The organism is Aquisphaera insulae, from assembly GCF_011064615.1.
GTDB classification, from domain to species: Bacteria; Planctomycetota; Planctomycetia; order Isosphaerales; family Isosphaeraceae; genus Aquisphaera; species Aquisphaera insulae.
In genome coordinates this window covers 1-91,230 of the sequence record NZ_JAALJH010000033.1, presented here as the reverse complement: position 1 = coordinate 91,230, position 91,230 = coordinate 1, and the positions used below count along the sequence as shown (strand labels likewise).

Below are 91,230 nucleotides of genomic sequence, written 5' to 3'. Positions count from 1 at the left end.
AGGCCGTTCGATATCCGTGAGCTTGATCAACTTCCTTGCCGGGGTAATACCCGGAGTTGCGACTTCCTGGACGAATCAGCGACTGGAACGACGACCATCAACTGATCTCGCTCGCCCTGCGCGGCGAGGATTGCGTCGGCGACCTGATCCTGGGGGAGGAGTCGCTGGACCGCTTCCTGGCGGGGCGACCGCCTCAAATCGGCCGGGCAGACTACCCGAGCCTGGCCACGGGTGCTCTCGCCGGTCAACCAGGATCATCGGCGGGCGGCGAGCACCCGAAGTTCGCCGTCTACGCCGAAGGGCGTCACGTGATCGTGAAATTCGCCGGCGGCGACGGTGCCGCGGCGGACCGATGGCGTGACCTGCTCGTCTGCGAGCACGTCGCCCTTGAAGTGCTCCGAGATGCCGGGATTCCCGTCCCCCGGTCGGAGTGGTTCGACATCGACGGTACCAGGTTCTTGCAAGTCGATCGCTTCGACCGGATCGGTGCGAGGGGGCGACGAGGAGTGATCTCCCTGTTCGCATTGAACTGCCACTTCCTCGGACATGTCCCGGAGAACTGGAGCAAGGCCGCGCGACATATCCTCGAGGAGTCGCATCTGCGCATGGCCGTCGAGCATGCCGATCGGATGATCTGGCTGGACACCTTCGGCGATCTCATCGCGAATGGAGACCGGCACTTCGGGAACTTCTGCTTCTTCACCGACGAGGCCCGGCATCTGACGCTGTCTCCGACGCCGGTCTACGACATGCTGCCGATGCGATTCGCCCCGATCGACGGGACCGTGATCGAACGGCCCTTCACCCCACGCCCTCCCACAGCCCTGAACGTCCACCTGTGGCATGAGGTGGCGAAGCAGGCCGTAAGCTTCTGGTCACGCCTGGGTGAGGAGCACAGTCTCAGCTCCGACTTCCGGCGCCTCTGCAGCAGGTGTCGGGATCAGCTCACTCATACCATGGCAGAAGCCTGAAGATCGCCTACCTGCCAGCCGGGCTTCGGACGACGATATGGTTGGTTGCACGGGCATCTCCTTCCAAGGGGTGGTCGACGTGGACTCTGGATTCGATCGGGCGGGCGGGATGCCTGAAATGACGGTTGGATCAGGTCGATCTTGCCGGATTTCCTGATTTCGAGTGAAATGCCGGCGATCTCCTGTCGATGACAGTCCGAGAACCACTTCTTCCACTCGTCCCCGGGCGCAAATCGTCGTGACCGGGGCGAAGGCCGGCAGGGATCAAGGATAGGCTTGCCGTTCCGGCATGGATGCTGGGCGCGGGGGTCAAGTCCGTTGCGGATGCAGACGGTCGTTCCTCGGCCGCGGAACCGAAAGGCGAACCCGGACCTCATGCGCAAGGGATGGCGCGAAGTCCTGACGGTGCTGGCCGCGTGCCTGATGGGCACGTTCGGCCTCGCCCGTGCCGCGCCCGGCGACGGCAAGCGGCCCACGGCCACGGCAGGTGCCGAGGACCGCGTCGGGATCGCCATCGAGGTCCGCTGGTCGCCGACGGCGGCCGCCGTTGCCGCGGACGCCTCCGAGGCGGTCGTCCTGTCCGCGTCCGACGGGCAGGTTGAGGACGTCGTGGCCTGGCCGCCCGAGGAGTCCGGGGGGACCGTCGCCCGGCCGCATCGCGGGGCCGACGGCGGCTGGTTGCTCGGCGCGGAGCCGAGCGGCCGGGTGCGGGCGCGGCTGGAGGTGACCCCGGCGGCCGACCTGATCGTCCGCAAGGGGGGGAGCGCAGTCCGGATCCCGGTCGCGACGATCCTGGAGAAGCCCCAGCAGGGGCCCGCCCAGGCGGCCGTCGCGGTGACGGTGGAGCGGCTGGCGTGGGATTCCCTGATGATCGACCTGGGGCAGGGGGCGGAATCGGGCGTGGTCGCCCCCGCGGCGGCCGTGCCCGTCTCGCTCCGCTACAACATCGTCTGGCCGGACGCGGCCGACGTGATCGTGCGGACCACCGCGGTCCTGCGGCCGATCGGCGTCACCGAGGTCCTCTGGCAGGACGAGCGCCGGGAAACGGTCCCCGCCAACCGCATGGATCCGCCGTCCGTCCTCTGGACGATCCCCGCGCCGAAGCACGAGGGCTCCTACGTGGTCGAGTTCCGATCGGCCTGGGAGCCCGCCGGCACGCGCGAGGGCTCGCGCCTGAGCCGCCTGATCCGCCGCCGCAAGTCGACGCCGACGCCGGTGGCGAGCTCGGCGACCAGGCGGGCGGTGCTCGCGGTCGTCGCCCCGACCGAACCTCCGGCCGAATCGGCCGGTGCCGCGGCGCGCGAGGCCGAGGTGGATTCGGTGGATCCCGCGAGGATCCGCAACACGCGGTTCTCCGCCTCCGGCCGGTCGCCGGCCTCGCGGCCGGGCCGGAGCGTCTGGGCGCTGCCGGCGGAGGTCCTGGCGGAGGCGGCTCGCAAGGAGACGGACCGCGAACGGCTGAGGTCGTGGATCAGCCGGAGCGAGGCCGCCAGCCTACCCCCGGCGGACGCATCCGGCCTGGCCTGGGCGGCCGTCTCGCTGCGGGCCCCGCACCCGGACCGGCCGCATCGCGTGACGGTCACCGTGGCCGGCGGCGATCCCGCCGCGCTCGGCGTGGCGGTCGTCGACGCGGGCGGGGCGGGCCGCCGCCCCCGGGTCCTGCTGGATGCCTGCGCCTCGGGGCCGCCGATCCTCAAGGACGGCCCGGCCGTGACGTTCTCCTGGCTCGTCTGGCCGGACTGCCCCGATCCCCTGCTCGTCTTCCTGAACCGCAACGAGGGGGCCTCGGTCCGCCTCGGGACGATCAAGCTCACGGAGCTGCCGGGCGTGCCGCCAGGGCCGTCGATCCGGCCCCCCAACCCGGCGGCCGGCCGCTCGCTGGGGCTCTACCTGACCGGCGAGCACGCGCTCGATCGCTTCGGCGGCCAGGGAGAGGCCGGGCTCGCGGATAACCTCGAGGCGGCCCGGAACCTGGCTTCCTACCTGGGCTACTGCGGGGCCTCGCTGGCCGTCCTGCCGGAGCCGGCGGCCGACCGGGCCGTGCGCCGCGGCCTGCACGGGCAGGCGGACGAGGACGCCACCGGCCCCGACCGGGCCGGCATGGTGCTCCGCCTGCTGGCGAGGCACGGCTGCTCCGCCTGGCTGGAACTCTCGCTGGACGGCCGCGACGCGCTCCCCGACCTGGCCCCGCCGGACTCGCCGGAGGCGCTGCGGCTGGGGCTGGTGCGGGTGGATCGGCAGGGGCTGGCGGACGGCCCGTGCTATCACCCGCTGCATCCGGACGTCCGCAAGGCGATGAAGCGGCGCGTGGAGGCGGCCCTGGCGGCCCGCGACGACGGGGGCAAGGTCGCCGGGATCCTGCTCCGGCTCGGCACCGGGCCGACGTTGCTGGGCTCCCCCGACACCGGGATCGACGACGACACGTTCTCGCGGTTCGTCCGCGAGACCTTCGGCCCGGAGACCGCCGCCAGCATACCGGGGACCGATGCCGTGGATCCCAACCGCTTCGCCGCGCGGTCGAAGTACCTCCTCGGCGTGGGCCGGATGCCCTGGCTGACCTGGAGGTCCCGTGCCATCGCCGCCCTCTACGCGGAGCTCGCGGAGGCGGCCCGGGGCGTGGCCCCGGACGCGTCCCTGGCGCTGGCGACCCCTTCCCTCCACGGCGGCGCGGCCGGCGCGGAGGCGCGGCGGGCGGACCTCGCGGGGCTGGCCCCGAGCCAGGCCTGGCGGAGCGTGGGGCTGGACCTGCAATCGTGGCCGGGCGGCGACGCGGCGCCGATCGTCCTCCGCGGCGCGGAGATCTCGACCGATCCGCTGGCGCATGACTTGGCGGTGAGCCCGGACCTGGACGCCCGCCTGGCGGCCTATCCCAACCGCGGGCTCCTGCTCCGGATCGACCGGGAGGCCGCCGGCCAGGCCGGCGAGGTGGATGCCATCGAAGACGCCCCGCCGGGCTCGGGGCCGCCGGCCGTAATTGGGGCCGTCGAACTCGCCACCCTGCCGCTGGGCGAGGACGGGGCCGCCGACGAGCCGCTCGGGCACGCCGTGGCGGCGCTCGACGCCCGCTGGGTCGTGCTCGCGGCGCCGGCCATCGCCGGGCACGAGGATCGGCTGCGGCGGTTCGCCGCCGTGCTCCGCGGCGTCCCCGCGGGGCCCACGCGCCCGGCCTCCTTCGGCGGCGATCCGAAGGACCTCGGCGTCTCGGTCCGGACCGTCGACCACGGCGGACAGACGTTCCTCCAGATCGCCAACGACACGCCCTATCCCATCCGCCTGGCCGGCCTGATCGACGCCCCGGCCGCCGCCGGGGTGGAGGATCTCGGCCGGAACCTCAAGCTGATCCCCCAGCCCGCGGCGGGGGGGCGGCAGCTCGTGCTGGACCTCCTCCCCTTCGGCGTCTCCGCCGTCCGCGTGGGGGCGCCCGGCGTGCGGATGACCGAGATCACCCCGTATCCGTCCGAGGCGGTCCTCACCAGCCTGGAGGCCCAGTATCGCGAGCTCTCCGCCCAGCTCTCCCGGCTCAATCGCGGGCCGGGCGGGGCGATCGGCGAGCCGCCCAACCCGGGCTTCGAGCCCGCCGGGGCGGAGCCCCTGCGGCGGGCCGGGAACGCCGAGGGGGCCGACACTCCGCCGCCGCCCGCGGACGGGGCCGTCCCCGGCGGCTGGAAGGCGGACGGGGCCGCGGGGGCCGCGATCGCGATCGACGCCGACAGGCCCCACTCCGGCCAGGGCTGCCTGAAGCTCACCGCGCCGGCGGCCTCCGCCTCCGCGACCAGCGGCGACTTCATCCCCGGCGGCTCGCCGAGCATGACGATCCACGCCTTCCTCCGGGCCGAGCCGGCCGACTGCGCCGTGCGGCTCTGGATCCAGGGCGAGGTCGGCGGCCAGCCGTACCTGAGGCGCACCGAGTTCCGCGTCGGCGCCGACTGGGAACCGAAGGCGGTCCGGGCCGCGGACCTGCCGGCGGGGGGACTCGACACGGCCCACCTCCGGTTCGAGATGCTCGGCCCGGGGACCCTCTGGATCGACGACCTCCGGCTCGTCGGCGAGGCCCCGTCGCGGGCGGTCCGGCTGAACGCCCAGCGCACGCTCATCGCCGCCCTCCAGGCCTACCGCGCCCAGCATTACGCCGAGTTCGCCCGGCTCTCCCGCTCGCACTGGGCACGCCATCCCGGCGTCCTCGCCGCCGGCCGCTCGGGACGCCCCGGCGAGATCTCCGAGGCGGCCCGCGATCGGCACCCGGGCCAGGGGCCGGCCGCCGCTTCTGCCCTTTCGCCGGAGAAGACCCTGCGGTAAGATTCCGAGGCGGCGAGGGGACCGGATTCTCCGCCGCGGGCCGCCCGGCCGAGCGAGGACTGGACTGGACAGGAGGGGTCGGTGTTCGTCGCCTGCAGCACACTCTGCTTCGCGAGGGAGCCGCTGGAGAAGGCCCTGCGCCTGATCGCGGAATTCGAGTTCGACAAGTTCGAGCTGGCCCTCATCGAGGACGGCCAGCACCTGCGCCCCTCCGAGGTCGGCGACGACCCCGAGGCCGCGCTCCAGCGACTCCGAAGCGCGCCCAGCCTGATCCCCTCGGCCCTCTACGTGGACTTCGGGCCCGTGGACTGGGCCGACCCCGCCATTCGCAAGCGGTTCGAGTCCATCTGCCGGTTCGCCAAGTCGCTGGGCGTGGCCGTGATCACCATCCACGCCGCGGCCGCGGGCACGCCCGTGGAGGCGGAGATCCGCCGCCTCTCCGGCCTGACCGCGTTCGCCCTCCGCAACGGCCTGGTGCTCGCCCTCCTGACCCACTCGGAGACCCTCGCCGGCGACCCCGCCGTCGCGGCCCAGCTCTGCAAGGCGCTGCCGGGCCTGGGCCTCACGCTCGACCCCAGCCACGGCCTCCAGGGCGGCCACAAGGAGGCGGACCTGGACGCGCTCTACGCGTATGCCCAGAACGTCCACCTCCGCGACACCGGCAAGAACCCCGGCGAGTTCCAGGTCCGCGTCGGGCAGGGGCAGATCGAGTACGCCCGGGTCGTCAGCCAGCTCCAGCGGTTCGGCTACAACCGCGGCCTCACCGTCGCCATCGTCGACCGCCCGGAGAACACCTTCGACCGCGAGGTCGAGGTCCGCAAGCTCAAGCTCCTGCTCGAAACCCTGCTCTGATTCGATTGACCATCTTTTGATCCCATTGCGACCATGCGGGAACTGACCGAGGACAACGCGGCCGACTACCTCCGCGAGGCCGGGCGCGTCCCCGAAGGCGTGGACATCCGCGTCCGCGAGCTGGCCGGCGGCGTCTCCAACGTGGTCCTCCGCGTCGACTTCGACCCCGCCGCGGGCCATCCACCGATCGTCGTCAAGCAGTGCCGCGAGCGGCTCCGCGTCGCCATGGAGTGGCGCGCCCGGCTCGACCGCATCTGGGCGGAGCACGCGGCGCTCGGCCTGCTCGCCACCGTCCTCCCCGACGGCATGGTGCCGGCCCTCCTCTTCGAGGACCGCGACGAGTACCTCTTCGCGATGTCGTGCGCCCCGGACGATTCGGCCACCTGGAAGTCGCACCTGATGGCCGGGCGGGTCGACGAGGCGATCGCCGACGCGCTCGGCACGATCCTGGCCCAGATCCATCTCCTGGCCCCGGCCCGGCCGGCCCTGCGGGAGTCGCTGGCCGACACCTCGCTCTTCGACGAGCTTCGCGTCGACCCTTACTACCGGACGATCGCCCGGGAGCATCCGTCGGTCGCGCCCCGGGTCGACGCCCTGATCGCCGCGATGGAGCAGCTCCCCGAGGGGGAGCGGACGCTCGTCCTGGGGGACTACAGCCCCAAGAACATCCTCGTCCATTCCCGCGGCCTGGTCCTGCTCGATTTCGAGTGCGCCCACGCCGGCGACGCCGCGTTCGACCTCGGCTTCTTCATGAGCCACCTGCTCCTCAAGGCCGTCCGCGCCGACCTCGCCGAGCCCGGCGCCGGCGAGCCGTTCTTCCGGATGGCGGACGGGTTCTGGTTTGCGTACTTCGGGCGGCTGGAGCGAGACGGCTGGCCGCCCCACCTGGCCTCCGAGAAGAACCGCCGGTGGACGCGAGGGCAGGCCCACCTGGCGGCCTGCCTGCTCGCCCGGATCGACGGCAAGAGTCCGGTCGAGTACCTTGACGAGGAGGCCCGGGCACTCGTCCGCGAGTTCGCGATCGAGGCCCTGGGCATGGAGCGTCACGGGTTCGGGGGCGTCCCGCGCCTGCTCAAGTTGAAGCTCGAGGCGCGTCGAGGCGCCGCCAGGGCTGGAGGCTGACGGGATGGCGACAGCGACGGTTCAGGGGCTCAGGGCGCGTCAGGTGCTGGACTCTCGCGGCCGGCCGACCGTCGAGGTGGACGCGATCGCCTCGACCGGCGAGATCGGCCGGGCGATCGTCCCCTCGGGGGCGAGCACCGGCCGGCACGAGGCGCTCGAGCTCCGCGACGGCGACCCGAAGCACTACGGCGGCCTCGGCGTCCTCAAGGCGGTCGGCCACGTCGCCGCGACGATCGCCCCGGCCGTGCGGGGGATGAGCCTGGACGACCAGGCCGCCATCGACGCCAAACTCCTGGAGCTGGACGGCACGCCCAACAAGAGCCGGCTCGGGGCGAACGCCATGCTAGGCGTCTCGCTGGCCGTCGCGCATGCGGCCGCCGCGGCGCGAGGCGAGGAGCTGTACGTCCACCTCAACCGCCTCTGGAAGGGCCGCCTTGACGCCGCCGGCGCGGCAGCCGCCGGGATCGATGCCGGGCCGACGATGCCCCTGCCGATGGTCAACATGATCTCCGGCGGCCTGCACGCCGGCGGCAACCTGGACATCCAGGACGTGCTGGTGATGCCGGTCGGCGCCGAGAGCTACAGCCACGCCCTGGAGATGATCGTCGCCATGTACCGGGCCGTCGGCGCCGTGCTCGCCGAGCGCGGCCTCGAGTCCGCGCTCGTGGGCGACGAGGGGGGCTACGGGCCGAAGCTCCGGAACAACGAGCAGGCGCTCGAGATCGTCGTCGATGCCATGCTCGCCTGCGGCTTCGAGCCGGGCCGGGATGCCGCGATCGCCCTGGACATCGCCTCGACCCACTTCTTCGACCCGGCGTCGAGCTCCTACTCCTTCGCCAACACGAAGGGCTCGACGATCGACAGCGACGCGATGATCGCCATGCTCTCCGATTGGGTTGATCGCTACCCGGTGATCTCGATCGAGGACGGCCTGGCGGAGGACGACTGGGCCGGCTGGGAGCGGTTGACGGTGGCGCTCGGCGGCAAGGTCCAGCTCATCGGCGACGACCTCTTCGCGACCCAGTCCGCCCGATTGGCGAAGGGCATCGAGGCGAAGGCGGCCAACGCGATCCTGATCAAGGTGAACCAGGTCGGGACGCTGAGCGAGACCCTGGACGCCCTGGTCCTGGCCCGCCGGAACGGCTATCGCCCGGTCGTCTCGGCCCGATCCGGCGAGACCGAGGACGCCACGATCGCCGACCTGGCCGTGGCCACCGCCGCCGGCCAGATCAAGATCGGCTCCGTCGCCCGGTCCGAACGCCTGGCCAAGTACAACCGCATGATCCGGATCGAGGAGGCCCTGGGCGAGGGAGCGAGATTCACAAAGATCCGGTGATGTGATCGTCCTTTGTAGGGTGCGTCAAGCGGAGCGCGGACGCACCGCGATCGCCGTTGATGGAGAAATCCCCCCTGTCAAGGAAAGGGCGGTTGCGTTCACCGATTCCGGCCCTGTCTGTATGGCCCAGCCGGTCACGGTGCGTCTGCGCTTCGCTTGACACACCCTACAAGAGATGACGTGTTACCTTGGCTTGTCGGATTTGTCGAGTTTCTCGAGGATGACGTCGAGCTTGCGTTCGATGTCGGTCATGCGGCGCTTCAGGTCGTTCTCGTCCGCGCCGGCCTCGGGAGACTTGTGGCTCGTGGATCGATCGTAGTGAGGTGAAGGACTCCTCGCGGGCTCGGCCACCGCGCCTCGACGGGCGCCCGCCTGAACGGTCGGGTCGAGGGCAGAGCCGGGCAAGGGCCGCTGGGCCTTGGGGTTGGCCGGAACGACGAGCCGATCCCGCGGCATGAGCTGATAGTTGGTCGAGGAGTCGGTCCCCATCGCGATCTGCTCATAGTCGATGGGAAGGACCTGGACCTTGCCGCCGGGAACTTCCCGCACGAGCTTGATTGCGGACCGATCGGCCCAGGAGAGGAGGCCGCCGACGTGATGGATCGCGTCGAGCACGCTCTCGTTGCCGGTGACCGGCAGCCGCCCGGGGCTCGCGACCTCGCCCTCGACGTAGTAGACCTTGCTGTTGTAGGCCGTCACGTCGACGAACACGCGATCGGACTTCGTGGCGAGCTCGGAGAGGCGTGCTTGTGGCGTCGCCGGATCGAGATTCCGAGGCTCTTCCTCCGTGACCTTATCACTGGCACCCGATTCCAGCAGGCCGAGAGTCCCATCGCTGAGGGACTTCCTGAGGTGAAGGACGATCTTCGTCTTCGCCTCGGTCGGGGTCAGGCCGGCGACGTAGACCTCGCCGTAGAAGCCCAGGGAGATCTTGCCATCCGGACGGACGAGCCGCTCGCCGCTGATCGGCCGGCCGGGGTACGCTTCGAGCACTTCCACGAGGATGATGTCCGAGGGCTCGATGACATACTCGGATAGGGATTGCATCGGTGGTGAAGCATGCCCCACGCTCGCCGGGGCCACGACGCGGGTCGGAGTGGCCCCGGCGGCCGGTTTGTCGGGGCCCTGTCGTTGGGCCCACACGTGGGCCGTGGCGAGCAGGGATGCCCCGGCGAGGGGCACGGCGCAGATCCTGGTCAACTTGGTCATGGTCAGGCTCCAGAGCATCCTGCGGGACAGGGCCACCGCGCCCGCCGGGACGATCCCGGCGGCGGGTGTATCGGCGGCGATCTCGATCGCGGCGGCGACGACGGAGCGAACCAGGTCTGGAGGAGGGAGGGGCAGGGGGGGGATCGCCAGGGCGCCCGCATCGGCCGAGGCCGACAGGGCCCCGACAGCCGCCGATGTCAGCGCGACGTCCCTTCGCAGCAACCGCTTGCGGAGCAGGTCGCGGGCGCGGGCCGCGCGGCTCCGGACCGTGCCGAGCGGGCAGCCGAGCCGGGCGGCGGCCTCCTCGTGCGTCAGGCCCTCCCAGTAGCAGAGGAGCACGACGGCCCGGTATTTCTCCGGCAGCCGGCCGACCTCTTGCTGGACCATCGGCGCGGCGAGGGCGTATTCGTCCTCCGCCCGAGGTTCGACCGTCGACGGGGCCAGCCGAACCGCGGCCGATTCGTGCCGTCTTCGCCGGGCGGCCTCGACGCGGGCTCGGGCCGAGACCCGCGCGGCGATGCCGAAGAGCCAGCTCGCCAGCGAGCCCCGCTTGCGGAGCGAGCCCCGCCGCGCGGCCAGCACCAGGAACGTGGCCTGGAAGGCATCTTCGGCGTCGGAGGTCGAGCCCAGCACGTTGCGGCAGACCCGCCAGACCATCGGCCCGTGGCGGCGGACGATCGCCTCGAACGCAGCCTCCGCGCCGGCGTCGGCCGGGCCGAGGGAGCGCTCGACGAGCTCGCCGTCGCCCAGCCCGGTGGACGTCCCGGCCTCGAAGAGGCTGCGAACGTCGCGATCGATGGCCGCCGTCACCCTGCTCATCCTTCCCTCCGGGACCTGGTCTCTTCCGTCGTCTTCCGCGGGTAGTGCCCCGAGCGACCGGGGGCTATCCACGACTTTCGCGGATTTCGCCGGGATCGTAAACGGTCCGGGACGGAGGTTTGACGAGCAACGCGACCGTCGCGGTGTTAGAATCCCGGGCGAGTGGCCGTGTCACCAGAGCCGATCGGGGCGACGGAGACGTCCGCCTGAGGAGATCCGCAACATGAAGAACCGGGCAAGCCGTCGTGATTTCTCTCGCATGGCGCTGGGCACCGCCGCCGCGGCCTCGGCCTCGTTCGCGGTGCCGGCGGCCTCGGGCCGCGTGCTCGGGGCGAACGATCGGGTGACGATTGGCTGCATCGGCGTCGGCAATCGCGGCGTCCAGGTCCTGAACGCCTTCTGCGCCCAGAAGGATGCCCGGGTCGTGGCGCTCGCCGACGTGTACGAGCCGTACCTGCAGGGCAAGTATGACCAGATCGATCCCCGTTTCCGCGACCTGGGCAAGCGCGTGCCCTCGCAGCAGCCGGACTTCGGCGGGCAAGTCGAGCGTTTCAAGGACTTCCGCCGGTTGCTCGACCGCAAGGACGTCGACGCGGTGATCGTCGCCACGCCCGACCACTGGCACGCCATCCAGGTCAGCATGGCCTGCGCCGCCGGCAAGGACGTGTACGCCGAGAAGCCGCTCTGCGCCACGGTCCGCGAGGGCCGCCGGATGGTGGACGCGGCGCGGAAGCATGACCGGGTCGTCCAGGTCGGGCTCCAGCGGCGGTCGTCGCCCCTCTACGCGAGGCTCGGGGAACTCGTGCAGTCGGGGGCGATCGGCAAGGTGACGGTCGCCCGGACCTGCTTCGCCAACAACATGACCCCCAACGGCATCGGCGTCTCGCCCGACTCCGATCCCCCCGCGGGGCTGGACTGGGACATGTGGCTCGGGCCCAGGCCGTCCCGCCCGTTCAATGACCGGATCATGCCGTACAAGTTCCGATGGTGGCAGCTCTACTCGAGCCAGATGGCCAACTGGGGCGTCCATTTCTTCGACGCGATGCGGTGGATCGTCGGCGAGCGGGCCCCGGCCTCGCTCTCGGCGCACGGCGGCAAGTTCGCGGTGAAGGACGCGCGGACGATCCCGGATACGGCCGAGGTGATCTTCGAGATGGCCTCCGGCATGCTGATGACGTTCGGCACCTATGAGGCGAACAATTACGACGAGCTGAAGGGGGGCGAGATGCTCTTCCGCGGCACGCTCGGCACCGTGATCGCCAGCATGGATCGCTTCGAGATCATCCCGGATCGCGGCGGCTCGTTCCAGGATCCGTCGCCCCGCCGCAAGCCCCAGGTCGAGAAGGCCGGGGTGGATTACGACAACCTCGACAAGGCCCACGCCCGCAACTTCCTCGACTGCGTGAAGTCGCGCCAGAAGCCCCACTGCGACGTCGAGGAGGGCCACCGCTCGACGACCTTCGCCCTGCTGGCCAACATCGCCCTGGCGACGAAGGCCCGCCTCGACTGGGACGCCGACGCCGAGCGGTTCACGAACCATGAGGGGGCGAACAAGCTGCTCGACTATGAGTATCGGGCGCCCTGGACTCATGTGTAACGACGAGATTCCTTGAATCGACGAGCGAGTTGTTGCGAAAACAGCCTCGCGTGGACTTGCTCTCGCTCATAGAATTGACGGAAAAGATGGGGTGGGATTGGCGGCTGGATGATATCGGGAGCCCCGGACGATGTCGGATAAGAAGAATGGAACAGCGACTCCCATCCAGGGGAGTGGACCGCTCGGCCAGTCGGGCGTCAGTCCGAGTGGATCAGTCCAGCGGAGCTATTGGGACGAGTTCGTTGGGCGGCATCAGTCCGTGACGAAGGTGGACCAGCCCCCTCAGAAGGCTGAGAAGGAGTCGAGCTCGGAGGACCGGCGGTAATCAGGATCGTCGCCAGGAGAACGATTCCGGCGAGGAGGAAGGACGTCCCTCTCCACAACTGACGGGCCTTCCACTCATTGGTCGCGTACATCCCAATCACGGCGGTATGGTAGGAGCTTGCCAGGACGGCTTCAGCCTTTCCTCGGGTCAGGTCCGGCTGCTCATCCACGACCTTGAGCAGGTTGCGGATTTCGAGGGGAGTGCCATAGGTGGTCGGTCCTCGCGACCAGACCGCCACGAGGACAGATAGGGCAAAGCTGATCACCGCCCAGATGAGTAGAGAAGAGCGGCCGAGAGGTGTATTCGCGCCGAGCACCCGCGCGACGGTCGCGATAATGACACCGATGGCCAGGGAGGTTCGTGCAAGGTCATCCAGCTTCTTGTCCAGGATCTCCGACAGCTTGAGCATTTCCTCGTAGCGATTCTCCGCGTATTTCAGCGCCAGATCATAAATCTCATCCTCTCGCCTTGGGATGTAGTCAAGGGCCCATTGCCGGGTCTCCATGTAACCTTCTGACCTCATCGGGTCGGGAGGCCGGCGCCAGGAATCGAACAGGTTGATGAGTGAGCGTATACGCGGCCCCCATCGTGACGGGACTCGCTTGTCAGGCTGAACGGTCACGTTCAATAACCTCCAGCAGCCGGGGCAACCAATCACCAGGCCCGAGAATCCCATGGGGAGCCGAAAACGGACGCCGCAGAGAGGGCAAGTTAGTTTGGCTCCGAGCTGCACCTCGGCTTGCTCCGAGAGACGCATTGATCTTCGCGTATAGGCTGAGCATACCAGGTTACCGCTGACGGCTCCTTAACGTTGTCCGTCGCGACATGGGAAGCCATCTCATGCGTCTGGTTGCCGGCGCAGGCGGTGCTGCCGTAATCGGTTAGTATGGAGTCGATGCCCAGGATGTGGTGCGGGCACGAAATCGCTGTCCATTGAGGAAGAACTCCACGATGACCCGACGCGAGCTGACGGTGGCCGAGGAGGCCGCCCGCGCCGGCGGTGCGGTGGCGATGCGATACTTCCGGAACGGGCCCGCGGTCTCGTCCAAGGAGGTCGAGGGCAAGGTTGCCGGGTATAACCTGGTGACCGAGGCCGACGTCGCGGCCGAAAAGGCCATCGTCGAGATCATCCGCCGGGCCTTCCCGACGCACGCGGTGCTCGGCGAGGAGCTCAACGGCGGCGACGGCCTCTCCGACGCGGTGCTGGGCGCCCGTGACCTCTGGATCGTGGATCCGATCGACGGTACCAACAACTACGTCCACGGCATCCCCCACTTCGGCGTCTCCGTGGCCTATTACCGCGGCGGCGAACCCGCCTGCGGCGTGATGGGGAACCCGTCCCGCGACGAGTGGTTCATGGCCGCGCGGGGCGAGGGGGCGTTCTTCGCCGGGGAGCGCGTGCACGTCAACACGAACCCGAGGCTTGAAGAAGCCCTCGTCGCCTTCGGCCACTACTATGATCGGGGCGGGATGATGGACGCGGCCTTCGCCGCCGTCCGCGACCTGCTGGTGAGGGAAATCCACGGCGTCCGGCGGATGGGGGCCGCGACGCTCGACCTTGCCTATGTCGCACTCGGGCACTTCGGGGCCTACTTCGAATACGAGCTTGCCCCCTGGGACTTCGCCGCCGGGCGGATCTTCGTCGAGGAGGCCGGCGGCCGGGTCACCGACGGCCGCGGCCGGCCGCTCCCCCTGGCCCGCACCAGCCTCGTCGCCTCCAACGGCCTGATCCACGACGCGGTCCTGGAGGTCGTCGCGGCTCGCCACCCGGCCACGGATGGAGAAAGAGGGGATCTAGCCACAGATGGACACAGATGAACGCGGATAATACGGGAAGGAAAGAGCGGGGTGGGGGATTCCACGAAGCGTTCGAGTGCGACGGGTGCGGGGCCTGCTGCGGGGCGTACCTGATCTTCGCGTCGGTCGAGGACGCGCGGCGGGAGCCGCGGATCGAGGCCGAGACGCAGCGGCTCGGCGACTGGCTGGAGACGTCGAGGTGGGCCTATCGGCTCCATCCCTTGCCGTTCCACGACTCGTGCTGCTTCCTGAATGCCGAACGTCGCTGTTCGATCTACGAGACTCGGCCGGAGGTCTGCCGCGAGTTCGCCGCCGGCAGCGAGCCATGCCAGACCGCCCGCGCGATGCGGGCACTCCCGGCGCTCGCTCCGCTCGCGAGAGAGTCCGCGGGCGAGGGGGGAGCTTAGAGAGGAGGAGGAGATGGGCGTAGGAGGGGTGCGATCCGACGGAATGGACGATCTGCTCGACCGCGCGGCGGAGGCGATCCGCGGGGCGGGGGCGCTGCTCATCGGCGCGGGGGCCGGCATGGGGGTCGATAGCGGGCTGCCGGACTTCCGCGGGGACGACGGGTTCTGGAAGGCCTATCCGCCGTACGCGAAGCGGAAGTTGCGGTTCGTGGAGATGGCCAACCCGCGGTGGTTCACCCGCGACCCGGAGATGGCCTGGGGTTTCTACGGACACCGGATGATGCTCTACCGCGCGACCGAGCCGCACGGGGGCTTTGCGATCCTACGCCGGTGGGGTGAAGCCATGCCGCGCGGGAGCTTCGTCTTCACTTCGAACGTGGATGGCCACTTCCAGAAGGCCGGCTTCGACGAGGGGCGGATCCACGAGGTCCACGGCACGCTCGCCGCCATGCAGTGCATGGCCGACTGCGGCGAGGGGATCTTCCGGGCGGACGATGTCTCGGTCCGGGTCGACGAGACGACCATGCGCGCGATTCCGCCGCTGCCGAGCTGCCCGAAGTGCGGCGGCCTGGCCAGGCCGAACATCCTCATGTTCGGCGACTGGGGCTACGACTCGTCCGCGTCCGCCGAGCAGGAGAGGGCCCTGGAAGCCTGGCTGGGCACGCTCGCGGGCGTCCCGCTCGTCGCCGTCGAGTGCGGCGCCGGCACGGCGATCCCCACCGTCCGGCACACCTGCGAGTACGTCGCCCGGAGGAATTCCGACACGCTGATCCGCATCAACGTCCGCGAGCCGGAGGTGCCGGCCGGCGGCATCTCGCTGGCGATGGGAGCACTCGAGGCCCTCCGCGCGATCGACCAGCGGCTCTCTGCTCAATGATTAGCGTATGATCAGATTTATGTTTTGACGATTACTTTCCGCTGGCCCGGAAGATGGCGCGGAAGTTGAACCGATCGTCCGGGGCGACGTCGCCGTTGAGCGTGAAGTCGGACCAGTCGCCGGTCTCCTGGATGTTGTCGGCCCACTTGAAATCGATCGTCGTCGGGCTGCCGGCCAGGCCGGGCGTTGAGGGCGGCAGCGTCAGCTCGATCTCGCGCAATCCCCGGGCGAACGCCGCCTCGCCGACGGGATCCCAGCGATAGGTCCCGCCGACGTTCCGCTCCACGCTCGCCTTGCCGTCGGCCGACCGCCTGGCATTGACCCGGAGGTCATACCCCAGCCAGCCGGTCTTCGGGTCGTGATCGGCGTCGACGAACAGGATCATCCAGCGCGGGTCCGAGGCCGGCGAGAGTTCCTCGCGAGTGCGGACGTAGAACGAAAGCCCGGCGTCGCCGCGGCTGAGCTTCGCCGAGGCGATGTCGTTGCGGCCCGTCTTGTTGGTGTAGTGCAGCGTCCTGCCCCAGCCCGCATGGTCGCGGTGGACGGGGTCGCCGACGGCGTCCCGGAACTCGGGCTGGACGTCGGCCCAGTCGTCGAACCGGCCGTCGATCGCGATCGGTCGCGAGGCGACCGGTGACACGTCGCGGACGCCCTTGAACCGGCGGACGTTGGCGACGAGCTGGTAGTAGTAGTTGTCCCCGTGACCTCCCTTCATGGGCTCGATGTCGCGGCTGAACTCGGCGTCGAACTCGTCGCAGAAGGTGACCGGGCCGGAGCCGGCGAGCGGGAAGGTCCGGTCGAACCGGCCCGCGATCCACTCGTTCCAGCCGGTCACGAAGACGGCGGCGGGATCGACCTCGAAGGCGCGCTTCCACTGCTCGGCGAAGTTCCTGCCCGAGCCGTCGCGGCCCTCGGGGCCGGGCTCCTTGCCGTCGTGGAAGCTCCGCCCCTGGGACCTCGGGTTGCTGAGCACGCCGAGCTTGCCGTCCACGGCGTTCACCCCCACGCCGACGGCCATCTGCTCGGGCACGCCCGGCTTCGCGTAGAAGGCATGCTGCGGGTAGACCTCCAGCCACGACCATTGCCGCGGGCCGGTCGGCCCGGCGAAGTAATCCGGCTGCGGCTTGCGGAAGGTGAAGAACCTGAGGATCTTCGCGGTCTCCTCGTCGTGCGGCCGGATCCGGAGCGTCTGAGACCCTTTCCCCTTCCACCAGCCCACCTGCCCCTTCGGTGCCGAGAGCACCAGCTCGTAGTCGCCCGCCGGCTGTGGGGCGTCCAGCTCGAGCATGGACCAGGCGTTGTCCTGAACGTCCTCGAACCGTCGCGAGGCGATCGCTCCGCCGGCACGGCCCTTGCGGAAGAGCGACACCGTGACGGCCCCGCCCGTCGTGCCCCAGGTCGGCGTGGAGGCGCCCACGGCGTCGAAGGGGGCGTCCGCGGCGAAGGCCTGCGAGAGCGTCCCGTTCACGGGCACGGGGACCGATGTGCCGTTGCGGCCCTTCTCCACGACCTTGCCGATCATCGCGGGGTCCGCCAGGATCAGCGGCTTGCCTTCCCATTCGAACCAGAGGTCGCGGTAGAGCCCCGGCGCGTAGATGTCGTGCCAGAGCTCGCGGACGACCCTGGGGGGATCGCCGAACGGGCAGAGGAAGCCGATCTTCGGGACCCGGACGCCGTCCTTTCGGGCCCGTTCGAAGACGCGGCAGAGTGCCTTCCAACTGGCGGGATAGGTGACCTGATTCGTGACGTCGAAGAAGACCGCGTCCACGCCCGCGTTGGCCAGCATCTGGGCGTGCTTGCGGAGCACCGCCTCGTCCTCCGAGACGTAGTAGCCGAAGAGCGATTCGCCCCAGTGGTGGGGGGCAAGCATCGGCCCCCAGAGGGGGCTGTCGGGCTTGCTCATCGCCGCCGGATCCCTGGCCAGGATCCGGGTCACGTCGAATGGTCCCATGTCGCCGGACTGGCCCAGCCAGAGGAAATAGAACATCACGACCGTCTTCCCCGGGCGCGGCGGGCCGACGTCCTTCGCCGTCGGCAAGGTCCGGCCCAGGGCGTCGGTGGCGGTCCAGGTGTCGCTGCCCGGCCCGGGAGGGTCGTCGACCGCGGCCTTGGCGGATGCGGAGAGGGCCAGTCCCAGGGCGAGGGTCATCGAGAGGAAATGTCGTCCCGGCATCGGATGATCTCCCGTGGCGTGATGCTCAGCCGATGAGTGCGAAGGCCCTGTCCATGGCGGCCGACGTCCGTGCCACGGCGGCGTCCGGCGTGAGCTTGTTCAGGTCCGCCTTGAACGGCTCGGCGCGGATGGGGCCGTCGAAGCCGATGCGGACGAGGGCGTTCAGGAACGCCTTCACGTCGATGACGCCGGTGTCGCAGGGGAGCTCGCGGGCCAGGTCCTTCTGCTCGTCCACCGGGACGCCGGCGGGGGCGTCGTTCAGGTCGCAGCAGATGACGTCCGTCCCCTTGAGGGCGAGGATGTCCTTGTCGGTCTCGTGCGCCGTGTACCAGTGCCAGCTATCCAGGACCAGGCCGACGTTGGGCTTGTTGATCTCGGCGATCAGGTCGCGCATCTCGGCCATGGTGTGGATGAACGGGTGCTTCGACGCGGCGCGGAAGGTCCTCGGCCCCACGTATTCGAGGCCCAGCCGGAGGCCGTGGTCGTCGAGGATCGCGGCGACCTCGCGGAGGCGGGCGGCGTGTTGCCTGAAGTTCGCCATGTAGGTGAGGTCGTTGCTCACCGGATTGAGCCAGGTGCCGATCCGCGTGGCCCCGGCCCGCTGGAGTGCCGCGGCGTCCGCGGGGAGCTCCTTCAGTCCCTTGCGAAAGACCTCGTCGCCCTGACGAAACTCCACGGGCAGCCCGGCGGCGCCCCAGACGAGTTTCGCGGCCTTCAGGTCCGCCAGGATCTTGGCGAGGGCGTCATCCGCGAGGGGCCGCAACGGCCCGGCCTCGGGCGCGACCGACTCGTAGCCGTGCCGTGCCGCCAGCGCGATGGCCTCGGGCAAGCTCGCGCGGACGCCGATGGCGCCGCAGACCAGGTCCTTGGTGAACTTCCGCGTGGACCGGGCGTCGGCCCCGGTCCGGGCCGATGCGGGTGCGCCGGCCGTGGCGACCAGGGCCGTCCCGGCCAGGCCGCGGAGGGCGGCCCGTCGTGAGATCGTCTCGAGCATGGCTACGGATCTCCAGGGCGTAGGGGTGGAGGGGGGAATCTCGGCGGGAGGAGGGAAGCCATCGCGTCATCGGGCGAAGCGTCCTGGCGCCACTCTACCGCCATGGGCCGGGGAATCAATGACCCTCCGTCGCCCGTCGATCTGGCCCGATTCCCCGGGATCTGAGATGATAGTGACGGCCGGTGTCGTGGGGCGCATCTCCGGGAGGCGAAGACCGTCATGAGCACGATCGAGATCCCGAAGCGAATACTCAACGTCGAGTATCCCGAGAGTGATGGCGAGCCGATGGCCGAGAATACCGAACAGTACAAGTGGATCGTAGTCATCAAGGAGGGGCTGGAGTTCCTCTTCCGCGACCGCGCCGACGTCTTCATCGCCGCAGATCTCTTCTGGTATGCGGAAGAAGGCTATCCCTGGACTCGCCTGGCGCCGGACATCTTGGTCGCGTTTGGCCGGCCGAAGGGACGGCGTGGATCCTACTTGCAGTGGGAGGAAGAGGGGATTGCTCCCCAGGTCATTTTCGAGATACACTCGCCCGGAAATCGGCCCGCGATCATCATGAAGAAGTTCCGCTTCTATGAACGGCATGGCGTCGAGGAGTATTACTACTTCGATCCCGAAGACGGCGAACTCACCGGATGGGTCCGCAACAACGGCAGTCTTGAGGAGGTCCGCGAGATGAACGGCTTCGTCAGCCCGAGGCTGGCCATCCGCTTCGATCGCGTCGATGGCCCGGAGTGGTTGCGGATCATCGGCCCCGACGGCCGTCGATTTCGCACTCCGCTGGAAGTCGCGGAGAGCGAGATCGCCGCGCAGCAACGGGCCGACGCCGAACAGCAACGGGCCGACGCGGCACAGCAGCGGGCGGAACGGCTGGCGGCGCGGCTGCGAGAGCTCGGTGAGGCCCTGGACTGAGCCGCATCTACCTCCGACGGCGCGACCTCGCGGGGATGCCGTCATCGTTGCGGTAAGGCCGGCCGAGGAGCCGCCAGACATTCTCGAAGCCGTCCATCATCCGTTCGGGCCCGACCACGAATCCGACGAACGCCGCGGCCAGGGCCACGCCCCACACCCAGTAGAAGGGGAGCGTGACATCCTGGCCGGCCCGGCCGCCCGCGTACATCACCACGAACCAGATCACGAGCATCGTCCCGAAGGCGAGGATGCCTCCCATCAGCCCGGAGATCAGGCGGTCTCCGACCGTCAAGTTCGGCGTCTTTGGTGGCATGGACCCTCTCCCCGCTCGCCACGGGCCGATGAGGATCGGCCCGATCGATGAGGCACGACCCGACGAATGGCCTACTCCTTCTTCCCCGCGTCCTTGGCGTCCTTCGGGACGTTCTCGGGAGGGGGCTCGATCGCCACCTTGTCCTTCGATTCGGGGATGTCGGGCATCCCGGCCGGCTTCGGGAAGGCGTCCTCGGGGATATCCTTCAGGTCCTTCTTGCGGTCCTTCTCCGCCAGGATCGAGTACCGCTTCTCCCCCCCGGAACCGATCTCGTAGCGGCCCCAGTAGACCTGCCGGGTGGGGTTGTAGTAGTAGATGTATCGAGGGTGGGATGGATAGTAGATGCAGTAGTGGTAGCTGTATTCCTCCGTCGTCACCACGGGCCGATAGTAGTAACGTACGTAGTAGTACTGATGCGTGGGGCTGTACGTGTAGGTGGTCTCGTAGTACTGTCGCTGCGCCGAGGCCTCGCGGCCGGGTGCGAACGCGGCAACGGCCAAGGCCAGGAAGGCGATGGGACGCATCGGTGAGTTCTCCTTCGTTTGGCTCCGCGATCGAGGCATACCGGGGCATTGCTGCGAGATCAGTCTTCCCTCCGGAGGAAGACCGCGGGCGTGCCGAGGCCGAGCTCGGAGGCGGCCTTCTGAAACGCCGACGTCCCCCGACCGGCCGTACCCCACTCGGCGCGGTTGAGGGCACCACCGTCCTTGAGCAGATCTCCCATCCCCAGCCGCTCCAGGCGACGGTTCGAGCGGATCAGGGCCCGGAGGGTCTCGCCCTCCTTGAGGTTGAGCTCGGCCGCGACCGCCTCCAGGTCCATGTCGGCCTGGTAGATCTTGGCGACGGGGATGACCGGCTCCTTCAGGTCTCTTGTCGTCGCCTTCGAGCCCGGCTCGCGGAGGAACGGGCCGATGGCCTGCTCCAGCGCGGCGAGGAACCGGGCCTGGTCCTGCTTCACCAGCCGGTCCATCTCGGCCGGGGCGGGGAAGAGCTGCTCGACCTTGCGGCGGGCCGCCTCGGACACGCCCACGCCCTCGCGGATGCGGTCCTTGAACTCGATCATCCCGTTCCGGTGGCAGCCCATGCAGGACATGCCGTTGATGATCACCGAGCCGCCCGCGGAATCGTTGGCGTCGAAGACGATGTCCGGCGGACCTTCGCCGATCCGTTGGCCCGCGTTGGTCGCCAGCATGTAGCCCTGGAGCCGATTGGGGAGGCTGAAGATCATCTCGCCGCCGGCGTGGGTGAACGCCTCGTCGGGGAAGGGATGGCCGGCGAAGGCCGGACCCAGCGGGAACCGGAAGAGGTTGACCGCCTTGTCCGTGCGGCGGAAGTCGTAGCTCTTCCAGTAGTAGCCGAGCTGCGAGTCGTGGCGATCGACCATCCGCATCTGCTTCGAGACGCCGCTGCGGGTGAACCCGGCGCGGCGGAGCGTGTTGCCGCGGAAGTCCGACTCCACGTCGACCCCCAGCGACCGCTCGAGCTCGGCGACGGTCGGAGGGATGCCGAGGATGTCGTGGTACAGGTCGGGCCTGGCCGCCGCGTCGAGGAACCAGTCGGCGCGGACGTCCGGCAGGCCGGCATCGGGCCCGATGAGATCCTCGATTTCGAGCGCCAGCTCCCGCAAGGACGGGTCGCGGTCGTCGCGGAAGCGCAGGCCATACGGATAGGCGGCCAGGATCCGCGACCAGACCCGGGCGTTGTCCCAGCCCAGCCGGCGGATGTCCACGGCCAGGGCCGAGCCGCCGGGGCCGATGACCTCCGGCACGACGATCTCCGGCTTTCGACTGAGGCTGTTGATCATCTTCGAGATTCCGGCGCGGGCGAGCTTCAGCTCCTCCTCGGTGACCTTCGGGTTGTTGTGCAGGTTCGTGAGCGTGAAGTAACGCCACGAGGGACGGTCCGCGCGATCCCGCCCCTTCAGGTGGTCGCGGATCGCCGAAAGGACCGCGGCCGAGGGGAGGAATGCCCGCCGCGCCGTGGTCGCCGGGAAGGGGGCGCCGGACTCGATCCATTTCCGGATCGTCTCACGCTCCCGGGAGGTCGGCCTGGGGCCCTTCGGTGGCATGTCATCGAAGCGGTTCCAGAGCTCGGACTCGTCGGGCTTGCCGGGCGTGATGTAGGGGGACTTCTCGCCGCGTTTGGCCAGCAGGCCGATGCGGTCAAGGACGTCATAGCCCTCGACCTTGAACTCCTGCCCATGGCATCGGTAGCAATGCGTCCGGAGGATTCCCACGGCCTGGTCGGCCGGCGGAGCAGGAGGGCCATCGGCGCGGATGGGCCACGAAGGTCGGACGATCGTGAGGATCGCCGCGGCTAGCAACCACGGGCGGAGGGGGCGTGCTCGCAACATGCTTCGCGATTCCGGTTGGGACGTCATGGTCAGCGGACCTTCCTCCCCGCCAGCAGGATGAGCCCGGTCGGACGATCGACGACCAGGAAGTAGAACGGGCGATCGGCGTGGAAGGCCTTCGGCTCGGGCCGGTCGCCGCGGATCGTCACCCCCGCCGCGGTGGTGACGGCCTCGGCCTTGACGCCGGCTTCCTCGACGTCGAGCCGGATCGCCTGGCGGATCGCCCCGAGCTTCCACGGCCCCCCGGGGCCGAGGCCGGGGAACTCGGCGTCGTCGGAGAATGCGCGCCTGACCCCCATCGCGGCGAGGTCGGCGTCCAGCCTCCGGGATGCCTCGAGCGTGAACCGCGGCAGGACCACGTCCACGAGCGTCGCCCGCGACGCCGCGATCGCCGTGGCCAGCTCCGTGGCCTCCGGGAGTGGTCCGTCCGGGGCGTCCGGCAGGACGATCGCGAACGAGTACCGACCGTCGTGGAGGGGGAGGTCCAGCATTCGGTATCGTTCACGCTCCACCAGGGGGAAAAGCCCTTCCTGCCGCATCAGCAGAGCGGCGACCTTCGCCCCGTCGATCGTGCGGAACTCGCCGGGACTCGCGGCGGGGAAGGGACGCTGCCAGGCCGCGTGCAGGGCGAGGCGATCGACGAACAGGAGCCGGGTGTCCGCGGAGATGTCGGGAGGATCGACGGCCGCGATTCTCGCCCCCTGGGAAAGCCAGGCGTCAATTGCCTGGCGCGCGTCGTCGGTCCGTTCCCTGAAATCGACCTCTCGGAGCGGGAGGCCGTGGGCCTCCCGGGCGGAGGCACGAAAGGCCTGCGGGAGCGGCGAGCCGGACTGGACCCAGAGGGCCCTCATCGCCGACAGGCCGGGCATCGAGTCGGTCTCGTTCGCGAGGATGACCTTCAGGTCCCGGATCGTCCCGGGCTCGTAGGAATAGACCTGGATCGCGACGGGGAGGCCCGGTTCGGCCTTCCCGGCCGCTTCATCCAGCCGTGCGCGGGACCGCACCGGCCGCCCCTGGAATCCCAGGATCAGGTCGCCGGCCCGGAGGCCGGCGCGGGCCTCCGGAGAGTCGTCCGGCAGGCCGATCACCTTCACGCCATAGCCGTCGTTGTTGGCCAGCGTCGCGGACAGCCTGGGCCGAACGATCGGCCGGGACGGGTCCACGTCGCGGAGCGGGGCACGGGCCCCCGGCGGGCCCAGCGCGGCGGTCAGCTCTTCTGCCGTGGCGGCGGCGGCCGCCTCGCGGAGCAGGTCCAGGACCTCCGCGACGGCGAGGGGCGCGACGGCCCCGTTCTCGCGGGGCGACGCGTCCGAGGCTGCCCGGAGCAGCGTCCGCGCGAACTGGTTCTGACGCTCGACCGCCCGACGCACCGCCTCGGGGAGCGTCCCCGGTCCCGGAGCGGGGGCCGCGGCCGCTGCCCCGGTCGAAGCCGGCGGGAGCGAGCCCAGAGCCAGGACGAGGGCTGGCAAATAGCATGGACCACGTCGCATCGCCTCTCTCTCCCACCCTCAGCGGTCGAGCCGCGTGACCATGCCCTGCTCCCGACCCGTCCTGACGTTGCGCACCGAGTAGATCATCTCATCGGTTGAGATCGCCAGCGCCTTCCCGAGGTCCTCGCGGGTCCGGACGGGCAGGCCGTTGACGGAGACCAGGACGTCGCCCGGATCGATGCCGGAATAGTGGGCCGCGCTGTTGGGCACCACCGCCACGACGGTCAGGCCATTGGGCGTGGGGGTCGCGGAGACGCCGAATACGGAGCGGTTCCCGACCGGCGGAGGCGGCCATCGTCCGACCTCCAGGTCGACGGCGGTCGTCCGCACCTGGCCCGTCCGCACGTCGCGGAACGTCACGGCGATCCGGTTGCCCGCGCCGGCGAGGGCCGCTCCGTAATCGACGGCCGAGTGCAGCGCCCGGCCGTCGATTGCCAGCAGGACGTCGCCCCGCTCGAAGCCGATCCGGGCCGCTGGGCTGCCGGGCCTCGTCGCGTAGACGGTGATCCCGTCCACTCCTCCGATCTCGCCGCCATGGACGCCGAACGTGACGTTCCGGATGCCGACGGGCCCCGGGCCGATGCGCTCCTCGACGGGCCGGGCCAGCGAGACGACCATCGCCTGGGGCTTTCCGGTCCGCGTGTTGATGATTTCAAACGTCATCTCGTCGGGCGAGGAGGAGATGGCCGCGTGGAGCTGCTCCGCGGTGCCGATCGCGCCACCGTTGATCGACGTGATCACGTCGCCGGGCTCCAGCCCGAGGAGCGCGGAAGGGCTGCCCGGGACGGCCGAGTCGACGCGGACGCCGCCGGCGATGGGGGTCGCGGTGACGCCGAACGTCGTCGCCGCGCCCGGCCTCGGCTGGAACGGGAGGATCCGGAAGCCGTCGCCGTCCAGGGTCACGTCCGAGGTGCGTTCCTGCCCGGTCCGCACGTCCCGGAAGGTGAGCCGCACGGCCCCCTCGGATTTCAGAAGGGTCTGCTGGTAGCCTCGCACGGTCCGGATGGTATTGTCGTTGACGGCCAGGATCACGTCGCCCTGTTCCAAGCCCAGTCGCGCGGCGGGGCCTCCCGGCTCGCTGGCGTAGACGAAGAGCCCGTGGCCCCCGTTCTCATAGCCGACGACGCCGAGTGACCACCCCGCGCCGATCGCCTCGATCGGCTCGAAGTCCGGTTGAGGCGGTGCAGGGGGGACGTCGAGGGCGCGGACCATCCGGACGACCAGAGATGCCGTCACGGTCTGGGTCATCTGGGGCTTCTCGGGCTCGTCCGGGTTGTCCAGGCCGTCGGGCTTGAGTCGACGGAAGGCCGCCTGCACGTCCTTGCCGACCCCCTCCGCGACCTGCTCCCATGTCAGCGGCTGCCCGCGATTCCTGCCCAGGTAGCCCACCAGGGCCGTCGTGAACAACCCTCCGCGGGACATCTCGAATCCGTTCTGATCCCGGGTCGTCGGATAGCTGATCGATTCCTCGCCTTGCTTCGAGGAAGTCAGGTCGACGAACCCGGCCGAATTCAGGAAGAGTGCCGCGAAGAGTGGGCTCAACCGGGGCCGTTCTCCCGGAGCTGCGGCCATCGGGGCCGAGGGGGCGGCCTTCCGTGGCAAGATGCTCAGCTTGTTGCAGCAGTCCGTCGCGATCACACCGAGCCGGCCGCCCCGGCCCTTGATCCGGGCCACCAGGTCGGAGCGCGCCAGCACGGCGTCGCCGAGCCTGGGGAATTTCAGGTAGTGGCCGATCATCGGGTCGTACGCACCGTGGCCCTGGTAGAAGACGACCAGCGCATCCTCGGCCCCAACCGGGAGCCGGTCGATGGCCCCTCGGATGCCGTCCGGGGTGCAGTTGGCGCCGACCAGGGTCGTGACCGACAGGATCCTCGCATCCTCCGGCACGTTCTCCATGAATGAGCCGACGACTGAGCTGGAGTCGACCTGGACATTCTTGCCGATCTTGGGGTCCAGGGTATCCGCGGCGACCACCAGGTGGATCCTCTGGGCGAACGCCGGGGCGGCGAGGCCGACGCAGAGGGCGAGACACATGGCCGCCAGTGGGCCGGTCCGGATTCCGGTTCGCACGGGACCGGGTCCTCATCTTGGAGTCATGAGGTCGTCACCATTGAGTCGGCCATATCCTACCGAAAAGGAACTGCATGCTCGCAAAAAATCCTCGGATCCTGTTAATTGAGTGAGGGGAAGGGGAGTCCGTGTTGCAATCCGACCACAGGCGGGCCGGGGCGGCCGACCTCCGCGTACTCATGTCGATTGCCACATCCTTCGAGGTGCAGAGATGAAGCGGCCCTCCGCCATGTCCGTCCCGACTCTCGCCCTGGCCCTGCTCGCGGCCTGGTGGCCCATAGCCGCAACGCCGCCCAGCCTGCGAGCCGACGAGCTCAGCTCGAAGCTGGAGAAGATGCTCGACGGCCTGCGACCCATCTTCGAGGACGAGCACGAGACCTCGGTGACCGTCGGCGACGTGACGGCCGACCCTACCCTGGTCGCCAGCGGCGGGCCGGCGATCGCCAACGCCATGATCGATGCCTTCGGCAAGCTCGGCCTGAAGGTCAGCCGCAAGGCCCGCCTGGCGATCGAGGGCCGCTATCGCCTCTCCGAGGAGCCGGCCAGCAAGCTCAGGTCGCTGCGGATCGACCTGAAGCTCACCGACCGCGTGGCCGGACGTACGCTCACCGACGTGTTCATCAACGTCGTCGACGCGGCCACGATCGTCCGGCTGGCGGGAGGCACCGGCGACATCTCCGGCACCCGCCGCGAGCAGAGCGAGAAGGTCGAGAAGGCGCTCAAGGATCCGACCACGCGGATCGAGTCCGACCCGGGCTCGCAGGTCGCCCGGACCCGGATCTCCGCGGGGCCCGGCAGCCCGTATGCGATCGAGGTCCTGGTCAAGGCCGCCGCGAAGGACTACCGCCCGCGCGCGGTCGAGTTGAATGAGGATCAGGCATTCGTGGGCTTCCGCCCGGGCGAGGTCTACGCGATCCGCCTCATCAACGACTCCGACTCGGCGGCCGGCGTGGACCTGGCGATCGACGGCCTGAGCATCTTCGCCTTCAGCGACGCGACGTCCGATCGATCGAACCGCCTCGTACTCGGCCCGAAGAGCCGCGGCGATATCATCGGCTGGTATCGAAACGGGGGGCCCGGCGGCTCCAGCGAGTTCCTGGTCTCGCGCGCCGCCGAGGCCGCGGCGGCCAAGGAAGTCCCGACGTCCTCCGCCCGGATCGGGATGATCACCGCCACCTTCGCCGCCGCCTGGCCGAGCAGCCAGCCCCCGCCCACCGGCGAGGAACAAGACACCGGCCGCGGCGAGCTCGGGACTGCGCTCGGCGCGAGGACCGATCAGTCCTTCACCCCGGTCAACTTCCAGATCGGCAAGCCGAAGGCCGCCATCACCGTCCGCTACGACCGTCCATCCGAGCCGGCCGATTTGCCGGCGAAGTAGCCGGACCGAACGGGGACCAGGTTCCGGGCGATCTTCGACTCCGCTGAGCACGCGAGGGTGACGAAGTGCGCGAGGGAGAAGTCGGCGACGATCGGGGACGGGGAGAAAACGACCCGGCCGGACGCTCAGGTCCGGCCGGGTCGGTCCGCCGCGAGATCGGGCGGACGATCGGAACGTGGGGGGCACGGATGGCTCCCGCGGCGGGGTGGGATTCACGCGCGAAGGGGCGGTGACCGCGGGAGGAGGTGCCGGAAGAAGCCGGGCCGCCGGCCGGCGTTGCGTCGGGAAGGGGTCCGAGGGCCGCGTTGCGGCGGGGACGCCTTGAGGACGCGCGGCCGGGCGGGCGAGCCGGGGCGAATGTTCCGCAGGCGGACGGCGGTGGCGAGCGACGCCCTGGACGACACGGGCGATCCGGTTCGGGAGGCCGGCGTGCGCCGGTTCCGTCGCCGATCGAGACCTGTCCCGTCGGGGACGTCGGCCCCATCTGCCGTGCTGGCGCGATCGCATTCGTCATCGCCGCGGCCCTGGCCCGCGATCGCATCCATGGCCAGGGCCGCGTCCTCAGTCGCGTACTCGTCGAACCTCTCATCCCGATCCCACTCGTCCGCGTCGAGGTCCACGTCGGATTCCCCGGGCGGTGGCCAGGGGCTGCCTTCGTCGTCCTCGTGGTAGGCGGTGAGGGCCGTTTCGTCCTCGGGCGGCGGAGTTGTCTGCGGGTCGTCGCCGAGTGCAGAGGGTGCGATACCGTACTCCTCGGCGTCGGGTTCCACGTCCATCTCTGGGCCTTCGGCCGGGTCGAGATCCCCGAAAGGACCGTCGTCGGCCTCAGGTTCGTCGCTCGGGTCGGGCTCCTCGGGCAGATCGGGCGAAGCGGACGGTGGTCGTTGCGGCGGAGGCTCCAAGCTCGACCCTGGCTCCGGTGCCTCGGCGGGAGCCGCGAGGGCATCCGCCGACATCGGCGAGGCAGGCTCGACCTCGGACGTGACGTCGGAGGCTCCCGCGGGGGCGCCGGGGTCGGCGTCCTCCGGGCGGGGCTCCTCCAGGTCGGCACGGACGAACTTGCCGGGCGCGACCTGGATCCAGGTCGCCGGGGCCGGCGCGAGCACCGGCTCGACTCCTGGTCGGGCCGTCCGCCTGGCCCGGCCCCGGGTTCGCCGGGGCCTGGCCGCGGTCGGCTCGGCGGGATCGGTCGCGGGGTCGAGGGCCGCCTCGGGGTCGTCAACCCGGAGGCCGGCGTTGCCGTCCTCCGTGCCTTCGCCCGGGGCCATCCCCTCCGACGATGCCCTGGTCCGCGACCGCGACGAGGCCTTGCGGCCCCTCCGCGGGCGTTCCGCGACATCGACGGGCCGGCCGAGATCGGCCGGCGGCTCCGCTTCGTCTCCCCTTGCCTCGGGGGCTTCCCCCTGATTCCCGTCCCGGCGAGGCGCCCGGGGGATGGCGAAGATCAGGACCATCGCGGTCACGTAGGCCGGGACCATCCAGGTGGACACCGACGCGACCACCCAGCTCGTCAGCCCCATGAGGATCGCCAGGGCGACGATTCCCAGCGTCCGGCCGAGTTCCGGCCGGTCCCCGGACGCCTTCGCGTCGAGGGCCGCGCCGGGCTCGCCGGGCGACACGGGACGTCCCGCCGTCGATCGAGGCCGAGTGCCTGATGTGCTCGAGGTCGTGCTCAAAGGAGGACCGTCCTGTGCGCCGTTCTGGAGGGCTGCTTGCGGGGACGAGAGGCCGGGTCGCCCCGACCATCCCGATCCGATCCGCGCGATCGCCCTTGGTCCTGTTCGTCGCCCGGAGGAAGGGCGTGCGACCATTTCGGACGCGCCGCCGGAGGGTCGCGGCTCCCTTTCGGTCGCCCTTGCTCCCCCCGCCTGCTCTATCGGCCGGCCCGACCCGCGAACTCGCGTCGAGAACCGGCCCTCGAAACGGCCGATGACCGCGGCGCCGCACCCTCCCGTCAGGAGCGACAGGGCAGGGATAGCCGGGAGAGTTTTCGCCAATCGCCGCGGCGTCAGGACCGAAACTGATCAGATGTTCTATCCCGTTGCTGGCATCGCGTTTGCAACCTCTACGCGACCTTCGGGGGGACGGAGCGGGCGTGCCCTTTACCGAGGATGTAGACGGTAGGTCATGATGTCGACGCCATCGCCTGTGATCGGTCCGAAGTCGAGGCGGCGGCTCCTCTCGGCGATCCATCTGGGGGGCCTGAGCCTGCGCGACGCGATCATCCGGACCTGGAACAAGATGTCCGAGCATGAGATCCTCACCCGCGCCGCGGCGGTCAGCTTCTACGCGATCGCGGCACTGGTGCCGTTCCTCGCGCTGGTGATCACGCTGACGGCCAACTTCTTCCCGCTGATCGCGCGGACGATCTCGCTGGTGGTCCCGGGGGCGGGCGCGGGCGTCGAGCATGCGACCTCTCAATCCGCCGAGGTCTTCAAGGTACTCCAGAACCTGCTGCCGGCGGATGCCGCGTCGATCGTGGATCGCGAGCTGAAGACCATCCAGGACCGGCCCAAGACCGGGCTCATCTCGTTCGGCGTGGCGGCGCTGATCTGGCTGGCTTCCAGCCTGTTCGTCGCGGTGATGGACGCCATGAACCGGATCATGGGCGTGCAGGAGACCCGGCCGTTCTGGAAGGTCCGCGTCACGGCGATGCTGATGACCCTCAGCCAGGCGGCGATCCTGATCGTCGCCTTCATCACGACGCTCGCCTGGCCGCAGATCCTCAAGCTGATGTGGCTGCAGCCGGGGGCCGCGTGGCTCGCGTCGATCGTCCAGGGATTGATCGTCTTCCTGCTCGTCCTCCTGAGCTTCGCGCTGGCGATGTACTTCGGCCCCGACGCCGACCAGCGATGGGAGTGGATCACGCCCGGCAGCCTGGCCGGGACGCTGATCCTCATGGCCGTGAGCTTCGCCTTCCGATTCTACGTCCAGACCTGGGGCAACTACAGCGCGACCTACGGATCGCTCGCGGGCGTGGTGGTCCTCACGAGCTGGCTCTGGATCACGTCGGTCGTCCTCCTCGCGACGGCCGAGTTCAACAAGGTCATCGAGGACGCCTCGCCCCTCGGCAAGCCGTACGGCCAGCGGCACGAATCGATGGCGTTGCCCAAGGTGTGACGCCCTCGCCGGGCAGTTCATCCCGGACCATCCTCCCCGGCCACCTCCGCGGCCGGATGCCGGCCCATCCCCGCGGGCTCGCCGCGATGCCAGGGCAGCGTGATGACGCCGCCCTTCGCCAGGCTCATCAGCCAGGCGAGGGCGAAGAAGGTCATCCCCAGGAGGAGGTAGTCGAGGCCCTTCACGCGGCCGCGGAGCGGGGCATACCCGCGCCAGGCGGCGGCGAGCCCGCAGCAGGTGAGCACGACCTGACCACCCCGCGTCGAGGGCCCGTGGCCCAGGCTCTTGCCGTAGACCAGCAGGAAGGCGCCCATGGTCGGGAGGTAGGTCCAGGACATCCAGACGGGCCGGACATCCGGGCGGAATCCCGCGGCGAGGGAGCACGCGGCGATCAGGCAGGCCATCAGGGCCAGTGCCGTGCCCGCGGTGCGGAGCCACCGGCCCAGGTCCTCGCGGTAGGCCCCGCCCGCGGCCAGGATGCCGAAGGTCAGGGCGTGATAGACGACCAGGAGGCGTAGGCCCGAGACCGACTCGCCGGGCGGGACGTCGATCAGCCAGGCGACCGCCATGGCGGAGGCGCCGGAGAAGAGCCGCGCCGGCCCTCGCCCCAGGATCCCCGCCGCGAACAGCATCCCGCCGGCCAGCGAGAGCGGCACGGGTTGCGGCATGGTGAGCCGCGACGGATCCGGCGTCTCCGGGCCGACGAAGACCAGGCACAGGATCGTCGCCCAGAGCAGTTGCCGCGAGCCCGCCACGCGGCGCGTCCACGCGTAGGCATAGAAGATGGCCGACGCCGCGAGCGTCAGGAAGAACGGCGTCCCGCCCGACCGACTCGAGAACTGGGACAGGAAGAGGCGGTAGACCGGCTCATCCCGATGCCCGACCGCGGCGAGCACGGCCAGCGCGACCGGGACGGCCAGCGCGATGGCGAGCACGTCGCCCTTGCGCTCCACCAGGCCGATCTCCAGGAGGAGGATGGCCACGGCGAGGAGGAACGGGATCAGGAAGTAAGGCGCGAAGATGAACGGCTCCGCCGCGGCGCTCTCGGGATGGTCCATCGACCAGCAGAGCAGGGGGATGCGCGCCAGCACCGCGAACCCGAGCACGCCGAAGAGCGTCCACGGGTACCAGGCCCACCGCCACGGGCAGCCGGAGCCCTTCGGCCGGCCGTGATCGCGGCCGCGGCGGATCGCCGGGATGAGCGTCAGGGCGACCAGGCCGGCGGCCGGCGAGAAGCCGAAGAGGGCCCACGACAGCGCCTCGCCGCGGGGGCCGTCCAGCAGGGGCATTAGCGCAAGGGGATACAGATAAAAGAGTGCGAGGATCAGGTAGTAGGGGATCCGGAACGCCCGGGCGAGGGGCAGCCGCGTGCCCCGGAGCATCCCCTCGCTGACGATCGCGGCGAAGGCCAGCCCCCCCAGGTAGCAGGAGATGCCTCGCGCGGGGGCCTCGACGAGGACCTCGTCGAACGTCACCGACGTGGCCAGGAACATCAGGACGGTCAGCAGCATCACCGTCCGGACGTCGTCCCAGACGCCCAGCCAGCGCACCAGCAGGCAGGCCGTGACGGCCAGGAGGAGCGTATACCCGGCCAGCCCCCCCATCAGCGCCCAGGCCTGGGAGGCCTCCGACGAGCCGCCGAAGGAGACCCACAGCCCCAGGCAGACGAGCAGCGCGCTCAGGACGTAGAACGGGTTGTTGCAGCTCAGCCACTGGAGCAGCGTCCGCGAATGGACGCCGATCGCCGCCACGCCGGCGCGATCCTCCCCCGCGAGCCCGGTCGCCATGGTCCATGCCTCCGAGATGTGAAGGTCGAGGGGCCGCGGCGGATCGTGGAGCGACGTGAGGATGATGTCTGCCGCGGCCCGACACAAGGAGCGTAGCACTCTATGACAGATGTCACAAGGGGCGGGGCGGAGATTTTCGCGGATGGCCCGGGGGCCGCTCACGAGGGGGGGCGAGGCGTCCCCCGCAGCAGCTCCTCGGCACCCTGGGCGCGCAGCAACGAGGCGACGCGGAGTCCCAGGCCGCGCGGGTCGTCGATCGGGCCGGCATCGGCCGCGTGGACGGCCCGGCGCCCGTCGGCGTCCAGGACCGAGGCATCGAGGGCGAGGCCGCCGTCGGCATCCCGCGCCCAGGCGGCCATGGGGATCAGGCATCCCCCTTCCAGCTCCGCGAGGGCCGCCCGTTCGGCGACGACGGCGCGGTGGCTGGGCGGGTGATCGAGGCCGGCCAGCCGCGATCGCGTCCGTTCGTCGTCCGCGCGGCATTCGATCCCGAGGGCGCCCTGGCCGACCGCCGGCAGGAACCGCGGCGGCGCCAGGCGGTCGGTGACGTGCCCGTGCAGCCCCAGGCGGTGCAGGCCGGCCCAGGCGAGGACGACGGCGTCGAGCGCCCCGTCGAGTGCCTGGCGGAGCCGCGTCTCGACGTTGCCCCGGATCGTGACCACCTCCAGGTCCGGCCGAAGGTGCAGCAACTGGGCCCGCCTGCGGAGCGACCCGGTGCCGACCCGGGCCCCGGCGGGGAGACCCTCGAGCGTGCGGTGGGCCGGGGCGATCAGCGCGTCGGCGACCTCCTCGCGCGGGGGCACGGCGGCCAGCGTCAGCTCCGCCGGGCCGAGCGTCGGCAGGTCCTTGAGGCTGTGCACGGCGACGTCCACGGAGCCGTCGAGCACCGCCCGCTGGATCTCCTTGGTGAACACGCCCGTGCCGCCGATCGCCGCCAGCGGCGAGTTCCGGTCGCGATCGCCGAGGGTCCGGATCTCGATGATCTCCACCGAGAGCCCGGGATGATGCGCGCGGAGGGCGTTAGTCACCCACTCCGCCTGCCAGCGGGCCAGCCGGCTGCCTCGGGTGCCGATGCGGAGTGGTGTCGTAATCATACTTGGAATTCCGAATTGGTCGTCGAGCCCTAGAGCTTTTTCAGGAAGTCGCTGACGGCATCAAACAGCGGGTCGTCGAACGGCCAGACCCCATCATAGGCCGCGATTCCAGGCATCATCTGGGCCTTCCGCCGGGTCGCGAGGAAGACCTGTACTTGATGCTTGGCGATGATTGGCCCTTCAGGAAGCAGCACCCCGGCGGCCGTGGCGCATTCGAAGAAACGCTCCACGCATCGGAATTCCTCGCTTCCAGAGACAGACTGAACAAGAAGGGTCTCAATCATACCCGGCCTGGAGCCATCCGGGATCACCGCAACTTGAACCGCAACTTTCCCGGGCAACGCAGCCGACTTGATCGCGGCCTCCATAGATTGGCGGGCAGCGACCGGATCGTCCTCGGCGTCGCGAGCAATCCCCAGGGACGTCACCCGCTCGCGGAACGCGGCCGTGGCGGCGATCGTTTTTCAGGTAGGTCGCCAACTGCGTGATGCCGCCGTAACTCCGCACCTCGACCTCGTTCGCCCTCGAGAGGTGTCCCAGGAAAGCCTCGAAGAAATGAGCGGGCGTCTCGCCTTCGACGAGCAGTAGTCTCTCGCGCTCGACGTCCCGAGGCGTGACGGCCTCTCGCGGCCTTGGCACGATCATCACCGCAACTCCAAACCGGCCGAGAGGGCTGTCTGGATCATGTCATCATCGAATTGAACCGCCTCGACTTCGCCGTCGATGCGATCGAGTCGATGGATACCAAAATCCGCGGCACCGGAGTCAGCCATTGCCTCGTGGCCGGCACGCAGGCACTCGAAACTGTGCGTCGTCGCGAAGATCTGCACGTCATTATCCCGGGCGGCCTTCGCGATGGCGGACCAGACGCGCGGCATCACCGAATAATGGAACCCCGATTCGATCTCATCGACGAGGACGAGGCCGCCCTCGCAGAAGCTGATGGCGAGCAGGATGGTGATGAGCCGACCGATACCTTCGCCCATCAGGGGTACGGGCACCATCCTTCCAATTCCGATATCGCCGTGGATCATCGGGCCTCCGGCCGTGACCAGCACCGCCAGTCGTTTCAGCCTTGGTTCAAGGACCTTCAGAGGCTCAATCACAGAGTCTTCATCGTCGACCTCAGCCAGGCGGCTGAATCGCTCGGAGTTTTCCGGCGCGTAACCGCCCCTCGCGATCAAGAAGACGCTATTCGGGAATGTGTACCCTTTCGCCCGCTCGAACCCGATGCCGTCCTCCTTGAAGAAGGCCCGGCTGACGGCAGGTTTTTGACTTCCTTCCTGGTAGGCGAGCGTCAGTTCCGCCGGGCCCAGGCTCGCGCTCGTGGCCGAGAACGCCACCTGGCCGCCGAATACGGGCCTCTTCTTCTCCGCCTGGCCGGAGATCCCCGACCTCTCTTTCAAGGAGATCGTCAACTGGCAACGTTTGCTACCGTCGACGATGTTCTTGAGAATGATGGAGCTGTCAATCTTCCTCTCGTAGAAGAGCCAGCCCCACATCTCGTCAGGATCAAAGCGGATCTGCTCGATTCCTCGCAAGGCACTGAGCCGGAGCGGCAACTCCGGATTCGTCGGGCCTGCCAGGAGGAAGAGGGCCTCGAGGATCGCACTCTTTCCCACGTTGTTCCTGCCGAGGAACAAATTGATTCGATCGAGCGATTCAATCTCGAGCTTTCGCAGCCCTCGGAACCGCTCGATGGATAGCTTGGTAAGCATGGATTGCCCGAGGTGATGACGCCCGAGAGTTTGAGAGATCCCCCAGCAAGGGTAAACGATCCCAGCCTTCAGTCCCAGTCGCAAGCCGCGCCCCGTCGGGCGCCTGGCCCGGAGGTGCGGCCGTCATCGAATCGCAGTGTCGCGTCACAGGTCCCGCGCCACGACCGCGACGACGACTCGCTTTGCTCCCGCTTTCTTGAGGGCCCGGGCGGCGGCTCCGGTGGTGGCCCCGGTGGTGAGGATGTCATCGACCAGGAGGACGGTCCGGCCTTTCAGGCGAGGGTCGGGCACGTGGCGGGCCCGGAAGGCGTCCTTCACGGCGAGGAAGCGATCGGCCTTCTTCATCCCGGCGAGCTTGCCCGTCGCCCGCGTCCGCCGGATCGGACGAAGGAGCGGGAGGCCCGCCGCGCGGGCGAGTCCCCGGGCCAGCTCCTCCGCCTGGTTGTAGCCGCGGCCGATCCGACGCGACCAGTGCAGCGGCACGGGGACGACCCAGGTATCGCGGGGCAACGCGGCGAGCTCCAGGGCGCGGGCCGTCGCCAGCAGGGCGCTCAGCCCCGGCGCGATCCACGCATTCGGCTCGTGCTTGAGCTTGAGGCAGACCTCGCGGAGGTCACCCTGGTAGGGCCCCAGCGCGATCGCGGCGTCGAAGCCGAGGGCGTCCCCGCGGCATTGCGAGCATCCCCCCTCGACGAGCGAATGCGGGCCGATCGGCAGCGCACACCGCGGGCAGGTGGACCCGGCCGCGAAGGAGCCGGGGCCGAGCAGCCTGGCTCGGCAGGTCTCGCAGAACGGCCCCCGGGCCGAATGGTCGGACCCGCAGACGGCACAGTACCACGGGAAGAGCAGGTCGCCCGCGGCCCGACCGCACGCATACCAACCACGGACGATCGCCCGCGAGATCACCGCATGACCCCGGAGAATCGCCCCCACGTTCACGCCCCGACCTTCCCTTTCTTCCGCGGATCAATCCGGCATCGGTGGCCGTTCCCCGGCCGAGAGGTAGGGCTCCAGCTTCTCGCGGAGCTCATTCCGGGCCCGGGCCAGGAGCGACTTGACGGCCGCGGGCGAGCGGTTCATGACGCCGCCGATCTCGGCGTAGCTCATGTCCTCGAACTTGTTCAGCAGGACCGCCATTCGCTGGTCCTCGCCGAGGACCGCGAGCGCATCGCGGACGATCTCCGAGAGTTCGATCTTCCGCAACTGGGCCGACGCGGTGATGTCCTTCGAGGGGATCTGGCCGGGGGAGGGGGCGGCGGTCTGCGAGCTCGTGCTGCCGCCGCTCATGGAGATCGACGGGTGCCTGCCCTTGGAGCGGAGGTGGTTGAGCGCCAGGTTGTTGGCGATCGTGAAGAGCCAGGTGGAGAACCGGGCGCGGGGGCGATAGCCCTTGCGGGCCTTGTAGATCCGCAGCATGACCTCCTGGCTGAGGTCCTCCGCCTCCTCGCGGCTGCCGATCAGGTGGAAGAGGATGCCGACCAGCCGGTCCTGGTAGCGCTGGACCAGTTGTTCGAAGGCTCCGGGGACGCCGTCGCGCACCTGGAGCATCAGGCGGACGTCGGGGTCCCTCGCCTCCAGTTGCCGCCCCAGGACATCGAGCTCGCCGTGGCTCACTCAGGCATTTCCCCACTCGTCACCGGCGGCCACCCCGAAAGGCCGCGACCTGCCTCATCACTCTATCCCAATCGCGGTCCCGGGAACATCCGCCGTCGCCGCCGAAATCGGCACGGCGGAGACGGACTCGTCCAGCCGGCGGCGGAGCTGGCCGCAGGCGGCGTCGATGGCCCGGCCCTTGGTCTTCCGCACGGTGACGCTGATCCCTCGCCCCCGGACGATCTCCACGAACCGCCGGATCGCCTCCGGCGTCGGCCGCTCGAAGGGGAGGCCGGCCACGGGATTATAGGGGATCAGGTTGACGTGCGCCTTGCGGCCCTTGAGGCGGGAGCCGAGCGCCTCGGCGTCGCCGGGCCGGTCGTTCAGGCCGTGGAGCAGGACGTACTCGTAGGTCACCTGCCGGCCGGTGGCCCGGAAGTAGTCGTCGGCCGCCTCCAGGACGGCGGTGAGGCCGATCTTCTCGTTCACCGGGACGAGCTCGTTGCGGAGGGCCTCCGTCGGCGCGTGGAGCGAGACCGCCAGGTGATACTGCCGGTCGAGCGCGGCGAGCTCGCGGATCTTGGCGGGGAGGCCGACCGTGGAGATGGTCACCCGCCGCTGGCCCATGCCCAGGCCCTCGGGCGAGCAGACCACGTCGAGCGCGGCGATCAGGTTGTCCAGGTTCGCCAGGCTCTCGCCCATCCCCATGACCACGATGTTCGTGAGCGACTCCCCGGCCGGCAGCAGGTTGCGGAGCCGGATCACCTGCTCGAGGATCTCCCCCTTCGACAGGTTCCGCTCCACGCCCTTCAGCCCGCTGGCGCAGAAGACGCAGCCCATGCCGCAGCCGACCTGGGTGCTGATGCAGATCGTGTGGCGGCGGTCCTCCGCCATCAGGACGCACTCGATCCGCTTGCCGTCGGCGCATTCCAGCAGCAGCTTGTCCGTGCCGTCGGGCGAGACGCCGTGGAACGCGACCTTCGTCCCGAAGACGACCCATTCCTCGTCGAGCTGCCGCCGGAGCGCCAGGGGGACGTCCGTCATCCCCTCGAACGACTCCGCCCGCCGGTCGATCACCCACTGCCTCACCTGCCGGGCCCGGAACGCCTTGTGGCCACGGGCCTCGACCCAGGTCCGCAGGTCCTCCGCGGAGGCATCGAGGAGGGGACGCCGGGCGATGGTCGATGTTCTTCTCTCTTCAGGGGTTGCGTCGTGAATCGGCAGCATCGTCCCGAAGATCCCCACGGCCGGCCTGCGCGGTCGCCGATCGAGGTCCCCCCCCGTCCGGCTCTGGGAGCATTCTAAGGAGAAGCTGACGGCGAGGAAAGGACGGCTCGAACCTCGTTGATGGCCCGATCCCCGGTCGAACGCCTCCTCGCCTACCGTTCCCGAGCCCTACCGGCAGGCTTCAGGACGTATTCAAGGAACCGATAGATCTGCTCGTTCGACTCCTCGGTCGGGTCGTGTCCGGGGCGATTGGTCATCGCGACGCCGTGATCTCGGCCCACGAGCCGGTCGACGGCGGCGGCATGGTTCAGCGCCCGCCACCGCTCGGGCGGGTCTTCCGAGCCGCCGGAGACGAGGAAGGGCCTGGGCGCCATCAGCGCGTGCAGTTCGTGCAGGTCGTGGCCCGCCTCGACGAGCTTCTTGTAGGCGCCCATGCGGGGGCTCTCCGGGGTGAGGACGCCTCGCGGGCGCGTCCGGCCGGGCTCCCAGCCCAGATACCAGGGCTCCCAGTAATTGACGTTCGGACGGGACTCATCGAAGATGATGCCGGGGTCGGACCAGACCCCGCAGGCGAACTTCTCGTAGAGGCAGGAGGCGAACATCGCCCACTTACCGCCGTAGGAATGGCCCATCACGCCGACACGGTCCGCATCCACGTCCGGCATCCCGGCCAGCGCTTCGTAAGCGTTGGCCGCCACATAGGCGAGGTAGGAGAGCGGCTGGATCTCCGGATAACCCCCCTGGCCGGGGGTGATCTGGTCGGGGGGGATGCCCAGCGACAGAACGACGAACCCCCGCCCGGCCAGATGAACGGCGAAGTCGCGGCCCGCCTTGCCCCGGCCGATGGCGGTCTCCGGCTCGTAGTAGACGACGAGCACGGCCGGGCATTTCCCCTCGCCCTTGCCCTTGCCCTCGCGATCGGGCACGAGCAGGTAGCCATCCATCGTGCGCGACCGGGCCACCTCGACCCTCACCCGGCGTTGCTCGAATCGATCCCGGCGCTCCACCCCCAGGACCTCGACCCGGGGCCGCTCGATCAGCAGCGGCCAGGCCCCCATGAACCCGTGCCAGGTCGCCAGGATCTCCTCCCGTCGCCTCCGCCAGTCGCCCGCGTCGCGGACGAGTTTCCCGTCGTTCCGAAGCAGCGGCGATCGGTACGGCCCCAGGTCATCCCGGAACAGGGCAGGCGGGACGAAAGCCGACACGAGCACCTCCGGCACGTCGTCGGGGGCCGCCCCTCGGCCCTCGCCACGCGAGGTTGCTGCGAAGATCGAGAACAGGGCCACGGCGATGGCCACGATCATCCGGCGCGTCATCGGACGTCCCCCTTCGACCGCGATCGAGCTCCTCATACAGCTCGGGCCAGGCCTCCCGCCAGGAGTCTTCGGCAGGCGCGGCGATCCTTTCGCGTGTGTCGGATCGCACCTCGGCGCCCTCCGCTCGCGAGCCTTCCGCCGCAGGTCGTCCGCGCGAGCCCGTACGGCGATCCGCCGGCAGACGCCGAACAACCACGGCCCCGCGGAACGATCGCGGAGGAAGTGATCGAGCAGCTCCTCGTCCGAGAGCACGTCCGTCGATCCCTCTCGGAAGAGCGGCCCGATCGGCCCCAGGACGTCGAGCGGTCCCGCCGCCAGTACCGATTGCCTTCCCATGGTCAGCCTCCCTTTGATGACCATATTGCCGGCAAGGGGCTGGCCGATTCCATGATTCTCGTGTTGGCTCAAGATGGATTCCAGGGGGGGGGGCACCATCTCGAATCGCGATGGCAGCGCCGGAGACTCTTTGCAGCCGTGCAGAGCCTTCGGGTGGCCGTGGTGGAACACCACGGGACCGCCGTGGCCCGGGCGCAAAGTCCGTCCGGCGCCACAGCTTGCCTCGCCATGGTGTCGCTGCGCTTCCACCACGGCCACCCCCCTCAGCTCCATGCCGATTGTCAAGTTCCTCCGATCTCGACACCTGGACCTTCAGGACGGTGCCACCCCCCGGGAATCCATCTTGAGCCCTCGTGTTTTCAACGAGAAGCAGCGACGTTGCGCGGTGCGGGCCCTTTCCAGGCGGACTCAACCCCGATGGGTGGCCGCCCGATGGATCTGTGCCTTCCGCGTCGCGGGGGCGACGGGGAAGAACCTGGCAAGGATCGGGCCGCGGGGGTAGGTGTTGGGATGGGCGGTGCGGACCAGGCCGTTCATCCGGCAGCCGGGAAGCGGCAGGGTGGCGAAGTTGTAGCCGGTCCCCGAGGAGCCGGCGGAGACGGTCACCTGGGCGACCTGCACGCCGCCGACGGCCGTACCGCCGAGCGTGCCGACCGCCGCGCGGGTCGACCGGAAGTAGCGCGAGGGGGCCTGCTCGACGACGGAATAGGTCCCAGGCTGGAGGTCCGGGAAGACGAACGAGCCGTCGGCCGCCGTGGTCGTCGTGATCCGGACGGCATGGCCCTGGGCGTCCGACCCGACCAGGATCACCTTGATCGTGGCCACTCCCAGGTCCTTGCCCGAATCGTAGACGCCGTTGCGATTGCGGTCCAGGTAGACCACGCCCGCAAGGCTGCCCATCGTCGTCGTCGGGTTGGTTGGCGTGGTCGGATTCGTCGGATTCGTTGGGGTCGTCGGCCCGGACTCATTCGAGACCGTGCTGGCGGATGCGATGGCCTCTCCGGAGCCGAACTGGCTCGATGTCGCGGGGCCGGCGGCGACCTGGAGCGTGCCGGAGGAGATCGCCTCGAGGCTCAGCGTCAGCACGACCGAGCCGCCCGAGGGGAGGTCGCCGACGGTCCAGATGCCGGTCCTCGGGTCGAACGAGCCTGCGCCGTCGGTGTGGGCGACGAGGTGGAATCCGGCGGGGATCGTCACCGGCAGTCCCACGCCGGTGGCGTCGTCGGGCCCGGCGTTGGAGACGACGACTCGCAGAGCATTCCGGCCGCCGATGTTGACCTCGACCGGCAGGCCCTCCAGGCGGATCGAGAGATCGACCTGATGCGGGGCGAGGGTGACGGACGACGAATCATCGTTCGTGGTCGCGTCGAACTGGTCCACCGAGGCCAGGTGCGCCGAGGCGATCTCGGTCCCGGCGGCGATCGCGCGGGCCCACAGGTGGAGTACCTGAGAGCCTTCGGCCGCTATCGGCGCAGGCGTCCAGGTGCCGATCGTCGCGTCGTATGTCCCCCCGGCCGCGTCGGCGGAGGCGAACGCCAGGCCGGCCGGCAGCGACGTGGCGACGGTCACGCCGGTCGCCGTGTCCGGGCCCATGTTGGTCGCGGTGATCGTGATCTCGACGAGCTGGCCGGAGTCGGGCCGGCTGCTGTCCACGACGGTCGTGACGGAGACGTTCACGCCTTGAGGGGTGACGGTCGAGACGGCGGGCGAGACGGTGTCGGGGTCCTCTTCGGCGACCGAGCCCAGCTCGGCCGTCAGCGACTTCTCTCCGGGGGCGGTCACCCGGGCCCGGAGCGTGAGGACGACGCTCTCGCCGGCCGGGATGACGGGGATGGTCCAGTCGCCGGTGGTCGGGTCGTAGGTCGCGCCGTCGGCCCCGTTGGAGACCCATTCCATGCCGTCCGGCAGGGGCTGGTGGATCACGACGTTGGTGGCGTCGTCCGGGCCGGCGTTGCTTGCCGTGACCGTGGACGTGACGATCGCCCCGGCCTTCGGCGCGGCGTCGTCCACCTCCTGGGCGAGGGACAGGTTGACCTGCTTCGTCTGGACCGAGGCCTGCACGCTCTGGTCGCCGGTGGTCGGATCGAACTGGTCCATCCCCGCGACCGCCGCGGTCGCGGTCAGGGTGCCCGGCGCGGTCGCCACGGCACGGAGCTGGAGGGTGATGGACGAATTGGCGGCCAGGCTGGGGATGATCCAGTCGCCGGTGGTCGGGTCGAAGGTGGTGCCGATGGGAGCATCGATCGGCTCGTACGAGAGGCCCGCGCCCAGCACGGTGGAGATCCGCAGCGAGGTCGCCGCATCGGGCCCGACGTTGGTGGCCACGATCGAGAACGTCACGACGTCGCCGACGTTCAGCTTCGAGGCGCCTGGCGTGATCGTCAGGCCGACGTCCGCCGCCTGTGCCGTGACCTCGGCCGTCGCGGGGGGCGAGGCCGCGGCGGCGAACTGGTCGAGCGACTCCACGGAGGTCGTCACGGCGATTGCGTCCGGGCCGGTGATCCGGAACTGATAGGTGAGGGTCACGGACGCGCCGGCCGGGATCTCGCCGACGGACCATCGGCCGGTGAGCGGGACGAACTCCCCCTGCTCGGTCGTATAGCCGATGGGGACGACGCCCGAGGGCATGATGCTGTCCACGGTCACGCCGGTGGCCCCGTCGGGGCCGAGGTTGGAGACGGTCACGGTCGCCGTGACGAGGTCGCCGACGTTCGGATGGGGGTCGTCCACGGACGTGGTGACCTGGACATTGGCCGAGCGGGGCGTCTCGGTCGCGGAGGCGAGCAGGGTCCCCTCGCCGGGGTGGAAGGCATCGGAGCGGAGGACCGTCGCGGTGAGGGTCGCGGGCGAGGGGGACGTCACGCGGGCCCAGATCGTGAGGACGCTCGTCGAGCCGTCCGGGGCGTCGGGGAGCGTCCAGCCGCCGGTGTTCGGGTCGTACGACCCGCGAGTCGCCTGCGAGCCGACGTAGGCCAGGCCGGCGGGCAGGAGGGCCTGCACGGCCGCGTTCGTCGCGTCGTCCGGGCCGGCGTTGGTGAGGGTGACCGTGAACGCGACGACCTGGCCGGAGTTCGGCCGGTCGATGTCGACGGCCATCGCGACGGAGAGATCGGCCAGCAGCGGCGTGACGATGGCCGCGATGTTGTCGTCGTCCGGGGCCGGGTCGACCTGGTCGGAGGCCGCCTGGGCATTGAGCGTGATCGGGTCGCCGGCGATCGTCTTCAGCTTCAATGTGAGCCGGGTCGTGCTCCCCGCGGCCAGGGTGCCCACCGTCCAGGTCCCGGTGGCCTGATCATAAGTGCCCGCCGCGGGATCGGAGGAGACGACCTCGAAGCCGGCGGGGATGGGCAACGCGACGGTCGTGCCGGTGGCGTCGTCCGGGCCGGCGTTCCTCAGGTCGAGCCGGGCGGTGACGACCTGGTCTCTCGCGGGTCGCGAATCGTCGATCGTGAACTTCAGGCCGAGGTCGGCCGTCTGCGCGTGGACGGTCGCCGTGGCCGAGTCGTCGTTGACGTTCGGGTCGAACTGGTCGTCGGCGGTGACCGCGGCGGAGAGCGTGGAGACGTCCGTCGAGATGACCGTTGCCGTGAGGGTCAGCGTCGTCGTCTCTCCGACCTCGATGGCTCCAATCGTCCAGATGCCGGTCGCCGGGTCGAACGAGGTGCCGGCCGGGGCATCGGCCGAGTCGAACGCGAGGCCCGCGGGGAGCGTGACCGTCACGGCGACGCCGCTGGCGTCATCCTTGCCCAGGTTCTTGAGGTCGACCGTGAATGTGACGACCTGGCCGAGCAGGGGGCTCGGGTCGTCCACCACGGCCGTGAGCAGGAGGTCGGCCTGCTGGGGATCAACCGTCGTCGTCGCTCCGTCGTTCGCGGAGTGGAGGTCGAACTGATCGACCGTGGCGACGCTCGCGGTGTTAACCGTCGAGAATCCGGTGTCGACGGTCACGAGGACATTCAGCGTCGCCTCGCCCCCCTTGGCGATGGATCCGAGACTCCAGATTCCGGTCGCGATGTCGTAGTTGCCGTCGCCCGCGGAGGAGACATAGTTCATCCCGGTGGGGAGGAGATCCGCGACGCTCACGCCGGTCGCGTCGTCGTTGCCGCCGTTCTTGACGACGATCGTGTAGGTGACGGTGTCCCCGACGTTCGGAGTCGGGTTGCCAACGACCTTGCCGACGACCAGGTCGACCGTCTTCGGCTTGATGAAGACGCTGGCCGAGTTGTTGGCGGGACTGGCGTCGAACTGGTCGGCCCCGGCGATCGTCGCGACCATCGGCGGGACGCTGGACGCGGTCACGGCCGCCTGGAGGGTCAGGACGACGGGGGTTCCCGGATCGACCATACCGACGGTCCAGACGCCGCTCTCCGAGTCGTACGAGCCCGCGGTCGCGGACGAGGAGCTGAACGTGTAGCCGGCGGGGATCGGGATCGAGACCGAGACATTCGTCGCCGGGTCGGGGCCGAGGTCGTTGAGCGTGAATGTGAACGTGACGACCTGGTTCGCATTCGGACGGGTCACGTCGGCCGTGGCGGCGAGGGAGAGGTCGGCCTGCTGCGGGGTGATCGAGACGGAGGACGTCGCGTGGGCGGGGTCCGTGTTGAACGCGTCCACGGCCTGGATCGCCGCGGCGAACGGCTTGACGATCGGGTCCACGACGAGGAGCTTCATCGCCAGGGTGGCCGACCCTCCGGACGCGAGGCCGGGGATGGTCCACGTGCCGTCGACCGGGTCATACGTCGTCCCCCCGGGGATGTTCGGGGTGTCGAGCGTCGTCCCGGCCGGTATGGCGACGTGGACGACGAGGTTGCCGGCCGCGTCCGGCCCGGCATTGGTCACGGTGACCGAGGTCGTGATCAGGTCGCCGACGTTCGGGCGATCGAAGTCCACGGAGGTTGCGACGGAGAGGGCGGCCGACAACGGGGCGATCAAGATCGAGGCGGAGTCGTCGGCCGGGTTCGAGTCGTACTGCTCCTGCGTCAGGAAGGACCCGGTGAAGTCGCCGGCCGTCGGGCCGGTGGCGACGGCCTTGATCGTCAGCGTCGCGGTCCCGGTAGCGCCGGCCGGAAGGCCGCCGACGGCCCAGACGCCGTCGGCCGTCCGGTAGGTCCCCGGGCCGCTCGCCGAGACGAAACTGAGCCCCGCCGGGAGCGCCGTCTGGACGCGGACGTTGGTGGCGGCGTCCGGGCCGGCGTTGTTCACGACGACGGTGATGGTCACCGTCTCGCCCGGCTTCGGCGCCGGGTCGTCCACATCCGTGGAGACGGAGAGCTCCGCCTCCTGGGCCTCGAACGGCACCGAGGCCGTGTTGTTGGAGTCGTCGCCGTCGAACTGGTCCGAGGAGACGATGCTCGCGGAGATGGTGTGCGGGTCGGCGTCGGTCGGGTTTGCCTGGATCCTCAGGGTCGCCGACTGGCCCGGCTTCAGGACGGTCGAGCCCAGGCTCCATGTGTCGGTCCCCGGGACGTAGGTGCCGTCGCCGCTGATGCCCACGAAGGTGAGCCCGCTCGGGATCGGCTGATGCTGGACGACGATGTTGGTGGCGTCGCCGGGCCCTCGGTTCGTCACCGTCAGGGTGAACGTCATCGTGGTCTGCATCTTCGGCGTCGCGTCGTCCACCGTGCCCGCCAGGGCAAGGTCGGCGGACTGGGCGGTGAGCGAGGCCGATGCGGTATCATTGGCGGCGACCGCGTCGCCGGACGGGGCCGGAGAGAGCGAGGCCGTGGCCGTCGTCTTCGTGGTCGCGGCGGAGCCGACCCTGGCCTGGATGGTCAGGACGGTGGACGACCCGTGGGCGACGGAGCCGACCGTCCAGACGCCCGACCCCGAGTCGTACGTCCCCGCGCCGGCGGCGGCGGAGACGAACGTCAGGCCCGCCGGCAGGGGCGCAGAGACCTGCACGCCGGCCGCGTCCGCGGTCCCCGGCGAGGTCAGCGTGACGACGTAGCGGATCGTGTCGCCCACCTTCGGATTGGCGTCCGAGAAGGCCGAGGCGAGGGCGAGGTCCACCTGGATGGCGGAGCTGGTGACGGACGCGGAGTTGTTCCCTGCATTCGGGTCGTACTGGTCCGAGGCCGAGACCGAGGCCACGCTCGTCGCCGACCCGGCGAATAGGACCTTGGCGACGATCGTCAGCGTCCGCGTCTGGCCGGAGGGGATCGAGGCGAGGCTCCAAACGTTGGTCGCCGAGCTGTACGTCCCGGCGTCGGCCGAGGAAGAGACGTACTGGAAGCTGGCCGGCAGGGCCTCCGCGATCCTGACGTTGGTGGCGGCGTCAGGGCCCGTGTTCGTGACCTGGACGGTCAGGGTCACGTCCTGCCCGGCCACCGGCGAGGAGGAGCTGATGGCGATCGTCGGCGCGAGGTCGGCCGACTGCGGCGTGACCGTGACGGACGACGTGTCGTCGGCCGATGCGGTGTCGTACTGGTCCACGTACGAGAGCGAGGCCGAGCTGGTGATCAGGTCGGGCGACGAGACCGTCGCCGTGATGGCCAGGACGAGCTCGCCGGAGGCGGCCAGCGAGCCGACCGTCCAGAGGCCCGTCGCCTGGTTGTATGCGGTCCCCGCAGGCGCGGAGACGGCGGCGATCGACAGCCCCGCGCCGACCGGCGAGAGGACGACGATCCCGGACGCCGCGTCGGGCCCGAGGTTCCTGACCCGGGTCGTCAGCACGACCGTCCCGCCGACGTTCGGCCGCGCGATGTTGACCGCCTTGGTGATCGCGACGTCCACCTGCTGCGGCGTGACCGAGACCGTCGCGGTGTTGTTCGACGACGTCGGGTCGTATGTCGAGCTGGACAGGACCTTCGCCGTCATGGTCGAGGCCGACGGGCTGGCCACCACGGCCTTGATCGTCAGCGTGGTCGTCCCGACAGGGACCGAGGAGAGGCTCCACGTCCCCGCGTCGTAAGAACCGCCGGAGGCGTTCACGAAGGTGAAGCCGGCCGGCAGGGCGTCCTGGATGGTCACGTTCGCGGCCGCCGTCGGCCCGAGGTTCGTCACGGTCGTCGTGAACGTGACCGTGTCGCCGACGTTCGGCTTCGCGACGGTCACCGATTTCGCCAGCGACAGGTCGGCCACCTGCGGCGTGATCGTCACGGCGGCGGTGTTGTTCGCGGTGTCGGAGTCGGGGGCGCCGGAGGCGGTGATCGAGGCCGTGTTCGTCAGGGCGGAAGTCCCGACGACCTTCGCGTAGATGGTCAGGGTCACCGGCGAAAGGCCATCCACGCCGCCGACGTTCCAGACGCCGGTCGTCGGATCGTACGTCGTCCCCGCCGCGGGGCTCGAGGAGACGTAGGTCAGGCCGGCCGGCAGCAGGTCGTTGACCGTGATTCCGGAGACGAAGACGTCCTCCGAGTTGACGATCGAAAGCCTGATCTGGATCGTCTGGCCGACCTGGGGGTTGGGATCGTCCACGGTCTGCGTCAGCGCGAGGTCTTCCTCGCGAGCGACGACTTTCTGGACGTCATTGCTGGTGGCCGTGAGGCTGGCCCCGGTGGACTGGCCGACGAATGAGGCCGAGCCCTGGGAATCCACCACGTCGCCGTTCAGGGCGGTGCCGTTGACGACGACCCGGTACTTGACCGTCACCGACTGCCCGACCGCAAGCGTGCCGCCGGCCGACGAAGTCGCCCCGGTCCCCAGGCGGTAGACGATCTGGCTGAGCGCGGCCTGGTAGTCCGCCTGGTCGTCCCCGGTGGCGTCGGTCTTGGACGTACCGCCGATCGAGAGCGAGCCCGCCTGGAAGGTCGTGTTCGAGGGGATTGGATTGGTGTAGACGAACTGGGTCGCGGCCTCGCCCGCGGTGAGGCTGATGGTGTCGGTGTACTCGAGGACGTCGCCCGGTTCCACGCCGCCGCCGTTCAGGTCCACGACCGACTTGGCCACGTTGATGATGGGAGCGTACAGGTCGATGGCCGTGGTGACGACGCCCGGATAGTACGTCTCGCCGCCGGTGGTCAAGGCGATCGACGCCGAGGTTGCACCGTTGGCGATAAGGCCGGACTTGGTGATGATGTCGGCGTCCATCCCCATCTGGTTGACGTAGTTGGGGTTCTTTGCCGTCACCAGGGTGCCGCGGTTGCTGATGGTGCTGTTGAAGAAGTTGTCGGCCGGGTTCTGGGCGTCCGAAAGGGTCGTGCCGTTGAACTTGACGGCGTCGCCCGTGAAACCAAGGTCCCCCTCGTAGCTGACGAACCCGAGGCTCGCGTTGACGGTGCCGGTGAGGGGCGCCTTGAAGCCGCTGATCGGGATGGTGACGTTGGGAGTCCTCGAGTCGACGACGGCGAACCCGTCGAAGACGGTGAGGTTGCGCGGCGTGGCCGAGGGGTCGCCGTAGACGACCACGAGCGACCAACCGGCCTCCTGGTCGCTCCCCGTGGTCGCCTGGACGTTGGCCACCCCATACGTCCCGGACCCGGCGGCGCGGACGGTGGCGGTGACGTCGGCGAACCCCTGGTAATCCCCGTCCGAGGTCGAGCCGATCACCGTGCCGGTCACCGTCGAGTACCCGGAGGCTCCAGGGGCCTTGAACAGGACCTTGCTGCGGCTCGACGAGGACGATTCAGCCCCCCAGTAGAGCCCCGCGAAGAGGACCGAGCCGCCGGCCGGCAGCGAGAGGTTGGCCGTGCTGGAGTTGAACGTCGATCCGTCGGAGTCGACGTCCACGAACACCTGGGAGAAGTCGTTGTTGTTGACCGAGGACCCCGTCCCGTTCCGCGCGTTGACCGAGGCCGAGCCATTCCCCGGCGCCGTCATCAGCGTGTTCGCCGCGAAGACGATGTCGCCGTTGGCATTCGTCGAGAACCGGACGGCGAACGGGGTGATCACCGCGGGCATCATCCGCGGCTCGAGCCGGGCCTGATCGGCCATCGGGATCGCGCGACGGTTCGATTTCCGGACGCTTCGGGGAGTGCGGCGGGGATGGATCATCGCGGTGCATCCTGGCGGTGAGGAAACGGCGGGCGCTCGTCATGGAGCGCGCAGCCCGGCACGGAGGCATCCATGCGGGGTGCGACATGGTTTCCCCAAACCTAGAACGCGAAATGGCGGGATGAGAACTGAGAGTCTGGCCCGAATGCACCGGCCAACTGTGGCGCCGAGGCTGGGGAAGGGGGACAGGCACCTCGATGGCTCGGAGCCAGTCCCAGTTTCCCTCCGTCCCTCGGCGCTATGGGACAGTCCCCGACCCGGCGTCGGGGAGAGAATCGCGGGGCCTCAGCCCTTGATGAGCGCAGCGAGCCGCGTCTCCTTCTCCTGAAAGAGTGTCTTCAACTCCGTGTCTTCCGGCTCGATCCTGCGGGCCTGTCGGAGTGCCTCGACTGAGGCGTTCAAGGACTTGATCAGCTCCTCCCGAGAGCGGTGGAGTCTCCACTTATGCTTGTAAACCTGGCTATGGGCCTCGCTGAGGAATTGGTAGGCGTAGGCCCAATCGGGGCGTTCCCGCACGAGTCGCTCCGCGATGGCCATGTGGAGGTCGACGGCATTCTCTTCCCGGTCGAGTTGCAAGTCCTTGCGACGGATTGCTGCCTCCGAGACCAGTACCCCGCTCAACCGATCCAACGCCCCCTTCCCGCTCCGATCGGTAACTGGCAGCGATTTCAACATTCGGAAGAGATCGCTTGTGACACGATCTGCTTCTTGTTGAATCGCACTGGCCTCGACTCGCTGGGCGTCGGCAAGGGCAGTCGAGGCTCGGGCTTCCCGGAGGAACCACGCCGCGATCCCGTTGTCAACGGATTCCAGATACCACATTTCCCGGGGCTGCTCCGACGCACCCATCGGTGGGATCGCATCGAGAATCCCATTGGCCCCGGCCCACTCCTCTTCCCGATCGGCGAGGAGGCAGGCGGTGAAGAGAATACGGTCCGGACGGTTCTTTGGGACGCCTTCGAGGAGACCGCCGAGTCGAGCCTGGAGCGACCTCGTCCGCCCCACGAGTGTCTCGTCCGCCGCGGCCATCGCTCTTTCCCTGATCCGCGTGCAATGATCGGAAATCTCCACGGCGAAACGACTCTGACGATGAGGCATTTCGGAAAGTGCCCAGGCTTCCGTAGCGGCCTGGTCGAGACAATCCATCACCTCGTCCAGGCAGCCGACTTTCAGCTCCTCGCGGCCCGCTCTCAACAGGGCATCGACCATGGCGAATCTGAGACCCTCGGATTCGGGGCGCCTCCGGATATTCTCGCGGAGGAGATCAATACACTCCCGGTTCAGGTCCCTCGCCTCATCGATCCGGCCTCTGGATTGCAGCAAGTCCTCGAGGTTTCCTTCGATTCCCGCCAGGCGACCCAGGATGGTCTCGTCGCACTGCCCGGCGGCTCTCATCAAGGAGACCTGCGGCCGCAATACGTTCAGTTGATTCTCCATCCCTTTCGTCCAGCGGCCGTTCAACTCCGTGAGGTCGTTGAGCAGGGACGCTTCCATGGTGAGGACCAGGTGCGTTGTGGTCTCGATGTGGCTTGACTCTGATGGGTGCCCTCTCGGTTCCGGCGACTCGTTTCGAGGGAGGAGGATGAGCATCGCCGCGATCAGCGCAGTCAATGCGATCCCTGCCGCCGCGAGATACCCGGAAGGCACCGGCCGCCGCAGCGTCCGCCAGGCCCGCTCGATCGTCGTGACGGGGCGGGCCTGGATGGAGAGGCCGTCGAGCCAGCGGCGGAGGTCGTCGGCCAGCGCGGAGGCCGTGGCGTAGCGGCGGCCCGGCGCCTTCTCCAGGCACTTCATCGCGATCGTCTCCAGGTCGCGAGAGATATTCGGGTTGAGCGTCCGGACGGAGGCAGGCGTCTGCAGCCGGACGCGGTCCAATGTTCCGAGGTGAGTCTCGGCCTCGAAGGGATTCCGGCCGGTCAGGAGCTCGTAGAGGATGACGCCCAGCGCCCAGACGTCGGTCGCGGGGCCGAGCGCCTTGACGTCGCCGGCCGCCTGCTCCGGGGCCATGTAGGCGGGAGTGCCGCGGGGGGCCTGCTGGCTGAGGTCCGGATCGGCGAGCGCCTCGAGCGTGAGCGACAGGCCGAAGTCCGCCACCTTCGGGACCACGTCCCGCCAGCCGCCCTCGGCGGGGCCGTCGAGGAGGATATTCGAGGGCTTGAGATCGAGGTGGAGCTGGTCGAGCGCGTGCAGGTGCCCGACCGCTCGCGCGATGACCTCGATCAATCGGGCCGCATCGCGTGTGGTCGGTCGGTCCGCCATCCGCCGCTTCAGGCTGCCGCTGGGGACGTACTCCATCACCAGGAAGAAGCGGCCGTCTTCCTCCTTGCAGTCGTGGAGCTGGACGATGTGAGGATGGTTCCCGCGGGCCGTCGCCCGCGCCTCGCGGAGCCATCGTCGCCGGGCCTTGAGCACGGCCTTATCGGAATCCGCCCCCCCCGGGAGGATCTTCAGGGCGACCAGCCGGTCGGCGTCGGGCTGGCGGGCCAGGTAGACGACCCCCATGCCGCCTCGGCCGAGCTCGTCGAGGATCTCGAACCCGCGGATCTCGGGCAGCTCCCCCTTCGGGCGGGCCCCGGGCTCGAGATCGCCGGTGGGGCCGGAGATCTCCCACATCAGCCGCCCCAGGCGTCCCTGGCAGGACTCGCACGCCGCGATGTGCGCGTCCAGCTCGGCGAGGCGATCGGGGTCATGGTCCTCGTCGCTGAGCCGCCGCAACGAATCATCCGACGGGCATTCGGGGGACATCGTCAATCCTCCGCGAAGGTCGACGCCTCGGGATCGCGCCTCGCCTCGTCGCGGAGCATCTTCAACACCCGCTGCCGGGCCTTGTAGACCGAGGCGGGGGCCAGCCCCGTCCGCCGCTTTGCCTCGACGACGTCGAGGCCCAGGACGGCCACGATCCAGAACGCCTCCCAGGTCTCCGGCAGGACGCGGAGCCGGACCGATTCCTGGATCCGGCGGGCGATCCGGCGCCGCCTGTCGAGCTCCGGAGTGCCCCCCGCCGCGTCGTCGACCGTCTCGCGGGCCGCCTGCCACGCCGCGGCCTCATCGCGCTCGTCGATCGACAGCCACCGTTCCTCGTCGCGCCTGGCGAGGAAATCGAGCCCGGTCCGCCAGGCCACCCTCCAGACCCATCCCCGGAAGCTCTGGCTGGGATCGTAGACGAAGACCTTCATCCGGTGGGCGATCTTGATCCAGGCTTGCTGGCGGAACTCCTCCACCTCGTCGTCGTGGAGCCTCTGGGCCCGGCCGCACGCCCGGACCAGCGGGTCGTACTTCGCCTGGAAGGCCCGCCAGTCATGCCGGTTGTCCCAGTCCTTGACCCCCAGCAGCAGCGAGGGCCGGGTGTCGCTCAGATCGGCGCGTTCCATCCTGTCGCCCCCGTTCAGCGTGATCTGGTCGGAACGGATCGGAAAATGGGCCGGACGTGTCCAGGGATTCGGTAGACCATGTGGCGAATGATCTGTGAGGTGCTCACAGCAAGCCAAGATGATGGCACACAGCCTAGTCCAGTGACGGTGAACTGTCAAGAAACGGCGTGAATCGAGCCTCGGGTATGCCGGCATGTTCTCCTGATGTCCCTCGGAATGGTGACGTCATCGTCGTTGCGCGGCAGAGATCATCAGCCATGATGTCGGGCGATGGTGTTCCTTAACTCATGCTGGAGCCGTTCATGAAGTTGCCTTGCCGTGTGCGACCGCTAGTGATCGGGTGCTTGCTGACTCTGTTTGCGCCTTCCCGACTGGTGAAGGCCGATATCCTCCTTGAGCGCCCGCCAACGGTACAGGACGGATACTACTACGTCTGGGGATCGAGCCTGGCACCGGCCGGCGATTCCTGGATGACGCTTGATGACATCCGCCTGTCGACCGACTCGGTCGTGACCGGGATCTCCTGGCAAGGGATGTACCTCCGGCCGGATCCCTCGACGGGGGACATCATCGATGGCACACCGAACACATACTCCTGGTATCTGGGCATCTACAAGAGCGGCGGGACCGCGTCCTTCCCCTACGACCTCGTGGCATCTCAGTTCGTGGACGCGAGCGCCGTCACCACCACCCTCGGCGGGACCACCTATTGGGGTTCCAACAAGGTCAACTACTACAACGAGTCCGTCGATCTGACGACGGGCTTCTCGCTCGAGGCGAATCAGACGTACTACCTGGCGATCTACTCCCTGGGCACGTCAACCAGCGACGGCTGGCTTTGGCTTTCCGGCACCGGGGGCAACGGGGTGTCGTACCAGTATTCAAGCGCTTATGACGCGACCTTCACGAGGGAGCTCGATCGAACCTTCACACTGACCGGGCATGCGATACCCGAGCCGCCGTCGTTCGCCTTGGTGGCGATCGGAATCCTGGGATTGGCCGGCTGGCGAGCACTTGGTGGCCGGCTGGCTTGATCCGACCGACGGCTGCGCCGGTCGGGCAAGGTGCCGGGACATCCGGTCGCCAACTCGTCCTCGGCGATTACCCGCGATGCCGCTGCATGGAGCATGGCTCTTGCGGCCGAGATCTCTCCCCCCTGGACCGAACTTACGCAGACTCAAGTCGTCAAGAGGGTCGATGGGTTACCGGCATAAGGATGCGTTCAATGGCGCTCGTCACTTGCCTCTGCTGCCCGCACTGCAAGAAGGACATCCGGACGAAGAAGATCATCACGCCCGGGGCGCTCGTGCGGTGCCCCGGTTGCGAGAACAACTTCCGGATCGCGCCTTCTCTCTCGGGCGATCATCAGATCCTCGAGGAGATCATCCCGGTCACGCCGAGGTTCCCGGTCGTGGACATCGCGGAAGCCTCCCCCCGGCCGCTGCCGCCGGCGATGTCGCCCGCTCCGTCCGGCGGCTTCATGAGGCGGTCGATGGAGCAGCTCCCTTACGAATCCAGGGCCAGGTACAAGGAGCCGTTCGGGCACTCGCGCAGCATCTTCGCGACCATGGGGGTTAGCTGCCTGGCGCTCATGGGCTATGGATTCGGCAGTTGGTACTGCGACAAGGTCGTGGAGCTGGACAACACGATCGTGAAAGCAGCTCCCGCTCGCGGCAAGAAGCTCGACCCTGACGCGGTGGCCAAGGCCGAGAAATCGAAGAAGACGGCCCCCCCGGTCGCCGATGTCCCGCCCCAGGAGGACCCGGCGAACGTCAGGACGCTGGCCCCCGGCACGGTCATGATCGGCAAGCTGCGCGTCGGGGTGGCGGAGGCGATGATCGGGTCGCTGAACCTCCCGTCCGGGAAGGCCATCGAGTGCCTGGCGCTGACGGTGCAGGTGATGAACGAGGGGGGGACGCCCTTCGCGTATAACGGGTGGACCGACAAGCCGGGGGCGATCCTCCGCAACAAGCTCGGCTACCGGTTCAACCGGATCTCGTTGCGAGCCGACGACAGCCCGCCGGGACGCTACGGCGGGGGGCCCATCGACCCGAACACGTCCGCGACCGACCTGATCGTCTTCGACAAGCCGAAGATCGTCAAGGAGAGCGCGGCGATGAACTCCCCCGACAATGAGCTCGAGCTGGACCTGCCGATCGGTTCCCAGGCGTTCAAGTTCCGCATCCCATGGACCTTCCTGAAGCCGACCAATACCGTCCTCGATACCAGGCCCCGGGTCGAGACGCAGGTGATCGTCCCCCCTCCTCCCAAGGAGCCGTTCAACCCGGAGTCCGACAGTTCCATCCGGACGGCCATCCGGCGGGAATACGATTCGGGCATGCGGAACATCCGCCATGCCATGAAGGGGATGTCGACCAACCACGCCAGCGAGTACAGGCGCGAGGCGGAGCGGGATCTCCTCACCAAGCTCGTGAAGGACTACAGCGAGTACAAGCTCACGCGGCAGCAGATCACCCGAATCCTCAAGGACATCCCCACCCCGCCCAGGAAGAACTGACGCCCGGCAGGAGCCGTGGGTGATCATCGAACCGCCGATCTCAGAACGCCAACCCTCTCGACGTGAGGCCGTACGGGGCTCCATGGTGTTGAATTCCAAGATGGACAACCCCGGCTATGGCCCATTCCTCAGGATGAGCCAGGGAGCGCCGGCCGCTCGCGGCGAGTCGGAACGGCCCTTGTTCAGGCTGGCGCTCTGGCTCGCCCGGCAGGACCCGCACGTCCTGGGCATCCGCCTGGTCGCGGCGGACGACGAGGCCGGCGGCCTGCCCATGATCCACATCGCCTTCCCGCTGGGGCACCGGAGGACGCGCGGGCCGGGCGCGCCGTTCGATCCCGCGAATCCGACGATCGCGGACCTGCTCGGGCCGGAGATCGCGGCGGGGAAGAGGCTGAACATCCAGGCAAACGGCGATTTCAGCCAGCCATTCAGCTACATCCGGATCCCGCCGAGTGTCCTGGAGGACAAGATCGAGGGGGACAGGCGAAGGTTGTCCGAGGCGATCCAGAACCTGGACCGGGAGATCCGGCCGGTCGTGGCGGCGATCCTGGCGGACGCCTCCGGCGAGATCGATCACGCGACGGTGGCCGCCCCGGCCGACTGGCAAGAGCGCCAATGGGCCGAGGGACGGGCGGGGGCGGGGGCGGGTGCGATCGGCGGCGACGCGGACACCCCCTCGACGCACGACTCGCCGGCGCCGGCCGACGATCCGGCCCGGGCGGCGAGGGAGTACCTGGCGTCGCGCGGGGTCAAGGCGGACACCGTCGCGGCCATCCGGATCACGCCCTTCGTCCGGGGCAACGAGCCGTGGCTGCGGTTCGACATCCCCCGCGGCGGCAACCTCCGCGGCGAGGTCCCGCTCCTCCTCAACGAGGCCGGCGTCAGGACCATGCGGAACACGAAGGCCGCGACCGATGAGGAGATCCTGGGCGCGATCTACTGCAAGGCCGCGGAGGTCGCCGGCCTGGCCGCCTCGGGCCAGGGCTCCATGAAGGAGTTCCAGCCCCGGAAGCACGGCCGCCACTGAGCGGAAGCACGGCGGGGACGATCTGCGTGGCGGGATCGCCGTCGCCTGCCCCTGGCCCCGATTCCTCGATAGAATGCGCCCGCGTCGCGGCCCTCGCCGTCGGATCATCCGCGGCCGCCCGCGCCGCCGCAACGCACTTCATCGAGGAGCGTCGTCATGGAGCGTGCCGAGAAGCTGATCGAGCTCTGCCGGGTCTCGACCGGGAAGAAATTCCGGCTCAAGGACCACGACCCGGACTGGGCCGGCGACTCCGACATCCCCAAGGAGGAACGGAAGGCGTACGCCAAGGAGTCGCTCACCGAGGACGTCTCCGCCCTGGCCGAGGCGCAGGACCGGCTCTATGCGTCGGATAGCTGGTCCATCCTGATGATCTTCCAGGCGATGGACGCCGCCGGCAAGGACTCCACGATCAAGCACGTCATGTCGGGCGTGAACCCCCAGGGATGCCAGGTCTTCAGCTTCAAGCACCCCTCGACCGAGGAACTCGACCACAACTTCCTCTGGCGGTACACCCGGGCCCTCCCCGAGCGGGGGCGGATCGGGATCTTCAACCGGTCGTACTACGAGGAGGTCCTGATCGTTCGCGTCCACCCGGAGCTCGCCCAGGCGGAACGCCTGCCCGACGCGAAGATCAACGGCAAGTTCTGGGAGGCCCGGTTCGAGGACATCAACAACCTCGAGCGGCATCTCACCCGCAACGGCACGGTCGTCCTCAAGTTCTTCCTGAACATCGACAAGGACGAGCAGCGCAAGCGGTTCCTCAAGCGGCTCGACGATCCCCGCAAGCACTGGAAGTTCAGCTCGGCGGACATCACCGAGCGCGGCTTCTGGGACGACTACATGGTCGCCTACGAGCAGGCGATCGCCGCCACCAGCACCAAGTGGGCCCCCTGGCACGTCATCCCCGCCAACCACAAATGGGTCGCCCGCGCCCTGGTCGCCCGGATCCTCGTCTCGGCGATCGACGGCCTGAAGGTGGGCTATCCGGAGGTCACCCCCGCCCAGGAGGAGGCCATCGAGGCGGGCCGCAAGCAGCTCGAGGCGGAGGCCGAGGGAGGCGATTGACGTCCGCCGGCGGCGCCCGGTGCGTTGCGATGGCCCGACGGCGCCCCTTAGGATGGTCACTGCGTCGGAGCGAGGCGAGGCCCGGCCGCGAGGGCCGGACTCCTCCCGCGAAGGCGAAGGGGGGGATGCCATGGCGATTTCGTCCGGGCGGTCGGGAAGGTCCTCCGGCCCGTGCTCGCGTGCGCTGGCGGCGATGATGACGGTGATGCTCGGCGCGGGAGACGCGGGTGCCGGGGACGTCGGCCCCACTCAACGGGAGATCGTCCTGAGGGCGATGCGGGACCGGCCCGGCGACCCGTGGCCGAGGGGCAGGGCTCACGTCGTGCTGGCCGTGCCCGGCAGCCAGCAGGCGGAGAAGGGATACCTCGAGCCGGGCGGGAGCGCCAGCCCCGCGGTGGGCAGCTTCGGCGTGTCCATCTGGGGCCGGGACGCCGCGGGGAACCTGCGGACGACGAGCGACGGCGTGCCGATGGATGGCGTCCGTCAGCGGCTCAGTTGGCCGAACCCCGGCGGCATCCCCTCGATCGCGACGACCACCACCGACTACGAGGCGACGTGGTCCTGTCGCGATTCCGGGGACCTGGTGCTCGATCTCGCCCCTCAGGGGAATGGCGGGCGGCTGGAGGTGGCCGTGCGGAGCGTCGGGCCGGCCGGCGGCCCGATCACGAAGATCGCCTTCGACGACGGATCCCTGACGGTCAACGATCGCTGGGCGGCGACCATCGATCCCGCCCCCGTCGCCGTTGCGGTCGGTCATGAAGGCGACCCCGGCTGGAGGGATGGCCGCACGTCCTCGAGGCGCTGGGAAGGTTCGGACGGCTGGGGTTTCGCCCGGCTGGGCCTCGAGGCCGGCCGGCCCGCCCGGCTGACGCTCCACCAACTGGCCCGGCGGCAGCCTTCCCCGTTGCGGTATCCGGCCGTGCGTTCCACGCTCGAATTGAATCTCCCGGACCCGCGGTTCAAGGAGAGCCTGGACGCCCAGGTCGCCCACCTGATGATGGGGCTGCTCGACCGGGGCAGGCTCGGCGCGTGAGAAAACCCCGGCGAACGCCCAGGTCGCCCACCTGATGATGGGGCTGCTCGACCTCCGGACGCCGCCGGGAGAGCCCACCAACTATCCCCTGGCCTGGCAGCGCGACGGCGCGACGGTCGTCGCGGGGCTGGTCCGCGCCGGCCAGGTCGAGGTCGCCCGCCAGCTCGCCGTCTATTTCGCCGAGAACGACTTCTTCGGCGGCTTCGGGGCCGAGGGGGATGCACCCGGCCAGGGGCTGCGCGTGATGGAGGACGTGGCCGTCCGTGTGGGCGACCCGGGCTTCGACGCCCGGCTCTGGCCGCATGCACGCCGCAAGGTGGAGCTCATCCTCCGGATGGCCTCCACGGACCGGCCCATCCGCATGCCGTACGTCGGCCCGATCGTGCCCATCAATCAGAAGCGGGACGACCTCGACCTGGTCTGCGAGCCGGCGAAGGACGGCCGGATCGTCGGGCGGATGGACTTCGGCCGCCCCGTATCCTACGTCACGGGCATCAGCTACCGAGGGCTCGTCTCGGCGGCCGCGCTGGCGCGGCGGCTGAAGCACGACGAGGAGTCTCGGCGGTGGCTGGACGCCGCGGATCGCCTGCGGCAGGCGTGGCTCCGGGCGCCCCAATGGGGAGAGGACCGGACCTACATCTCGGGCCTCTGGCCGACCTGGGCCGCCGCCCCGATCAAGGAGGAATTTGGCGATCGACTGGGGGCCCGCTCCGACCCCGCTCGGTATCTCCCCTGGACCTACTTCGGCGCGGCGGTCGCCCACCAGTGGCTGCCGCTGGGCCGCCCCGAACGCGCCTGGGAAAGCCTGGGGTGGTTCTGGGATCACCAGACCTCGCCGGGCCTGTACACCTGGTGGGAAGGCGATGGAGAGGAGAATACGTTCCACCTCTGGGAGGGCATCCGCGGCTGGGTGAAGCCTCCACACATCACGCCGCACTACTGGACCGCGGGCGAGATCCTGGCGCTTCAGGTGGAGATGCTCGCCTACGTGGACGAGTCGGGGCCGGAGCCGGTCCTCGTGATCGGCGGCGGCATCCCCAGTCCCTGGGTCGACAGGGCGATGAGCGCCCGGGGGCTCCCGACGAGCCTGGGCGTGGTGGATTGGAGCTGGAAGGATCGCCGGATGGAGGTGCACGTGTCCGGCTCGAAACCCGCGATCCGCCTCGGCCCCTCCTTCGTCGCGGCGACCAGGTAGGCGACGCCGGGGGGGCGCGGCGTGGAACCCCGGGCGGGCCCCGGGGCGCTTTGACGCTTCTTACAAAGCCGGCCCCCGGCAGAGTCAAACTTTCAATCATCGGCAGCAAGGCGAGGCTGGCATTGCCTTTTTCCGGGCTTTGGTCAGAATGCCGCGACCTCCACGCAAGGCATCTCCGCGAGGCGAGACCACGGACCGATCCCACCCACCCTAGGCACTCGGGGAAGTTCCCGTATGGGGCACTGTTAGCGAAGGAACGGCTCCGCCCGCGACGGGGCGGGACGCGATGATCGAGCGATGCGCGAGCCGTCGGCGGAAATGGAATGACGCCGAGGGCACCGGCAAGGGACCGGGGCGAATCGCGAGTCGGAGGGGCAGAAGGGGCAACCCGGGCGGACGACCCGAGCGATCGGGCCGGCCGACCGGCGATGCCGAGCAAGGCAGGGCAGAGCTAGGCAAGGAGGCGCAGGCCCATGGCACGCTGGTTCGTCGACCGTCAGCCGCAGCGGGGGATCCCCTCGGTGAGCCTGAGGAGGCTGCTCCCGGAAGCCCGGTTCGTGGGCTGCCCCGACTGGGAGGTCTCCGGCTGCACGGACGACCACAGGCGGCTCGATCCCGGGCAGGTCTTCGTGGCGATCCGCGACGCCCGCTATGACGGGCAGGCCTACGTGGGCGAGGCCCTGGACCGGGGGGCCGCGGGCGTGGTCGTGGAGCGGCATTGCCCGGAGGCCGGGCGGCTCCAGGTGATCGTCGACGACGCCCGGACCGCCCACGCGCGGATCTGCCAGGCCCTCGCCGGCGACCCCTCGCGGCAGATGGAGACCATCGGCGTCACCGGGACCTACGGCAAGACGATCGCCAGCCTCTTCATCCGCTCCATCCTCGAGGCGAGCGGCCGTCGTTGCGGGCTGATCGGCGCCCTGGAATGGTCGGACGGCCTGGCCAGCCGCCCCATGGGAGCGGGGATCGGCCAGCCCGGGCTGATCGGGCCCGACATGGCCGCTTCCGGCGCCGGCGGCACCGCGGCCCGGCTCCGGACCCCCGGCAAGGGGCCCTGGCCCGGGGGCGCGGCCGGGCTCGCCTCGATCCTCGCCTACATGGTGGACCAGAACTGCTCCGCGGGCGTCGTCGAGGCCTCCAGCGGGGCCCTCGAGGGCCGCTGCTTCGAGGGCGTCGAGTTCCAGGCCGCGATCGCGACCGACGTGGGCGTCCCCCTGGGAATCCCCACCGAGGTCGCCCTCCGGAAGCGCCGCGCCAAGGCCAAGCTCTTCCAGAAGGTCGCCCCGGGCGGCCTCGCGGTCGTCAACGCCGACGATCCGCACGCCGAGATCCTGGGCGGCGTCAACCTGCTGGCCCGCCGCCTGAGCTACGGGACGGCGGAGCCCGCCGGGGTGGACGTCTGGGGGCGGATCGATCGCATGGACGCCTCCGGGACGCGGTTCATCCTCCACGGCTTCGGCCGGCCGGTCCCGGTGGATCTCCGGCTGATCGGCCCGCGCCACGTGAGCCATGCCCTGGCCGCCGCGACGCTCGCCCTGGGCCTGGATCTCGACCGCGAGGCCGTGGTCGCCGGCCTGGAGGGAGTCGCCAACGTCGCCGGCCATCTCGAGGCCGTCCACGAGGGCCAGGGCTTCGACGTCCGGATCGACGCGGCCGACGCCGCCATGCCGCTGGGCCAGGCGCTGGCGTCGCTCCGCGCCATCGCGGCCGGCCACATCCATCTCGTCCTCAGCGGCGAGGGGAACCAGGAGGCGGCCGACCGCCGCTCCCTGGCGGAGGCCGCCGAACGGGGCGCCGATCGGGTGATCCTCACGCTCGGCAACCCCCGGACCGAAGAGCCCGACGCCATCCTTGATGAACTGCTGGGCGGCTTCCGCCGGCCCGGGAAGGTCCGGGTCCTGCCCGACCGCCGGTCCGCCATCGAGGCCGCCCTCGCCGATGCCCGGCCCGGAGACGCCGTGCTGATCGCCGGCAAGGGCCGCAATGCCTACCAGATCCTCGCCGACCGCATCATCCCCTTCGACGATTTCGCCGTCGCTCGCGCGTGGCTTCGCGGGCCCCACGCCCTCCCCCCCGCTCGCACCCGGCTCCCCGCATGAATCAACCCTCGTGCTGCCCCCAGGGATTCGCGACGCGGCCACGGCCGGGAGATTTCACGTGGCCCCGGCACTGGTTCTTAACGTCTTTTAAGAAAAGGACTTGGGAGGCGATTGGCTGGTCGGAAGCCGGGAAAAACGGGACGAAACGCCTCTCTCTGACAATTGTCTCGCGTCGTTCTTACGTATAGAATGACATGTGCCACGCATGGCAGCGGTCATACCCACCGGGCGAGCCCTCCTCGCCCCTTGTGAAGCTCGCGGCGATGTCCGCGCCACCTTCAAGATTTGTGGTCGTGCTCCGAAGCTACTGGTGAACTCCTTGCGAGCCTCTCGTGTCCGCCTGGGCATCGGGATGCGATAGGAGTTCGCGGGGGCAAGGCTGCCATGCCGCTAACGCTTAACTAAGGAAAGAGTCACAAGGACGTCTTATCATGACCAGGACCCTAATCAAACGACCGAGCCGTCATCCGTCCCCCTCCGATCTCCCCCCGAGGACCGAGGGCCGTGCCATGGGTTCGCCTCCGAATCTCCGCCACGACCCGGCCGATCTGGCCGCCGCGCTCCGCTCCGTGACCACGCGAGCCCACCGGGCCGTGAAGGATGCCGGGTCGAGCCCGAATCCCGGCAACCGTGAGGAGCTGACCGCGTTACAGGTGGCCGTCCAGGAGCTCGAGAACGAGTTCCGCAGCCAGAATCTCGGCCGTCTTGTCCCCTTCGTCGTCTCGCTTCGGCGGAAGATCGACGCCAGGCTTTGCTGAATCGCGCCCGCCCTCCAGCCCTGCCTATCTTGCCCGCCCCGTTTCCACGGCTCATTTCCTGTTCCTGCGGGGCGTCACCAGTGCATCACATAGCCGCCGTCGACGTTCAGGGTCTGGCCGGTGATGTTCCGGCCCCGGTGGCTGGCGAGGAAGACGGCCATCGCGGCAATGTCCTCGGGCTGCTGCCAGCGGTTCAGGGGGACGAGCTGCTTGATCTTGGCCGCCGCCCAGTCCTCGTAGCTCTGCCGTGATTCCTCCGGCTGACGACGGTTCCAGGCATCCCAGGTCGAGCGGTTCAGGGGCGTCTGAACCATCCCGGGGCAGAGCGCATTGACGCGCACGCCGTGGGGGGCCAGGTCCTTCGCGGCGCACTGGGCGAAGTTGATCAGCCCGGCCTTCGAGGCGCTATAGGGGGGATCGGTCTGAGAGCCGATCTGTCCGGCGACCGAGGCGAGGAAGAGCATCGACCCGTCCTTCGTCTCCACGAGCAGGGGAGCGAACGCGTGCGCCACGGCCACGGCGCCGATGAGGTTGACGCGGAGGACCCGGTCCCAGTCGTCGGGATCGAGGTTCCAGAAGGGGAAGCCGAACTTCCCGGAGCCGATCGCCACGGCGAAGACGACGTGGTCGCAGCGGCCGAGGTCGCCACGGATGGAATCGGCCGCGCGACGAATCGCGGCATGGTCGGTGACGTCGGCGACGATCCCGAGCGCCCTCCCGGTGCCGCCGGTCGCCTCCAATCTCCCGGCCACCTCCGCCACCCGCGGGTCCCGATCGATGGCCGCGACGCACGCCCCCTCCGCCGCGAACGCCACGGCGATCGCCTCGCCGATCCCCCTGGCGGCGCCGAGGACCGCCACGACCTGGCCGTTCAATCCCAGATCCATCGCGTTGACTCCTGGACTTGCCTGGAGGCCGTTCGCACGACCAGGCCTCCGTGAGTAGAATATTCCGAGGCTCTGGAGCCCGATGACCCTAACCAGGTCTCTTGCGAATCATGATCGAACGGCTGTACGTCCACAACTACCGTTGCTTCGAGAACTTCTCCCTCGACCTGGCGGGACGGCCGTCTTGCCTGATCATCGGCAAGAACGGATCGGGGAAGTCCACGCTCCGCGAGGCGCTGGGTGTACTCCAGAAGATCGCCCGGGGGACGAATCGGGTTCGCGACCTCATCGAGCCTGGCGACTTCACCCAGGATCGCAGGGACGTGATGATGCGGTTCGCGGTGGACGTGCGGCTCGAGGAGAAGCTCTTCGAGTATTCCATCGCCTTCGAGTTACCATCGAACCATCGCGAAGCCAGGGTGGTCGAGGAATCCCTGCTGGTCGACGGCCGAGAGATCTTCGTTCGGCGTCTGTCGAAAGTCCACCTCGAGAGGGGTGTGAGTTTCGGTGCCGACTGGCATGTGGTCGTGCTGCCGGTGGTTTTCGAGGAGCCCGGGGAGCGTTCCATCCATCGCATCCGCTCCTTCCTCGGCTCGATGCTCCTCCTCTCTCCGTCGCCGTCCAGAATGTCGGGTTTCTCCGAACGAGAGTCATGGAAGCTTGAGCCGGACGCGAGCAATTTCTCATCCTGGCTGAACGCGATCCTCGGCCGCTTCCCCGCGGCTTACGCCATCATGGAGTCGTACCTGAAATCGACGATCTTGGATTTCCACTCCTTCGAGAATGTCCCTCGTGGCGAGGACGGCAGGCAATTGCGAGTCCGCTTCGAGGACAGCAATGGGGGAGGCTCCCTCTCCATCGATTTCGGTCGACTCTCCGATGGAGAGAAGTCCTTCTTCCTGAGCGCACTGATTACAGCCGCGAGCAAGGCGGGCGATCCGATCTCCTGCTTCTGGGACGAGCCCGACCATCATCTGTCGATCTCCGAGGTCGGTCATTTCGTCGCGGAACTGCGGCGAATCGGCAACCGTCGGGGTCAACTGATCGCCACCTCCCATCATCCGACGACCATCCGCAGCTTCTCCGACGAGAACACCCTCGTCTTCCATCGAAACTCTCACCTCGAGCCCACCATCGTCCGCCCTCTCACGGATTTCCCCTATCAGGGCGACCTCATCGAGGCGATGGCACGCGATGAGGTCATCGGATGAGCGTCAACCGCTACAAGGATCACGTCTACGTCATTCCCGAGGACGATGCGGATCGACAGATCATCAATGGCTTCCTGACGCATGACGCGGTTGCCTTGCGCCCTATCGAGGTGAGGGGACCCGCCGGCGGTTGGCCCAGAGTGCAGTCCACGTTCGTGGAAGAATACGTCCCGCTGCTCCGCAAGTGGCCCCGCACGCACGTCATCATGGTCATCGATTTCGATGAGGACGTCGGGCGCCGGAGTCTGTTCGATGAGGCGATTCCCGAGGACCTGCGACATCGGGTCTTCCTGATCGGCTCCGCAAGCACACCGGAGAAACTCCGGTCCGCACTCGGCAAGTCCTTCGAGGAAATCGGCCGGCAGGTTGCGGAAGACTGCCTCCGGGAGGTTCCCGATCCGATATGGCTTCATGACCTGCTGAAGGACAATGAGGCCGAGTTCCAACGATTGGGCCAGACGGTCCGGCCCATCGTCCTGCCGGGGCGCTGACGGTCGTCGCTACAAATAGCTCAGCCAGGTCAGGTCCTTCCTCCGTTGCCTCAGTCGAGCGTACCACCGGCAGGGGAGGTAGAGGATCGCGACGGCGAGGAGCCACATGGCGTAGGCGAAGCCGAGGCTGTAGGAAGGGAAGGGCACATCGAAGGGGGCACCCGTCCACGGGGCCGGCCGGCCGTTGACCAGGCCGGCGGCGATGGCCAGGAGGTGCAGCAGCGGCCACTGGAGCACGTAATAGAAAAGCGGCACGCGGCCCAGGGTCGAGAGCAACCGGCGGAGCCTGCCGGCGAGTCCCTCGCGGCCTGCGCCGGAGGTCGGTCCGTCCTCCTGAGAAGCATCCAGCGCCGCCAGGATGAGCAACCCCGGGCCGAGGGTCATCAGCACATAGATCAGGCTGGGCGGGTACTTCTGGCAGTTGAGGAACGCCATCAGGGTCTTCATCGCCGAATCCTGGGCGTGGAACGGAACCGGATCCCCGTACACCGCGAGGAGCCGCAACGCGAGGAAGGCCAGGCAGGCCGCGAGCCCGAGCGCGGCCGTCCGTCGGATCCGCGTCGGGCGGGCCCGGGCCAGCACGGTCCCGAAGGCGTACCCCAGGCACATGATGCCGAACCAGGGGAGCAGCGGATAGGCCACGAACCATCGCACCCCGTCCGCGAGCGAGATCGGGCCGGGGCGAAGCAGCAGCGCGAACCACCAGGGAATGGCCCGATCGGGAGGGCCTGCAGTAGGCTGGCCGGCGGCGAGGTCGAGCAGGTTGTGGCCGAGCACGATGAAGCCGCCGACGGTGCCTATCACGACCGGCGAGAAGCCCATCCCCACGAGCGCCGCGAGCGCGACCATCGCCAGGCCGATCACCCAGATGACCTGGAGGAACATGCCGTCGAGGCCCCACCCGAAGAAGATGCCCAGGCGGACGAGCGTCAGCTCGACGACCATGAGGAAGAGCCCGCGCGAGGCCAGGAACCGCGCCAGCGACCGGGCGTCCGGCTCCTTGCCGAGCGCCCGCATCAGGTAGGCGGATGCACCCGCCAGGAAGACGAACAGGGGGGCGCAGAAGTGGGTGATCCAGCGGGTGAAGTACAGCGGGAGCGTCGAGGTCTGCGGATCCATGGGATCCGCCTGAATGTCCGTGAAGAAGTCCCGGGTGTGGTCCAGCAGCATCAGGACCATGATGATCCCGCGGAGCGTGTCGACCGACGTCAGCCGGCCCCCCGCCGCACCAACCTCGACGGCGGTGGACTCGTCCGCGGTCACGGCCGCTTCGATTTCGATACCCGGATCGGTCGGAGTCTGCATCCGAGGAGGTCCCCTGATCCTGGAGGCGCGACGGGCGAGACATTGGCGATCCGTGAGCGAGATGCCGATATTACCAGAGATCGCCATCCGGTCGGGATCGCGGACGGCGCCGGATCGAGGAATTCGACCCATGCGGCTGCCAGGATCGAGGATGCGGAAGGATCGCAAGTTCCGGCCGGGGACCGAGGCCGGGCAGGGGCTGGGGCTGGAGCCCCGCGTGCTGCTCAGCGCGGCGGGCGCCGCCGCGGCGCGGAGGCAGGCGCAGGCGCTCGCCCGGGCGGATGCGCGGATGACGCCCACGGCGAAGGTCACGGCGGTCTTCAACGCGTTCGCGACCGACTTCGCGGCGACCGAGAAGGGTTACATCAAGGCGATCTCCGAGCAGGCCTCGTCGACGGTCACCCTTTCCACCACGCTGACGCAGCCCTACGCCGCGGGCTCGGCCACGATGGTCGTCGAGGATGCCACCGCGTTCGGGCCCGAGGGCACGTTCTCCGCGCCGGTCGTCGCGGGGGCCAGCATCGGCGGGGTCTCCACTGGGGCCCAGTACGTGCTCACCGGGCGGAGCGGCACGAACACCCTGATCGTCGACATCACCAGCTCGAGCCAGACCTCCCTGCCGGCGGGAGCCGGCCTCTCGGCCACCATCTCCGCCACCAGCACCTCGAGCGCCGCGTCCATCTTCCCCATCTTCATCACCAACCGCACCAACCAGATGGCCACGGAGCTGGTCCGGTATTTCAACAACCTCCCCGCCAAGCTCCCCTACTTCAACGCCCCGCCGCGGACTCCCAACAACCGAGGGGCCATCCAGTCCTTCGTCTACAGCAGCCTGACGGGGAATACCACCAACGGCCTCACCTCGCCGACCGGCAACTACGCCATCGGACTGCAGCAAGCCTTGCTGGCGATCCCGATGCCCGCCACCCCCGGCGGCGACCTGACGGTCTACAACGCCGCCGTGACGAGCGCGGTGCAGCAGGCCTATCTCCAGGTGCTCAACGGGATCAAGCAGATCTACGCGGGCAAGCTCAGGGTCAACATCCCCGCGTCCAACAACCGATTCGGGGCCGACGCGAGCGGCAGCGTGCCTTCGATCTATCTCGATTCCGGATCGTCGGGGGGATCGTCGGGCGGTTCCTCGGGAAGTACGTCGGGCTGACGCCGACGAGGGCGGATCTCAACGGCTCGCCTCGGCGGGCAGCGGTTCGGTCTCGACGCGGATCTCGATGGCGCGATCGCCCGAGGGGAGGATCCGGATCCGCACCCGGCTATCGGGCTCGATCTCGATATCCCGCTCCGCCGCGCTGCCGGAAGAGCCGAGCACGCGGAGCCGGTAGGTTCCCGGGCGTAGCTTGCGCGACCACGGCCGTTCCTTCTCCCCGGGCGTCGTCCAGGTGATGATCCCTTCGTCGACGGGCACGCCGTCCGGCCCGAGCAGCTCACAGACCGGGCCGGCGGAGACCACGGTACGGAGGTCGGTGATCAGTGTCCCCAGGTCCTCCGGAGCGAGGAACGTGCCGGGAGGGTCGAGCGCGGCCAGGGGGGCCTGGAAGTCGTTCCTCACCTGCTCCCGTTCCGACTGGGCACCGTCTCCCGCGTCGAAGAAGATCACATGAATCTGGATTCCCAGGTCCTTGAACCGACTTCGCAGGAACTCCCCGACGTCGAGTCCCGTGCTTGCCTTCAGCCGCGTGTCCGCCCCATCGGTGAGGACCAGCAGCTTGCGCGGGCCGGCCACCGCTTTCAGGTCGGACTCCGCGGCTCGCCACATCGCCTCCGCGAGCGGGGTCTCAAGGGACGGCGAATGGCGATCCAGCGCGGCGAGCAGCCGCTCCGACTCCGAAGATCTCCAGCGCGTGGGCGAGTAGATGCGGGTTATCGTGAGTTCCGGGCGCAATACGACCGGATCGCTCTTGAGCGGTGTGGTTCCCTCCGGCACCTGGCCGAACATCCACACGCTGACCGTGGTCCCCTCCGACACGCCAGTCGCCAGCACCCGGCCGAGAGCCTCCCTGACCTGGCTTGCCCGAGTCCCCTTCCTGTCCCGTTGAATCATGCTCCCGGACCAGTCCAGGACGATCGCCAGCGATCCCGGATCGGCCTTCATCCGATCGATGACCGCGGGCGCGACCTGGACCGCGATCTGGACGGGGGCTGCTGGGAGCAATGGAGGTGGCTCGGGCGACGCGACGAGAACCTCGGTGCTCGGTACGGAAGGCGGTAGGGGGGGCGCCTGATCCCGGGGGCGATTCCTGAACAGCAGCGGCACGCCAGCGAGCAGGAGCACCGCGAGAACCGCCCCGGCCGCGGCGGCCCGGCGGAGCAGGACGGCGGAGCCGGCCCCGGTCCGGGTCGGCATCGGCGCCCGCCACGAGAGGTCCTCGCGTTGCGGACGGTTGCCCTGCTTGAGCGAGCGGTCGGCGGTCCATCCCCGGCGCCCCGTCCCGTGCGGCTTACGTTCGCTCCCCGAGTCGCCCGGACTGGCCAGCCACGACCGCAGGGCGTCGGCCACGTCGCGGGCCGAGGCGTAACGATCGGCCGGCTCCTTGCTCAGGCAACGGCGGCAGATCCGCTCGAGCCCGGGGGGGATGTCGGCGCGTAGCGCGCCCGGGGATCGGACCGGCGCGTCGGAGATGAGCTGCGTGAGGACGTGCGTCAGGGAATCGCCCGCGATCGGCGGCTTGCCCGTCAGGAGCGCGAACAGGATCCCGCCCAGGCCGTAGACGTCGGTACGGGGCGTGATCGGCCCGCGATGGGGATTGGCCTGCTCCGGGCTCATGTAGTGGGGCGTGCCGAGTATGTGGTCGGCCGAGGTCAGCGGCTGGTCGGGATCCGCCTCGTCGAACACCTTGGCCAGGCCGAAGTCCGTGATGTGCGGCTCACCGTCGCCGTCCAGGAGCACGTTGGAGGGCTTCAGGTCGCGATGGACGACCCCCCGGCCGTGGGCGTGCTCGATCGTCTCCGCGATGCCGGCGACGAGCGCCGCGGCGCGTTCGGGCTCCGCGGGCCCGTCCTTGACCAGATCGGCCAGCGTCTTGCCGCCGGGGACCAGGTCCATCACCAGGAAGTAGCAGCCGTCCGCCGCCCGGCCGATGCCGTGCACGCCGACGACCCGCGGGTGGCGGAGGCGGGCGAGGGCGCGGGCCTCGGCCACGAACCGCCGGACTCGCCCCGGAGAGGCCAGCGCGTCGCGATGGATCCGCTTCAGGGCGACGCGACGGCGGAGGCTCTTCTGGAAGGCCGTGTGGACCTCCCCCATGCCACCCTCGCCGAGCAGGCCCTCGAGCTCGAAGTCGGACTCGTCGAGCGGGGCGTCGACCCGGTCGACGGGGCGAGGTCCTGCCGCGTCGGCCTTGACTCCGAGCGAGCTCTCGCCGGAGCCCGTCGCCTCGGTGCTCTCTTGCGGCACGGCCGCCGTGTCCGAGAAGGGATCGGTCGGCGGCAGCCATCCCGGCCCGTCGCCGGGCCAGGTCCCCGCCTCGCAGCGAGCGAGGATCTCGGTCGCGAGCGAGGGGAAGCGGGCGGCGAACGACGCGGGGTCCGTGGCCTCTCCCCGTTCCCGCAGCGCCAGGAACTCGCCGCGGATCAGCTCGAGCAGCAGGGCCTCATCGCCTGCGAGCGACGGATCGGCGTCCAGGTAGTCCTCCACGCGACGCGGGGTGCCGGCCCGCCATCGACGGCGAAGGTCCTGCAGGAGTGCCTCGACCCGCGCCTCCCGGGCGGAGGATCGGGGCTCGGAGCTGCGAGGGGCCGGCGAATCGTCGGGCCTGGGCATGTTCCGGCTCCCCCTCCGCCGGGCCCGGGCCGGCGGCGATCCGCCGCGCGGGACGCGGCCGCTACTTGCCCTTCTGCTGTCGTCCGGACTGCTGTCGGACCTGCTCGGTGGGCTCGGAGCGGGATCCCCCGGCGCCGCCCGAGGTCCCCTTCTTGCCCCGGGCCTTGGCCTTGGGCATCCCCTTCACGGGCGGGCCGGCGGACGCGGAGTCGCCGCCGGTGCCCGCGGTGTCTTTCGGAAGCGCGTCGCTCAGCTTGAACTTGCCGAAGCCGGCCATCATCTGCTCCTTTTCCTTGATTCGAGGAGATCGATCGTAGTTGACGGAACCTCTGGCCTCAAGCCCGGCCCCGGTCGAATGGGCGAGGGGACGAGAACGAGAACGCCTCCCCGGGCCCGTCGACGGGCCGGGGAGGCGTGGTGTGTGACGACGAATCGCGGAGGCTGCTCCGCCCGATCAGACGCCCGAGGCCGCGGTCTCGGCGGCGCCGGAGAGCTCGGACTCCATCTCGCGGAGCTCCTTGCTCTCGGTCTTCGACCGCCAGACGGCCCAGGCGACGCCGGCCAGGCAGAGGACGCCGACGACGTAGAGGACCCAGTAGTAGTCCTTCTGACCCACGGCCAGGATGGTCGGGATGGCCAGCAGGCTGACCATGTTCATGACCTTGATCAGCGGGTTGAGCGCCGGGCCGGCCGTATCCTTGAGCGGGTCGCCGACGGTGTCGCCGGTGACGGCCGCCTTGTGCTTCTCGGAGCCCTTGCCGGAGGTGGCGGTGCGGGGCTCATCCTCGATCAGCTTCTTGGCGTTGTCCCAGGCACCGCCCGCGTTCGACATGAACACGGCCAGGAGCTGGCCGACGATGATCATGCCGGCGAGGAAGCCGCCGAGCGCCTGGGGGCCCAGGAAGATGCCGACCATCACGGGGACCAGGATCGCCAGCAGCGCGGGGCCGATCAGCTCCTGCTGGGCGGACGACGTGCAGATGTTCACGACCCGGCCGTAGTCGGGCTTCTTGGTGCCGGCCCAGATCTCCTTGTCGCGGAACTGGACGCGGCACTCCTTGACGATCAGGAACGCGGCCCGGCCCACGGCGCGGATCAGCATGGAGCTGAACAGGAGCGGCACGACGCCGCCGATCAGGGCGCCGATGAACACCTTGGGATCGGAGATCGAGAGCTTGCCGGCCTCGGCCAGGTAGAGGCTCAGCGGCATGGTGCCGACCTTGCTCTCGCTGCCGACCGCGACGACCGCGATGAAGCTGGAGAAGAGGCTGACCGCGGCGATGACCGCGGAGCCGATGGCGATGCCCTTGGTCTCGGCCTTGGTGGTGTTGCCCACCGCGTCGAGGTCGGCGAGGATCTGGCGGGCCCGCTTGTAGTTGGCCTCGCCCATCTCCTTCTCCTCGTAGCCCATCTCGCCGATGCCGTTGGCGTTGTCGGCCACCGGGCCGAAGACGTCCATCGAGATCGTGTTGCCGGTGAGCGTGAGCATGCCGATGCCGCACATGGCCACGCCGTAGGCGATGAACAGCGGGCTCGACCCGGCGTAGATCACCACCGAGAAGAAGATCGCCGCGGCGATGATCAGGGTGCCCACGACGGCCGACTCGTAGCCGACCGCGAAGCCCTGGATGATGTTCGTCGCGTGGCCGGTCTGGCAGGCCTTGGCCATGCTCTGCACGGGCGGGAACTGGGTGTGGGTGTAGTAGCTCGTGCACTTGTTGAGGGCGATGGCCAGGATGATCCCGATCAGGCACGTGAACGCCGGCCGCAGGTCGAGCCCGCCCCAGACGCCCAGGTTGGACCAGAACGACTGGGTGTCGTCGAGGATCTTGCCCGTGTAGCCGGAGACGAACGTGGCCAGCGGGGTCCCGTTGGCGATCGCCGCGTCGCGGGCCTTCGCGAAGTCGTCGGTGACCTTGAACCCGTAGTTGGCCTGCGGGTAGGCCTTGACGTAGCTGTCGTCGAAGTGGAGGTAGGCCAGCCCCAGGAGCATGAAGCCGACGACGCTGATGATCGAGCCGATGATGAAGCCGCGGTGCACCGAGTGCAGGGCCTCGTCGCTGGTGCTGTCGGCCCCGGCGCGGACGCTGTAGGTGCTGATGATCGAGCCGACGACGCCGATGGCCCGGACCAGGAGCGGGAAGATCACGCCCTTGTGGCCGAAGCTGGCGTAGCCGAGGATCATGGCGGCGACGATCGTCACCTCGTAGCTCTCGAAGATGTCGGCCGCCATGCCGGCACAGTCGCCGACGTTGTCGCCCACGTTGTCGGCGATCGTCGCGGCGTTGCGGGGGTCGTCCTCGGGGATGTTCGCCTCGACCTTGCCGACGAGGTCCGCGCCCACGTCCGCGGCCTTGGTGTAGATGCCGCCGCCGACCCGCATGAACAGGGCCAGCAGGGTGCCGCCGAAGCCGAAGCCGAGGAGCACCTCATACGCCTGCTCGCCGAAGATGATGAAGATCAGGGTGCCGCCCAGCAGCCCCAGGCCGTCGGTCAGCATGCCCGTGATGGTCCCGGTCCGATAGCCGAGCTGGAGGGCGTTGCCGTAGCTCGTGCGGGCGGCCGCCGCCACGCGGAGATTGCCGCGGACGGCCAGGTTCATGCCCACGAAGCCGACCAGCCAGGAGAAGAACGCACCCAGGAAGAAAGCCGCCGCGCGGCCGACCTGGACGGCCCCGCTCACCTCGGCCGTGAAATAGAGGATCGCCGTGATCAGGAAGACCAGGGGCAGGAGCGCCTTGGCCTGCCGCATCAGGTATGCCCACGCCCCCTCGCGGACGGCGTCGGCCACCTCGCGCATCTTGGCCGTACCCTGGTCGGCCCCGATAACCTGGCCGACGAGCATGCCCGCGTAGCCGAGGCCGGCCACCGCGACCAGCAGCGTGAGGATCAGCCCGACCTTCTCCGACAAATCGTACTTGGTCAGGGGGACGAATAGCTCATGGGACTCCTCGTGCGCGGCCGCGACCGGGGCCGCCGGGGCCGGCGCCGCCTTCGTCGCTTCCTGGGCGAACAGATAGGACGGACCCACCAGGACGGCCGACGCGATGGCCGCATAACATAACACTCGCCAGCGTTGCATGATCACTATCTCCAAACTTCCAAGAGTCAGCCAAACTCGGATCGGGATAGAAGGTCTCCATCGGTGGCGTTCGCCATCGAGGCGCGCCACGGGGGCCCGAGCTCACATGCAGGGCCCGTTCGCGAAGTCCTTCCGGCTGGATCCCTTCCGTGGGGGGCGGCGGCACCGTCGCGGTGGCTTCGCCGCTCTTTGCGTCGATCTCGGCTTGTCGCCTCGCCCAGCCATTTTTCCCGATTAGACACCAGGATCCGCCCTCGCGAAAGGGCCTAGGGGGGATTTCTGGACGCGATTCTCCGCCGAGTCCCCCGCGCCGCCGACGCCCCCGCGCGGCCGGGGACGCGGGCCGCCCGGGCCGCCCACGCCGTCGATGCCGCGGGCTCAGAGCCCGCGGGCTGACTTCGGGAAATTCATCACGTCGATATATCGGTATGTCCCGCCGGTGGTCGTCGCCAGGCGGCGGAGCGGCGTCCCGGTCCCCAGGTCGCTCCCGCGGCCGAACTCCACCGCCTGGATCCGCACCCCCGCCGCCAGCGGCAGGATCTTGTCCACCTCGGAGTTGCTCATCATGTCCGCGTCGGTGAGGAAGAAGACGACCTCGGGCTTCAGCCCCAGGGCCGTGCGGAGCGCCAGCATGTGATCGGTCCCGCCGTCGGGGCCGACCGACCGGAGCTGGGCCTCCACCCGCGCCTTGTTGGCGGCCGTCGCCGGCATCATCCCCTGCTGCCCGGACGGGTCCGCCAGGATCCGGACCTTGAGGTTGTAGAAGATGGCCGCGAAGCGAGCGTCCGGCGGCAGCGGGTTGAGGCTATTCATCAGCTCCCGCTTGGCCACGCCCAGCGAGTCCTGGGCCACCATGCTCCCGGAACAGTCGATAACATAGACGAACGAATGTGCGTTGTCGCGGGCCCCGAAGAACTCGGTGCCCGGGCCGACCTCGCGGCCCTCGCCCCCGCCGGACCCCCCGCCCGAGCCGCCGCCGCCGCCCGACCCGGAGCCCGGGATCAGGCCGATGCCGGTCGTCTGCGGGCCGGGCAGGGCACGCTCCAGGTCGCGCGGCGACCGGTCCGGGAGGATCTCGTTGAGGATCGCGTCGGCCGCGGGGTCCGGGCCCGCGCCGCGGGGGTCGGTCCCGGAGGACGGGGCGCGGAATTCCACCGTCCCCAGCCCGCCGATCTCGCCCTCCGACCCGCCGCCGGAGCCCGCGGCATCGCGCCGGTCCGCGCGGGTGTCCGCGGGGCCGATCTCCCCCCGCAGGGTCGCCGGCCGCTCGGCCTCGCGCGGCCGCGTCGCCTGGAGCACCGTCAGCGAGGCGACCGCGACCAGGAGCAGGTGGACCAGGGCCGACGACGCGAGCGAGCGGGGGTCGGTCAGCGGCGTCTCGCCGAAGCCGCCGTGCGCGGGCTCGAAGCCCTGGTCGAGATCGGCGGCCTCGCGCGACCCGCGCCCGCGCCCGGGCTCCTCCCCGGCCCGCGGTCCCTCGTCGGGGCGGAACGAGAATCGGATCTGCATCACGGGATCTTCGCCCCCTCGCCGGCCGCTCATCTCCGGGCCCCCTCGTCCAGGAACCCCGGCACCGCGCCGGCCGCGGCCGCCGGCCGCGGCGGCTCCTTCAGGTGCCGCCACGCGAGCGCGCCGGCCGCCGCCAGGCCGATCGCGGCCCCCGCCGCCCAGGCCGCCGGCGGCAGCGACACCGGCCACGGATTCGCCGGGGCGCTGCCGCCGCCGGCAGGCGCGGGCGGGCCGTCCGCCGCGGGGGGCACGCCGCCCACGATCAGCGGCGCCAGCCGTGGCTCGTCGCCGGCCGCGTATCGAATCGTCTTCAGGTAAATACCTTTAAAATGAATCGGCGTGCCGATGTCTGGAATCGGCCCGGCCTCCTCCGCGGGACTCCCCCTCGCCGGGATCGGGCAGTGGGCGCAGAAGAGGTCCCCGTCGGCCGTGCCCAGCCAGAGCTCCGCCAGCGCGGGGAAGCTGCCGACGGGATCCTGCCGGAAGATCCGCGCGACCCGTCCCCGGACCTCCACCCGGCGGCCCTTCCACGCCTCCGGATGGTCCCAGAGGTCGCGGAACGTGGCGGCCTTCGCGTCACTCCCGTCGCCGCCGTCCGCGAGCGCCGCGCGGTAGGCGGGGAGGTCGGCCAGGCCGATGCGGGTGTCCGGGTCGTCGCGGGCGGCGTCGGGCGGCGACGTCGCCTGTGCGTTCGCGGCGGCCGTCGGCAGGAGCAGGGCCGCGGGCAGGATGAGGCCGCGGGCCATCCGTCGGACGATCGAGCCCGATCCCCTCCATCCGCGGTGGGGGGAGGGGACAGGAAGGCGCGTCTCGCACCGTGGACAATTCCGATCATTCCGGTTCATCTCGGCCCTCCCCGTCCCACGCCCGCGGGCATGGGGGCGCCGGCCTGGGCCAGGCGGATCGAGGAAACCCCGGCCGCGGAGCAGGTCGCGACGATCCTCGCGGCGGGCTCGTAGCGGAGGCGGTCGTCGGCGACCAGGCGGACTCGCAGGGGGCGGCCGCGGAGGAGGGCGGCGTAGCGATGCAGCCGATCGGCCAGGGCCGACAGGTCGGGGAGCGTGGCGTCGCCGAGCCTCAGTGCCTTGAGGTCGCCGAGGTCGTCGGCCTCGGCCCGGATCAGGAGGTCGTTCTCCAGGTCGGCGTCCACCGAGCGGACCGCGCCGGGGCGGGCGCGGCCCTCCGGCGCCGCCGGCAGCGCGGCGGGCGTCGTCGGCAGGTGGAGGTCGATGTGGGTCTCCGCCGACGGGGCCTTGAACGTGAGCACGAAGAAGGCCAGGAGCTGGAAGGCCATGTCGAGCATGGGCGCGACCGGGAACATCACCTCCTCCGGCGGGCCGGGCCGATATCGCCGGCCCGTGCGGGGGTCGGCCGCGGCGACCGGATCGGTCATCGTGCCGATCGGCTCCGGCGTGGACGCGGGCATCTCCGGGCCCAGGCTCATGGCTGCTCCCTCCGGAGGACGACCAGGCTGAACTGGGCGAAGCCTCGCTCCTGCGCCTCGGCCAGGGTGCGGCGGACGGCGCCGTAGGACGCGTCCCGATCGGCCCGCAGGATCACCACGGTCGGCAGCTCATCGCCGCCCAGGCTCGAGGAGGCGGCCTCCGCCGCCGCCCCGCCGCCGCGTTGCAGGAGCTCCAGGCCCGAGCGCCGCGCCCGGGCCTGCTCGTCCCACCAGGCGGCCGTCTCGTCGGCGCCCAGCACGCGGCTCCCCACGCGCAGGCCGCCGCGCCGGTCCATCGCGACGGAGAGCCGATCGATTGTCAGGTCCGAGCCCGGCAAGGCGGCGGGCGCCACCGGCAGCCGGACGGCGCGGTCGGCCCCTTCCAGGCGGGTGCCGAAGTGGACGAGCATCATGAAGAACGTGATCAACTGGAGGACGATGTCCAGCAGCGGCGTCAGGTTCGGGCTGATCATGCCCGCGGATCGCGATCGCCGGGATGACCTCGGCATGGCCGGCCTCCGGGAGCCCAGGGGTTCAGGCGCAACTCGACGCCTTGACGCTCACGACTCTTCCGAAGACGCGGGGGGCAGGGCCGTCCGCGGGTGCCCCGCGCCGGCCGCCGCGGCCAGGGCCGCGCTCGCCGCATAGGGGTGGGGGTGCGACGAGGGCCCGGGCATCGGCACGGGGACGGTGACCGCGGGCTGCGCGGGAGCCTGCGCCGGGGCCGCGTCCTGCGGGCGGATGCCGGGCGCGAATCGCTCCAGCAGCGGCTCGGCGGCCATCGCCACCTCGAGCGAGAGCCGGGAGATCCGGTTGCGGAACATCGAGTAGAAGTAGATGGCCGGGATCGAGATCGCGATCCCCTCGAGGGTCGCGAAGAGCGCCGTAGAGATGCCCGCGGCGAGCTGGCTCGCCTGCGGCGACGAGCCCTCGGTGGCGATGACCCGGAAGGAGAGGATCATGCCGTAGACGGTCCCGACCAGCCCGATCATCGGGCCCAGCGTCCCCACCGTGGCGAGGTACGTGGTCCGATGCTCCATCTCCATCGTGGCGTCCTCGTTGGCCATCTCCATGGCTCGATGCGCCGGGATGATCCCGGCGGGGAGCTTGCGGACGCCGGCCGCCAGCACCCGCCCGAGGAACGACTCGCTGGCATCGGCGCGGTGGTAGGCCTCGCTGTACTTCCGGTCCTCCAGGAGCGCGTCGATCTCGCGGGCGAGGGTCCGCGGGATCGCCACCGAGGTCCGATACCGGAGCGCCATCCAGACCACCAGCGCGATCAGGTAGAACGACATCGCCAGGATCACCAGCCCGATCGGCCCGGACGCCCGGGCCATCCACGAGAGGAACGACTCCCTGGCATCCACGCGCGGCGGGTTCGCGCCGTCGGCCGGGGACGAGGACGAGGACGAGGTCTCGCCATCGTCGCGATGGGCCTCGGACCGGGGCCCGCTGGCCGGGCCGTCCTGCGCCCGGGCCGGGGCGGGAGTCATCGCCAGCGAAAGGCCGAGTAGCCCCGCGCCGCAGGCCAGCGCCAATCGGAGCCAGCCGGCCGCGGCCGCAAACCAGAGCGCTCGTGGCATCCTCACCCGCCGACCTCCCACCGCTTTCCGCACCGGATCGTTCCGCCTCGCCAGGGTTTCGGCTCCTGCCGGCCCGGCCCTCATGCCCCCCCTCAACGTATCCAATTCGCTCCCGCGGGACAACGCAAGGTGTTGGGGGGACCTTCGGGCCGTCGCGAGGGGGCGGCTCCGGCCGGTTGCGGCCGGACGTGACCCCGGCCCGGCTCGATCACCGCTTCTTGAGGGTGATCCCGATGCCGGCGCCGTCCATCAGGACGAACGAGGTGTCGAGCTCGGGACTGGTCGTGATGGCCTGGAGGTAGCGCGGGTTCGGGGCGGGCGTCCGCATGTTGTGGGCGACGATCAGGCCGCCCGGGCGGACGTACGGCAGCAGCTCCTTGAGGTAAGCATCGTACCCGTCCTTCTCGGCGTCGATGAACAGGAGGTCGATCGGCTCCTTGTTCCTCGGCGCCGTCACGTGGGCGTCCCCCTCGACGATGACGACGAGGTCCTCCACGCCGGCCCGCTTGAAGTTCTCTCGGGCGACGGCGATCCGCCCGGCGTCCAGGTCGTGGGTGTAGAGCTTGCCGCCGGTCTTGCGGAGGGCCATGCAGAACCAGAGCCCGGATTCGCCCGTCGAGGTCCCCAGCTCGACCACCCGCTTGGCGCCGATCGACTCGGCGAGCTGGCGGAGCAGGCGCCCGTCGGACGTGGAGACGTTCGCGTACCGTTCGCCGTGTCGGGCCCGGTCGAGGGCCTCGAGGATCCGCTTCTCGCCGTCGTCCTTCGGGACCACAGGGCGGCTCGGATCCTGGGCCATCGCGGCGCACGCCGACAGGGACGCGCCTAGCATCAGAACACCGGCGACCACGGGAATGTTCATCGAATCGGATCCTGCAAGGGGGAGCTTCAGGGGGGGGCCCGCTCGGGGACGTCGTTGGGGATCGGCCCCGTCGGCACGGGGCGGCAGGGCTCGTCCGCGGGGCGAGTTCCAGGGTAAGATCCCTTTCATCGTACCGCCACGGTCCGCGGTCGCCAGGGAGTCGCCCGCGAGGACGCAGGGGCGGGACGTCCCGGGCCCGCGTCCTGCCTCCTCGCCGGCGTGCTGCCGTCGCCCGGGCCGGCGATCGAACCTCATTCCGGAAGGCGTCTTGCATGTCGGTCCCCCTGCGAAACCTCCCCGTGATGCAGAACTGGGATTGCCGGACCTGCGGCGACTGCTGCCGGACGCTCGAGGGGGTGATCACCGACGAGGAGAAGCGGCGGATCGAGGCGTTGATCCCGCCGGGCGATCCCGATTTCGCCCCGGGCCCGTGGTTCGTGCCTCGGGGGCGCAACTCCGGGAAGTGGACGCTGACGCATCGGCCATCCGGGGGCTGCGTCTTCCTGACGGACGAAAACCACTGCCGGATCCAGGAGCGGTTCGGCGCCGAGGCCAAGCCGTTCGTCTGCCGCCTCTTCCCCTTCATCCTCGTCCCCGCGGGCGACCACTGGCGCGTCGGGATCCGCTACTCCTGCCCGTCGGCCGCGGCCAACTTCGGTCGCCCGGTGGTCGATGCCGAGGAGGACCTCGTGGGGCTGTCGCGCCTCCTGGAAGCACACACGGGCCGGTCGGCCGACAGCGCGCCGCCACCGTCGCTCCAGGAGGGCCAGACCCTCTCGTGGCCGGACGTCTGTCGCGTCGTCCAGGTGCTCGTCGAGATCGTCGAGGACCGCCGCGATCCCCTCGAGCGTCGGCTCCGCAAGTGCCTGGCGATGGTCCGGATCGGCGGCCGGACGGAATGGAATAACCTGGGCGGTCACAAGGTGACCAAGTTCTTGCAGGCGGTGCGCAACGCCATGGATGCGGAGGTGCCGCGCGAGCCCGCGGACCTGCCGCCGCCCGACCGCCTGCTCGGCCGCATCCCGTTCCGCACCGTGCTCGCGATCTACGCCCGCAAGGATCCGGACGCCTACGGGGGATTGCGGATCCCGAAGCGGCTGGGCCGCGTGGTCGCGGGCTGGCGATTCCTCCGGGGCCGCGGCAGGGTCCCCCGCGTGAACCCCTTCCTGCCGGACGTCCGCTTCCAGGAGATCGAACGGGAAGGGGGGAAGCTCCCGGAGCTGGAGGAGACCCTGGAGCGCTATTACGCCGTGAAGCTGAACTCGCTCCAGTTCTGCGGGCCGCCCAATTTCGACATGTCCCTCTGGGACGGCCTGGAATCCCTGTTCCTCACGCTGCCGATGATCCTCTGGCTGAGGCGAGCGTTCCGGGACCAACCCCCGGTGGAGGCGCTCGAGCGGGCGATCCAGATCGTCGACAACCATTTCGGGGGCGACCCGATGCTGGGATTCCCCCACGTCCGATACCTGGTCCGTCTCATGGCCGAGCGCGGCGAGATCGAGAAGCTCGTCGCCTGGTACAGCCGGTGATCGGATGGGTACGAGAGGATCCGGCTTGTTCCGCGCTGATGAGGACGGGCGTGGCGACCAACTCCATTCGTCGCGACCGCGCGGCCGCTGCTCGACCGGTTGCTCGAGTAGCTGCTCGATAACGCGTGCAAGTACAGCGAGCCGAACACGCCCATCGTCGCCCGCGTCCGGGCCGAGACCTCCGCCGCGGTCCTGTCTGTGGAGGGCCACGGCTGCGGCATCCCGCAGGCGGACCTGCCCCGCCGCTTCGAGCCCTTCTATCGCTCCGACCTGGCCCGCCGCCTCGGCCTCGCCGAGGTCGGCCTGGGCCTCGCCGTCGCGTGCCGGATCGCCGAGCCCCACGGCGGCACGAGCGCCGCCGAGGCCGTGCCCGATGGCGGCAGCCGATTCCTCGTCCGCCTGCCGAAGGACCCTGCGCCCTCGGCGGCCAGGGTCACCCCCTGCCGGGCTGAGCCGGGTAGACCGACGATCCCCACAGGCTGACCGATCGCACCGGCATTGCTCGACGCAACCCGGTCGACGGGACCGGAGGCAGGATCCCGGCGATCCTCCACAATTCCCTCCGCGTCGAAGAAACCGACCTGCACCTTCGCGGTCGTGTATGAGGTATTGGCTGCGCGAGGCCACACGCGTTGATCCCGGGACGCCCGACGCGGAGGCGACCGACGTGGACGAGCTATACCTCTGCGAACAGGCGAGGTCCGGGGTTCTCGGCCGGACCCATGACGAAGCCGGGCAAGGCCTGTCTCGCCACTCGGTGATGGCCACAGAGTCGCTGATCAGGAAGACCCCTCCTTCGACCCGGTCGACGAGGGAGGTGCGGGCCGCCCAGGAGACTTTGATGTTATCGGTAAAGTCGCAGTATCGGTTCCCGGCACCCTTGACTTCAATCACCGTGATCGCGACGACCTCGCGGAGGTTTATCCCGCCCCATCAATCGAGGTAGCTCCATCTGCGTGTGTTGAAGTCGTAGATTCTCCGCAAGAACCCGAAGACTTCCCACCAGAGAAGGGGCTGTTTGCTGTAGTATTGGAAGCGGCTCCCCGGACCTAGACAATACTTCGCGACTGGAACGGAATTCATATAATTCGGCACGAGTTCATCAAGCTTCTCGGGGAACCTGCCGTGAGCGGCGTGATAGGCCTCGCAAGCCGCCACGATTCGCCGAGCATTCGCCTCGGCGATCTTGAGTTGAACGTCGGTGTTGATCCAAACGAGCCCCAACGTCAGGGCCGGAAGTCCGATCCTCACAAGGGCGAGGCACCAACCGGGACGCTGGATTGCGTTCCTGATGAGACTGACGAGAAACCAGATCGGACAGACGATTATTGACATGAGGTACGATCCAGAGAACGCCACGTCGCAGGCCAATAGGACGGCTGCAGCGACGACGCCCCCTCGAATGTCACGAAAGAAGCCCCTCACACCGGTCCCATTCGCAGCCGTCTCGTTCCGCATCCGCTCAGTCCCCGTGTGACGCGATTGGATCGATGGCCAGGCACCCCGGGGGAGTCATCTGGGCAAGGCGGAGACGATGGCGGGTCGATCCGGTCGGGGCTGTTGCCGGCTGGCCCAACGCTCAACGAGGAACGAGCGAGGCTGACGACGCGAGGGGCCGGAGGGCGCGGAGTGATCTGGGGGATCGACAAGTCGCCTGGCCCATACTCGCCGGCACTTTCTTCCGCCTCCCCAACTTGCTGTCTTGAGTGCGTGGTCACCGATTCCCTGCCGATTCCCGTGGCCACGTTTCCCCGAGAGGCCTGAGTTCTGACATCAGCCGTCCTCGGCAGGCTGCGGTGCCCCCGGGTGGGGGTGTTTCAGCTTCTCCTTGACGTCATCCGGGGCGGCCAGGAGCGACACGATGAAGTGGTGGCGGGTGGCCCTGTTGGGGGCGAACCCAAGCTCGAGGGCCTGCTCCCACCGCTTCACGGCCGTTGCCCAGTCGCCGGCCGCGGCCAACTTCTCGGCCTCCCCGATCAGGGCATGGATCGCCTTCTTCTCCGCTTTCCCGCTGGGGTTCATGGTGGCCTCCGAAGGAAAACCCGGCAAAAGCCATCACGATCATAGCCGATATCGGGATGGGTTGTTGGATTGGCGGGTCTGCCAGGAGGCGTTTGATCGGAGAAACAGGGAGGCCTACTCCATGCGGGGATCGCGTTCTGAGGCCGACCCATGGCCGCGTGAATCGCCATTTTGCCGCGGCCGGCTCCGTCCGGCGATCGGGTGGGCTGTGGCCGATCCGCAGGCTGTTGACTACCTGCGAGCTCCCTGATCGTTTGACCGGGCGGGCCGACCGTCGCCGCCGCAGGCCGGACCCCGCAGGCCATGAGAACTCGCAGGCTGTGAGAACCCGCACGCCGTGAGAACCGGGTGGGGCAGATCCTCATGCGGGTGAGGGAGGGACTGCGACCGAAGGGCTCAGCGGGGCGGGACTGAGCGTATCGGACGTGATCGTGATGTCGAGGTTCTCCGGATCAGGAAGGGCGGCCCGTATCTGATGGGACAGCCCGCTCCTCTCCCACGGCAGGGCTGGCGACGACCACGGCCTGTTTCTTCGGCTTCGGAGGCTCCGACTGCTTCGCGGCACACTGGGGGTGGATGCCCGCCCGTGAGTAGACCTCTTCATGGCAGACCGGGCAGCGCACCCTGGTCGAGACGCGCCTGGGCGGCGTGTGAGAATAGTGGGGGAACATCGAGTTCGCCTTCGCCTTTGAGTGCCTTCATCCCTGGTGCGTGGCGCACGAAGCGGTTCAGCCCGGAAGGGGTCCGCCGAGAGATGATGAGGCCTGAGGAAAGGAGGGAGGAAGCCAGGACGGACTCGCCCTCTGCCCGATTGTCAGGCTCGAGCGGAGTGCCCGCTCAACCATACCGATGAGCGGCGTGTTTGGCGCTGCGCCTGGCTTGGTGCGCAGGGGGGACGTCCTGTCCCAGCGGCTTCCAGCTCAGTTGAAAAAGGGGCTCACCCGAGGCGGGATCGGCCGTGCCGAGGTCGAAGACATCGGTCAGGACGACGAGAACCGAATCGCCACCCTTGACGTATTCGGGCGACTGCCCCGGACGGGCGAAGGAGTGAGCGAACAGCACGCTGTCACCGGCGGTGATCGACTCGCCGTGGGGCAAGGACACGATCGCCCGGCAACTGCGACCACGCTCGACTTCCGAGATCCTCTGTTCGCCCGCAGGGAAGATGTTCATCGGGGTTTCCTCGACGGGTAGGGAGTTCCAAACGACACCGAGCCGGTGTCACACTCGAGTCGCGCGCGGACGTCCGCATAACGTGGAGCGGGCCAGGACACAGGCCGAACGGCGAGGTTCAGGCTGGTCCGGCCCGCGTGAAACATCAAGTTGGCAGGAATCGCGGGCAGGAGCTCCTCAGTCCAGTCTCTCTGGACTCCCGGAAATTGCTCCCTCCCGCGAATCGATCGCCGGTCGCGGTCGGTCAATACCGGTTACCGCCGCCGCCGTAGCCACCGCCGTAGCCGCCGCCGCCGCCGTAGCCACCACCCCCACCGCTGCGACCCCCGCCGCTGCCGGCACGGGCCTCGCGGGGCTTGGCCTCGTTGACGGTGAGGTTACGACCGTCGTGCTCATGGGCATTGAGCCCCTGGATGGCCGCCTGGGCCTGGTCATCCGTGTCCATCTCCACGAACCCGAAGCCCTTCGACCGGTTCGTGTCCCGGTCGACGATGATCTGGGCACTCTGGACGGTCCCGAACGGCGTGAACAACGCCTCCAGGTCGGACTGGTTGACGTTGTAGGTGAGGTTCCCGACGTACAGTTTCTTGGACAAGATCGAACTCCGCAGGAGAAGCGCCGACCCGCATTGGGCTTTCGGGGTCGAGGAGAAAGGTGGGCTCAGGGCGAGCCCGTCAGGAGGGAAAGGCGAGAGAAGTGAGCAAGAACCGGATCGGGTCGAACCAGCGGTGCCACACGGTCGTCAGACCAACCGAGTTCACTATAGCAGTGGATTCAACAAATAGACAGACCTAATCCTGCGATTTTTCCGATTCGGTCGCGCAGGCCGTGGGGGGCAGACCCCGCAGGCGGAAACGGCAATCAAAAGACAGGAGGGAACTTGTCGGCACGGCATCGATGGCCAGGCATCGATGGCCATGGTCAAGCATCGATGGCCAGGCACGTAAGGGGAGTCATCTGGTCAAGGCGGAGGCGATGGCGGGGCGATCCGGTCGGGGCTGTCGCCGGCTCGCCCGACGCTCAACGAGGAACGAGCGGGGCTGACGACGCGAGTGGCCGGCGGGCGCGGAGCGCTCCTGAGCCGGCGGCGGGCCCGGGGGCCTCGGGATGGGATCGGACGATGACCGGGGTGCGAGGTGTCGTGATTCCTACCTCGGCCGGCACTACCGTCCGCCTCCCCAACTCATCTGTCTTGGGTGCGTGGCCACTGATTCCGCGCCATCTCCGCTGAGACTCGCGATCAGGCGGCCGTCATGGCCGGTCGGGGACGTCGCGACGCGGCTCCGCCACCAGCCGGCCCCGGAGCGTGAGCAATTGCACCAGGCCCGCGTTGACCAGCCGCTCGCCGGCGCCGACTTCGGCCTGGGTGGTGTTGCTCGCCCCGTACCCGCCGCGCGCCGCCGACATCAGGTCGGGCAGGTAGCTGGGCCAGGAGTAAGGCCCGTCGCAGCAATAGCCGAACAGGTAAGCGTGCGGCACGCCGGCCTGGCGGCTGAACTCCACCTGGAATCGGTGGAACGGCTCGCCCGGCATCGTCACGATCCCGATGTCGTCGTTGATGAGCAGCGCCGTGGTGCCGAGGGCGACCTCCTCGCCCGGCTTCCAGCGGCTCGCCACCCTCATGGCCTTCGAGCCGACCGTCAGTCGGTCCGACCGGCCCGGCCGGCTCCCCATGCCCTTCAGGACCTCGAGCACCTCGTCGGCCAGCCGACTGCCGACCCGCTCGACGACCTGGAAGTCGCCGCCGCGGTCCTCGCCCCGCGCCATCATCAGCGGGTTGATGTCGCCCCCGCCCCCCTGGATGAAGACGCACACCGCGTCCCCGCCGAGCTTCGCCTCCACGAGTCGCCGCGTGACTCCGGGGTAGTCGGCCGAGAGCTTGCGGTTGTGCGGCCCGAGGACGACGGGGTGGCAAGCGTAGGCGACGAGCACGGCGCGGGTGCGCGCCGCGGCGTCGGTGACGCGGATCACGCCGACGGTCGGGTCGACCGGCCCGTAGGGGATGTGGTCGGGGTTGTCGAAGTGCGTCACGGCCGACTGCCCCTTCGGCACCAGGCGGTTGTAGCCCAGTTGCAGCCTCCCCTCCTCGGCGAGGAAGGAGGCCTCGAACATCCCCTCCTTGGCCCGCCGGATGGCGTCGAGGACGCGTCGCTCCACCGTCCGTCGCCAGGGCTCCTGGGCGCTCGGGAAGTCGTCCTGGTCGAGCTTCGGGCCGGCGTGGGTGTGCGTGTTGAGCAGCAGGAGCCGATCGACGCCGAGCGCGGGCATCTGCTCGTGCAGCCAGGCGGAGTTGAAGATGCAGAGGTCGCACACCGCCAGCGCGACGGTCGATTGCCCCGACGCCAGGACGAGCACCCGCGCCGAGAGCGGGTCGTGGACCCCGTCGGTCGGCCTCGCGTCGGAGTAGCCGGTCGTGAGCCCGCCGATCGGGGGCGTGATGTCGGCCTGCGCCACGCCGACGCGAATCCCCGCGGCCGAGCCGCCCCGCGCCGCGACCAGGCACAGCAGCGCGACTCCCAGCGACGAGACGGCGTTGCGGAGTCGGCGCGGCAGGGGATCTCGATGCCTCATCAGGTTGCTCCAGGAAGGGCCGCCGGACGTCCCGGGCCGGGGCGTCATCGCGGGAGAGGCGGGTACGGACGCCGAGGGAGACAACACGTCCGGCCCAGGCGTCTCACGAGTCCTACCAGGAAGTCCGGACCGACGCAAGCGGCACCCCTGGCCGACGATCCGAGTCCCCCCCGTTCACGCGCCGCGACGTCCCCGCGCCTCAGCCGCTGACCTGGACCTCGATGCCGTCCGGGTCTTCGAAGTAGATCCGATCCGACTCCCGGCGGATCTTCAGCCCGGCGGCCCTGAGCTTCGCCTCGGCCCGATCGACGTCGAAGTCCTTGATGGCGTAGCAGTAATGGTTCAGGCCCGGCTTGTCCCCGCGGAACAGCGTCAGGAAGAAGCCGCCGCCGGAGCCGAGGAAGCAGTTGTCCGCGCCTCCGTCCCGGATGACGTCCAGCCCCAGGTGCTTGATGTACCAGTCCCGGGATCTGGGCACATCACGGACGTTCAAGGCGACGTGATCCAGCCGGGTCGCCCGGAAGGTGCTCTCTCCGCCCTGATCGGCGTGGGCGGTGCCCGGCATGACGGCGAGGACCGCCCCCAGGCCCATCAGCCGGGAGGCAAGCTGGCGGCGGGAAATGTCGCCCCGCTCGAATTGCTCGACGATCTCGTCGGCGAAGTCGGGTCGCATGGTCTGGCTCCGAAGTCAGAGGATCATGAACCTTGGGCGAGGTCGGCCGCGATCGTTCGTCCCCGCCACCACCGGCTCACCTCAACCCCGCAGAGGTCATGCCGGTCGGAAGCCAACCTGGGATTCGAGGGCCAGGAACCGATCCAACTGGACCCAGGCTCGTTTGTCAACATCCCACCCCAACGACGGCACCGGGTCGTGCGCCCCATGAGTGCCTGGTCACGATCCTCGGAACCCGAGTGATGGAGCCCGGGCTCCGGGTGGCCGTGGTGGAACACCACGGGACCGCCTCGTCTCCGGAGCAAAGTCCGTCCGGCGTGACCGCTTGCCTCACCGTGGTGTCGCTGCGCTTCCACCACAGCCACCCCACTGCCGCTTTGTGCCAACTGTCAAACGTCCCACGCCCTGACTCCCAGCAATTTGGGACGGTGCCGCTCGGACCCGAGAATCAAGCATTGCCAAAGCACTACGGGATGATGGACTTGAGGTTGAACCGGACGCCCTTGTGGAAACCGACGCCGGCGGGGGGGCCGGTCGGGCTGCCGGTCAGGTCGGCGATCCGGGTCACGCGGTCGGTCGTCTCGATCAGGCCGCGGTTCCCCTCGGCCGTGGTGTAGAGGAAGGCCCCGTTCGCGTCCTCCACGGTCGTCCTCGACGCCTCGTCGAGGTGGACCAGCAGGTCGCCGACCTCGCGGCCCGTCGGGGGCGTCCCGGCCCCGAGCGTCCGGTCCAGGTTGCGAAGGTCCGACTTGCCGATCTCCCGGACCTCCATGCCGAACTGGCGGAGGGCGTATGTCGTCGCCCCGCTCGGCGTCCGTCGCGTGACGCACATCAGGTCCACGCCGGTGGTCCGGGCCCAGGCGGCGAGGGCCGCGAAGTCGATCCGCGCTTCATCCCTGGGGATGTGGTCGGGCCATCGGGGTTCCGCCCCGGTGTCCAGGTCGTAGAAGTAAACGGCGTGGCCGCCTCCCTCGTTCGGGGGGGACAGGACCTGGCCGATCACGCCATCGCCCAGGCGGGCACCCGCCTTCAACGGGGACGATCCTCGAGCCGGGGCGTCGTCTTCCGGCTCGAGGCCGACGCTCAGGTACGCGGGGTCCTCGACGCGCTCTCGCCCGTGCGTCTCCCACCAGGACGCCCAGCGCCTGGCTTGCCGTGAGAAGAGCCGGCGCTGGATCGCTTGCCGACCCGGATCCTCGCTGCGGCTGAGCATCATCAGCTCGCCGTCGCCGAACTCCTGGCCCGTCAGCTTCCGGAGCGCGGCGATCACCTCGCGATAGGCCCGCCCGAAGTCGAAGTAACGGCCGCCGGACTTCCCCGGATTCAGGTCATGTTCATGCATGAACTCGGCCACCCGGGGATCCTCGACAATCAGGCCGTAGTCGCTGGCGGAGGGGAGGAGCGTCCGGGGGATCGCCCGGACCAGTGCCGGCACGGCGCGCGGGTCGCCGATGGCCCGGAGTGCGAACGCCAGTCGCCTGATCGCCTTGTCCTCGACCGTGCGGTCCAGCTCCTCGCAGAGCCTCGGCACGGCGGGACGGCCGACGGCGACCAGCTCGCGCATCAGGGCGCACCAGGATTCCGTCTCGTCCACGGTGCGGGCGAGTTTGCGGAACGCCCCGAGGATGCGGTCGACCCGGGCTTTCGGCTCGGCGGGGAGCTCCGCGACGGCGTCGCGGGCCGCCTTCATCTCCTCCGCGGGGGTGGGCTTCCTCGTCACGAGCATGTCGTAGGAGGTGGTCTCGCCTTCCTTCACCACGACCGGGGGCTGTTTGGTGGTGTCCCATCCCATCCGGTCGCCCTGGAGGTTGATGAAATACGGGAAGTTGTCCCCCGGGGCTGCGCGGAGGGTGAAGCGGCCCTCGGCGTCGACGATCGCCGCCCGATGGGGCGAGATCACCTTCCCCAGTGGCCGGGCCGGGCCGAAGAGGCCGAGGGCGATCGGGGCGCCCCGCTCGGTGACGGCGATCGGCTTCCGCGTCGAGGCGTCGACGACCCTCCCCGTGATGAGCCCCCCCGGGACGAGCCGGAACGGCGGGAGCACCCGCGCCTGGCCGACGGGGCAATCCTGGTCCACGATGGCGACGGCGACGTGGTCCCCGGCCTCGACCCGGAAGGTGTAGCGATCCTCGATGAGGGTCATCGAGAACCGGCCGTCGGCGCCGGTCGAGCTCCTGATCTCGTCGAATTCACCCAGCCGCTCGGCCGTCACGACGACCCCCGCCGCGGGGCTTCCCGTCGCGCCGTCGGTCACGGAACCCGTGATCCGGCAGCCGTCCGGAAGGGTGATGACGGTGTCCGCGGGCGGGTTGCCGATCGGTGACGTCGTCGACGGGTGGGCCGGGTGGAAGATCCGGACGGTCTCGAGCACGCCCTTCGGCAGCCCGTCGATCGCGAACCGGCCGTCGGGCCCGGTCTCGGACGCATGCAGCGCCGTGAACGGCCGGTCTCCGAGCATCCAGGCCGCCACGATGGCCCCGGCGACGGGCCTGCCGCCCGAGTCTCGGACCGCGCCCGTGAACCTGACGGCCTCCCTGCCGACGTGGACGTCGACTTCCCTGTTCAATTCCGGGTACCAGAGGCCGCCGGATTCGATCGGCCGGCCGTCGATCTCGGCGAAGACGATGTAATCCAGCGGGTCGTCCGGATCCGCCGGCCGGGGCGGCTCCAGGCCCGGGAACGCGTATCGACCGTCGGCGTCGGACGTGGTCGAGGCGATCTCTCGGATCGGCTCGCTCACCGTCCGGCCCTGGAGCAGGATGGCACGTGACCGCCCCCGGAACAGCCGGACGCGTGCCCCCTCGATCGGCGTCCGGTCCTGACGATCCAGGATCCGCCCGCGGAGCGTCGCGGGAGTCGCCTTCGCGGGCTCCTCCACTACCGGCTCTCCGGTCGAGCCTGGGACGAGTGCGGCCGGCTCCCGGGCTTCGGTCGCCGTCCGGGCGTCGAGATTGGCCGCGGCCGTCACGACCCCCGCGGCCGTGAGGACGGCCGCGACGAGCTTCATCGCGTTCATCGGCTGGTTCCTCCTCGCGGACTCCATCAGCGCGGCGACGGCACCGGCCGCCGCCCCTCGTCCCGCGGCGAGCCGCGCGGCGGCGCGGGCCGTCGAGGCCAGCAGGCCGGCCGGCACTTCGTGGTTCGCTTCGGGGAACGGGCCCGCGGGGGCGAGCCCGGTGGTCGCCAGGAGGCCGCGGCGGCCCAGGCTTTCGCGAAGCCGATCGCGGGCGCGGGACAGGCGGCTCTTGACCGTCCCGACCGGCCGACGGATCATCGCCGCGGCCTGTTCGTGGGTCCTCCCCTCGAGGTCGCAGAGGATCAGCGGCGTCCGATATCGCTCGGGCAGCCGCGCCAGCTCCTCATCGAGGACGGCTCGCCGCTCGGCCGTCTCGGCGGAATCGGCCGGGGCCGGCGGCTCGTCCCCTCGCCGGCCGTCGACCCCGCGACCCTCGAACTCCCGGCGCCGCCGTGCGTCGACGCGGGCCCGAGTCGCCACGCGATGCGCCACCCGATGCAGCCAGACGCCCAGGACATCGCGGTCGCGGAGGGCCTGAGCCCTCTCGACCAGGATGAGGAACGTGGCCTGGAACGCGTCGTCCACGTCGCTCGGATCGGCCAGCCGGCGGCGGCAGACGCCCAGGACCATCGGCCCGTGGCTCCGCAGGATCGCCTCGAAAGCGGCCTCGTCCCCGTAATCCAGGAAGCGCCCCAGGAGCTGAGCATCGCTCAGCCCCGCCACGCTCCCGCCCGAGAACAGCGCCTCGACGTCCGCAAGATTGGCGTTTCGATGTCCGTGTGCCACGGCCCGAGAATCCTCCGATTGGCGATCTCGAAGAGGATAGAGGAACGGGACGCCTCGATCGTTCCAATTATTTCCGGGAACACGCGTGCCGCGGGGTCAGCCAGGGCGGCATCATCCCAAACGCGGAAGCCACGGATTGACAGTCCTGCGCGAGCTTTCCGGACGGGTGACCATCCGCGTGAGCGGGTGGTTCGGACGGGGCGTAGCCCACCAGCCTCCGGCGTAAGCCGGACCGCCTTCGAGCGAGCGACGGCCTGCCCCGCGGATCGCACTGACGTGCGAGGCTGGAGGCTTCGCCCGTCCTAACCACGATCTGACGATCGTGGTCACCCAGGCTTGCAGGGCCATGCCGGCTGTCAACCCTTGGGGCCGAACTCTCACCGTCTCGGAACGATGCCGCACGCGCCGATCCGGGGCCGGCCCGGAGGATTCGGATGGCAGGACGGCAATCCCGTGATACAATCTGCACTTCGTCAATCATGCCCTTCTGAGTGCACTCGCACCCCAGTCGTCTCAAATCCGTGCGTAAGAGGAAGGCCAATGGCCATCACCGTCACCTGCGGTCGATGCAAGAAGGCGCTCCAGATCCCGGGGCGCTTCGCCGGCAGGCGCGTCCAGTGCAAGAGTTGCGGGGAGCGATTGGTGGTTCCCGCCGAGGCCCAGGACACGGCGCCTTCCGTCGTCGACGCTTACGAGCTGGTCGAGCCGGCCGCCCAGGCGGCGACCGAGCCGCCGCCGCCGCCGCCGCTGCCGCCGATAACGGACCGAGGTGTCTCCAGCAGGGGCCCTGCCCGGAGCGTGTCGAACCGTTCGAAATCCGACGGAGGGATTCGGTGGGGGAAAACCCTGGGGATCGGGGTGGGGATCTGCGCGATGGTGGCGGTCTCGGCACTCGTCCTGTGGCCGGCCTTCAAGGCGGCTCGGCGAAAGGCAATCGAGAACGTCCAGAGGAGCAAGTCTCAGGGCGTCGGGCGTGCGAACCCGCCGGCCGCTCCCGGGAAGGTCATGTCGCCCCAGCCCGACGGCCTGCCGCCGCGCGAGGCCGATCCCGAACTTGAGCAGGTGGAGAGCTTCGTCCGCGACCTCTTCCTGACGGCGACCCGGCTGAGGCAGCTCATCGAGCCCGTCAAGACCCTCGCCGAGGCCCAACGGATCGCGCCCGAGGTCGCACGCCTCGGCGCGATCCTGAGCAGTGCCGAGCAGAGGCAGGGCGCCCTCCCAAAGCTGGCACCCGAACAGGAGCGTCGGATTGACGAGAAGTACAAGGTCCTGGTGACGGGGGCGCTGGACGCCGCCATGAAGGAAGTGGGGCGGTATGAGTCGCTTGCGAAGGCGCCGGCGGCCCCCGTCGGGGCAGGGACGGCGGGGCATCCCGCGACCGCGGCGACCTCGTCGCAGCCGGAGATGGTCCCGCCGGGGGAGGACGAACTCCTGATCGTCGCCGCGGGCATCTCGGGCGAAGCCGAGCTGAATGAGCTGACGAAGCAACTCTCGCGGAGGACGCACGAGCTGCACCCCGGCTCCTCATCCGTCTCTGGCCATCTAAGGTCGGATGGACGCTGGGCCTTTCGTGTCGGCAATTCGGGGAATCCGGTCACGTTCGCGAGCGGCCTCAATGTCGGCGAAATCTCCCGGATCGAGGGTCGGACGATCGAGGTACACGTCCGTCCGGTCGTCGCGAAGGGTCCCCCGCCCGTGCCCGATCACTTCCTCTTCCGCCCGCGGATCCAAACCAAGGCGGGCCTGGTCCGAGGCGGCACCGTCTTCGCCGCCAGGGTACCCGACGAGCTGCGTCCGGTCCTCTTCACCGCCCTCCACGTCTTCGG

64 protein-coding genes and 1 pseudogene are annotated in these 91,230 nt (G+C 69.5%); 26 read left to right on the top strand and 39 right to left on the bottom strand.

All coding sequences use genetic code 11. The annotated features are described in order from the left end of the window. Positions 1–56 precede the first annotated feature (56 nt). From G6O54_RS18405 to eno, 5 genes are all read left to right on the top strand, one after another. Positions 57–971, top strand: coding sequence for a HipA domain-containing protein (locus G6O54_RS18405; RefSeq protein WP_165227122.1), 915 nt, complete (start codon positions 57–59; stop codon positions 969–971). A gap of 375 nt (positions 972–1,346) precedes the next feature. Continuing rightward, complete coding sequence (locus G6O54_RS18400) at positions 1,347–5,267, top strand: hypothetical protein (RefSeq protein ID WP_165227121.1); 3,921 nt, start codon at positions 1,347–1,349, stop codon at positions 5,265–5,267. A gap of 81 nt (positions 5,268–5,348) precedes the next feature. Beyond that, positions 5,349–6,119 carry a sugar phosphate isomerase/epimerase family protein gene (locus G6O54_RS18395; protein WP_165227120.1) on the top strand — a complete coding sequence of 257 codons (771 nt, stop codon included), beginning with the start codon at positions 5,349–5,351 and terminating at the stop codon, positions 6,117–6,119. Between the two features lie 33 nt (positions 6,120–6,152). Further along, the gene (locus G6O54_RS18390; protein ID WP_165227119.1) at positions 6,153–7,241 is read left to right on the top strand and encodes a phosphotransferase family protein; all 1,089 of its coding nucleotides are present in this window, start codon (positions 6,153–6,155) and stop codon (positions 7,239–7,241) included. A gap of 4 nt (positions 7,242–7,245) precedes the next feature. Continuing rightward, positions 7,246–8,577 (top strand): phosphopyruvate hydratase, encoded by a 1,332-nt coding sequence (gene eno, locus G6O54_RS18385; protein ID WP_165227118.1) that lies wholly within the window; start codon positions 7,246–7,248, stop codon positions 8,575–8,577. 183 nt (positions 8,578–8,760) lie between these two features. Here eno and G6O54_RS18380 read toward each other — a convergent pair whose 3' ends face one another. Further along, complete coding sequence (locus G6O54_RS18380) at positions 8,761–10,605, bottom strand: sigma-70 family RNA polymerase sigma factor (RefSeq protein WP_165227117.1); 1,845 nt, start codon at positions 10,603–10,605, stop codon at positions 8,761–8,763. Positions 10,606–10,828: 223 nt separating this feature from the next. On the opposite strand from G6O54_RS18380, the gene G6O54_RS18375 reads away from it, so the two are divergent. Continuing rightward, positions 10,829–12,202 carry a Gfo/Idh/MocA family protein gene (locus G6O54_RS18375; protein ID WP_165227116.1) on the top strand — a complete coding sequence of 458 codons (1,374 nt, stop codon included), beginning with the start codon at positions 10,829–10,831 and terminating at the stop codon, positions 12,200–12,202. Positions 12,203–12,399: 197 nt separating this feature from the next. Here G6O54_RS18375 and G6O54_RS18370 read toward each other — a convergent pair whose 3' ends face one another. After that, positions 12,400–13,032: a hypothetical protein gene (locus G6O54_RS18370; protein ID WP_165227115.1), complete on the bottom strand. Its 633-nt coding sequence runs from the start codon at positions 13,030–13,032 to the stop codon at positions 12,400–12,402. A 446-nt stretch (positions 13,033–13,478) separates the two neighbouring features. On the opposite strand from G6O54_RS18370, the gene G6O54_RS18365 reads away from it, so the two are divergent. From G6O54_RS18365 to G6O54_RS18355, 3 genes are read left to right on the top strand one after another with little or no spacing between them, the layout of a single operon-like run. Beyond that, positions 13,479–14,345 carry an inositol monophosphatase family protein gene (locus G6O54_RS18365; protein ID WP_165227114.1) on the top strand — a complete coding sequence of 289 codons (867 nt, stop codon included), beginning with the start codon at positions 13,479–13,481 and terminating at the stop codon, positions 14,343–14,345. Continuing rightward, positions 14,342–14,731, top strand: coding sequence for a YkgJ family cysteine cluster protein (locus G6O54_RS18360; protein WP_165227113.1), 390 nt, complete (start codon positions 14,342–14,344; stop codon positions 14,729–14,731). Before G6O54_RS18365 ends, G6O54_RS18360 begins: the two co-directional genes overlap by 4 nt. Before the next feature lie 43 nt (positions 14,732–14,774). Continuing rightward, on the top strand, positions 14,775–15,608 hold the full coding sequence (locus tag G6O54_RS18355; protein WP_165227112.1) for an SIR2 family NAD-dependent protein deacylase: 834 nt from the start codon (positions 14,775–14,777) through the stop codon (positions 15,606–15,608). Positions 15,609–15,639: 31 nt separating this feature from the next. Here G6O54_RS18355 and G6O54_RS18350 read toward each other — a convergent pair whose 3' ends face one another. Next, complete coding sequence (locus tag G6O54_RS18350; RefSeq protein WP_165227111.1) at positions 15,640–17,781, bottom strand: hypothetical protein; 2,142 nt, start codon at positions 17,779–17,781, stop codon at positions 15,640–15,642. A gap of 25 nt (positions 17,782–17,806) precedes the next feature. Then, complete coding sequence (locus tag G6O54_RS18345) at positions 17,807–18,775, bottom strand: sugar phosphate isomerase/epimerase family protein (protein ID WP_165227110.1); 969 nt, start codon at positions 18,773–18,775, stop codon at positions 17,807–17,809. A 219-nt stretch (positions 18,776–18,994) separates the two neighbouring features. On the opposite strand from G6O54_RS18345, the gene G6O54_RS18340 reads away from it, so the two are divergent. After that, positions 18,995–19,690 carry a Uma2 family endonuclease gene (locus G6O54_RS18340; RefSeq protein WP_165227109.1) on the top strand — a complete coding sequence of 232 codons (696 nt, stop codon included), beginning with the start codon at positions 18,995–18,997 and terminating at the stop codon, positions 19,688–19,690. Positions 19,691–19,697: 7 nt separating this feature from the next. Here G6O54_RS18340 and G6O54_RS18335 read toward each other — a convergent pair whose 3' ends face one another. From G6O54_RS18335 to G6O54_RS18315, 5 genes are all read right to left on the bottom strand, one after another. Next, positions 19,698–20,003, bottom strand: coding sequence for a hypothetical protein (locus G6O54_RS18335; RefSeq protein WP_165227108.1), 306 nt, complete (start codon positions 20,001–20,003; stop codon positions 19,698–19,700). 71 nt (positions 20,004–20,074) lie between these two features. Continuing rightward, entirely contained in the window at positions 20,075–20,527 is a 453-nt protein-coding gene (locus tag G6O54_RS18330; protein WP_250846961.1) for a hypothetical protein, read from the bottom strand. A 59-nt stretch (positions 20,528–20,586) separates the two neighbouring features. After that, positions 20,587–22,356 carry a c-type cytochrome domain-containing protein gene (locus G6O54_RS18325; RefSeq protein WP_165227107.1) on the bottom strand — a complete coding sequence of 590 codons (1,770 nt, stop codon included), beginning with the start codon at positions 22,354–22,356 and terminating at the stop codon, positions 20,587–20,589. Between the two features lie 29 nt (positions 22,357–22,385). Continuing rightward, positions 22,386–23,846, bottom strand: a complete 1,461-nt coding sequence (locus G6O54_RS18320; protein WP_165227106.1) for a serpin family protein — start codon at positions 23,844–23,846, stop codon at positions 22,386–22,388. A gap of 18 nt (positions 23,847–23,864) precedes the next feature. After that, positions 23,865–25,916 (bottom strand): PDZ domain-containing protein, encoded by a 2,052-nt coding sequence (locus G6O54_RS18315; protein WP_165227105.1) that lies wholly within the window; start codon positions 25,914–25,916, stop codon positions 23,865–23,867. A 211-nt stretch (positions 25,917–26,127) separates the two neighbouring features. Between G6O54_RS18315 and G6O54_RS18310 the strand changes: the two genes are divergently transcribed. Continuing rightward, positions 26,128–27,294 carry a hypothetical protein gene (locus tag G6O54_RS18310; RefSeq protein ID WP_165227104.1) on the top strand — a complete coding sequence of 389 codons (1,167 nt, stop codon included), beginning with the start codon at positions 26,128–26,130 and terminating at the stop codon, positions 27,292–27,294. Positions 27,295–27,506: 212 nt separating this feature from the next. Here the strand turns inward: G6O54_RS18310 and G6O54_RS18305 are convergent, their stop codons facing one another. Beyond that, on the bottom strand, positions 27,507–28,913 hold the full coding sequence (locus tag G6O54_RS18305) for an MSCRAMM family adhesin (RefSeq protein WP_165227103.1): 1,407 nt from the start codon (positions 28,911–28,913) through the stop codon (positions 27,507–27,509). A 508-nt stretch (positions 28,914–29,421) separates the two neighbouring features. On the opposite strand from G6O54_RS18305, the gene G6O54_RS18300 reads away from it, so the two are divergent. Next, positions 29,422–30,414, top strand: a complete 993-nt coding sequence (locus tag G6O54_RS18300) for a YihY/virulence factor BrkB family protein (protein WP_165227102.1) — start codon at positions 29,422–29,424, stop codon at positions 30,412–30,414. A gap of 17 nt (positions 30,415–30,431) precedes the next feature. Here the strand turns inward: G6O54_RS18300 and G6O54_RS18295 are convergent, their stop codons facing one another. From G6O54_RS18295 to G6O54_RS18245, 11 genes are all read right to left on the bottom strand, one after another. Beyond that, positions 30,432–32,201: a hypothetical protein gene (locus tag G6O54_RS18295; RefSeq protein WP_165227101.1), complete on the bottom strand. Its 1,770-nt coding sequence runs from the start codon at positions 32,199–32,201 to the stop codon at positions 30,432–30,434. 158 nt (positions 32,202–32,359) lie between these two features. Then, the gene (gene hemC, locus G6O54_RS18290; protein WP_165227100.1) at positions 32,360–33,295 is read right to left on the bottom strand and encodes a hydroxymethylbilane synthase; all 936 of its coding nucleotides are present in this window, start codon (positions 33,293–33,295) and stop codon (positions 32,360–32,362) included. A 29-nt stretch (positions 33,296–33,324) separates the two neighbouring features. Further along, entirely contained in the window at positions 33,325–33,723 is a 399-nt protein-coding gene (locus G6O54_RS38870) for a DUF3226 domain-containing protein (protein ID WP_369432146.1), read from the bottom strand. 216 nt (positions 33,724–33,939) lie between these two features. Then, positions 33,940–35,013: an AAA family ATPase gene (locus G6O54_RS18280; RefSeq protein ID WP_165227098.1), complete on the bottom strand. Its 1,074-nt coding sequence runs from the start codon at positions 35,011–35,013 to the stop codon at positions 33,940–33,942. A 144-nt stretch (positions 35,014–35,157) separates the two neighbouring features. Next, positions 35,158–35,952 (bottom strand): ComF family protein, encoded by a 795-nt coding sequence (locus G6O54_RS18275; RefSeq protein ID WP_250846960.1) that lies wholly within the window; start codon positions 35,950–35,952, stop codon positions 35,158–35,160. Positions 35,953–35,979: 27 nt separating this feature from the next. After that, a complete protein-coding gene (locus tag G6O54_RS18270) occupies positions 35,980–36,561 on the bottom strand; it encodes an RNA polymerase sigma factor (RefSeq protein ID WP_165227128.1) in 582 nt (193 codons plus the stop codon). 123 nt (positions 36,562–36,684) lie between these two features. Continuing rightward, positions 36,685–37,833 (bottom strand): dual-specificity RNA methyltransferase RlmN, encoded by a 1,149-nt coding sequence (gene rlmN, locus G6O54_RS18265; protein ID WP_165227097.1) that lies wholly within the window; start codon positions 37,831–37,833, stop codon positions 36,685–36,687. Between the two features lie 152 nt (positions 37,834–37,985). Further along, positions 37,986–39,485 carry a prolyl oligopeptidase family serine peptidase gene (locus tag G6O54_RS18260; RefSeq protein ID WP_205678894.1) on the bottom strand — a complete coding sequence of 500 codons (1,500 nt, stop codon included), beginning with the start codon at positions 39,483–39,485 and terminating at the stop codon, positions 37,986–37,988. A 408-nt stretch (positions 39,486–39,893) separates the two neighbouring features. After that, positions 39,894–48,416 (bottom strand): SdrD B-like domain-containing protein, encoded by an 8,523-nt coding sequence (locus G6O54_RS18255; protein WP_165227096.1) that lies wholly within the window; start codon positions 48,414–48,416, stop codon positions 39,894–39,896. A gap of 285 nt (positions 48,417–48,701) precedes the next feature. Further along, complete coding sequence (locus G6O54_RS18250) at positions 48,702–51,161, bottom strand: serine/threonine-protein kinase (RefSeq protein ID WP_165227095.1); 2,460 nt, start codon at positions 51,159–51,161, stop codon at positions 48,702–48,704. 2 nt (positions 51,162–51,163) lie between these two features. Further along, on the bottom strand, positions 51,164–51,787 hold the full coding sequence (locus G6O54_RS18245) for a sigma factor (protein WP_165227094.1): 624 nt from the start codon (positions 51,785–51,787) through the stop codon (positions 51,164–51,166). Between the two features lie 344 nt (positions 51,788–52,131). Here G6O54_RS18245 and G6O54_RS18240 point away from each other — a divergent pair, with 344 nt between their 5' ends. The 8 genes from G6O54_RS18240 (at position 52,132) to G6O54_RS18205 (ending at position 61,482) form a co-directional block, all read left to right on the top strand. Next, positions 52,132–52,821: a PEP-CTERM sorting domain-containing protein gene (locus tag G6O54_RS18240; RefSeq protein ID WP_165227093.1), complete on the top strand. Its 690-nt coding sequence runs from the start codon at positions 52,132–52,134 to the stop codon at positions 52,819–52,821. Between the two features lie 191 nt (positions 52,822–53,012). After that, a complete protein-coding gene (locus G6O54_RS18235; RefSeq protein WP_165227092.1) occupies positions 53,013–54,305 on the top strand; it encodes a hypothetical protein in 1,293 nt (430 codons plus the stop codon). Between the two features lie 82 nt (positions 54,306–54,387). Then, positions 54,388–55,332: a hypothetical protein gene (locus tag G6O54_RS18230; protein WP_165227091.1), complete on the top strand. Its 945-nt coding sequence runs from the start codon at positions 54,388–54,390 to the stop codon at positions 55,330–55,332. A 156-nt stretch (positions 55,333–55,488) separates the two neighbouring features. Continuing rightward, positions 55,489–56,397 carry a polyphosphate kinase 2 family protein gene (locus tag G6O54_RS18225; RefSeq protein ID WP_165227090.1) on the top strand — a complete coding sequence of 303 codons (909 nt, stop codon included), beginning with the start codon at positions 55,489–55,491 and terminating at the stop codon, positions 56,395–56,397. Between the two features lie 130 nt (positions 56,398–56,527). Continuing rightward, complete coding sequence (locus G6O54_RS18220) at positions 56,528–57,430, top strand: hypothetical protein (RefSeq protein WP_165227089.1); 903 nt, start codon at positions 56,528–56,530, stop codon at positions 57,428–57,430. A gap of 34 nt (positions 57,431–57,464) precedes the next feature. Further along, on the top strand, positions 57,465–58,625 hold the full coding sequence (locus G6O54_RS18215) for a hypothetical protein (protein WP_165227088.1): 1,161 nt from the start codon (positions 57,465–57,467) through the stop codon (positions 58,623–58,625). 473 nt (positions 58,626–59,098) lie between these two features. After that, the gene (locus G6O54_RS37965; RefSeq protein ID WP_165227087.1) at positions 59,099–60,724 is read left to right on the top strand and encodes a Mur ligase family protein; all 1,626 of its coding nucleotides are present in this window, start codon (positions 59,099–59,101) and stop codon (positions 60,722–60,724) included. Positions 60,725–61,233: 509 nt separating this feature from the next. Continuing rightward, positions 61,234–61,482: a hypothetical protein gene (locus G6O54_RS18205; RefSeq protein WP_165227086.1), complete on the top strand. Its 249-nt coding sequence runs from the start codon at positions 61,234–61,236 to the stop codon at positions 61,480–61,482. Between the two features lie 74 nt (positions 61,483–61,556). Here G6O54_RS18205 and G6O54_RS18200 read toward each other — a convergent pair whose 3' ends face one another. Continuing rightward, positions 61,557–62,369: an SDR family NAD(P)-dependent oxidoreductase gene (locus G6O54_RS18200; protein WP_165227085.1), complete on the bottom strand. Its 813-nt coding sequence runs from the start codon at positions 62,367–62,369 to the stop codon at positions 61,557–61,559. A 110-nt stretch (positions 62,370–62,479) separates the two neighbouring features. Here G6O54_RS18200 and G6O54_RS18195 point away from each other — a divergent pair, with 110 nt between their 5' ends. Continuing rightward, positions 62,480–63,580 (top strand): AAA family ATPase, encoded by a 1,101-nt coding sequence (locus G6O54_RS18195; protein ID WP_165227084.1) that lies wholly within the window; start codon positions 62,480–62,482, stop codon positions 63,578–63,580. Next, a complete protein-coding gene (locus G6O54_RS18190) occupies positions 63,577–64,071 on the top strand; it encodes a hypothetical protein (protein WP_165227083.1) in 495 nt (164 codons plus the stop codon). Before G6O54_RS18195 ends, G6O54_RS18190 begins: the two co-directional genes overlap by 4 nt. A 9-nt stretch (positions 64,072–64,080) precedes the next feature. On the opposite strand, the gene G6O54_RS18185 is transcribed toward G6O54_RS18190, so the two are convergent. Next, positions 64,081–65,376, bottom strand: coding sequence for an acetyltransferase domain-containing protein (locus G6O54_RS18185; protein WP_165227082.1), 1,296 nt, complete (start codon positions 65,374–65,376; stop codon positions 64,081–64,083). A 130-nt stretch (positions 65,377–65,506) separates the two neighbouring features. Here G6O54_RS18185 and G6O54_RS18180 point away from each other — a divergent pair, with 130 nt between their 5' ends. Further along, entirely contained in the window at positions 65,507–66,538 is a 1,032-nt protein-coding gene (locus G6O54_RS18180; RefSeq protein WP_165227081.1) for an LEPR-XLL domain-containing protein, read from the top strand. A gap of 18 nt (positions 66,539–66,556) precedes the next feature. Here G6O54_RS18180 and G6O54_RS18175 read toward each other — a convergent pair whose 3' ends face one another. The 9 genes from G6O54_RS18175 to G6O54_RS18135 all read right to left on the bottom strand — a co-directional run bounded on the left by G6O54_RS18175 (position 66,557) and on the right by G6O54_RS18135 (position 77,634). Then, a complete protein-coding gene (locus tag G6O54_RS18175) occupies positions 66,557–69,154 on the bottom strand; it encodes a protein kinase domain-containing protein (protein ID WP_165227080.1) in 2,598 nt (865 codons plus the stop codon). Positions 69,155–69,215: 61 nt separating this feature from the next. Then, complete coding sequence (locus G6O54_RS18170) at positions 69,216–69,434, bottom strand: hypothetical protein (protein ID WP_165227079.1); 219 nt, start codon at positions 69,432–69,434, stop codon at positions 69,216–69,218. A gap of 174 nt (positions 69,435–69,608) precedes the next feature. Beyond that, complete coding sequence (locus G6O54_RS18165) at positions 69,609–72,236, bottom strand: proton/sodium-translocating pyrophosphatase (RefSeq protein WP_165227078.1); 2,628 nt, start codon at positions 72,234–72,236, stop codon at positions 69,609–69,611. A 378-nt stretch (positions 72,237–72,614) separates the two neighbouring features. Then, complete coding sequence (locus G6O54_RS18160) at positions 72,615–73,778, bottom strand: vWA domain-containing protein (protein ID WP_250846958.1); 1,164 nt, start codon at positions 73,776–73,778, stop codon at positions 72,615–72,617. Further along, positions 73,775–74,491: a hypothetical protein gene (locus G6O54_RS18155; RefSeq protein ID WP_165227077.1), complete on the bottom strand. Its 717-nt coding sequence runs from the start codon at positions 74,489–74,491 to the stop codon at positions 73,775–73,777. Before G6O54_RS18155 ends, G6O54_RS18160 begins: the two co-directional genes overlap by 4 nt. A 95-nt stretch (positions 74,492–74,586) precedes the next feature. Next, positions 74,587–75,189, bottom strand: coding sequence for an ExbD/TolR family protein (locus G6O54_RS18150; RefSeq protein WP_250846957.1), 603 nt, complete (start codon positions 75,187–75,189; stop codon positions 74,587–74,589). Continuing rightward, entirely contained in the window at positions 75,186–75,698 is a 513-nt protein-coding gene (locus tag G6O54_RS18145) for an ExbD/TolR family protein (protein WP_250846956.1), read from the bottom strand. Before G6O54_RS18145 ends, G6O54_RS18150 begins: the two co-directional genes overlap by 4 nt. A gap of 51 nt (positions 75,699–75,749) precedes the next feature. Beyond that, positions 75,750–76,772: a MotA/TolQ/ExbB proton channel family protein gene (locus G6O54_RS18140; RefSeq protein ID WP_250846963.1), complete on the bottom strand. Its 1,023-nt coding sequence runs from the start codon at positions 76,770–76,772 to the stop codon at positions 75,750–75,752. 208 nt (positions 76,773–76,980) lie between these two features. Continuing rightward, the gene (locus G6O54_RS18135) at positions 76,981–77,634 is read right to left on the bottom strand and encodes an O-methyltransferase (protein ID WP_165227076.1); all 654 of its coding nucleotides are present in this window, start codon (positions 77,632–77,634) and stop codon (positions 76,981–76,983) included. A gap of 272 nt (positions 77,635–77,906) precedes the next feature. Here G6O54_RS18135 and G6O54_RS18130 point away from each other — a divergent pair, with 272 nt between their 5' ends. Beyond that, positions 77,907–79,163, top strand: a complete 1,257-nt coding sequence (locus G6O54_RS18130; RefSeq protein ID WP_165227075.1) for a YkgJ family cysteine cluster protein — start codon at positions 77,907–77,909, stop codon at positions 79,161–79,163. A gap of 111 nt (positions 79,164–79,274) precedes the next feature. Next, complete coding sequence (locus G6O54_RS18125) at positions 79,275–79,646, top strand: sensor histidine kinase (RefSeq protein WP_165227123.1); 372 nt, start codon at positions 79,275–79,277, stop codon at positions 79,644–79,646. Positions 79,647–80,096: 450 nt separating this feature from the next. Here G6O54_RS18125 and G6O54_RS18120 read toward each other — a convergent pair whose 3' ends face one another. The 7 genes from G6O54_RS18120 to G6O54_RS18090 form a co-directional block, all read right to left on the bottom strand. Then, entirely contained in the window at positions 80,097–80,621 is a 525-nt protein-coding gene (locus G6O54_RS18120) for a hypothetical protein (protein WP_165227074.1), read from the bottom strand. A 315-nt stretch (positions 80,622–80,936) separates the two neighbouring features. Next, the gene (locus G6O54_RS18115; RefSeq protein ID WP_165227073.1) at positions 80,937–81,185 is read right to left on the bottom strand and encodes a hypothetical protein; all 249 of its coding nucleotides are present in this window, start codon (positions 81,183–81,185) and stop codon (positions 80,937–80,939) included. Between the two features lie 837 nt (positions 81,186–82,022). Continuing rightward, positions 82,023–82,358 carry a hypothetical protein gene (locus G6O54_RS18110; protein WP_165227072.1) on the bottom strand — a complete coding sequence of 112 codons (336 nt, stop codon included), beginning with the start codon at positions 82,356–82,358 and terminating at the stop codon, positions 82,023–82,025. Positions 82,359–82,602: 244 nt separating this feature from the next. Then, positions 82,603–82,953, bottom strand: coding sequence for an RNA-binding regulator (rbp, locus tag G6O54_RS18105; protein WP_165227071.1), 351 nt, complete (start codon positions 82,951–82,953; stop codon positions 82,603–82,605). 656 nt (positions 82,954–83,609) lie between these two features. Continuing rightward, positions 83,610–84,929 (bottom strand): neutral/alkaline non-lysosomal ceramidase N-terminal domain-containing protein, encoded by a 1,320-nt coding sequence (locus G6O54_RS18100; protein WP_165227070.1) that lies wholly within the window; start codon positions 84,927–84,929, stop codon positions 83,610–83,612. 199 nt (positions 84,930–85,128) lie between these two features. Beyond that, the gene (locus G6O54_RS18095) at positions 85,129–85,602 is read right to left on the bottom strand and encodes a VOC family protein (RefSeq protein ID WP_165227069.1); all 474 of its coding nucleotides are present in this window, start codon (positions 85,600–85,602) and stop codon (positions 85,129–85,131) included. A gap of 466 nt (positions 85,603–86,068) precedes the next feature. Next, positions 86,069–89,404, bottom strand: coding sequence for a sigma-70 family RNA polymerase sigma factor (locus tag G6O54_RS18090; protein ID WP_165227068.1), 3,336 nt, complete (start codon positions 89,402–89,404; stop codon positions 86,069–86,071). A 540-nt stretch (positions 89,405–89,944) separates the two neighbouring features. Between G6O54_RS18090 and G6O54_RS18085 the strand changes: the two are divergent. Further along, positions 89,945–91,230: pseudogene (locus G6O54_RS18085) on the top strand (hypothetical protein); the annotation flags it as partial.

What these genes read in the sequence shown, in the direction of transcription:
- G6O54_RS18345 (WP_165227110.1), bottom strand. Translation starts at nt 18,775, where the DNA reads ATGCTCGAGACGATCTCACGACGGGCCGCCCTCCGCGGCCTGGCCGGG.
- G6O54_RS18260 (WP_205678894.1), bottom strand. Translation starts at nt 39,485, where the DNA reads ATGGGAAGGCAATCGGTACTGGCGGCGGGACCGCTCGACGTCCTGGGG.
- G6O54_RS18380 (WP_165227117.1), bottom strand. Translation starts at nt 10,605, where the DNA reads ATGAGCAGGGTGACGGCGGCCATCGATCGCGACGTTCGCAGCCTCTTC.
- G6O54_RS18355 (WP_165227112.1), top strand. Translation starts at nt 14,775, where the DNA reads ATGGACGATCTGCTCGACCGCGCGGCGGAGGCGATCCGCGGGGCGGGG.
- G6O54_RS18220 (WP_165227089.1), top strand. Translation starts at nt 56,528, where the DNA reads ATGGCGATTTCGTCCGGGCGGTCGGGAAGGTCCTCCGGCCCGTGCTCG.
- hemC (WP_165227100.1), bottom strand. Translation starts at nt 33,295, where the DNA reads ATGATTACGACACCACTCCGCATCGGCACCCGAGGCAGCCGGCTGGCC.
- G6O54_RS18375 (WP_165227116.1), top strand. Translation starts at nt 10,829, where the DNA reads ATGAAGAACCGGGCAAGCCGTCGTGATTTCTCTCGCATGGCGCTGGGC.
- G6O54_RS18230 (WP_165227091.1), top strand. Translation starts at nt 54,388, where the DNA reads ATGGTGTTGAATTCCAAGATGGACAACCCCGGCTATGGCCCATTCCTC.
- G6O54_RS18180 (WP_165227081.1), top strand. Translation starts at nt 65,507, where the DNA reads ATGCGGCTGCCAGGATCGAGGATGCGGAAGGATCGCAAGTTCCGGCCG.
- G6O54_RS18100 (WP_165227070.1), bottom strand. Translation starts at nt 84,929, where the DNA reads ATGAGGCATCGAGATCCCCTGCCGCGCCGACTCCGCAACGCCGTCTCG.
- G6O54_RS18130 (WP_165227075.1), top strand. Translation starts at nt 77,907, where the DNA reads ATGTCGGTCCCCCTGCGAAACCTCCCCGTGATGCAGAACTGGGATTGC.
- G6O54_RS18360 (WP_165227113.1), top strand. Translation starts at nt 14,342, where the DNA reads ATGAACGCGGATAATACGGGAAGGAAAGAGCGGGGTGGGGGATTCCAC.
- G6O54_RS18165 (WP_165227078.1), bottom strand. Translation starts at nt 72,236, where the DNA reads ATGCAACGCTGGCGAGTGTTATGTTATGCGGCCATCGCGTCGGCCGTC.
- G6O54_RS18200 (WP_165227085.1), bottom strand. Translation starts at nt 62,369, where the DNA reads ATGGATCTGGGATTGAACGGCCAGGTCGTGGCGGTCCTCGGCGCCGCC.
- G6O54_RS18400 (WP_165227121.1), top strand. Translation starts at nt 1,347, where the DNA reads ATGCGCAAGGGATGGCGCGAAGTCCTGACGGTGCTGGCCGCGTGCCTG.
- G6O54_RS18390 (WP_165227119.1), top strand. Translation starts at nt 6,153, where the DNA reads ATGCGGGAACTGACCGAGGACAACGCGGCCGACTACCTCCGCGAGGCC.
- G6O54_RS18335 (WP_165227108.1), bottom strand. Translation starts at nt 20,003, where the DNA reads ATGCCACCAAAGACGCCGAACTTGACGGTCGGAGACCGCCTGATCTCC.
- G6O54_RS18170 (WP_165227079.1), bottom strand. Translation starts at nt 69,434, where the DNA reads ATGATGGCCGGCTTCGGCAAGTTCAAGCTGAGCGACGCGCTTCCGAAA.
- eno (WP_165227118.1), top strand. Translation starts at nt 7,246, where the DNA reads ATGGCGACAGCGACGGTTCAGGGGCTCAGGGCGCGTCAGGTGCTGGAC.
- G6O54_RS18365 (WP_165227114.1), top strand. Translation starts at nt 13,479, where the DNA reads ATGACCCGACGCGAGCTGACGGTGGCCGAGGAGGCCGCCCGCGCCGGC.
- G6O54_RS18325 (WP_165227107.1), bottom strand. Translation starts at nt 22,356, where the DNA reads ATGTTGCGAGCACGCCCCCTCCGCCCGTGGTTGCTAGCCGCGGCGATC.
- G6O54_RS18250 (WP_165227095.1), bottom strand. Translation starts at nt 51,161, where the DNA reads ATGTCCCCCGAATGCCCGTCGGATGATTCGTTGCGGCGGCTCAGCGAC.
- G6O54_RS18350 (WP_165227111.1), bottom strand. Translation starts at nt 17,781, where the DNA reads ATGCCGGGACGACATTTCCTCTCGATGACCCTCGCCCTGGGACTGGCC.
- G6O54_RS18195 (WP_165227084.1), top strand. Translation starts at nt 62,480, where the DNA reads ATGATCGAACGGCTGTACGTCCACAACTACCGTTGCTTCGAGAACTTC.
- G6O54_RS18330 (WP_250846961.1), bottom strand. Translation starts at nt 20,527, where the DNA reads ATGCGTCCCATCGCCTTCCTGGCCTTGGCCGTTGCCGCGTTCGCACCC.
- G6O54_RS18115 (WP_165227073.1), bottom strand. Translation starts at nt 81,185, where the DNA reads ATGAACCCCAGCGGGAAAGCGGAGAAGAAGGCGATCCATGCCCTGATC.
- G6O54_RS18320 (WP_165227106.1), bottom strand. Translation starts at nt 23,846, where the DNA reads ATGCGACGTGGTCCATGCTATTTGCCAGCCCTCGTCCTGGCTCTGGGC.
- G6O54_RS18295 (WP_165227101.1), bottom strand. Translation starts at nt 32,201, where the DNA reads ATGGCGACCGGGCTCGCGGGGGAGGATCGCGCCGGCGTGGCGGCGATC.
- G6O54_RS18150 (WP_250846957.1), bottom strand. Translation starts at nt 75,189, where the DNA reads ATGAGCCTGGGCCCGGAGATGCCCGCGTCCACGCCGGAGCCGATCGGC.
- G6O54_RS18120 (WP_165227074.1), bottom strand. Translation starts at nt 80,621, where the DNA reads ATGCGGAACGAGACGGCTGCGAATGGGACCGGTGTGAGGGGCTTCTTT.
- G6O54_RS18145 (WP_250846956.1), bottom strand. Translation starts at nt 75,698, where the DNA reads ATGCCGAGGTCATCCCGGCGATCGCGATCCGCGGGCATGATCAGCCCG.
- G6O54_RS18160 (WP_250846958.1), bottom strand. Translation starts at nt 73,778, where the DNA reads ATGAGCGGCCGGCGAGGGGGCGAAGATCCCGTGATGCAGATCCGATTC.
- G6O54_RS18245 (WP_165227094.1), bottom strand. Translation starts at nt 51,787, where the DNA reads ATGGAACGCGCCGATCTGAGCGACACCCGGCCCTCGCTGCTGCTGGGG.
- rlmN (WP_165227097.1), bottom strand. Translation starts at nt 37,833, where the DNA reads ATGCTGCCGATTCACGACGCAACCCCTGAAGAGAGAAGAACATCGACC.
- G6O54_RS18300 (WP_165227102.1), top strand. Translation starts at nt 29,422, where the DNA reads ATGATGTCGACGCCATCGCCTGTGATCGGTCCGAAGTCGAGGCGGCGG.
- G6O54_RS18185 (WP_165227082.1), bottom strand. Translation starts at nt 65,376, where the DNA reads ATGCAGACTCCGACCGATCCGGGTATCGAAATCGAAGCGGCCGTGACC.
- G6O54_RS18095 (WP_165227069.1), bottom strand. Translation starts at nt 85,602, where the DNA reads ATGCGACCCGACTTCGCCGACGAGATCGTCGAGCAATTCGAGCGGGGC.
- G6O54_RS18135 (WP_165227076.1), bottom strand. Translation starts at nt 77,634, where the DNA reads ATGAACATTCCCGTGGTCGCCGGTGTTCTGATGCTAGGCGCGTCCCTG.
- G6O54_RS18140 (WP_250846963.1), bottom strand. Translation starts at nt 76,772, where the DNA reads ATGCCACGAGCGCTCTGGTTTGCGGCCGCGGCCGGCTGGCTCCGATTG.
- G6O54_RS18190 (WP_165227083.1), top strand. Translation starts at nt 63,577, where the DNA reads ATGAGCGTCAACCGCTACAAGGATCACGTCTACGTCATTCCCGAGGAC.
- G6O54_RS18205 (WP_165227086.1), top strand. Translation starts at nt 61,234, where the DNA reads ATGGGTTCGCCTCCGAATCTCCGCCACGACCCGGCCGATCTGGCCGCC.
- G6O54_RS18175 (WP_165227080.1), bottom strand. Translation starts at nt 69,154, where the DNA reads ATGCCCAGGCCCGACGATTCGCCGGCCCCTCGCAGCTCCGAGCCCCGA.
- G6O54_RS18255 (WP_165227096.1), bottom strand. Translation starts at nt 48,416, where the DNA reads ATGATCCATCCCCGCCGCACTCCCCGAAGCGTCCGGAAATCGAACCGT.
- G6O54_RS18270 (WP_165227128.1), bottom strand. Translation starts at nt 36,561, where the DNA reads ATGCTCCAGGTGCGCGACGGCGTCCCCGGAGCCTTCGAACAACTGGTC.
- G6O54_RS18225 (WP_165227090.1), top strand. Translation starts at nt 55,489, where the DNA reads ATGGAGCGTGCCGAGAAGCTGATCGAGCTCTGCCGGGTCTCGACCGGG.
- G6O54_RS18340 (WP_165227109.1), top strand. Translation starts at nt 18,995, where the DNA reads ATGAGCACGATCGAGATCCCGAAGCGAATACTCAACGTCGAGTATCCC.
- G6O54_RS18110 (WP_165227072.1), bottom strand. Translation starts at nt 82,358, where the DNA reads ATGAACATCTTCCCTGCGGGCGAACAGAGGATCTCGGAAGTCGAGCGT.
- G6O54_RS18155 (WP_165227077.1), bottom strand. Translation starts at nt 74,491, where the DNA reads ATGGCCCGCGGCCTCATCCTGCCCGCGGCCCTGCTCCTGCCGACGGCC.
- G6O54_RS18235 (WP_165227092.1), top strand. Translation starts at nt 53,013, where the DNA reads ATGGCGCTCGTCACTTGCCTCTGCTGCCCGCACTGCAAGAAGGACATC.
- G6O54_RS18310 (WP_165227104.1), top strand. Translation starts at nt 26,128, where the DNA reads ATGAAGCGGCCCTCCGCCATGTCCGTCCCGACTCTCGCCCTGGCCCTG.
- G6O54_RS18370 (WP_165227115.1), bottom strand. Translation starts at nt 13,032, where the DNA reads ATGGAGACCCGGCAATGGGCCCTTGACTACATCCCAAGGCGAGAGGAT.
- G6O54_RS18215 (WP_165227088.1), top strand. Translation starts at nt 57,465, where the DNA reads ATGATGGGGCTGCTCGACCTCCGGACGCCGCCGGGAGAGCCCACCAAC.
- G6O54_RS37965 (WP_165227087.1), top strand. Translation starts at nt 59,099, where the DNA reads ATGGCACGCTGGTTCGTCGACCGTCAGCCGCAGCGGGGGATCCCCTCG.
- G6O54_RS18280 (WP_165227098.1), bottom strand. Translation starts at nt 35,013, where the DNA reads ATGCTTACCAAGCTATCCATCGAGCGGTTCCGAGGGCTGCGAAAGCTC.